Origin of the sequence: Streptomyces sp. NPDC021080 (assembly GCF_044333225.1) — a bacterium.
Lineage (GTDB): Bacteria > Actinomycetota > Actinomycetes > Streptomycetales > Streptomycetaceae > Streptomyces.
In genome coordinates, this window is the sequence record NZ_JBIRQM010000016.1 from 131417 (window position 1) to 245907 (window position 114491).

The following is a 114491-nucleotide window of genomic DNA, read 5'->3' on the forward strand; positions in this document are numbered from 1 at the left end:
CGTGCGCCCAGACCGAGATCAGCGGCACGACCGGCCGGAGGGCGCCGACGAAGCGCTCGATGAGCTGTTCGGTGTTCGGATCCGTCATGGGGGCAGTCTGGGCGAAGTTCATGTCCGCCGACAGCACGACCACGTTCGTCGTCGACGGGCCTCTCGACCACGGAGCGGCGGGCCGGGCCCGTCGAATTGCGTTGCGGCGCGCGGGCGTGCGCGGCTACGGTCTGCGGGCTTCACATGCCTGCGCACCTGCCTGCCCCACGTCACGGAGACACCTTGCCGCCGCACATCACGCCGTTGACCGATCCGGACTCCTCCCCGTCGAGCCGGCGTCTGGCCTGGCTGGCCTCGGACGCCGAAGGGGCCCCGGTGGGCTCGGCGTTCCTCCGGCTGTCCGGCAGGAAGGGTCAGGACCACCGCGCCGAGCTGGACATCACGGTGCATCCGGCCGAGCGGCGCACCGGTGTGGGCCGCGCCCTGCTCGAGGCCGCCCTGACCGCCGCGCGGGGCGAGGGACGGCGGTCGCTGGTCGCCCGCGTCCGGGCCGGATCGCCCGGCGGACCGTTCCTCGCGGCACACGGGTTCCGCCCGGTGCTGGCGCTGACGTTCGCCCGCCTCCCGCTGCCGGAGCTGGACCTCGAAGCCGTGACCGAGATCGTGGAACGCCCGCGTCCCGGCTACGAGTTGAGGATTTGGGACGGCGTCGTGCCGCCCGAGCTGGCGCACACCTTCGCCGCGTCCCGGCGGGCCATGGACGACATGCCGATGGAGGACAGTGACCACGCTGTCGACGTCTGGGACGTGGAGCGGGTCGTGGCCGTGGCCGAGGCCGTCCTCGACCGGGGCGACGCGCTGCACACGGTGGCCGTGGTGGACCGGTCGGACGGTTCGATCGCCGGATTCTCGGAACTCGTCGTCCCCGGGGACGGGCGTGGCGACGCCCAGCACTACGGAACGGGTGTCCTGCCCGAGCACCGCGGCCACGGCCTCGGGCTGTGGATGAAGGCGGAGTCGATCCGCGGGGCCCGTCTGCGGTACCCGGAACTCGCCGGCCTGCTGACCGACACGGCCGACAGCAACGCGCACATGATCGGCATCAACGACAGACTCGGCTACCGGCCGACCCACCGGGAGCTGGAGTACCGGCTCGACCTCTGAGGCTTCGGGACAGGGTGCGCCGGTGTCAGGCGGTCGCCCTCAGGGCCGCGAGACCGTCGTAGGCGGACGTGTACGTGGGCGTCCAGCCCAGTTCGCGCTCCGCCTTCGCCGACGACACCCGCAGGTTCGTCCGCATCACGACATGCGCGTACGACAGGGGCCTCATCGTCCACAGCGGTACGGTCATCGGCTTCGGCAGGCCGAACTCCCCGGCCACCGCGCGGACATGGGCCGCGAAGCCCAGCGGCGCGCGGTCGGTGACGTTGTACGCCTCCCCCGGGCGGCCGCGTTCCACCGCGGCGGCCACGGCGCGCGCCGCGTCCGCGAGGTCCACCCACGGCAGGACCCGGCCGTGGTCGTCGGCCACGGGGAGCTGCCTCCTGCGGAGCATGGGCAGCAGGGCGTCGGTGCCGCCCGCGCCGTAGAAGAGCCCGAAGCGCAGCGCGATCCCCTCCAGGCCGGTGGCCTCGAAGGTCAGTCGCTCCTTGATCCGCATGGCCGCGATGTGCCGTTCGAGTTCGGGTGTGGCCCCTTCGGGCCCGAAGGCGTCGGCCTCGGTGACCACCCGGTCCCCGTGGTCGCCGAATCCGTACCCGAAGACCATCGACTCGCTGACGAGCCGGCGTGCGCCGGTGGCCCGCGCGGCCTCGACGAGGTGGGCGGTGCCGTCGACGCGCAGGTCGTCGGTGGCGTGCATGTCGCGGTGGCGCAGGGGCGCCTTGCGCAGCGCGGTCGCGGCCAGCACGACCGTGTCGAAGTGCCGGCCGTCGACGGCCCGCAGCAGCGCGTCACGGTCCGTCACGTCGGCCCGGACGCCGTTCGCGGGGCCTCGGCCGAGGCCGGTGACCTCGTGGCCCGCTTCCGTCAGGGCCCGGGTGATGTGCCGGCCGAGGACTCCGCTCGCGCCGGCCAGGAGAATGCTCTGGTTCGTGGTCATACCGATGCGACGGATCGGGGACCCGCGGATGTGACATCGCCGTCGGCCGCTCCCGCCGCCGGCGCCCGGGGTCACCCCTCGTACTCGTACGGTGTGGTCGTGGTGAGGGGCTGGAAGCCCAGCCGGGTGAGGATGGGCCGGCTCAGGCTGGAGGCGTCGACCTGGACGTAGCGGTAGCCGCGTTCGGCGGCGACACGGGCGCGGTGGGCGACGAGGGCGCGGTAGATGCCCCGGCCCCGCCAGGCCTCGACGGTGCCGCCGCCCCACAGCCCGGCGAACCGGGCCCCCGGCAGGAGTTCCATGCGGGCGGCGCTGACCGGGACGTCGCCGGCGAGGGCCACGACGGCCACGACCGTGTTCGTGTCGCCGGTGAGCTGGGCGAGCAGCTGGTGGCGCAGGCGGGTGCTGTCACCGCCGAAGGCCTGCTCATGGACCTCGGCGACCAGGGCGACGCCCGCGCGGTCGGTGACCGGCAGCAGCCGTACGCCCTCGGGCGGTTCCACGTCGAGGGCCAGACCGCTCAGCTCGGCCACCATCACCGTCTCCTCGGGCTGGGCGGTGAAGCCCGCGGCCCGCAGCCGCTGCCCCAGGTCCTGGGGCCGGTCGTGCCCGTACAGCTTCCACTCGAAGCCGCCCCCGAGCCCGGAGAAGAAGCGCACCTGTTCGGCGATGGCCGCGTCGGCGCCCGTCGCGTCCAGGTCGGACCAGAGCACCCCGTTCCAGCCCTTGTCGGCGCCGACCTGGCGCACCACCTTGCCGACGCGCTCGACACGCGCGCCGGGCGCGTCGGGCCGGGCGCCCTCCCGCATGTCCCGGTCGAACAGCGCCAGTACCGCAGCATGATCCATGGGGTCACTCCAGCACCCCGGGACGAACGGGGCAACGGGAATACATGTCCACGGGCGTCGGGCGGGGGATCGTGGCGTCGCCTCCCGCGCGCCCCCGGACACGAGGGCGTCCGGGCGGGCCCTTTCGCAGGCCCCGCCCGGACGCCGGTTCACGGCCGCTCCGGTCAGCCGGTGGCGGTCAGCTCCCGCCGGGGCACGGAGTCCGCGGGCGTCACCTGGAAGCGGCGCAGGCCGGTCAGGCCGACGAACACCAGGGCGAAGACGCCCGCGAGGGCGAAAGCGGTGAAGCCGGTGGTGGTCGAGCCGGTGGCGAGAAGCTGACCGCCGAGCCAGGGGCCGAAGACGGCGCCGAAGCGTCCCATGCCGGAGGTCCAGCCGACCGCGGTGGCGCGGTTGTCGTCGTCGGAGCGGTGCGCCACCGTCGCGTAGATCATCGCCTGGGCGCTGAAGAGGAACAGGCCGGTCAGGAAGACGACGGTGTACGTGAGGGGCAGCGGCATCCTGACGCTGAGGGAGTAGATGCCGACGGCGGTGGCGCCGAACCAGATCGCCGAGATCAGCGAGCCGCCGAACCTGTCGGTGAGACGGCCGCCGATCAGCATGCCGACGATCCCGCCGAGGTTGATGACGATCACGAAGCCGATCGAGGAACCGAGGTTGTAGCCGTTGGCCTTCATGAGCGAGGGCAGCCACTGCGAGACGCCGTAGACGAGGAGGAGGCCGCCGAAGGACGCGATCCAGAAGAGCAGGGTCTGGGCCCAGCGTCCGCCCCGGAAAAGGGCGGTGAGGGCGCCGAAGCGGTCGGCCACGGCCCGGCGCTCCTCGGCGCGGGCGGCCAGGTCGACGCCGTAGCGCTCGGCGAGCGCGCGGGCCTCGTCGTCACGGCCCTTGGCCTGGAGGAAGGCCATCGACTCGGGCAGGAACGCGGCCGCCAGGGGGACCCCGATGAACAGCGGTATCACGCAGATCCAGAAGGAGACCCGCCAGTCGCCCGTCCCGAGGGCGACGAATCCGGCGACGATGCCGCCGGCCTGGTGAGCGGTCATCAGGGAGCCCACGATCAGGGCGCGGCGGCCCCGGGGCGCGTACTCGGTGACCATGGTGATCGCGCTCGGCAGCAGCCCGCCGAGGCCGAGGCCGGCCAGGAAGCGCCCGAGGCTGAAGACGCCCAGGCTCCCGGCCGAGGCACAGACCGCGGAGGCCAGCGAGAACACGGCGGTCGAGGCGATGATCGTCTTCTTGCGGCCGACCCAGTCGCTGACGGTGCCCGAGCACAGGGCGCCGATCAGCATGCCGAAGGTGGCCCAGGAGCCGACGTCGCCGGCCTTGCCGGGGTCGATGCCGAGCGCCTTCGTCTCCAGCATGTGCGGCAGCACGGACCCGTAGATGAACATGTCCAGGCCGTCGAAGAGGACGACCAGCCAGCAGAGGCCGACGACCAGCGCGGCCATTCTGCCGGCGCCGCGAGCGGGCAGGGCGAGGGAGGAGGACATCGTTGTTTCCTCTCGTCCAGAGGTGGGGGCCCTGGAAGCGGTTCGGGGGGTGCGGGTCGACGCGGCTCGTGCGGCCGACCCGATGGTGCGACAGACGGTAGGGAGTGGACTCCCGAAGTGTCAACGCTTTTGTCAACAATCTGAGAAACGATCGGGCCACTCTTCGCGACCGTCGCACATGCGGCTGAGAAGCAGGTGAAAGCGCGTGTGGGCGGCACATGTCCAGGGCCGCCCACACGAATGCACTGACTGGAACGGGTCGCTCAGTCGTTCGACCGAGAGGGCGCCGCGGGGCGGTCGGCCGTCCACCGGGGAACGCCGCAGGGTGCGGTCAGCCATTCCCCCGGGGACGTCGACGGGCGGTCAGCCGATGGGCGGTGTGCCGTGGGTGTGGAAGGACTCGATGGTCTTCAGGCCCCAGGCCTGGCCCTTCTTCCGCTCGTCCTCGGTCCAGGTGATCAGCGGCCAGTCGGGGGCCAGCACGAGGCGGGTGAGCGGGTTGCACAACTCGACGCGGTTACCGCCGGGTTCGTAGACGTACAGGAAGAACGTCTGCTGGATGGCGTGCTTGTGCGGGCCGGTCTCGATGAACACACCGGTGTCGAGGGCGAGATCGGCGGCGCGCAGGATGTCCTCACGGGTGTCCGTGGCGAACGCGATGTGGTGCAGGCGTCCGCTCGAACCCGTCCAGTCCTCGGTGTAGACGACGTCGTACGACTTGTTGCTGAAGGTCAGCCACTGGGCGGCGATCCGCCCGCTGTCGAGCCGGATCTGCTCGGTCGGACGGGCCCCGAGCGCGTCGCGGACGAAGTCCCCGTTCGCGGCGACGTCGGAGGCGAGGTAGTTCACGTGGTCCAGGCGCCGTACGCCGACACCGTGGCCGGGTTTGGCCTGCGGCTGGTTCTTCAGGCCGGGCCGCAGGTGCTCCGGCGCCCGATACCACTTGCTCTCCCAGTACAGGGCGAGTTCGTGGCCGTCGGGATCGGTGGTGACGTAGAGCGGGCCGATGCCGGGTTCGTCGTTCACCCAGCGCCCCTCGCGGCCGGCGCCCTCGATCTCCTTGACCCGGCGGTGGAGGGCCTCCTCGCTGGAGGCGCGCAGGGCGGTGCGCCGGATGCCCGAGGTCGTGTGGGCGGTGAGGGTCAGACTGTGGTGCTCGTAGTCGTCCCAGGTCCGCAGGTGGACCGAGTCTCCGGAGCGGCCGTTCTCGGTCAGGCCGAGGTACTCCGTGAAGAACCGGACGCTGGCGTCCAGGTCGGGGGTGAGCAGTTCGACGTGCCCGAGGTGGGCGATGTCGCCGAGCGGCGGGGCCATGGGGCCTCCTCAGGATTGGTGTGCGGCTCCGGCCGGCCGGGGGAAGACCGTGCCGTCGAAGATCTTGCGTGCGGTGCGGACGACGGCGGTGCGCCGGGCCACGGGCGCGGCGCCCCCGGGGCCGTACTCGACGCCCGCTTCGATGTCGAGGAATCCGGTGGGATGTTCGATACGCAGCCGGTCGCCCCGTACGGGCAGGCGCGCCACGGCGTGTCCGACGCCGCCCTCCACGCGCAGCCCGGCGGCGACGCTCGCGGCGCCGAGGACGCCGATGGAGGTGTGGCAGCGCACCGGAATGAAGGTGCGGGTCGTGACGGCTCCGCCCGCGCGGGGCGGGGCGAGCAGGGTCAGCTTGGGCACGGTGGCGTTCTCGACGTCCCCGAGGCCCATCAGCTTGCCCGCCTCCAGGCGGATCTCGCGGAGCCGGTCCGCCAGGGCCGGGTCCTCCTCCAGCTCCTTCGGGTCCTCGTATCCGGTGACGCCCAGCGAGGACGCGGCGATCAGCACGGTCGGCATGCCGTTGTCCACGCACGTCACGGGGGTGCCGACGACGAGGTCCCGGGCATGACCGGTGGGCAGCAACGGGGCACTCCCCCGCGGGAATTCGATCACCACGGGCGCCGCGGTCCCGGGCACCCCGGAGATCTCGGCGTCGCCGTCGTAGACCACCCGTCCGTCTTCGGTGGGGAAGGTCGCGAGCGCGAGGTCACCCGAGTTGACCATGCGGACGCGTACCGACGTGACTCCCCGTACCGGCTCGACCAGTCCGCGTTCGACGGCGAACGGGCCGACCCCGGCGAGGATGTTGCCGCAGTTCTGACGGTCCGACACCTCCGCCTTGTCGACGGAAACCTGGAGGAACAGGTAGTCGACGTCGGCGGCGGGGTCGGCGGACACCGAGACCACGGCCACCTTGCTGGTCAGCGGGTGCGCGCCGCCCAGGCCGTCGATCTGACGCGGGTCGGGGCTGCCCATCACGCGCAGCAGCAGCTCGTCCCGTTCGCGGGTGTCGGCGGGCAGGTCCCCGGCGAGGAAGTAGGCGCCCTTGGAGGTGCCGCCGCGCAGAAGCATGCAGCGCACCTCCTCGGGACCCCTCACGGCGCGGCTCCGTCCCGTACGTGGTCGTCGTACGACGTGTAGGTCACGCCCAGACGTACCAGGGTCTCGCGCAACCCGTAGCGGTCCAGGCCGAGTTCGCCGTCGAGGAAGGCGGCGCGGGCCAGCGCCTCCTTGCGCTCGCGGGCCGCGGAGGCCTCGGCGACCCCGCGGGCGCCCTCGCGCGGCACGCAGACCACGCCGTCGTCGTCGGCGAGGATCACGTCGCCGGGCCGGACGATCTGGCCGCCGACGGCCACCGGCACGTTCACGGAACCGCCGGTCGCCTTCACTGTGCCCTGCGGGCTGACGGCGGCGGACCAGGCAGGAAAGCCCATCCCGCGCAGTTCGGCGGTGTCCCGGATACCGGCGTTGATGACCAGACCGCGCACGCCGCGCCGGTGGAGCGCGGTGGCGAACAGCTCGCCGAACATGCCGTCGGTGGAGGGCGAGGTGGTGGTGACGACCAGGAGGTCGCCCTCGCCGCACTGTTCCACGGCGGCGTGGATCATGAGGTTGTCGCCGGGCCAGGACAGCACGGTCACCGCGGTGCCCGCGACGCGGACGCCCTGCTGGATCGGGTGCAGCCCGGTGCCGAGCAGGCCGGTGCGGCCCATCGCCTCGTGCACGGTGGCGGTGCCGTACCCGGCGATCGCCTCGACGTCCTTCGCGTCCGCCCTCGGCGGGCCGGTGACGATCACGCCGCTCATGCCAGCTCCTTCGCGATCTGCGGGTAGGGACGCATGAACGCCTCGGCCATGGTCCTGTGGGCCAGGCCCAGGTTGGGGCCGGCGTTGCGCTTGAGCTGGACACCGCGGCGCACGGCGAGGTCGGTGTAGTAGTCCCACAGGTGCTGCTGGGCGCCGAGGCATTCCATCGCCTCGCGCTTGGTCTCCCACACCTCGGTGATGTCCAGGAGGACTTCGGGCCTGAAGCCGCTCATCTCGGGCTGGTGGGGCTCGAAGTAGAAGACGGGCGGGGCACCGATGATCTCGCCCTCGCCCGGGTAGCCGATGGCCTGGGCGAGGACCCGGGCCTCCAGTGCCATGCGGTTGGCGGCGGGGTGGTCTCCGTTGTACGGGTCCTCGGTGGGGTGGGTGAGCACGACGTCCGGCTGGGTCTCGCGGTAGACCGTCACCAGCTGGTCGGTGAGCTCGGCGGTGGCGGTCAGCGGGTAGTCGCCGGCGTCGAAGAAGCGGACGGCGGCACCGAGGGTGGCGGCGGCCCGCTCGGCCTCCTCCCGGCGTATCGCCTTGATCTCGTCGAGCTTCTTTCCCTCGCGCCAGGCCTTGGCGGACTCGCCGCGCTCGCCGAAGGTCAGGCACGCGATGGTGACCTGCTCCCCCCGGGAGGCGGCCAGGGCGATGGCTCCCCCGGCCCGCCACACGAAGTCTCCGGCGTGCGCGGTGACGACCAGCGTCGATCGCGGTGGGCGGCCCCCGGGCGGGACCGGGGGCTCAGGGGCGGCGGGCGCGTAGCCGTGCGTCATTGCAGCAATCTCCTCGGTGGACAGATGGGCGCCCGCCTCGGCTGTCCGCCGTACCGCGCGTCGCGGCGCGGTACGTCAGTCGCGCAGCGCTTCGATCACGCTGCCGAGGTGAGCGCGGACGGCCGCTTCGGCCGCCTGCGGGTCCCTGGCCCCGATCGCCTCGATCATGGCCAGGTGTTCACTCAGGGACTGCTGCGCACGACCGGGGCGCAAGGCCAACTGGAAACGGTGGCGCACCAGTTGGGCGTTGAGCCGCTCCAGGAGTTCCACGGCCGTCCGCTGGCCCGAGAACTCCCTGATCCGGGCGTGCACTTCATGGTTGAGCTCGGAGTAGGTGACCGGTTCGCCGTCGGCGACCGCCTTGACCATCGCGGCGCCGAGATCGGCCAGCTCGGCGAGCTGGTCGTCGGTCGCCAGGACGGCCGCCTTGGCGGCGCAGAGCCCTTCGAGCGCCATACGGCACTCGGTGATGGCGACCGCTTCCTCCACGGTCACCACCCGGACGCGTGATCCGCGGTTGCGGATCCGTTCGACCAGTCCCTCCGATTCCAGCTCGATCAGCGCCGCCCGCGCGCTGGCCCGGGTGACGCCGAACTGCTCGGCGAGTTCGTTCTCCACCAGCCGTTGGGCCGGTGCCATCTCTCCGCGCAGAATCGCCTGCCGCAGCTGCACCAACGCGTGCTGCTTGGCCTGCTCGCCGGTGCCTGGACGGGCTTCCTTCTGCATTGCGCCCTCCCTGAGTGAGTGCCTGTCGAACGTAAATCTAGACCAACAAGATTGTCAACAATTTTGTTCGGCATGTTGCCGACCATGCTTCCGCCGGAACCCGCGGGTCCGCTGCCGCGCAGGCCAGGCGGCGGCCCGGTGCCGGCCGGGCGGGCGTTCCCCTCGGCCGCCGCACACCGCTTGTGGTGCGGCGGGGACGGCCCCACCATGAACCTCGTCCGCCACAGCCCGGCTCACCCTCGGTCGAAGGGACTCACCGAATGCGCTCCTCGCTCCGCACCGGGGCGGCGGGATTCGCCGCCCTGTGCCTGGCCCTCGTCACCGCCCCCGCCCACGCGACTCCTCCCGGCCCCGGGGTCAGCGGCAAGGTCATAGCGCAGACCACCGTCGACGGCACGGACTACACCCTCCGGGAGATAACCGTCCCGCCCGGCCAGGCGACCGGCTGGCACTACCACGACGGCCCGCTGTACGGATACGTCAAGCAGGGCACCCTCAGCCACTACGACTCGACGTGCGCGCGGGACGGTCTCTACCGCACGGGCGACTCGCTCACCGAGCCGCCCGGCCCGGGGAACGTCCACATCGGACGCAATCTCGGAAAGAAGCCGCTGATCCTCGACGTCCTCTACGTACTGCCGCACGGCGCGCCCTTCTCGGAGGACGCCCCGAACCCCGGCTGCGACTTCCAATAGGCCCCACTCGTCCGGGGGACCGCCGTGCCGGGCGCGGACAGCGGGGTGCCGGCGTTCGGACCGCCGCGAGACGACGTCCCGACCCACCATGACGCGGACCAGCTCGGCCGGGCCGAGTTCGGCGGCCGGTCCGCCGCGCACCACGGCTCCGTCCCTCAGCACGGTGAGCCGGTCCGCGGCGGCCATCACCTCGTCGATGTAGTACGAGATTTGAAGTGCTCTCCCTCGTGAACGAGGGAGATTCCTGCCTGCCTTGCGGCGGCGGGCTTGACGCCACGGGGACGCCTGACGACTGCCCTCCCGGCAGCCGGGATGAGCGCGCGGCCCGTCCTGTACAGGTGCAAGACGTTCCGGGCTGCGTTCCAGTCCGCGTTGCCGGACCAGCCGCAGTCGGGGTTCTTGCACACGAAGGTGGCCTGGTCCTCCCGGCTGCCCGGTGTGGTGAAATCACATGCTGAGCAGCGCAGGGAGGTGCCGGGGGCGGGGACCTTGTGCAGGGTGCCGCCCTGGCGGGCGGTCTTGTAGGTCAGCATCGTCACGGTGCGGCCCCATGCCTCCTGGCTGATGGAGCGGTTCAGGCCGGACTTGTGGGCGACGTTCCTGCCGGGTTCGGCGGTGGTGCCTTTGGCGGACTTGACCATGTTCTTGATGTTGAGCTGTTCGACCACGACGACGCCGTACTGCGTGGCAATGCTGGTGGTGATCTTGTGCTGCCAGTCAACGACGCGGCGCGTGGCTTTTGCGCGGAGCCGTTTGATCTGGTCGTAGGTGTGCCGCAAGCGGCGTGAGGTCTTCTCCCCTCGCTTGCGGTGCTGCTCACGCTGGGCAGCGCGTCGTTCAAGGCCCAGCAGCTTGGCCTTCTCGTGCGGGTTCAACCACTTGTCGCGGTCGGCCGTCCCGTTGGCAAGACAGGGCGGGCGGCCGTGGTCGCGGTGGTTACCGTCCGAGAGGGCGAGAGGCAGGTTCACCCCGGCGTCGATGCCGACGTCAGGGCCGGTGTGTGGCTCCGGCCTGGCTTGGAGGGTCTGGACGCGGAAGGCGATGTGCCAGCCGAGAGCATCCTTGACCAGCCGGGCCCCGGTGACACGGTTGCCGGTAGTGGCGTGCTTGCCGACCGGGAGTTCCTTCGTCCAGCGGAAGCGAACGCGGCCAATCTTGGGGATGTTGACCATGCCCCAGCGGCGGTGCACACGGGTGATGTTCAGGTCCCGACCCTGCGGGATGTCCACGGACATCACCGTGCGGATGCGGGCCTTGAAGTTCGGGGTGCCGGCACGACCGTCCCAGCAGTTTCGCCAGGCCTGGAAGTACGTCTTCAGCACGGCCTGCGCGGCCTGAGCAGGGAGCACACCGAGTCAGTCGATCTCCTTGCGGGCCCGGCGGATCGCAATGTCGGCCGCGGCCAGGGAACGCTTGTCCTTGGGGAGCATCGACCACCAGTCGTGCAGGCAGTTCCACAGGGTGCGGGCCGCGTGCGCCTGATCGTCCATGAGTCGGATCTGCGCAGGTGTCAGCGCCAGCCGGGCGCGGTGCCCGAACTGCCACTTCTCCTGAACGCGCTCCGCGCTCACGCGGTCACTCTATCTTTTGGTTCATGTCGCCACGATGAAATCCAAATCCCGATGTGCGAACGGGTCGTCACGTTGTCTACAACCTGCACGTCCACTTGGTTTTTGCCACCAAGTACCGGCGAAAGGCGTTCACGGGCGAGATGCTGACCAGGTGCGAGGCGCTCATGCGAGAGGTCTACCAGGCTGGTCAACTCCCTGAAGGGCGTCTCCTCCTGGTACCTGCGCAAGGAATACGACGCGCATGTCCACCAGTATCTGTGGGGCGGCTATTTCCGGTCCGGCTCGTACTTCGCCGGAAGCTGCGGCGGGGTATCGCAGACCGTCATACGCCAGTACATCGAAACCAGCGGTGCCCCGTGTGATCTGACTGAGGTCAACAGTACAGATCCGCACCCAAACCGAGGTCAAAGCAGTATTGAGATGCGCTTCACCTCCCGCGTGAACGGGGAGCCTCATGTGGCTGCTACCTGCCTTTTCTTTCCGGCGTGTTTCCGGCATGTACGGGGATGCCGTGCGATGCCAGCCGACGGTACAGCCGGGGGCGGGAAGCTCACCCTTCCCGGAATGCAAGGTAAAACTGCACGCCGGACGGCACCCGTTCACGGGGACGCGACCTAACGTCGGTCGACGCATCACCCCCGACGGGAAAGGAAATCCGGATGACCACGATCATCGAAGCCGCGTCCGTGCCCCTGCTGGACCGGGGCGGTGCCGTCATGACGACACCGCTCATCACGACACGCTCGGCGGGCGGGGAGAACCGGATCACCAGCGGGATGAGCGTGTATCCGGTCGGCTCCGGAGCGCCGTTGCACTCGCACAACTGCGACGAGCACGTGACGGTCCTGGAGGGCGAGGCGGAGGTGGTCGTCGACGGCGAGGTGACGAAGCTGAGGCGGTTCGACACCACCTACGTCCCCTCCCCCGTCCCGCACCTGTTCAGGAACATCGGCGACCGCCCGCTGCGCATCCTGTGGGTCTATTCCTCGGGCCATGTGACCCGCACCTTCACCGAGACCGGGAAGACGGTGGAACACCTCTCGGACGAGGACCAGATGGGCTGAGGGCGGGATGGTCTCGTTTTTGTGGGGGCACGGCAAGGGCGAGATCGTCCCGCCCTTGTGGGGGCACGACGCCCGCCCCCGCCAGACGGGACGGCCCCGCCCATGTCGGGGCGGGGCCGCCGTCAGGGGCGGGTCCGTACGCGGTTACCGGACCCGCGCCTCCTGCGCGGGGGCCGGCGCAAGGCCGGCGGGACGGGTGGTGAACACACCCCGGCCCTGGGTCCGGCTGCGCAACCGGGTCGCGTAGCCGAAGAGTTCGGCCAGCGGCACGGTGGCGGTGATCACCGCCGTTCCCACCCGGGTGAGCGAGCCCGAGACCCGGCCGCGCCGGGCCGCGAGGTCGCCGAGCACCCCGCCCACGGCTTCCTCGGGCACGGTGACGGTGACCTCGGCCACCGGTTCGAGCAGGACCACGGCACTGGCGCGCAGCGCCTCACGCAGCCCGAACCGGCCGGCAGCGCGGAACGCCGTCTCCGAGGAGTCCTTCACATGGGTCGCCCCGTCGGTGAGGGTGACCCGCAGCCCGGTCACCGGGTGACCGCCGAGGGGACCCTCGGCGAGCGCGTCCCGGCAGCCCGCCTCCACGGCACGGACGTACTCCTGCGGAACCCGGCCGCCGACGACTGTCGAACGGAACTCGAAGCCCGTCACCGCTCCCTGGGCACCGCCGGGGTCGGTCCCCAGCGGCTCCACGTCGAGGACAACATGGGCGAACTGCCCCGCGCCGCCGTCCTGTTTGACATGCCGGTACACCAGACCCGACACCCCTTCGGCCACCGTCTCCCGGTACGACACCCTCGGCCGCCCGACGGCGACGTCGAGGCCCTGGGCGCGCCGGATCTTCTCCACCGCCACCTCCAGATGCAGTTCTCCCATGCCCGACAACACCGTCTGCCCGGTCTCGGGGTCGGTGCGGACGACCAGCGAGGGGTCCTCCTCGGTCAGCCGTGCCAGCGCCGACACCAGCCGGTCGGTCTCGGTGCTCCTGCGCGCCTCGACGGCCACGGACACCACCGGATCGGCGACGACCGGCGGTTCGAGGAGCAGCGGCGCCACGGGGGCGCACAGGGTCGCGCCGGCCCGGGCGGACTTCGGCCCGATCACGGCGACGATGTCACCGGCCACGGCGCGTTCCAGCTCCGCGTGACGGTCGGCCCGCACGCGCAGGATGCGCGCGATCCGCTCGGTGCGTCCCGTGCCCGCGTCCAGCACCGCCTGTCCCTTCTCCACCGTGCCCGCGTAGACACGCAGATACGTCATCCGTCCGGTCGCGGTCGCGTTCACCTTGAACACCAGCGCCGCGAACGGCGCTTCGGGGTCCGCGGCCCGCTCCTGCTCCACGCCGTCGTGCGTGCCGCGGACGGCGGGCACGTCGAGCGGCGAGGGCAGGTAGGCCACCATCGCGTCCAGCAGCGGTTCGACACCGCGGTTGCGGTAGGCCGAGCCGCACAGCACCACCACGCCCTCGCCGGTACGGGTCAGGTCGCGGAGGGCGGCCGTGAGGGTCCGCGCCGAGAGCGTGGAGCGGTCGCAGAACTCCTCCAGGGCCGCCGGATGGAGTTCGGCCACCGCCTCCTCCAGGAGCCGGCGCCTGCGCCGGGCCTCCTCCAGCAGGTCCTGCGGCACCGGGATCTCCTCGGCGGACTCGGCACCGTCGGCCCATACGAGGGCACGCATCCGCAGCAGATCGACGACGCCTGTGAAGGCGTCCTCCGTGCCGATCGGCAACTGGACGACCAGCGGCGCCGGATGCAGCCGCTCGCGGATCGAGTCGACGGCGGTGTCCAGGTCGGCGCCCGCGCGGTCCAGCTTGTTCACGAAGGCGATCCGCGGGACACCGTGCCGGTCGGCCCGCCGCCACACCGACTCGCTCTGCGGTTCGACGCCCGCCACGGCGTCGAACACGGCGACGGCGCCGTCGAGGACGCGGAGCGAGCGCTCCACCTCGTCGGAGAAGTCGACGTGGCCCGGGGTGTCCAGCAGGTTGATCCGGTGTCCGTCCCAGGCGCAGGTGACGGCCGCGGCGAAGATGGTGATGCCGCGGTCGCGCTCCTGGGGGTCGAAGTCGGTGACGGTGGTGCCGTCATGGACCTCGCCCCGTTTGTGGACGGTGCCGGTGAGATAGAGGATCCGTTCGGTCACGGTGGTCTTCCCGGCGTCGACATGGGCGAGGATGCCCAGGTTGCGGACGGCGGCGAGGGGGTCGGTGACGGAGCCGGTGAGGTGACGGTGCAGGTCGGTACGCACGGCCGAGGGCCTTTCGGACGATCCGGAAACGGGTCGGCGCGATTCCCGGACGACACGCCTGGGATCAGGCGGTGGCGGACCTCCGGCGGACACGGCGCACGGCGACCGGGCGTGCGGTCGCCGCCGTTCGGGCGGAGGTCAGAAGGTCGTCGCGGGCGTCCGGTTCCGGCCGCGCAGCCGGTACCGGGCCCACGAGGACACGAGGATCACCTCGTACTGCGACGGGGGGACGACGACAGCGGTGCGGTAACGCACGGCCCGGCTCCCCTCGTTCGTCACGGCACACACGGCACCCGGAGTGGTGGTGTGTGATTCCGTGGCGAGTGTAGGGAACCGGGCGCGGGCTCGGCACCGGATTTTCCGAACCGTTCGGCCGGCGTGCTTCCGGAGCCGTCCGGCCGAAGAACGGGGTGTCCCGGCTCAGTTGCGGCTCCACCGCTGATTGGATCCGCCGTTGCACGACCACAGGACGATCGGCGTCCCGTTCGCGGTGCCGTTGCCCGACGCGTCCAGGCACAGTCCGGAGACGTTGCTGGTGATGGTGCCGCCGGAGTTGACGGTCCACTTCTGGTTGGTGCCGCCGTTGCAGTCCCACAGGACGACCCGGGTGCCGTTGGCGGTCCCGCTGTCGTAGGCGTCCAGGCATTTGTTGCCGTAGACGACGAGTTCGCCGCGCGAGGTGGCGGTGAACGTCTGGTTCTGGCCTCCGCCGCAGTCCCAGAGTTCCGCCTGGGTGTTGTTGGTGATGGCGCTCTTGAAGAAGTCGAGGCAGCGCCCGGACCCGGCCCCGACGATCGCGGTGCCGGCGGTCCCGGGCAGGGCGCGGACCGTGACGGCGTCGACGTCGGGCGCGGTGCCCGAAGTCGCCGCGAACTTGAGCGTGTTGGAGCCCTTGGCCAGCGAGGCGAGGACGGAGACGGTGCGGTACGTGGCCGCCGACCCGGTGGGCGGGAAGGCGAGGGTCTGCGCGTACTGGCCGTTGACCTGGAGGGTGGCCCGGCGGGCCGCGGAACCGCCGTTGGCGTAGCTGATGTCGACGAGTGCGGTCCCGGCGGCGGCCGCGCCGACGCCGGTGAAGGCGGGGGTCGTCGCCGCGGTGGTGTCCTCGTACGTCGTCCCGGAGCCCTCGGTGCCGGTGACCGTGAGCAGGACGGCCTCGCCCGCGGGGACGCTCGTGGTGTAACTCGTCGCGTGGGAGCCCGCGTTCGTCGCCGTCCACACGTCGCGGACGGCTGCGGAGGCGGCGGTCAGGCCCATGTCCGTCCAGCGGGCGGTGATGTCCGCGGCGGCGGACGTGCGGTTCAGCAGCAGGACCGCGCGCCTGCCGGTGCCCGCGAGGACCTTGCTGTAGACCTGAAGGCCCGTCGTGTCCTCGGCGACCTCGACGCCCTGGAGTCCGCGCGGGTCCTGGTCGATGGCGATGACCTCGGGGTCGGTGAGGACCGCCTTGGTCGACGCGCTCATCGTGGCCAGGTTGTCGCCCGCGAGGAGCGGTGCGCCGGCGATGGCCCACAGTCCCATGTGGGTACGGTTCTGGGCGGCGCTCAGACCGGTCATGCCGACGGTCATCATGTCGGGGTCGTTGTAGAAGCCGGTGTGCTGGGCGGCGGGGTGGAGCGACCTGTCGAAGTTCGCGAGGACGCTCGTCATCGAGGGGTTGTCGGGCCAGTAGACGATGTCGGTGCTGGTACGCCACATGTCTCCGGTGCCGGCGGCCCAGTTCCACGGGTTGCCCGTACCCCATTCGCACAGGGACAGCACGAGGGAGTGCCCGGTGACGGCGGTGGCGACGGTGTTCGCGTCGCGGATCGCCTTGTACGTCGTCTCCTGGTCGAGGCCCTCGGCGTCCCCGCCGCACCAGTCGACCTTGACGAGGTCGAAGCCCCAGTTCTGGAAGGTCTGCAGATCCTGCTGGTCGTGGCCCTCCAGGCCGGTGCCGGGGGTGGCCGGGGTGGTGGAGGGCGTCGGGTAGTAGTAGCCGCAGCCGTTCTTCCCGGCGTCGGTGTAGATGCCGGCCTTCAGGCCCTTGCTGTGGATGTAGTCGGCGACGGCCTTCATGCCGCCGGGCCACCGGTCGGTGTCGACGCTGATGGTGCCGCTGCTGTCGCGGGCGCCCTGCCACCAGCCCTCGTCGATGTCGACGTACGTGTAGCCGGCGGCGGCCATGCCGGAGGAGACGAGGGCGTCGGTCTGGGCCTTGACGGTGGCGTAGTCGACGGCACTGGCGAAGCTGTTCCAGGACGCCCAGCCCATCGGGGGCGGGGTGACCGGGGCCTGAGTGGTGGCGACCGCGGCCGGTGCGGCCCGCAGCGGGGCGGCCGGGCGCCCGAGCCCGGTCAGCGCCGCGACGGCGAGGAGCAGGACGGCGCCGTGGACGCCGGTGCGTCTGAGGAGGCGCACCATGCGGAGCATGTTCGAAAGAGGGGACATACGGCTCTCCCTTGAGGGGTTTGTTCGCAGAGTCGAACAAAAGCGAACGCGGCTCGCCATATGGCAGCGTCTTGACTGCGCCGCGTCAAGTCCCTTGCCTCAACGGGCAGTTGGTCCCGGGCCGGTCCCGCGTCCCGGACGCCCTCGCCGTCGACGCTGGACGGGCCGGGTTCGCACCGTCGCGGAAGCGACCGTGCCGGACGGCACGCACACGGTGCCGGAGCGGACGAGCGGGGCAGGAAGCCGTGGCCGGACACCGCCCGGATCGCGCTCGCGATACGTTTCGCCCTGTCAGGGCCCCATGGGCACCCGCAGTTATCCAACGTCAGGATGGTCATGCGCGAGGAATCGATCGTCGAGGCAGCCGCCGGAGTTCATCTGGTGCACGGCAGCAACACGAACTGGGTGGTGCTCTCCGAGGGCGACTCCGTCACCCTGATCGACACGGGATATCCCGGCGACCGCGAGTGGCTCCTGGCCTCGCTGAAGACCCTCGGCCACGCGCCCGAGGCCGTGACCGCCGTTCTCATCACCCACGCGCACAGCGACCACCTCGGCTCCGCCGAGTTCCTGAACCGCACCTACGGGACCCCGGTCCATCTGCACGAGACCGAGGTGCCGCACGCGCGCCGCGAGTTCCTCCACCAGGTGAGCATCGGACAGGTGATGCGGCAGGCCTGGCGTCCCGGCGTGCTGCCCTGGGCGGTGCACGCCATCCGCTCCGGCGGCACGACGGACGTGGCCATGACGGAGCCGGAGGCCTTCCCGAACGAGGGCCCGCTCGACCTGCCCGGCCGGCCCGTCCCGGTGCACACGCCCGGCCACACGCCCGGCCACTGCGTCTACCACCTGCCCGAAGCGGGGGTGCTCATCTCCGGTGACGCCCTGGTCAGCGGTCACCCCACCTCACGGATACAGGGCCCGCAGCTGCTCCCGAAGATGTTCGACACCGAGCGCGCCGGAGCCCTGGCCTCACTCGCACACATCGAGGCCCTCGCCGCCGACGTCCTGCTGCCGGGACACGGCCCCGCGCACCGCGCCCCGGTCGGTGAGGCGGCCCGGCGCGCCCGGGAACTGGCGGGCTGACGGGCTGACGGGCTGACGGGCTGACGGGCTGACGGCATCCTCGCCGAGGGGGTGGCCGTGCCGGTCCCCCCTCGGCGGGCGCCGCGGCGCCCGCCTGACCCGCGGCCGCCTACGCCACCGGCTCCCGGTCCGGCCCGCGGTCCGTGTCCATGCCCATTCCTGTGTCCATGCCCGTGTCCGTGTCCGACAGCAGGAACGCGGTCTCCACCAGCGCGAGGTGACTGAACGCCTGCGGTGTGTTCCCCAGTTGGCGGCCGGCGTCGGGATCCCACTGCTCGGAGAGCAGGCCGAGGTCGTTGCGGATCGCCAGCACCCGCTCGAACACCTCCGTCGCCTCCGCCCGGTGTCCGGTCGTGGCGAGCGCGTCGGCGTACCACAGGGAGCACGCCACGAACGCGCCCTCGCCGCCGGGCATGCCGTCCACCCCGTGCACGCCGTGGCCGTTCGGCGCGTACCGCCGCACGAACCCGCCGTCGGTCAGCTCCCGCATAGCCCGCACGGTGCCGCGCACCCGATCGTCCCCGGCGGGCAGGAAACCCAGCCGGGGAATCAGCAGCGCCGACGCGTCCAGCGCCGGGGAACCGTAGGACTGGACGAACGACCCGCGCCCCGCGTCCCAGCCCTCCCGGCACACCTGCCGGTGCACGTCGTCCCGCAGGGCCCGCCACACGTCCGAGGAGCCGTTCCTGCCCAGCAGCTCGCCCATGCGCAGCGCGCGGTCCGCCGCCACCCAGGTCATGACCTTGGAGTGGACGAACTGCCGTGCCGGGCCGCGTACTTGCCACAGGCCCTGGTCGGGCTCGCGCCAGTGCCGGACGAGGTGGGCCATGATGCCCTCCACCAGCCTCCACACATGGCCCGGTATGGGGATGCCCGCGCGCAGCGACAGCAGGAGCGCGTCGAGCACCTCGCCGTACACGTCGAGCTGGAACTGGCTCACCGCGGAGTTGCCGAAGCGGACCGGGCGGGAGCCCTCGTAGCCGGGCAGCCAGGGTGCCTCCGTCTCCGGGAGCAGCCGCTGGCCGGCGACGCCGTACACGGTCTGCAGACCGGCGGGGTCCCCCGCGACGGCCCGGACGAGCCAGCCCACCCATGCGATCGCCTCGTCGCGGTAGCCGCCGCGCAGCAGGCAGGACAGCGTCAGCGCGGAGTCGCGCAGCCAGCAGTGCCGGTGGTCCCAGTTGCGTTCGCCGCCGAGGAGACCGGGCAGTGAGGTGGTCGGGGAGGCGACGATGCCGCCGGTGGGCGCGTAGGTGAGCGCCTTGAGGGTGATCAGGGAGCGCACCACGGCGTCACGCCAGGGTCCCTCGTACCGGCACTGGGCGGTCCAGCTCCGCCAGAAGTCTCCGGTCTCCTTCAGCACCGTCTCCGCCGGGACGGACAACGGGGCGGGTGGTCCGGTGCGGTACGAGGGCGCCCACACGAACGTCAGGGTCGTCCTGCGCCCGGCCGGCACGGTGAACTCGTGGACGGTGGAGTTCCCTCCGCCGCCTTCCGCCGCGAGGCCCTCGGTGTTCAGCCACACGGCGTCCGGCCCGGCGACCGCGACCGTGCAGGCCTCACCGGCCTGGATCCACGGCACCACCCTGCCCTGGTGGAAGCGCAGCCGCAGTTCGCTGCGCATGGGCACGGATCCCCACAGGCCTTCCACCATGCGGACGATGCAGGGCAGTTGACTGCGCGGCGGCATGAAATCGATGACGCGCACGGCGCCCGTCGGCGTCTCCCAACGGGACTCCAGGACAAGGGTGTCGGGTCGGTACGCCCGGCTCACGCAGTGCGCGCGCACGGCCCGGGAGACCGGCGCGATGCGCCAGAATCCGTTGTCCGGTGTCCCCAGCATCGCGGCCAGACAGGCCGGTGAGTCGAACCGGGGCAGACACAGCCAGTCGATGGAACCGTCCCTGCCGACCATGGCAGCGGTTTCCAGATCGCTGATGAGGGCGTAGTCCTCGATGGGTGCGTTCATGATCGAAGCCACGCCGCCGTGTTTTGTGCCGCCTTTCCAGGATACGGCCGTGGTAACGGAATTCGCATCATGACCAGGCGATTTCGGGGCCGCGCCGACCCGGTCGCGGACGCCGGGGCCGTCGCCGTGGAGGGGACGGTGTCGCCGTCCGGCAGCCGGGGGACGAACAGCGGGACGACCTTCTCGGAGAACAGGACGACCTTCTCGGGGAACCGGTGGTGCCCGTGGTCGTTCGAGCACCGGGTGATCCTGACGTCCGGGCCGTGGGTCCGGTGGCGGGACGGCGCGATCAGGTCCGAGGCCGCTACGGACGCCGCGCAGGGCGAGTTGGGGCACAACGGGTCGGTCTCCGGCGAGGAGCCCTCGGGAATCGATCCGCAGACCTCGCCGGAGGAGCTGCCCAGGAGCCGGGTGGACCCCGGTGCCCCGCCGTGACCAGGCGTTTCTCCGCGGCGGCCTGAGGTGCCGGGGGTGGCGCGGCCTGAGATGCCGGGGTGCGCCGGGGCCCGGATACTGGGCTCGCAGGAGGTCCCCGCCTCCCGGAGGAACACCTATGGTCCTGGCCGAACCGCACGACATCGAACCCCTGCTGGTGTGCCCGCGCTGCCGGTCCGCGCTGACACCGGCTCCCGGTGAACTCCGGTGCGGTGCGCCCGGCTGCCCCTGCAACGCGCCCCTCGCCCTCCCGGTGGCCGGACGCTGGCCGGTGCTCGTCGACTTCACGGACAGCGTCGTGGACCGGTCGGCGGTGCTGTCGGCGCCCGACGCCACCGGCCCGGCGGGAACGGGCACCGTCCGGGGCGCGGACGGGCTTCCGGCACCGCTGCGCCGTGTCCTCAAGCCGCCCAACCACGTCGCTGCGCGCAACATCGACCTGCTGCTGCGCGCCCTGCCGGGCAGGGCTCCGCGGCTGCTGGTCGTCGGCGGGGCGACGGTCGGCAACGGCGTCGACGCGATCTACCGCGATCCGCGCGTCCAGGTGATCGGCTTCGACATCGTCGGCAGTCCGGTGACCCAGTTCATCGCCGACGCCCACCGGATCCCGCTGCCCCCGGCGAGCGTCGACGCGGTGCTCGCGCAAGCCGTCCTGGAGCATGTGCTCGACCCCGGCACGGTCGTCGCCGAGATCCACCGGGTGCTCAAGGACGGCGGGCTCGTGTACGCGGAGACGCCGTTCCTGCAGCAGGTCCACGCGGGCGCCCACGACTTCACCCGGTTCACGGCGAGCGGCCACCGCTCCCTCTTCCGGCGGTTCGACGAGATCTCAGCCGGGACGGTCGCCGGACCGGGCACCGAGATGCTGTGGAGCGTGGACCACCTGGTGCGCGGGCTGACCCGCTCCGCGCTCGCGGGCCGCGCGGTGCGGGGCCTCGCGTTCTGGCTGCGGAGCCTCGACCGCCTCGTCGCACCGGACTTCGCGGCCGACAGCGCCTCGGCGCACTACTTCCTCGGCCGCAGGAGCGAGCGGGAGATGACCGCCCGGGAGATCGTCGCCTACTACCGCGGAGCGCAGACAGCCGACTGACCCGGACCCGGCATGCGCGGGGCCGGGCGGGCATCCGGTCGCCGCGTTCACGGAGAACATGCCGACCTACCGGATCGGCGCCGAGTCCCGGCTGCCCGGCTGCCCGGTGGACACGGACGTGATCACCGAGGTGTCCACCCCGCTCACGTGTCCGTGTCCAGGTCACCCGAGTTCCAGGGACGTCACCCCATGGACGCGCTCCTGGGCCGACGCCCTGACCGGCCCGGTGTACATGCGGGCCGTCTCGAACGAGGGGGTCAGGCCGAGCTTCTCGACGAGGGCGACGGCCGCCGTGTTCGTCTGCGGCACGTCGACGGCGAGCGCCCGCCCGTCCGCGTCGGCGGCGAGCGCGGTGAACAGGGCGCGGGCGTCGTCGGCGGTGTCGGCGAACAGGGGGCCGATCCGCAGGGAGTCACGCGCCGGGCGGATCACGGCGTATCCGCTCAGCCGGCCGCCGTCGCCGTGCCGGACGTAGGTGCGGTGTCCGGGGGCGGTCAGCCACGACTCCAGGAACTCCGGCCGGTCGGCCGGGTGACAGACACTGTCGTACGCCGTGATCGCCGCGCGGTCCGCCGGCCCGGCCGCCCGTACGCCCGACGGCGCCTCGCCCACCGGGGCCACGCCGGTGAAACGGACGGTCCGGTAGGCGAGTTCGAAACCGGACTTGCGGTAGTTGTCCTGCTGCGCGACCACGCCGTCGAGGCCGACGGTCCGGCCGCCCGCGTGGGCGAGGGCCGTCTCCCAGGTGGCGAGGCCGTATCCCCTCCCGCGGAGATCGGGGCGTACGAGATAGAAGCCCAGGAAGGCGTAGTCGGCGCCGTAGTTGACCACCGAGATGGCCGAGACCGGCTCCCCGTCGACGCGTCCGATGAAGAAGCCTCCGGGATCCTGGACGAAGAAGCTCGCGCTGTCGGACAGGCCGGGATTCCATCCCTCGTCCGCCGCCCAGCCGCCGACCACCTTCCAGTCGTCGAGCGTGGCCTGGCTGACGACGAGGCGGCCGGGTCCCGGAGAGGTCATGGAGCACTCCAATGCGTACGGGTCGGGGGTGCGCCGGCATACGGGCGCGAGGTGCGCCGGCCGGTCGCCCGCGAGCATCCTTGCCGATCTCCGTACCGATCGCAGCGACAGGCAGCGCCCGCGGGAAGGGATTCGGCCACTTCGCCGCGCACGGCCGCCCCGAGAGGCTTCGCCGGGACGTCGGAACGGCGGGCGGACGTGGAGGAGGCTCCGCCGGTTCACCCGTCCGATGGAGCCTCCCGTTCGTGACCGCCGCGGGTCAGCGCACCGCGGCAGGCCGGAACCGGCGGTACAGGACGGCGCCGCCCAGCAGCATCGCGGCGCTCACCGCGACGGCGGGCATCGTGCCGTCCGCACCCGTGTGGGCGAGGGTGGCCACGGTCCCGGTGTGCGGCCGTACCTTCGGCGTTCCGGCGTCGTGGGTCACCACGGGCGGGGCAGACGGCTTCGGGGCGGGCTTCGCGGGGTGGTGCGCCCGCACCGGCCCGGTGCCCGAGGTGTTGACCGACTCGTTCCCGACGGCCGGGTTGCCGAGGCCGACCACCGTCGCGGAGTTGCCGCTGACGTTGACCGGAAGATCCACCGGAAGCTGCAGACCGTTGCCCGAGAGCACGCCCGGCGAATCCTTTCCGTGACCGTGTGCGACCGCGCCACCGTCGCTCCGGCTGTCGGCACCACCGGCCACCGGGCCGCGACGGCCGGCAGCACCACCGTGCGCTCCGGCTCCCCCGTGCCGCCCGCCGCCGGACGCGGCGGCCCTGCCCGCGCCGCCCTCGTTGGCACAGCGGTTGCCCGCTGCGGGGTTGAGCAGCCCGGCCACGTTCACCGTGTTCCCGCAGAGGTTCACCGGGACGTGCACGGGGAGCTGGACGGTGTCGCCGGAGATCAGGCCGGGCGAGCCTGCCGCCGCGCCGTCCGCCCCGGAGTCGGCCTGCGCCGGCACGACCGCCGCCAGCGCACCCGAGGCGGCTGCCACGGCGATCAGACCATTTCGGGTCACCCGTTTCATACGTTCACTGCCTTTCCTGACAACGACGTGGGCGCTCGCCCACATTGCCAAGAACGCCGGTGGACGATCCGAGTTATGGCTTATCGGCCTTTCACCCCATCGAGCGTCACGTCTTTCGAACGGCCGCCGCACCCCCGGCACGGGACAGCACCCCCTGCGCGGGACAGCACCGCGGGCCGGGGCGGGCGCCCGGCTCCGCCCGCCCCGGAGGCGGGCCCCGGGAGCCGCGTCTATCGTGATCCGGGAGGTATCGCCGGTCCACCGCAGGCGACCCTGGAGGCAGGCATGCTGTCCGTGCACCAACGCTTCTCGGTCGTGGGAGCCGCCACCGCGACGCTGACCCTGCTGGCGGCGGCTCTGCCGACGGCGGCGACCGCCGGCGACGGGCCGGACCTGTCCCGCTTCTACCGCCAGAAGGTCGCCTGGGCGGCCTGCGAGGGCGACGGCATGCCCAAGGACCTGCAGTGCGGCAAGGTCACCGTCCCCCTGGACTACGCGAGGCCGGACCGCGGCACGCTCGACCTGGCCCTGGCCCGCTACCGGGCGACGGGCCACTCCCGGGGTTCGGTGCTGCTGAACTTCGGCGGTCCCGGCGGTGCGGGCATACCCGGGCTCGCCGCGAGCGGCAAGGACTTCATGGGCCTGACGAACGGCTACGACGTGGTGACCTTCGACCCGCGCGGCGTCGGCCGGTCCTCGCCCGTCAGCTGCGGCGACGGCGCCGACGAGATCTTCGGCGCGACGGCCACGGGCACCGATGTACAGGCGGCGCTCAAGGCGGTCAAGAAGGCCGCCGACACCTGCGCCACCCACTCGGGGGCCGTCCTCCCCCACATCGGCACGGTCGACGCCGCCCGCGACCTGGACGTGATGCGCCAGGCGCTCGGCGACCGGAAACTCAACTACCTCGGCTTCTCGTACGGCACGCGGCTCGGCGCGGTGTACGCGGCCCAGTTCCCCAAGAAGACGGGACGGATGGTGCTCGACGGTGTCGACACCCTCACCGAACCGATCACCGAGCAGGGCCTCGCGGGCGCGGAGGGACAGCAGACCGCGCTCGACGACTTCATCACCTGGTGCGCCGGGAACCTGGCCTGCCCGTTCGGACAGGACCCGCGCAGCGCCGGCGAACAGGTGGTCCAACTCGTCAAGTCGCTCGACGAGGAACCGGTGCCGTCCGACTTCGGCCCGGAATTCACCGGTCAGGACCTGGTGGGGGCGATCGGCCAGGCGCTCTACAGCAAGGCGATGTGGCCCGTCCTCGAACAGGCGCTCAGTCTGCTGGTCCAGGACGGCGACGCCCACGGACTCAGCCGGCTGTACGGTGGCGCCTCCCTGCCCGCCACCTCCACACCGGTGCGGCACGGGCCGAAGCACAACGGCCTCGTCGACGACGAGGACGTCCCCCTCGACAACCTCCCCGCCGCCCTGATGGCCATCAACTGCGCCGACGACCCCGACCGGCCCAGCGCCGGCGAGGTCGCCCGGCAGGTCGCCGGACTGCGTGCCGCCTACGAGGAGGCGTCGCCCGTCTTCGGCCGGTACCGGCTCGCCCAGGTGCTGATGTGCTACGGCCGCCCGAAGGGCACCGACTACATACGCGAGAAGGTCCGCGACGTACCCGCCTCGAAGATGCTGCTCGTCGGCACGCGCGGGGACCCGGCGACCCCGTACCGCTGGACCGAGGAGACCGCCAGGCGTCTCGGCTCCTCCGCGGTGGTGCTCGACAACAAGGGCGAGGGGCACACCGGGTACGCGTCCTCGAAGTGCGTGCACCGCAAGGTCGACGACTTCCTGCTGTACGGATCGCTGCCGGCCAGCGGCAGCTCCTGCGGCCCGGAGGACACCGACAGGTACTGACGGACACCCCACGGGGTGAGCGGGAGCGCCCGCGCGTGTGTCCCGGTCAGCGGCTTTCGCTCGCATGGGTTTGACTCTTGGTGTGCGCCGGATGCTCCCACTGCTGCTCGTCGCCCTCGGTACGGCCGGGGCGCTGTTCCTGGCGGGCTCCGTCTCGGCCTGGTGGTGGTGCGCGGCGGGTCCGCTGCTGGCACTGACCGCGCTCGGCGGCGCCGACCTGGCGCAGCGCCGCCGCTCGCTGCTGCGCAACTATCCGCTGGTCGGCCATCTGCCTTTCCTGCCGGAGGCGCTGCGCCCGGAGCTCCGGCAGCACTTCGCCGAACGCGGCTTCGACGGTCGGCCCTACGACCGGAACGTGCGCACCGTCGTGTACGAGCGGGCCGCGGGGATCGACGCCGAGGAGCCGTTCGGCACCGGGCGTGACGTGTACGTGGACGGCTACGAGTTCCTGGAGCCGTCGATGCGCCCGGTCGAGGTGCCCGACGAGCCGCCGGTCGTCCGGGTGGGCGGCCCCGACTGCACCCAGCCGTACGAGATGTCGCTGCTCAACGTCTCCGCGATGAGCTTCGGGGCTCTGTCCTCCCACGCGATCCTGGCGCTCAACCGGGGTGCGGCGCTGGGGGGTTTCGCGCACGACACCGGCGAGGGCGGTCTGTCGGACCACCATCTGCGGGGCGGCGGTGATCTCGTCTGGGAGATCGGGACCGGGTACTTCGGCTGCCGTACCGCCGAAGGGGACTTCGAGGAACGGGAGTTCGCGGACAAGGCGGCGCTGCCCGAGGTGAAGTGCGTGTCGCTGAAGCTCTCCCAGGGAGCGAAGCCGGGGGTCGGCGGTGTACTGCCCGGGGCGAAGGTGAACGCGGAGATCGCACAGGCGCGCGGCGTGCCCGAGGGCAGGGACGTGGTGTCGCCTCCGTACCACCGGGTGTTCTCGACCCCGAGGGAGCTGGTGCGGTTCATCGCGCGGATGCGGGAGCTGGCGGGCGGCAAGCCGACGGGCTTCAAGCTCTGCGTGGGCTCGCGGCGCCAGTTCCTGGCCGTGTGCAAGGCGATGCTCGCCGAGGGGGTGACCCCCGACTTCATCGTCGTGGACGGCTCGGAGGGCGGCACGGGGGCGGCGCCCCCGGAGTTCGCCGACAACATCGGCACGCCGCTGACCGAGGGGCTGATCACGGTGCACAACGCCCTGGTCGGCGCCGGGCTGCGCGACCGGGTCCGGATCGGCGCCGGCGGCAAGGTGGCGACCGGCTCGGACATCGTCAAACGCCTTCTCCAGGGTGCCGACTACACCAACGCGGCCCGCGCGATGATGTTCGCCGTCGGCTGTGTCCAGGCCCGGCGGTGCCACACGAACACCTGCCCGGTCGGGGTGGCGACCCAGGATCCGCGCCGGGTCCGCGCGCTGGACGTGGCCGACAAGTCCGAGCGGGTGCGGCGCTACCACCGGGCCACCGTGCACAGCGCGAGCCGGATCATGGCCGCGATGGGCGTGCGGGATCCGGACGAGCTGACCCCCCACCGGCTGCTGCGGCGCGTCGGACCGACGACGGTGAGGTCGTACGCACAGCTCTACGAGTGGCTGCCGCCCGGGGTTCTGCTCGCCGAACCGCCCGCGGCCTGGGCGGCGGACTGGGCCGCCGCCGATCCGGACTCCTTCTGAGCCGCCGGACGGCGGGAGACGGACCGTGCGTCAGAAGTCGACGGGGTCCCGCACGATGGGGCAGGTCATGCAGTGGCCGCCGCCGCGGCCCCGCCCCAGTTCGGACCCGACGATGGTGATGACCTCGACGCCCGCCTTGCGCAGCAGGGCGTTGGTCTGGGTGTTGCGGTCGTAGGTGAACACGACGCCGGGCTCCAGGGCGACGGCGTTGTTGCCGCTGTCCCACTGCTGCCGCTCGGAGGCGTACACGTCGCCGCCGGTCTCGACGACCCGCAGTTCGGGCAGCCCCAGTGCCTCGGCGACGACGTCGGTGAAGGCGCGTGAGCCCTCGTCGGTGAGTTCGACCCCGGGGGCCTTGTCGCTCGGCCGCAGGGAGAAGGCGTGCACCGAGTCCATGATGGCCGGATAGAGGGTGACGAGGTCGCGGTCGGCGAAGGTGAAGACGGTGTCGAGGTGCATCGCGGAGCGCAGTTTCGGCAGGCCCGCGACGACGACGTGCTCGGCCGCGCCGGCCTGGAACAGGGCGGCCGCGACCTGGCTGATGGCCTGCCGCGAGGTGCGCTCGCTCATGCCCATGAGGACGACGCCGCCTCCGACCGGCATGATGTCGCCGCCCTCGAACGTGGCCTGTCCCCAGGTGAGTTCGGGGTCGCCCCACCACACCGTGGAGCCCGTGAAATCCGGGTGGAAGGAGTAGACGGCCTTCATCAGGAGCGTCTCGTCGTGCCGGGCCGGCCAGTAGAGCGGGTTGAGGGTCAGACCTCCGTACAGCCAGCACGTGGTGTCGCGGGTGTAGAGGGTGTTGGGCAGCGGCGGCATGAGGTACTCGCGCACGCCGGTCGATTCGCGCGCCAGGGAGAGGTAGCCGGTGCGGAACTCGTCGGGCAGGTCGGCGGTGGACAGTCCGCCGATCAGGTACTCGGCGAGCGCGGCGGGTTCGAGGGACTCCAGGAAGGCCCGGGTGCCGTCGACGAGTCCGAGCCCGACCTCGTTCGCGGTGATCTTCCGGTCGAGCAGCCAGTCCTTCGCCGCCGGCAGGGCCATCGTCCGGGCGAGCAGGTCGTGCAGTTCGACGACCTCCACGCCGCGCCCGCGCAGCTTGTCGACGAAGTCGGCGTGGTCGCGCTGGGCGTTCTCCACCCACATCACGTCGTCGAAGAGCAGGTCGTCGGCGTTGGTGGGGGTGAGCCGGCGGTGGGCGAGACCGGGGGCGCAGACCAGGACCTTGCGCAGCCGGCCGACCTCGGAGTGGACGCCGTACGCCGGACGGCCGGTGGTGTCTTGACTGGTCACGGGATGCCTTTCTCCAGGCCGGAGGCCGACGGGTCACAGACTGATCCAGCCCAGCGCCAGGGCGACGATCCCGGTGACGGCACCGGCGGCCGAGACGACGAGGATGACCAGTTCACGGGGCGAGAACGGCGTCCTGCCCTGCTCGCGGCGCGCCATCACGAACAGCACGGTGGCGGGCGCGTAGACGATGAAGGAGACGAGGAGGTACTTGAGTCCGGCCGCGTAGAGCAGGAAGGCCGTGTAGACGGTGGCGAGCGCGGCGACGACGAGGTCGCCGCCGAACCGGTGCCGGGCGATCTTCAGGGCGAAGGCCGCCGCCAGCAGGAACGGGATGAGCGTCAGGGCGCTGGTCAGGTCGAGCGCGAAGTTGAAGGCGTCGTCCGAGAAGAGGGTGACGACCAGGACCGTCTGGGTGAGCAGGGTGGTCAGCAGCAGCGCGGGCACCGGCACGTCGGCGCGTGTGGAGCGGGCCAGGAAGCGGGGCATGTCCTCGTCCTTGGCCGCGACGAACAGCACTTCGGCCGCCATCAGCGTCCAGGCGAGGTAGGCGCCGAGCACCGAGACGATGAGGCCGACGCTGACGAAGACCTCGCCCCAGGTGCCGACCGCGCTCTCCAGGACTCCGGCCATCGACGGCTGTCTGAGCTCGGCGATCTCCGCCATGGGCAGCAGCCCGTACGAGACGATCGTGACCGAGGCGAAGACGGCGAACACGCTGAGGAAGCCGAGGACGGTGGCCCGGCCCACGTCCTCGCGGCGCCTGGCGTGCCGCGAGTAGACGCTCGCCCCCTCGACGCCGAGGAACACGAACACGGTGGCCAGCATGGTGCCCTTGACCTGCTCGAAGAGTGAGCCCGCGTAGGCGGCGCCACCCCAGTTCTCGGCGAAGACACGGGGCTTGAGGTAGAAGAGCGCCAGGACGATGAAGACGAGAATCGGGACGATCTTGGCCACGGTGACGATCCGGTTGATGGCCGCCGCTTCCTTCACCCCGCGCCGGACGAGGAGGAAGAAGGCCCACAGGCCGACCGAGGAGAGCACGACCGCGAGGACGGTGTCCCCGTCGCCGAGCGCGGGCGCGATGGCCCCGATCGTCGACATGATGAGCACCCAGTAGGTCACGTTGCCGACGCAGGCGCTGGCCCAGTAGCCGAAGGCCGAGAAGAATCCGAGGTACTCGCCGAAGCCCGCCTTGGCGTAGGCGTAGACGCCCGCGTCGAGGTCGGGCCTGCTGATCGCGAGCCGCTGGAAGACGAAGGCGAGCATCAGCATGCCGGTACCGGCGACGGCCCAGGCGATCAGCGCGCCCGCCACACCCGTCTCCTGCGCGAACCGCCGCGGGAGGGAGAACACCCCGGCGCCGACCATGGAGCCGACGACCATCATGGAGAGGGTGACCAGGGTCAGCTTGGCGGCCGGTACCGCCTCGGCTTCGGTGTCGACCTGCGTCATGGGTGTCCTGCGAGGAGGGCATCGTCGTGCGCGACCACGATGCGAGCGACGTCGTCTGGCGACCTGAACGACGTTAACAACCGATTGCCCGCAATGCCCGGGAAGAGCCGCCGTCAGGGTGCTGCGGCATCGATCTCCGCGGCCGACAATCGGATCACCGGGACGGAACGGACCGGGCAGTCGTCGGAAAGGTGCGCACCGCGTGAGTGAGCTGTTGGGTGTGGCGGTACTGGGTGCCGGACACATGGGGGCCGACCATGTACGCCGCTTGGACCGGGTGGTGAGCGGCGCCAGGGTCGCCGCCGTCGCGGATCCCGACACCGGCCGCGCGGAGGAGGCCGTGGCCGGCATCGAGGGCGTGTCGGTCCACGCCGAGGCGGCGGCCGCGCTGGACGCGCCCGGGGTGGAGGCCGTGCTGATCGCCTCCCCCGGCCCCGCGCACGAGGAGGCCCTGCTCGCGGCGTTCGCCCGGGGCCTGCCGGTGCTGTGCGAGAAGCCGCTGGTGCCGGAGTCGGCCGGGGCGCTGCGGGTGATGGAGGCGGAGGTACGGCTCGGGCGGCGGCTGGCGCAGGTCGGGTTCATGCGCCGGTACGACGCCGAGTACCGGCGGCTGAAGTCCCTGCTGGACAGCGGACGGCTGGGCCGCCCGCTGATGCTGCACTGCACGCACCGCAACGTCTCCTCGCCGCCGGACTTCACCTCGGCGATGCTGGTCAACAGTTCCGTCTCGCACGAGATCGACGCGGCGCGCTGGCTGCTGGGGCAGGAGCTCACCGCGGTGACGGTGCTGCGGCCCCGGTCGCCCTCGGCCGCGCCCGAAGGCCTGATCGACCCTCAGTTCGTCCTGTTCGAGACGGCCGGCGGCGCCCTGGTCGACGTCGAGGTCTTCGTGAACTGCGGGTTCGGCTACCAGGTGGCGTGCGAGGCGGTGGGCGAGGCGGGAAGCGCACGGATCGGGGACGAGCGCTCCCTGACCGTGACGACCGCGGGCGGCCGGCACGAGGAGGTGGCGCAGGACTATCTCGTGCGCTTCGCCGACGCCTACGACCGTGAGGTGCAGTCCTGGGTGGACGCCACCCGGGCCGGGCGGGTGACCGGACCCGGCGTCTGGGACGGGTACGCGGCGTCCGCCGTCGCCGAGGCGGGGGTCAGGGCGCTGGAGGGCGGCGGCCGGGTGGCCGTCGAACTCGCTCCGCGCCCGGACCTCTACGCCTGATCGGTTATCGGGTATCGCGTGCGTGATAGGATCTAACGCACGCGATCCGGCACACAGGGTTTCCGCATCCGACACGAAGAGGCGACGACATGGCCGCAGAACCGCGGACCGGGACCGGCCCGCGCGACCGGTTCCGTGCGCAGGTGCGCCAGGAGGTGAAGACGGCGGCACTGCGCCAGCTCGCCGAGGGCGGCCCGGAGGCGCTGTCGCTCAACGCGATCGCCAAGCAGATCGGCGTGACGGGCCCCGCGCTCTACCGCTACTTCGCCAACCGCGACAGCCTGTTGACCGAACTCGTCGTCGACGCCTACGGGGATCTGGCGTCGGCCCTCGCCCGCACCGCCGCGGCCGGCCCGGCGGACCCGGCCGCCCGGCTGACCGCGCTGGTCCAGGCCTACCGGGCCTGGGCACTGGCGGAACCGCACCGCTACCGCCTGCTCTTCCGGGCGCCGCTCCAGGGCTACGACGCCCAGGCCGCGAGCCTGGTCGAGGCCTCGCAGCCCGCCATGAACGTCCTTCTGGACGCGGTGAGCGCCCTGGCCGAGTCGCCGCCGCGGGTACCGCAGGACGCGGCGGCACAGTTCCGGGAGTGGCGGGAGCGGCACGGTTTCGAGGATGTCCCGGAAGCGGTCGCGGCGCGCTCCACGTTGCTGTGGGCCCATCTGCACGGCACGGTCACCCTGGAGATCGAGGGCAACTTCGGCTCGATGGGCATCGACCCGTCCTGGCTCTACGAGGCCGAGGTGTCGGACTTCGTACGCTCGCTTTGAACACACTCCGAAGCACTCGCACAAATACCCCTCGAACAGCAGAATGAACGTCTCGCGCCGGAGCGTCTTCGACCCGCAAGTCACGTACGGCTTCTACGACTTGACCACGAACAACGACTACCTCATCGGGACCGGTCACCCACTCCGGGAGGACTGCGGCATATACCAGAAGCACGACCGTATCGGGTGTTGCCAAATCCCTTACAGCGCGTCGCGGGCTGTGCGACAGTCGTAGCGGTCCTTCCGTAACCCAGGTCGTACCGTCCCCGCATCGGAGTACGTCATGCCACCCCATCTCTCTGCGGACCGCCCCGCCGCTCAGCCGCCCCGGCACGGCACGGTCGACGCGCTCATCTCGCAGACACGGCGCCTGCGCGGCGAGGTGGACGCCGTACGGCGTGAGGCCCCGGCCGACGACGAGGACGCACAGGGACGCTGGCAGCGCGCGCTCTGCAATCTGGCGCTGCATCAACTGAACGACCTGGACGCACACTTGGCCCAGCTGCGGGACGGACCCCCGGAGGTTCCCGTCCCGTCCTCGGCCACCACCGCGCCCCGGAGCGCGCCGGCCGCACCCCGGCACGGCTCGCTGCTGAGCCGGGTCGGCAGCGCCGAGTGGAACTTCCTGACGGACGAGGTCAGTTGGTCCGGCGAGTTCTACCAGATCCTGGGCCGCGACGCCGCCGCTCCCCCGCTCACCCTCGACGAACTGCCCTCGCTGGTCCTCGACGAGGACCGGCCGATGCTCACGGCGATGGTCACCGACTGTCTCATCGACGCCAAGCCCATCGACGGGGAGTTCCGCATCGTGCGCCCCGACGGCGGGGTGCGGACCGTGCACATGATGGGCGAGCCCGTCCTCGACGCCGACGGCAGCACCGCCTCGATGTGGGCCGTGCTGCGCGACGTCAGCGAACTGCGCCGCAGTCAGCGGACGGTGGGCGAGACCGGTGAGACCCTCCAGCACCAGCGGCACGTCGCACGGACCGAGCACCGGCTCGCGGTCGAACTCCAGGAGGCCGTGCTGCCGCCCTGGCGCGGCTCCCTGAGACTCCCGCGCCGGGGAACCGGGGCCCTGGACGTGGCAGCCCACTATCTGCCGTCGTCGACCAGCACGCTGATCGGCGGCAACTGGTACGACGCCCTCGAACTCCCCGACGGGGAGACCCTGTTGAGCGTCGGCGACCTCACCGGCCACGGAGTCACCGTGACGTCGGGAATGGCGATGCTGCTCGGCGCCCTGCGCGGCATGGCGGTGGCGGGCACCCGGCCGGGCCAACTCCTCTCCTGGCTCAACCAGTTGCTCGACACCACCGTCCAGCCCGCGCTGGGCAGTGCCGTCTGCTGCCGCTACACCCCCGCGACCCGCACCCTCAGCTGGGCACAGGCAGGGCACCCCGCCCCGCTGCTGTTCCGCGACGGGACGGGGCGCGCACTGACCGCACCGGACGGCGTACTGCTCGGAGCCACCTCCGGTGCCGTCTACGGGCAGGCCGAGGAAAGCCTCCGCGTGGGCGACCTGCTGCTCCTGCACACCGAGGGACTGGTCCCCCCGCTGTCAGGTACCCCCCTCCCGGGCGAAGCCGAGAGCCGGGGAGGAGCGGCGGCCGTCCAGAGGCTGCTCGACCTGGCCCCGCGCTTCGGCGAGGCCCGTACGGCCCAGGACTGCATACGGATGGTTGTCGAGGAATGCGGCGGGACGGAGCGCGAGGACGACGCCTGCGTGCTCATCGCCCGGATCGGGTCCTGACGTCATCGGGTCCTGACGTCCAGGACGTCGAGCACGACAGGAACGCCGGGGAACACCGGAGCCCTGCGGCACCGGAGCCGGACGAGACGGAGAGACGGCCGGGATCGGCATCTCCCCCGAGGACGGCTGACGCCGTTGTCAGCAGAGCCACCGCGGCGCGACCGGCGCCGAACACCCGCCCGTGCGGGTGACGTCGAGGACGCAAGCCCCCTAGACCCGCGCGTTGTCGCCGCGCCTGGGCTTGAGCGAACCCTTCGGCAGCGCGAGTTTGATCTCCTCACGCAGATCGCTGATCTTCGGATAGCTGGAGTACTGCCCGGTGAGCCGGTACATCTCGCGCAGCCGGTCCCAGGTGCGATGGGAGGAGTTGGAGCCCATCGACGTCAGGGCCAGTCGCGCGTAGCGGTCGGCCTGTTCGGGATCGTCGGCGATGAAACAGGCCGACGCGAGCGAGATGTGATCGAAGATCTTCGAGCGGTCCCGCCCCGACTCCCGTAGCTTCAGCGCCTCCTTGGCATGCCGTTGCGCGGTCGCCGCGGCGGCCGGCTCGTGCTCGGCGAGGGTCCGGTAGGCGAGGGCCTGCATGCCGTGCATGTCGGCTTCGTCGAACAACTGCATCCAGCTGGGCGGCGGTACGTCACCGCGGTCGGAGACGAACAGGTCCTCCGCCATACCGAGCGTGCGCCGCATGGCCTGGCCCTTGCCCATGGACGCCTGCGCCCAGGCCTCGATGGTGTGCAGCATCGCCTGGGTACGGGGCAGCACCTCGTCGCCGGAACCGGACTTGGCAAGCTTCATGAGGTCGAGCGCGTCGTCGGGCCGCCCCAGATGCACCATCTGACGGGCCGCCCGGGAGAGCGCCTCCCCCGCGCGAGGCCGGTCTCCGCCCTCCCGGGCCGCGTGCGCGGCGATGACGAAGTACTTCTGAGCCGTGGGCTCCAGGCCGACGTCGTGCGACATCCAGCCCGCGAGGACGGCGAGGTTGGCGGCGACGCCCCACAGGCGCCGCTGGAGATGGTCGGGGTGCCGGTAGGAGAGCATGCCTCCCACTTCGTTGAGCTGGCCCACCACGGCCTTGCGTTGCAGCCCGCCACCGCGGGCCGCGTCCCAGGCCCGGAACACCTCGACGGAGCGCTCCAGTTCCTCGATCTCCTGCGACCCGATGGGGGCGGCCTCGTAGCGGTCGAACCCGGCGGGGTCGGCGTGCAGGGGGTCCTCGAACTGCGGAGCGTCGGCCGCGAGGGCCGGATCGTTGCGGAGCCAGTCGTGCATGGCAGGGCTGAGTGCGGATCCCGCGGCGAGCGCGGCACCCGCGCCCACCAAGCCGCGTCGGTTGAGCATGAGGTCCATTCCCGTGAATTCGGTGAGGACCGCGGCGGTTCGGTCGGGCGCCCACGGCATGCAATCGGGATGTTCCGCATTCCCGTCGCCTTGCCGTTTCCCCGTACGCCCGTGCCTGACCAGACCGAGGTCCTCGATGGTCACGACACGGCCGAGACGCTCGGTGAACAGAGCCGCCAGCACCCGCGGCACCGGATCGCGCGGGATCTCTCCCATGTCGATCCACCGCCGCACCCGCGAGGTGTCGGTCGCCAGCTGGGGGTGGCCCATGGCCGCCGCCTGCCGGTTGACCAGCCTCGCGAGTTCACCCTTGGACCAGCCGGCCAGGCCGAACAGGTCCGACAGACGAGTGTTGGGTTGTCCGTTCACGTCAAGCCCCCAGGTTCTCGGCTGATTTCGACAGTAACCGCCTGTCAGTTGCTGAGCGACTATTCGCCAGGGTTCGCCAGGGTGCGCCAGATGGTGTGCCAGTGGACGTCGGGTGTCAGGTAGGAACGCGCCACCCCGACCCGGTTGCCAGGGACATTCCCCAGGATGAACCAGGCGGCCGGGGCGGGCAGCGCGGCAACTCGCAGGCACACGAAGGGATCTGTTTCGCCCATGTACACAGCATCGTCCTCCGTGTCCGCTCCGCCCCGGTCGTTGCACCCCCGCCCGGTGGGCAGCGGCCCTTACCTCGACCCCGCGCGTCAGGCGGCCCCGTTGCTCGGTGCCGGCCGGACGCGGCGCGTGCCGGGGCTCGGCACCCAACCGCTCAGCGGGAGACTCGACTTGTCCGGCCCTCAGGGCGCCCAGCTGCGCACGGCGATCGCGTCGGTGCACCGGATCTGTCCGGAGTTCGCTCCGGTCCAGGTGCTGCGCCGCAGCGGACGCTCCGTGCTCCTCGTCGGCACGACAGGACGCAGCACGGCCGTCGCCAAGTGTTTACTGGACCACTCCCCCGTCTGGGCCGAGCGGATCCGGCACGAAATAGCTGCATACCGTCTGTTCGTCCGGCACCGCCCGCCTGTTCGGGTGCCCCGGCTGATCGCGGCGGATCCGGACAACTGCACCCTGGTGATCGAGCGCATGCCGGGCCGGGTGGCCGCGCTCCAGCGCCACCCGCTCGAGGCCCCGCCCCGCGCGGACATCCGTGCCGCACTGAGCGCCGTCTGCCGGCTGAACGCCTGGCGGCCGCCGGCCGGGACCTTCAACGCCCCGCTGGACTACGCGGAACGGATCTCCCGCTTCCATGAGCTGGGGCTGCTCACCGACCGGGACATGGGCGATCTGCAGAAGCTCGTGCACGGCATCGCGACGACCTCCGGCCGCCAGGGCATGGGCCAGTTCTGCCACGGCGACGCCCTCCTGTCGAACCTCCTTCTCTCACCGGCCGGTCCAGTGCTGGTGGACTGGGAGCACGCGGGGTGGTATCTGCCGGGCTACGACCTGGCGACGCTGTGGACGGTCCTCGGCGACGCTCCCGTGGCACGCCGTCAGATCAGCCAGCTCGCACAGTCGGCCGGCCCGACGGCACGGGACGCCTTCCTGGTGAACCTGATGATCGTCCTGACCCGCGAGATCCGTACGTACGAGATGGCCGTGCAGCGTTCCCTGCACGACGCGGCCCCGGCGGCAGCGGGCCCGGCGCACCCGGCTGCTGCGCCGTCCGGCGAGGAACAGCGGCTGCTGCTGAGGCGGCTGCACGACGACTGCCAGCTGGCCCGGCGGGCCGTACGCGCGGCGGTCGGCACGCGCTGAAGGGGGACGGAGGTCCGCGGTGACGCCGGCACAGCGGCGCACCGCGGACCTCCTCGTGCACGACCCGCCGTTCGGGGCATTGGTCCACGCCACTGACGCCCCGCAGGCCGGGAGGCCGCCGCCACGAAACCCCCTTCGTCCCGCGTTTACATGGGAAATCGCCTCCTCCTGCGCATGATTGACGGATCGTCGGGGAGCCGGTAGCACTGACGCGTTCGGCTCTCGCACGCCCCACCGCGCCCGACCGTCCCAGGAGGCTGCATTGCACCGGTCCGCCAGCGAACCCAAGGCCACCAGCAGGCACAGACGCGCGCGCAGGGCCGCAGGAGCCGTCGCCTCGGCGGCGCTGCTGCTGCCGCTGCTCGGCGCGGCTCCGTCGAGTTCCGTCGAAGAGGCGCCCACGACCGAGCTGCAGCGGGCCTTCGCCGCCGCGGCCGCCGAGTACCACGTTCCGCAGAGCGTGCTGCTGGCCGTTTCCTATCTGCAGTCCCGCTGGGACACACACGCCGGTGCCCCGAGCGTCACCGGCGGCTACGGCCCCATGCACCTGACCGACGCCCGCACGGCGATCGCCGCGAGCCCGCATCACAGCGACGGCACGGAGGACGCCCGCGGCGACAGCTCGCGCTCGACCCTCCTGCCCGACACACAGGTGCCCACGGACTCCGAGCTCCCGGCCCGGCTCAAGACACTGACGAAGGCCGCCGGTCTCACCGGGCTGCCGGCGGAGCGGCTGCGCACCGACGCGGCGGCGAACGTCGCGGGCGGCGCCGCGCTCCTGGCCGCCGCGCAGCGCGACCTCGGCGAGCCCCTGAGCGAGGACGCCGCCGACTGGTACGGAGCGGTGGCGCGTTTCTCGGGAGCGGACGACAGCACCACCGCGGCGACCTACGCCGACGACGCGTACGCCGTGATGCGCTCCGGTGAGCGGCGCACCACGGACGCCGGCCAGCAGGTGACACTCGCCGCACAGCCCGGAGTCAGCCCCGACACCGCGCAGCTGCGCCGCGCGGGACTGCGGACCGCCTCCGACGACGGCACGGAATGCCCGCGGACCGTGTCCTGCGAGTGGATCCCGGCCCCGTACGCGGAGTTCGGCGACGGCGACTACGGCAACCACGACCTGGGCGACCGGCCCGCTTCGCAGAGCATCAAGTACATCGTCATCCATGACACGGAAGGCACCTGGGACGGTGTGCTGAACCTCGTCCAGGACCCGACCTATGTGTCGTGGAACTACACCCTGCGCTCGACCGACGGGCACATCGCCCAGCATGTGAAGGCCAAGGACGTGGCCTGGCACGCGGGCAACTGGTACATCAACGCGAAGTCGATCGGCCTGGAGCACGAGGGCTTCCTGACCGCGCCCGACACCTGGTACACCGAGGAGATGTACCGGGCCTCCGCCCGCCTGGTGCGGTACCTCGCCCGGAAGTACGACATCCCGCTGGACCGGCAGCACATCCTCGGGCACGAGAACGTCCCCGGCCCCACGACCTCCACGATCCCGGGCATGCACACGGACCCGGGTCCGTACTGGGACTGGCAGCACTACTTCACCCTGCTCGGACACCCCTTCCACCGCACGTACGGCAAGAGCGGCGACCTGGTGACCGTCCTGCCCGACTTCGACACGAACCAACCGGTGTACACGGGCTGCGTCACCAAGGGCGAACCCTGCGCCGCGCACGGCTCCGGCGAGGTGCGCCTGTACTCCCAGCCGGACGAGAGTTCGCCGCTGATCCAGGACATCGGCCTGTACCCGAAGGGCGACGCCTCGACGACCGGTGTGAACGACGTCGCCTCGCGTGTCTCGACCGGCCAGCGGTACGCGCTCGCCGGAAGGGAGGGCGACTGGACGGCGATCTGGTACCTCGGCCAGAAGGCCTGGTTCAAGAACCCCCGCAAGCAGCCGACCGCGGTGAGTGCCTCGGGTCCGGCCGTGACGCCCAAGGAGGGTCTGGCGGAGATCCCGGTGTACGGCAGGGCGTACCCGGAGAAGGAGGCGTACCCGGCGGGGGTCCCCGTCCAGGCGGTCTCCCCCCTGCCCTACAAGATCCTCGCAGGCCAGCGCTACGCGGCCGGTGACAAGGTGCCCGGCGAGTACTTCTACGCGCCGACCTTCGACACGACGCCGCACCGGGTCGTGATCGGCACGGACATGTACTACGAGATCCAGTTCGGGCACCGGGTGGAGTTCGTGCGGGCGGCGGACGTGGACCTGGTTCCGTAGATCGTCCGGCGGTCCGGGCGCCGGGTCCGCGCGGAGCGGGCCCGGCGTCCGGACGGCACAGGACAATGACACCGGCAACCGGCCAGGGAGAGTGCCGTCGAGGACAGGTTCGGCCGCGACCGGGCCAGTTAACGACATGTAACCGCCTGCCCGCTCTCCGTGCGCTGTGATGGGCCGTTCACGAACACGGCACACCCTGGGGCAGGCATGGGCAACTTCGTCAAAGAGACTTCACCGCGGTCGGTCGGTGCGGCGGTCCCGCAGCGATGCGAGTGCGGTGGCACACCGCGCAACGACGCGCCCGCGGGGGCCGAGGAAAGGTTTCGGGGTCTGCTGGAGGCGGCGCCCGACGCCATGGTCATCGTCGACGACACCGGAACCATCAGACTCGTCAACGCCCAGACCGAAGCCCTCTTCGGCTACACCCGCGAGGAGCTGCTGGGCCGCCCCGTGGAGCTCCTGGTCCCGGGCCGCTTCCGGGCCCACCACACCTTCCACCGCAACGGGTACGCCGACAACCGCCAGGTCCGCCCGATGGGCGCCGGGCTCGAACTCCACGGCCTGCGCAAGGACGGCACCGAGTTCCCGGTCGAGATCAGCCTCAGCCCGCTGGAGACCGCCGACGGACTCCTCGTCTCCGCCGCCGTCCGCGACGTCAGCGACCGCAAGGCCGCTGAGGAAAGGTTTCGGGGTCTGCTGGAGGCGGCACCCGACGCCATGGTCATCGTCGACGACACCGGCACGATCAAACTCGTCAACGCCCAGACCGAAGCCCTCTTCGGCTACCGGCGCGAGGAACTCCTCGGTCACCCCGTCGAACTCCTCGTACCCGGCCGCTTCCGGGCCCACCACCACAATCACCGCAAGGGCTACTCCGACAACCGCCAGGTCCGCCCGATGGGCGCCGGGCTCGAACTCCACGGCCTGCGCAAGGACGGCACCGAGTTCCCGGTCGAGATCAGCCTCAGCCCGCTGGAGACCGCCGACGGACTCCTCGTCTCCGCCGCCGTCCGCGACGTCAGCGACCGCAAGCGCGCCGAGGCCCGGATCAACGAACTGGCCGGACTCGTCGAGTCCTCGCAGGACGCGATCCTCGCCAAGACCCTGGACGGTCACATCACCTACTGGAACGCGGCGGCACAGCGGCTGTACGGCTACTCACGGGCCGAGGCGATGGGCAGGCACGTCTCCCTGCTCGCGACCACCGAGCGGCGCGGCGAGATCGACATGCTCCTCGAACGGCTGCGCAGCGGAGAGAAGGTCGAGCATTTCGAGACCCTGCGGCTGACCCGCTCCGGCGCCCTGCTGGACGTGGACATCACGCTGTGGCCCACCCGGGACGCGGACGGCACGGTGATCGGCGCGTGCGCCATCGTCCGGGACATCAGCGACCGCAAGAAGGCCGAGGCGGAGCTGACGTTCCTGTACGAGCAGCAGCGGCACATCGCCCTCACGCTCCAGCGCAGCCTCATGGGCACCCCGCCCGCCATCCCCGGTCTGACCACCGCGAGCCGCTACCGGCCCGCCACGCAGGGAGCGGGGGTGGGCGGTGACTGGTTCGACCTGATCCCGCTGGGAGCCGGCCGGGTCGGGGTGCTGATCGGCGATGTGATGGGCCGCGGCCTGGACGCCGCCGCCGTGATGGGCCAACTGCGGTCGGCCGCGCACGCCCTGGCCAAGACCGGTATGCAGCCCCGCCAGTTGATGCAGGCCCTGGAGGCCGTCGTCGGCGATCTGGACGTGCCCGACCAGCTCGTGACCTGCTGCTACCTGGTCATCTCCGCCGACGCGGGCGAGGTGACGGTCTGCTCGGCCGGGCACCTGCCGACCCTGGTGGCCACACCCGGCGCCGGCGCCCGGCCGCTCCCCGCGCCGGTGAACGCGCCGCTCGGTGTCGGCGGCATCCTCTACGAGCAGGCGACCTCGCTGATCCCGCCCGGGGCGACGCTCGTCCTGTACACCGACGGTCTGATCGAGACGCCCGGCAGCGACATCGAGGACCAGCTCACCGAGCTCACCACCACCCTCACGGACCTGTTCGCCGCCGCACCCGATCTGGAGGACGCCGCCGACCACGTGCTGTCCGCCCTGCTGCCGGACAGCGACGGGCACAACGACGACGTCACGCTGCTGCTCACCCGGCTCCCCGACGGCCCCCTGGCCACCGTCAACACCGATCTGCCCGCGGTGCCCGAATCGGTCCCGGAGGGCCGCGCCTTCCTCAGCAAGGCACTGACCGCCTGGGACTGCGCTCCCGCCGCGGACGACGCCCGGCTGCTGCTCTCCGAGATCCTCACCAACGCCGTGCAGCACGCCCAGGGGCCCATCAGCCTGCACCTGTGCCGCACGGCGACCGATCTGACCGTGGAGATCAGCGACCGCAGCCCGCATCTGCCGCAGCCCCGGACGGCCGACGAGGACGAGGAGTCGGGGCGGGGCCTGATCCTGGTCCGCGCGCTCGCCGACAGTTGGGGCGTGCGTCCCACCGACGCGGGCAAGACGACCTGGTTCACCCTCAAGCTGTGACGCCGGGCGGGGTGTTCGGCCTCAGCCCTGCTGGAACAGTTCCGCCGGGAGCGGCTTCAGGAGAGCGTAGAGATCGTCCGTGATCGGACGGTCCCAGGCGGCGATGGTCACCAGGACGTTGTCGCTGCGGTCGAACTGGACGCAGGAGATGCGGGTCTCGGAGAGCTTCAGCCGGCGCACGATCATGAGGTTGTCGCCCTGCATCACCGGCATGTCCTCGGTCCCGGTGACGGTCACCTCCTCGTTGTTCTCCAGCGCGATCAGCAGCTGGGCCACCTCGAAGGGGACCTCGCCCTCGGCGACGTCCCGGGCCTGGGAACCCTCGGGCAGATTGCCGATGATCATCGCGGGACCGCGGCCGCCGAACAGGTCGTAGCGCAGGAAGACGCCCTGGCAGGTGCCGTCGGGCGCGGGCAGCAGACCCGCGCCGAGATTGCCGGGCCAGTCACCCGGATCCATGGCCAGAACATCGAAGTCGGGCCCGGCGGGCGTGGCGCTGCGGCGGCGGAGGAAGGACATGTCGCAATGGTACGTGCACGGGCGCGTACCGGGCCCCACGGGCGCCGTACGCACCGGGCCCACGCGGTCTGCGCACCTGGCCTGCGCACGCCGTGCGCACGGGCCCACGAGGGCCGCGCGTACCCGGACCACGGGGGCGGCACCCACCCGGCCCACGGGGCCGTGCGCACCCCGGCCGCGGAGGCGTCGGTGCGAGTCCGCGGGGCGGCCCGGCGGCGTCAGGGCGCGGCCTGGTCCCCCAGTGCCGCCGCGAGCCCTCTGCGGTCGGTGCCGACCTTGCGGTAGACCGCCGACAGGATCCGGGTGACGGCGTGCTCGTCGATGTGCAGTTCCTCGGCGATCTGGGCCGGGGTCCGGTCCCGCGCGGTGAGGGAGGCGGCGGTGCGCTCGCGGGCGGTGAGGGCGTCCGTCTCGGTGCTGTGCAGCCGGCGCGGCCGCAGTCCCGCCGAGGCCAGCTCGTCGCGGGCGTCCTCGATCAGCCCGTCGGCACCGCACTGGACCGCCGCGTCGAGGCCGCGGTACAGGTGCTCGGCGGCCTGACCGGGGCGTCCGGCGCGGTGCAGTTCGGTGCCCAGGGCGACCAGGGAGCAGGCCAGTTCGTAGGCGGCCGGGGACCGCTCCAGATGGGCGACGGACTCTTCGAGGAGCCGGACACGGTCCGGTCCGGGCGAGACCTCGGCGGCGACCCGCAGGGCCTGGCCGATGGTGGAGGGGGCGCCGTACTGGCGGGCGCGGTTCACCGCTTCGAGTGCCGTGGCGACGGCGCGCTCGGGGGACGCGTGGCTCTGGGCGCGGGCGAGGTGGAGCTGCCAGGGGCACCAGGCGGGGTTGCGCATGCCGCGCACGTCGAGGCGCCGGCCGGCGGACGTGAGCTCGGCGGCGGCGTTCTCGGTGAGGCCGCGGGCGAGCAGCAGTTCGCCGTAGACGGTCTGGGCGTCGGGGAAGGTCACGGCGGCCGAGAAGGGTGCGTGGAAGGCGTAGGCCTCGCCGGTGCGCGCGGCCTCCTCGACCTGGCCCCGGGCGAGCAGGACCTGGATGAGGGTGCCCACGGCGTACCAGTGGACGGGTGTGCCGGGTCCGACGCGTTCGGCGAGCCGGAGGCCCGCGCGGACGAAGTCCTCGGCCTCGGCGAGACGACCGCGGCGGAAGCGGACGTATCCGAGGATCGTGTAGCCGAACGAGAGGTGGGCGCCGTGCCAGCCCTGGGATTCGAAGTCGGCGATCCCGGTGGCGAAGAGTTCTTCGGTCCGGCCCGGCCGGTCGGCGTACATGAAGGTCATGGCGACCAGGACCGGGACCTCGAAGCCGCGGTCGGCCTCGGCCCAGCCGAGGCCGCCGGCCAGGGCGCGCTCGGCGTGCTGGAGGGCCACGGCGGCGGGTTCGCCGCGCAGGGTGGCGTCCCAGGCGCGCAGCCCGATCACATAGCGCTCGGTGAGGTCGTGGCCGGTGAGCCGGTCGGCGAGGCGGGCGAGCCGGCGGGAGCGGGCGGGCGAGTCGGGTTCGTCGGCGCGGAAGGCGTCCCACATGAACTGCTCGGACTGCATGCGCAGGCGTACCCGGGCGTCGCCGGTGACCGGGATCTCGCGGGCGAGGGTCTCGGAGGCCTCGGCGAGGCGGTCGCTGTGCGCGAGCACCTGGGAGAGGCGGTAGACGATGTTGTGGCGCAGCTCGGGGTCGGTGATCGGTTCCTCGAGGGCGGCACGCAGATGGTTGACCGTGTTCGTCGGCTCGGTGAGCAGGGACGCGCAGCCCAGTTCGTACAGGACGGCGGCGCGGTCCTCGAAGGGCGGCGGTTCGCGCAGGGCGCGCGCGAGATAGCTGCGGGCCGCTTCGGGGGCTCCGGCGCGCTGGGTCTCGCGGGCCGCGGCGCGCAGCTGCTGGACGATCCAGGTGTCGCCGTCCGGGTGGGTCTCCATGAGGTGGCGGGCGGCGGCGGCCGGGCCGAGGCCCTCGTCGATCACGCACCAGGCGGCCTGGCCGTGCAGGGCGACGCGGACGCTGCCGGGGATGTCGCGGTAGACGGCGGTGGCGATCAACGGGTGGACGAATTCGAGGGGGTCGGCTCCGGTCAGGATGCGGGCGGAGCGCAGGGCGTCCGCCGCGTCCGCGGCCTCCTCGGAGCCGAGGCCCGCGACGGCGGCGGCGAGGGCCGGGCGGATCTCGGTGCCGAGCACGGCGCAGGCCCAGGCGAAGCGGACGGTCGCGGTGCCGAGGCGTTCGAGGCGGGCGACGATGCCGTTGCCCTTGACGGCGGCGGCGAGGTCGCGCAGGAGGTGCGCTCCGTCCTCGGTCGGGGTGAGGCCGCGGTCGAGGACCTTGGCGGTCAGCTCGACGGCCTCGAACGGGTTGCCCGCGGTGACCGTCCAGCACTCGTGGCAGAACGCGTCGTCGGCCTGGGTGCCGAGATCTTCCCGGACGAGCCGGGCGACGGCGGCGGCGCTGAGCGGTTCGAGGCCGATGGGGCGTTGTCCGGCGCGGCCGGGCAGTCCCCTGAACGCCTCGGCGTGTTCGGGGAGTTCGTCGGGGCGGTAGGCGACGACGAGCAGCAGGGGGAGCTGCTCGGCGCGGGGCGCGAACGCGGCGAGCCAGCTGAGCGATTCGGCGTCGGCCCAGTGCGCGTCGTCCAGGAGGAGCACCATGGGGGCGCGCTGCACGGCGAGGTGGGTGAGCACCCAGTCGAGTCCGGCGCGCAGGCCCTGCTGGTCGGGCGGAGCGCCTTCGGACGGGGCGCAGAGACCGAGCGCGGGACCGACGATGGCGTACCAACTGCCCAGGGAGGCGCGGAGTTCGGCTTCGGAGAATCCGGCGAGCTGGGGCTGCAGGAGCTGTCGGGCGACGTGGAAGGCGACGCGTTGTTCCTGTTCTCCGCCGCGCGCGCTCAGCACGGTGCAGCTCTTGGCCGCGGAGCGCCTTCTGACCTCGCCGAGGAGGGTGGTCTTGCCGATTCCGGCGCGTCCGGCGAAGGCGAGGAGCGCGCCGCGGGGCCGGCCCGGTGGCTCGCCGGGTTCCCGGCGCAGGCCGACCAGGTCGCTCAACGCCTCGTCCGCGGCGGAGAGTTCACTCTCGCGCTCGAAGAGCGTCCGACGGCTACGAAGGCTGCGTTGCCCCATGATCACCCCCTGCCACGAGCGCGCGTCCGCGCGGGGAGCGGATGCGCACCGTGACCTTCAGGCACCTCAGAGTACGCCCCGATCAGCCACGGGGCAGCCCGTTCGGGTGCTCCTGGTCGGAACCTCTTCCGCGGCGACGGGACCGCGGGAGGACCGGACGGCGGGCGGCCTCCCCGGGCGCGGGGACCCGGGCCGCCGCCCCTTCCTCACGCGGGGAGGGGCGGGACGGGGCCCGGTGACCGTCGGTTCAGGTCAGGTCGAACTCCCCCTCGCGGGCCCCCGATACGAACGCTCCCCACTCCGCGGGCGTGAAGATCAGGGAAGGGCTCTGCGGGCGGCCACTGTTGCGCATCGCGATGAAGCCCTCGACGAAGGCGATCTGGACATCTCCCCGCCCTCGGCTGCTGGACTGCCAGTCGGCGTTGCTGAGGTCCAGCTCCGGCTTGTCCCAGCCCTTGAGCGGGTGCTGCTCGATGGTGCTCTCGGCCACGTCCTGCTCCTCCCGGTTCGTCGTCCGCGGCCAGCCTAGCGATCGGCCCGTGCCGCGCACAGGCCATGTGAGGGGGACGGCTTCAGGAGCTGGGCGGCGTGGCGCCGACCAGCCACATCGAGAAGAACTGGGATCCGCCGCCGTAGGCGTGGCCGAGCACCCGGCGAGCCCCGTCGACCTGGTGTTCTCCGGCCTGGCCGCGCACCTGGAGGGCCGCTTCGGCGAAGCGGATCATGCCGGAGGCGCCGATCGGGTTGGTGGAGAGGACACCGCCCGACATGTTGACGGGCAGGTCGCCCTCCAGTTCGGTCACGCCCGACTCGGTGAGTTTCCATCCCTCGCCCTCGTCGGCGAAGCCGAGGTTCTCCAGCCACATGGGCTCGTACCAGGAGAACGGCACGTACATCTCGACGGCGTCGATGTCGCGGCGGGGGTCCGCGATCCCGGCCTGGCGGTACACGTCGGCCGCGCAGTCCTTGCCGGCCTGCGGGGAGACGAAGTCCTTGCCGGCGAAGAGGGTCGGTTCGCTGCGCATCGCGCCGCCGTGCATCCAGGCGGGCGGGCGCGGTGAACGAGCGGCTCCCGCGCGGTCGGTGAGGATCATCGCGCAGGCCCCGTCGGAGGAGGGGCAGGTCTCCGAGTAGCGGATCGGGTCCCAGAGCATGGGCGAGGCCTGGACCTTCTCCAGGGTGATGTCGTGTTCGTGGAGGTGCGCGTAGGGGTTCTTCAGCGCGTTGCGGCGGTCCTTGTACGCGACGAGCGAGCCGACGGTGTCGGGGGCGCCGGTGCGCCGCATGTAGGCGCGCACGTGCGGCGCGAAGAAGCCGCCCGCACCGGCGAGCAGCGGCTGCTGGAAGGGGATGGGCAGGGACAGGCCCCACATGGCGTTGGATTCGGACTGCTTTTCGTAGGCGAGGGTGAGGACCGTCCGGTGGACGCGGCCGGCGACGAGGTTGGTGGCGACGAGCGCCGTCGATCCGCCGACGGAGCCCGCCGTGTGCACCCGGAGCATCGGTTTGCCGGTCGCGCCGAGCGCGTCCGCCAGGTACAGCTCGGGCATCATGACGCCCTCGAAGAAGTCGGGCGCCTTGCCGATGACGACGGCGTCGATGTCGGCCCACGTCAACTCGGCGTCGGTCAGTGCGCGCCCGGCGGCCTCGCGGACGAGTCCCGCGATGGACACGTCCCGGCGTGCCGCCACGTGCTTGGTCTGGCCGATGCCCACGACGGCCACGGGCTCCTTGCTCATCGGGCGTCCCCTTCGAGTACGGCGACCAGGTTCTGCTGGAGGCAGGGGCCGGAGGTGGCGTGGGCGAGTGCCCGGTCGGACTCCCCGCGGTGGACGCGTGCGGCGGCCTCGCCGATGCGGATGAGCCCCGCCGCCATGATCGGGTTGGCGGCGAGGGCGCCTCCCGAGGGGTTGACGCGCACGCTGTCGTCGAGCCGCAGCGCCTTGCGCAGGACGACTTCCTGGGAGCTGAAGGGGGCGTGCAACTCGGCTGTGTCGACGGTGGGGGCACCTCCCATGCCCTTAAGGCCATGGGGGAGTTCGAAGGCTCCGGCGCGTTCGGCGGCCAGCCGGGTGGAGGGCGAGTCGGTCAGGTCGCGCACGCCGAGGGCGTGGGGCTCGATGCGGTGGTCGATGCCCCGGATCCAGGCGGGCCGCTCGCACAGGTCGCGGGCCCGGTCCCCGGCGGCGAGGATCACGGCGGCGGCGCCGTCGCCGACGGGCGGGCAGTCGCCGGTGCGCAGGGGTCGTACGAGATAGTCGCCCTGTGGCACCGGACCGCGCAGCTGGGCGTGGGAGTTGGTGTTCGCGGAGGTCCGGCTGCGGGCGGCGACGGAGGCGAGTTCCGCCTCGTCGGTCTCGCCCGCGTCGATGAGCGCCCGCGCCTGGAGCGCGGCGAGGGCCACCGAGTCGGGCCACAGCGGGGCCAGGTAGTACGGGTCCAACTGCCGTGTCAGGACGTCGCGTACGGAGCCGGGCGAGGACTTGCCGTAGGAGTAGACGAGCGCGGTGTCGGCGTCGCCGGTGAGCAGTTTGGTCCAGGCCTCGTACAGCGCCCAGGCGCCGTCCATCTCGACGTGCGACTCGGAGATCGGCGGCCAGGCGCCGACGCCGTCGAGCGCCATGGTGAAGGAGAAGGCGCGGCCGGCGAGATAGTCGGTGGAGCCGGAGCAGGTGAAGCCGATGTCACCGGCCCGCAGGCCCGTTCGGCCCTGGACCTCGTGCAGGACCGGGAGGAGCATCTCCACCTCGGAGAGCTCGTCGGAGGTGCGCCGGTGGTCGCTCTGCGCGAACGCGACGACGGCGATGTCCCTGAGGGGCTCCATCTACAGCATCTCCTTGTACGTCTCGTAGTCCGCGTCCGGTTCTCCGGTGGGCCGGTAGTGGTCGGGGTGGCGGCCGCCCTTCGACCACACGGGCTCCACGCGCAGGCCCATGCGGACCTCGTCGTAGGGGATGCCGCCGATCCGGCCGTGCAGCGCGAGGTCCGCCCCGTCGAGGGCGATGTGCGCGTAGACGTACGGGACTTCGATGTCGAGGTTCTTCGCCTTGATGTTGACGATGCAGTACGTGGTGACGGTGCCGCGCGGACCGACCTCGACCTGTTCGGAGGTGGCCACCCCGCAGGTGGGGCAGGCTCCCCTGGACGGGACGTACACCTTGCGGCAGGAGGGGCAGCGTTCGCCGACGGTCCGCCGCTCGGCGAGACCCGCGATGTAGGCGGTCTGGGCGCGGCCCGGCGCGTAGACGTAGTCGAGTCGTGCGGGGGCGACGATTCCGGTGACCATGTCCTCGAACCGGCCGTCATGGGCGGCGGGTTCGGCGGGTTCGGCGGGTTCGGCGCCGGGGCCGTCGTACGGCTCGAAGCAGGCGATGTCGGTGATCGCGCCGGAGCGCTCGGGGGCCCAGCGGACGCGGACGCGCATCCCGGTGCGCACGGCGTCGGGGCCCGGGGCGTCGAGGGCGTGCAGCAGGGCGGTGTCGGCGCCGTCGAGCCTGACCAGCACCCAGGCGAAGGGCGTGGTGAGGGGCTGACCACGGCGGGGTTCGTGGTTCCAGGCCCAGGTGGTGACGGTGCCGGTGGGGGCGACCTCGACGAGGTCGCGTATCTCCTCGGCGGTGACGGGGTCGTACTCGACGGGCGGGACGAGGGTGCGTCCGTCGGTGGTCCGTACGCCGAGGACGACCTGTTCGCGCAGGCCCGTGAGGAAGGCGCTCTGCACGGGTCCGAGCGAGCGGGTGAAGGGGAACTCGACGACGAGGGGGGCCTTGAGGACTTCGGGCATCCCGGATCTCTCCTTCCAACGGCCGGACGGCCCCCGCCCGCTGGGCGGACGGGGCACGTCCGGGGCCGGGCGCGCGGGTCAGGCGCGCCGGTAGACGGGCGGGCGCTTCTCGGCGAAGGCGCGGGAGCCTTCCTTGGCGTCGGCGGTGTCGAAGACCGGCCAGCCACGCCGCAGTTCGGCGGCGAGCCCGTCGGTCTCGGTCAGCTCGGCGGTCTCGTACACGGACGCCTTGACGGCTTCGACGGCGAGCGGACCGCAGGCGTTGATCTGCTCCGCGACGGCGAGCGCCCTGTCCAGCGCCGTGCCGTCGGGCACCACATGGCCGATCAGTCCGATGTCCGCGGCCTCCTGGGCGGTGTACGGGCGTCCCGTGAGCAGCATTTCGAGGGCGTGGGTGCGCGGGATCTGGCGTTGCAGCCGCACCGTCGAGCCGCCGATCGGGAAGAGTCCGCGTCTGACCTCGAAGAGCCCGAAGGTCGCGGAGGCGCCCGCGACCCGGATGTCGGTGCCCTGGAGGATCTCGGTGCCGCCCGCGACGCAGTGCCCCTCGACGGCCGCGATCACCGGTTTGCGGGGGCGGTGGTGGCGCAGCATGGCCTTCCAGTGCAGATCGGGGTCGGCCTTGAGGCGGTCCCGGTACTGTTCGCCCTCCATGCCCTTGCCGGCCAGCGCCTTGAGGTCCATCCCTGCGCAGAAGGCGCCGCCGGCGCCGGTGAGCACGATCGAGCGGATCGCGTCGTCCTCGTCGGCCTCGATCCAGCCGTCGTACAGGCCGACCAGCATCGGCAGCGAGAGCGCGTTCCTGGCTTCGGGCCTGTTGAGCGTGAGCACCAGTGTGGCGCCTTCGCGTTGCACGGTGAGGTGTTCGGTCCCACCCATGGGCGTCCTCCCGTCTCGGATGCGAGAACAGGTTGCAGGAGGCGTCCGGCCAGTACAAGGGTTTTCTGACAGACAGTCAGATTTCTTGTGCCGGGACCCTTCACACTTGGGTCGGGCTTTGCTCTGATGACCGTCGGGTCCGGGGCGGACACGCTCCGGGGCACACGGCCACGGACGTGCACGGTCAGGAGGAACGGTGGAGTACAACCTTGCCGACCTGTTCGAGTCGGTCGTCGACGTGGTCCCGGACCGCGAGGCCCTCGTGTACATCGACCACCCGGGCACGGGTGCGGAACGCCGTCTGACGTACGCGCAGCTGGACGCGGCCGCGAACCGTGTCGCACACCATCTGATCGACAGCGGGATCCGCCCCGGCGAGCACCTCGGGCTCCATCTGTACAACGGCGTCGAGTACCTCCAGACGGTACTGGCCTGCCTGAAGGCGCGGATCGTGCCGGTCAACGTCAACTACCGCTATGTAGAGGAGGAGTTGGCGTATCTCTACCAGGACGCGGATCTCGTGGCGCTGGTCTTCGACGCGGAGTTCACCGGCCGGGTCACGGCGGCACGCCCGCGGGCGCCGCGGCTGCGCCATCTCGTCCGCGTGGGGGCCGCCCTGCCCGCGGCGGACGCGGTCGGCACCGGGAGCGCGACGGACACGGTCGGCAGCGGGAGCGCCGGGAGCGCGGCGGACGTGACGAGCGCCGGAGGCTCGCAGGGCGCCCTCGGCACGCCGGACGTGGTGGAGTTCGGCGACGCCGAGGCCGCCGGTTCGCCCCTGCGCGGATTCCCCCCGCGTTCGGCGGACGACCAGTTCATCATCTACACCGGCGGCACGACGGGGATGCCGAAGGGCGTGATGTGGCGACAGGAGGACCTCTTCTTCGCCGGTCTCGGCGGCGGCGCGCCGACCGGCGATCCGGTCACGAAGCCGCAGGAACTCGCCGAGCGCGTCGCGGCCGGCGGTGCCGGGATCACCTTCTTCCCCACTCCCCCGCTGATGCACGGCACGTCGACGCTCACCGCCTTCATCGCCTTCAACTTCGGCCAGCGTGTGGTGCTCCACCGCAAGTTCGCGCCGGAGGAAGTGCTGCGGACGATCGAGAAGGAGAAGGTGACCAGTGTGTCGCTGGTCGGCGACGCGATGCTGCGGCCCCTGATCGACGCGCTGAACGGCCCCTTGAAGGGCACCGACTGTTCGGCCCTGTTCAGTGTCTCCTCGTCCGGCGCGATCATGTCGGACACCGTGCGCGAACAGTTCCAGGCACTGGTCCCGAACGTGATGCTCCTCAACAACTTCGGCTCCTCGGAGTCCGGCTTCAACGGCACCGCCACCGCCGACTCCGGCCCCGAGCGCGGCTTCCGGATCCGCGTCAACGCCCGCACACAGGTGGTGGATCCGGTGACGTACGAGCCGGTCGCGGTCGGCGAGCCGGGACGGGTCGCGCAGCGCGGCCATGTGCCCCTCGGCTACTACAACGACCCGAAGAAGACCGCCGAGACGTTCTTCCGCAAGGGTGACGAGCGCTGGGTGCTCCTCGGCGACATGGCCACGATCGACGAGGAGGGCGTCGTCGTCGTGCTCGGCCGCGGCTCGCAGTGCATCAACACCGGCGGCGAGAAGGTCTATCCCGAAGAGGTCGAACAGGCTTTGAAATCGCATCCGGACGTGTACGACGCGCTGGTCACCGGAGTGCCCGACCCGAAGTGGGGCAACCACGTGGCGGCCGTCGTCCAGCTCCGCGCGGGCGCGCCGCGGCCGTCCCTCGACGACATCCAGACGCACTGCCGCGCCCGGCTGGCCGGGTACAAGATCCCGCGCCGGCTGGTCGTCACGGACTCCATCCAGCGGTCGCCGAGCGGCAAGGCCGACTACCGGTGGGCGCGGGAGGTGGCGGCGGCGGACCGGTAGGCGCCACCGGCGTCAACCGGGTGATCCTGGCGACGTACTCTGTGCGCGGTCGGCCCCCCGCCTTGAACGAGAGGTGGCGGCCGGCCGTATGGGGGATGACGGAACAGCCTCCGTCGCACCAGCACCGGGTTACGTACGGAAGGACCTTCGGGTGTCGCACCACACGCCTCCTCGTCAACTGCCGGATGCCGACGTGGGTCCGGACCCCGACGCGCCGGCGGCGGACGAGACCCGGGGGAACTCCGGGACAGTCGGGCAGACCGGGACGCCCGCGAGTTCCGGAACGGAAGAGCGGGCGGAAGAGCGGACGAAGGAGGCTGCCGGCGGCGAGGAGCACGGCGAGCCCGCCGACGAACCCGCCCTCTCGCACGCCACCGTCGGCGAAGAACCCACGGCCGCACACGCCCCCGCCGACGACGAACCCACCCTCTCGCACCCCGACACCGAAGCCGAAGCCGAAGCCGACGCGACTGGCCCACACCTCACCGGGGACGACGAGGCCACCGGCTCGCGCCCCCTCACCGCCGACGCCGCCGAACCCACCGGCTCGCACACCGCCGCCGAAGACGAAGCCACCGCCTCGCACCCCGACGCCGCCTCCGACGACGAAGCCACCCCCGAAACCGCTCCCGAAGCCGTCGACGAGCGTCCCGCAGAACCCCCGTCCGTCGACGAGGCCGAAGCCGAAGCCGCCGCGAACACCACCGCCGCCGTCCGCCCGGGCCTGTTCGGCTGGCGCCGTCGCTTCCCCCGGGCCGCACGTGTCGTGCGGGCGGGCACGAGCGTCCTGGCCGGTGCGCTGGTGCTCACCGTGCTCATCGTGCCCAACCGCCTCGACTGGATGTCCGTCCAGGCCTTCTTCCGCCTCCCGGTCGAGGGGGTCTTCCTCGCGGCCGTCCTGCTCGTACTGCCGGCCAGGGCGCGGCGGATCACGGCCGGAGTCCTCGGGGTGGTCCTCGGACTGTCCGCCATCCTGAAGTGCATGGACATGGGCTTCCGCGAGACCCTGGCCCGGCCGTTCGACCTGGTCTTCGACTGGGTGCTGCTGAGCGACGGCGCGGACTGGGTGAAGGACTCGTTCGGGCGCTCGGGCGAGATACTCGCGGTGGTCGGGGTGATCGTCCTGGTCATCGCCGTGCTCGCGCTGAGCGTGCTCGCGATGATGCGGCTGGCGAACACGCTGGCCCGGCATCGCACCGGGGCCGTACGCACCACGCTGGTCCTGGGCGTCGCCTGGGTCGTCTGCTTCACCCTGGGCGTGCAGTTCGGCGGTGTCACCTTCGCCTCCAAGGGCTATGCCACGTACCTCTCCAACCGGGTGCAGTACGTTCGCGACGGCCTCGGCGACGCCGACGTCTACAAGAAGCAGATGGCCGTCGACGCCTTCGCCCGCACGCCGTCCGACCGGTTGCTGACCGGGCTGCGCGGCAAGGACGTGATGCTCACCTTCATCGAGAGCTACGGCCGGGTGGCCATCGACGACCCCACGATGGGACCGGAGGTCGACGCGACGCTCAAGGCGGGCGACGCCCGGCTCGAGGCCGCCGGCTTCTCGGCGCGCAGCGGCTGGCTCAGGTCGCCGGTGACGGGCGCCGGCAGCTGGCTCGCGCACTCGACGTTCCTGTCCGGCACGTGGGTCAAGAACCAGCAGCGGTACCGGTCCCTGACCACCAGCAAGCGCGCGACCCTCACCAGCTACTTCCAGAAGACCGGAGCCTGGCGGACCGTCGGCATCGTCCCCGGCGTGCGCCTGGCCTGGCCCGAGGGCAAGTACTTCGGCCTCGACCACATCTACGACTCGACCCACCTCGGCTACCAGGGCCCGTACTTCAGCTGGACGCCGGTGCCGGACCAGTTCAGTCTGGAGGCCTTCCAGAAGCTGGAGCACGGCAAGAAGAACCGCGACCCGATCATGGCGGAGATCATCCTCGCCTCCAGCCACAACCCCTGGTCCCCCATCGCCCACATGATCGACTGGAAGGACCTCGGGGACGGCAAGATCTTCTACAAGATCAAGAAGGAGGGCACGAACCCCACGGAGGTCTGGAAGAGCTCGAAGCGGGTGCGGACCGAGTACCGCAAGGCGATCCAGTACTCCCTGGACAGCCTCACCCAGTGGGTCCAGCGCTACGGCGACGACAACACCGTCCTCGTCTTCCTCGGCGACCACCAGCCCGTCCCGACGGTCACGGGCGGCACCTCCGACAGGGACGTGCCCGTCACCATCGTCGCCCGCGACCCGAAGGTGCTGGACCGCGTCTCCGACTGGGGCTGGACGGACGGGCTCAAGCCCGCGGACAACGCGCCGGAATGGGCGATGAACAAGTTCCGCGACCGCTTCATGACGGCGTTCGGCTCGACTCCGGGCCCGGCGGCCACGACCGCGGCGCACTGACCCTCCGACCACCGTCACGGCACCCTCCCCGCACCCCCGAGGAGCCCCGCCCCCGCCCCGGCGGCGGACGCACGACCCCGACACGACGGGCCCGCAGCCTTCCCGGCCGCGGGCCCGTCGTGCTGTTCCGGCACCCGCCCCGCCCGCCCGGCACCGGATCGGCGGCGCGCCGCCCATTGACCTCCAGGGTTCACGAATCTAACCTGAGTTCTCATACATAAACAGCTTCTGCATACAGGGATGAGACTCATGGCAGGGTTCGGCGCGGATCCGGACGGTGTGGTCCAGCGGTTGCGGGACGGCATGGCGGGCGGGGTGCTGTCCTTCCCGCTCACGAGCTTCACGGAGGACGGCCGGCTCGACCCGGAGGCCTACAGGTCGTACCTGAGCGGCCGGCTGGCCACGGCCCCGGGCGCGGTGTTCCCCGCCTGCGGGACCGGCGAGTTCAGCGCACTGGACGAGGACGAGTACCGCGCGGTCGTCACCGCGACGGTCGAGGTCGCGGACGGCCGCATGCCCGTCGTCGCGGGCACCGGCTACGGATGGGCGCAGGCGCTGCGGTTCGCGCGGATCGCGGAGGAGGTGGGCGCGGACGCCCTGCTCGTGCTGCCCCACTATCTCGTCGAGGCCCCCGAGGCGGGCCTGGTCGAGCAGCTGCGCCGGATCGCCGCCGGCACCCGGCTGCCGCTCATCGCCTACCAGCGCGGCCCGGTCGCCTTCACCCCGGAGGGACTGCGGGCCGTCGCGGCGATCCCGGGCGTCATCGGGCTCAAGGACGGACACAGCGACCTCGACCGGCTCCAGCGCCTCACGCTCGCCGCCCCCGACGGCTTCCTCTTCTTCAACGGGGCCGCCACCGCCGAGATCCAGGCCCGCGCGTACGCCACCGTCGGCGTCCCCGCCTATTCGTCGGCCGTCCACGCCTTCGCCCCCGAGATCGCCGGGGCCTTCTTCACCGCCCTGCGCACCGGCGACGAGGCGACCGTGAACAAGCTGCTGCGCGACTTCTACGTCCCGCTCGTGGAACTGCGCGACAAGGTGCCCGGCTACGCCGTCTCGCTGGTCAAGGCCGCCGCCCGGCTGCGGGGCCTCCCCGTCGGCCCGGTGCGCGCCCCGCTCACCGATCCCGGCCCGGCCGATCTGGCCGCCCTGGAGCGGATCCTCGACACCGGGCTGGCCCTCGTCGGAGCCGTGCGCCGGCCCGTCTGAAGCACGCGGTGGACGGCCCGGCGGGGCCCGGGCCGGGCCGGCCCCCGACCCGCCCCGTCGCCGCCACCCTGGAACCCCCGGCCCCCTCGCCCCTCACTTCCCACCCCTCGCGCACAAGGATTGTGATGCAGCGTCAACAACCGACGATCACCGAGTTCTCCGTCTACCCCGTCGCCGGACGGGACTGCATGGAGCTGAACCTGTCGGGCGCCCACGGTCCCTACTTCACCCGCAACGTCGTGGTCCTCAAGGACTCCGAGGGCCGGACCGGGCTCGGCGAGGTGCCGGGCGGGGAGAAGATCACCCGCACGCTGCGCGACGCCGCTCCCCTGGCCCTCGGGGCGAAGGTGGGCGACCACCAGCGCGTCCTGCGTGAGATCGGGGACCGTTTCGGCGACCGTGACGCGGGCGGGCGCGGCGCCCAGACCTTCGACCTGCGCACGACCGTCCACGCCGTCACCGCCGTCGAGTCGGCCCTGCTCGACCTGCTCGGACAGCACCTCGACGTGCCGGTCGCCGCCCTCCTCGGGGACGGGCAGCAGCGTGACCGGGTGCGGGTGCTGGGGTACCTCTTCTTCGTCGGCGACCCGGACCGCACGGATCTGCCGTACGTCCGCGAGAGCGGCTCGGACGTGGACTGGTACCGCCTGCGGCACGAGGAGGCGCTCACGCCGGCCGCGATCGTGCGGCAGGCCGAGGCCGCCCACGCGCTGTACGGCTTCCGCGACTTCAAGCTCAAGGGCGGTGTCCTGGAGGGCGCCGAGGAGGTACGGGCCGTCCGCGCGCTCAAGGACCGCTTCCCCGAGGCGCGCGTCACCCTCGACCCCAACGGCGCCTGGTCGCTGCGCGAGGCGATCGAGCTGTGCGGGCCCCTCGTCGGCACGCTCGCCTACGCCGAGGACCCCTGCGGCGCCGAGGACGGCTACTCGGGACGGGAGATCCTGGCCGAGTTCCGCCGGGCGACGGGGCTGCCGACGGCGACCAACATGATCGCCACGGACTGGCGGCAGCTGACCCACGCCCTGGCCCTCCAGTCGGTCTCGATCCCGCTCGCCGACCCGCACTTCTGGACCATGCGGGGCTCGGTGCGCGTGGCCCAGCTGTGCAACGCGATGGGCCTGACCTGGGGCTGCCACTCGAACAACCACTTCGACATCTCGCTCGCCATGGTCACCCACTGCGGAGCCGCCGCGCCGGGCCCGTACAACGCCCTCGACACGCACTGGATCTGGCAGGAGGGCCTGGAGCGGCTCACCGTCGACCCGCCGCGGATCGTCGACGGCGAGATCGCGCTGCCGGACGCGCCCGGCCTGGGCGTCGAGCTGGACATGGACCGGCTGCTGGCGGCGCACGAGCTGTATCTGAAGGAGGCGCTCGGCGCCCGTGACGACGCGGTCGCCATGCGTCACCTCGTGCCCGGGTGGGAATTCGACCCCAAGCGCCCCGCCCTGGCGCGCTGAACCGGCCGCCCGGACCCGCTCGCGCGAAAAGCTCGCCCCGACCCCTTGCACTGACGGCGAACACCTGAATTACTGTCCGGACAGGATCGACCGAATGATCGGTCGTCCGTTATGCCACGATCGGCGAGGGAGAGAGCGCGATGGCGGGCTCGACGGACTCGAAGGGCCTGCTCGACGCGGGCGAGCGGCTGGACGCGGAGGGACTGCGGGCGCTCCAGCTGGAGCGGCTGCGCGCGTCGCTGCGGCACGCGTACGAGAACGTCCCCTTCTACCGGGAGTCCTTCGACAAGGCCGGGCTGCGCCCCGACGACTGCCGCTCGCTCGCCGACCTGGCCCGGTTCCCCTTCACGGTGAAGGCCGATCTGCGGGAGAACTACCCGTACGGGATGTTCGCCGTGCCGCAGGACGAGATCCGGCGCCTGCACGCGTCGAGCGGGACGACCGGGCGGCCCACGGTCGTCGGCTACACGGAGAACGACCTGTCCATGTGGGCCGACATGGTGGCCCGTTCGATCCGCGCGGCGGGCGGCCGGCCCGGCGACAAGGTCCACATCGCCTACGGCTACGGGCTGTTCACGGGCGGGCTCGGCGCCCACTACGGAGCGGAACGCCTCGGCTGTACGGTGATCCCCGCATCCGGCGGCATGACGGCCCGTCAGGTCCAGCTGATCCAGGACCTGAAGCCCGAGATCATCATGGTGACTCCCTCGTACATGCTGACCCTGCTCGACGAGTTCGAGCGCCAGGGCGTGGACCCCCGTGGCACCTCGCTGCGTGTCGGCGTGTTCGGGGCCGAGCCGTGGACCGAGGAGATGCGCCGCGAGATCGAGGAGCGGTTCGCGATCGACGCGGTCGACATATACGGGCTCTCGGAGGTCATCGGCCCCGGCGTCGCCCAGGAGTGCGTGGAGACCAAGGACGGTCTGCACATCTGGGAGGACCACTTCTACCCGGAGGTCGTCGACCCGATCACCGGCGAGGTGCTGCCGGACGGCGAGGAGGGCGAGCTGGTCTTCACCTCGCTCACCAAGGAGGCCATGCCCGTGATCCGTTACCGGACACGGGACCTGACGCGGCTGCTGCCCGGTACGGCGCGGGTCTTCCGCCGGATGGAGAAGATCACCGGGCGCAGTGACGACATGGTGATCCTGCGCGGGGTCAATCTCTTCCCGACGCAGATCGAGGAGATCGTGCTGCGGACACCGGGAGTCGCCCCGCACTTCCAGCTCCGGCTGACCCGTGAGGGCCGCCTCGACGCGCTCACCGTGCGGGCGGAGGCCCGGTCGGGTGCCACTCCCGAGATGCGCGAGGCGGCGGCGCGGGCGATCACCGCGGGCGTGAAGGACGGGATCGGCGTCTCGGTCACGGTGGAGATCGTCGAACCGGAGTCCCTGGAGCGGTCGGTGGGCAAGCTGAAGCGGATCGTGGACCTGCGCCCGCGCGCCTGACGGGCGCCGACAGACTGCCGGTCGGCCCGCGGGCCGACCGGCCGCGCACAGGGCCGCGGGGGCCCCTGACACCCCCGCGACCCTGTGCGCTACGCCTCTACGCCTCTACGCCTCTACGCCCGAGCCGAATCGGTCCCGCAGTTCCCGCTTGAGGATCTTCCCGCTGGCGTTGCGCGGCAGCTCGTCCACGAACAGAACGCGCTTGGGTGCCTTGAAGTGGGCGAGCTTCTCGCGTGCGTGGGCGATCAGTTCGTCCTCGGTGACCTCGCCCCGCGGCACGACGACCGCCGTGACGGCCTCGATCCAGCGCTCGTCGGGCAGCCCGACGACGGCCACCTCGGCGACCCCCTCGTGGGTGTACAGCGCGTCCTCGACCTGGCGCGAAGCGACCAGCACACCACCGGAGTTGATGACGTCCTTCACCCGGTCCACGACGGTGAAGTAGCCGTGGGCGTCGCGCACGGCGAGGTCTCCCGAGTGGAACCAGCCGTCGCGGAACGCCTCGGCGGTCTCCTCGGGCTTGTCCCAGTAGCCCTCGCACAACTGCGGTGAGCGGTAGACGACTTCGCCCGGTGTCCCGTCCGGCACGTCCTTGCCGTCCTCGTCGACGACCCGTGCGTCCACGAACAGCACCGGAGTGCCGCACGAGTCCATGCGGCCCTTGTGCTCGTCGGGCCCGAGGACGGTGGCGAGGGGCCCGATCTCGCTCTGGCCGAAGCAGTTGTAGAAGGCGAGCTTCGGCAGCCGTTCGCGCAGCCGTTCCAGGACGGGGACCGGCATGATCGACGCACCGTAGTACGCCTTGCGCAGACCGCTCAGGTCGCGTTCGGCGAAGTCGGGGCGGTTCGACAGGCCGATCCACACGGTGGGCGGGGCGAACAGGCTGTCCGCGCGGCCCGCCTCGATCAGGTCGAAGAGCTGCCCCGCGTCCGGCGCGTCGAGGATGGTGTTCGAGGCGCCGACCGCGAGGTAGGGCAGCAGGAACACGTGCATCTGCGCCGAGTGGTAGAGCGGCAGCGAGTGCACCGGCAGGTCCCCGGCGCTCAGGTCGAGCGCGGTGATCGCGCTGAGGTACTCGTGCACCAGGGCGCGGTGCGTCATCATCGCGCCCTTGGGCAGTGCCGTGGTGCCCGAGGTGTAGAGCAGCTGCACGAGCGTGTCGGCGCGCGGCTCGTCACCGTCGTACGGGCGTGCGGCCTCCAGCCGCAGCAGGAACGAGTCGTCGGCGTCGCGCAGCGGCAGGGTCCGTACGCCCTCCGGGAGCCGGTCCGCGAGGTCGGGGTCGGTCAGGACCAGGGAGCTTCCCGACTGGCCGACGATGTAGGCGAGGTCGTCGCCGGTCAGGTTCTGGTTCACCGGCACGTGGACGAGTCCGGCGCGGGCGCAGGCGAGGAAGCCGATCAGATAGGCGTCCGAGTTGTGGCCGTAGGCGCCCACGCGGTCCCCGGGGGACAGCCCTTCGTCGAGGAGGACGGTCGCCGCGCGGGAGACGGCCTCGTCGAGTTCCGCGTACGTCCAGGAGCGCTCTCGGTAGTCGACGGCGCGCCGCGCCGGTGTGCGCCGGGCGCTGCGGCGCAGCACCCCGTCGACCGTACTGCCGTGTCCAGGCTTCATGACACGTGATCCTCGATCCACGCCGGGGCGAGGTCAAGTGAGTGCGGCGGGCCGTGGCGGGCGCCCCGGGGTCACATCACCCGGGTGCGGCCCTCCCAGTAGGGATCGCGCAGCCGCCGCTTGTACAGCTTTCCGTTGGGGTCGCGGGGCATGGCCGCGATGAAGTCGACGCTCTTGGGCCGCTTGTAGCGGGCGAGTTGCCGCTCGCAGTGGGCGAGGATGTCGGCGGCGAGCGCCGGTCCGGCCTCGTGTCCCGGCGCGGCCTCGACCACGGCCTTGACCTCCTCGCCCCAGTCGTCGTGCGGGATGCCGAAGGCGGCCGCGTCGGCGACGGCGGGGTGGGAGAGCAGCGCCGCCTCGATCTCGGCCGGGTAGATGTTGACCCCGCCCGAGATGATCATGTCGATCTTGCGGTCGCGCAGGAAGAGGTAGCCGTCCTCGTCGAGCAGGCCGAGGTCGCCGACGGTGAAGAAGTCGCCGATGCGGTTCTTCCGGGTCTTGGTCTCGTCCTTGTGGTACGAGAATCCGCCGGTGCTCATCTTCATGTAGACGGTGCCGAGTTCACCGGGCGGCAGCCGGTTGCCGTCGTCGTCGAAGACGGCCAGTTCGCTGATGGGCCAGGCCTTGCCGACGGTGCCGGGCTTCTTCAGCCAGTCCTCGGCGGTCGCGAAGGCACCACCGCCCTCGCTGGCCGCGTAGTACTCCTCGACGCACTCGCCCCACCACGCGATCATGGCCCGCTTCACGTGGTCGGGGCACGGGGCCGCGCCGTGGATGGCGTGCCGCATGGAGGTGACGTCGTAGCGGGCCTTCACCTCGTCGGGGAGGGCGAGCAGCCGGTGGAACTGGGTCGGCACCATATGGGTGTGGGTGCACGTGTGCGCGTCGATGACCCGCAGCATCTCCTCGGGCGTCCACTTGTCCATGAGGACGAGCCGGTGGCCGATGTGCAGGGACGCGCCCGCGAACTGGAGGACCGCGGTGTGGTAGAGCGGCGAGCAGACGAGGTGGACGTTGTCGTCGAACGGCCTGATGCCGAAGATGGCGAGGAAGCCGCCGAGGTACGACTCCTCGGGGAGCTTTCCGGGCAGCGGGCGCCGGATGCCGCGCGGGCGGCCGGTGGTGCCCGAGGTGTAGTTCATGACCCAGCCGAGGGTGCGGTCGGCGGGCGGCGACGCGGGCTGTCCGTCGAGGAGTTCGGCGTACGGCCTGAAACCCTCGATGTCGCCGACGGCGTACCGCTGTGCCGGGGGGAGCTTCGCCTCGTCGGCGGCGCCCCGGGCCGCGTCGGCGAACCGTTCGTGGGCGATGAGGACCTTGGCCCCCGAGTCGGAGACGATCCAGGCGATCTCGGGTCCGACGAGGTGGTGGTTGACGGGGACGAGGTAGAGACCGGCCTGGGAGGCGGCGAGGTAGGCGACGAGGAACTCGACGCCGTTGGGCAGCACGACCGCGAAGGAGTCGCCGCGTTCGAGGCCCGCGGCGCGCAGTCCGTGGACGAGCGCGTTGGCCGCCGCGTGCAGGCGTCCCGCGGTCCACTCCTCGCCGGCCGGGGTGACGAGGACGACCCGCTCGGGGTCGGCTCCGGCCTGGGCCCAGAAACCGTTGGGTGATGTCGTCATGCCCGTTCCCCCCTGCCCGCGATGCGGTTGATGCGGTCGACGGCGCGCTCGAAACCCCGGGTCAGGTCGTCGAAGACCTCCTGGACGGAGCGTTCGCTGTTCATCCGGCCGACGATCTGCCCGACCGGTGTACCCAGCAGCGGCTCCACCTCGTACTTCTGGATGCGGGACACGGCGTCGGCGACCAGGAGTCCCTGGAGCGGCATGGGGAGCGTGCCGGGCCCGTTCGGGTCGTCCCAGGCGTCGGTCCACTCGGTGCGCAGCTGGCGTGCGGGCTTGCCGGTCAGGGCGCGCGAGCGGACGGTGTCGCCGGAGCCGGCCGCGAGCAGTTTCCGGGTGACGGCCGGCGCGTGCATGTCGGCCTCCGTCACGGTCAGCCAGACCGACCCGAGCCACACGCCCTGGGCGCCGAGGCTCAGCGCGGCGGCCACCTGCTGTCCGCTGCCGATGCCGCCCGCCGCCAGGACGGGCAACGGGCCGACCGCGTCGACGACTTCGGGCGTGAGCACCATCGAGGCGATCTCCCCCGTGTGCCCGCCCGCCTCGTAGCCCTGGGCGACGACGACGTCGATGCCGGCCTCGGCGTGCTTGCGCGCGTGCCGGGCACTGCCCGCGAGGGCGGCGACGAGCACGCCCGACTCGTGGGCACGCTGGACGACGTCGGCGGGCGGTGAACCCAGCGCGTTGGCCAGCAGTTTGATCGGGTAGTCGAAGGCGACGTCGAGCTGGCCTCGGGCGACCTGCTCCATCCAGCCGGTGATGCGCCAGCCGGACGCCTCGCCCTCGGCGAGTTCGGGGACGCCGTACTTGGCGAGGGTGTCCCGGACGAACTGACGGTGCCCCTCGGGGATCATCGCCTCGACGTCGGCCTCGCTGACCCCCTCGACCTTCTTGGCGGGCATGACGACGTCCAGGCCGTAGGGCCTGCCGCCGACGTTCGCCTCGATCCAGTCGAGGTCGCGCTCCAGGTCCGTGGGGGCGGTGTAGCGGACCGCGCCGAGCACACCGAACCCGCCCGCGCGGCTGATGGCCGCGGCGACGGCGGGAAACGGCGTGAAGCCGAAAATGGCGTGCTCGACTCCCAGTTCCTTGCTCAGCTCCGTCTGCATGGGCGCAGGATGCCGCAGACCTCCGGACGAGGGAAGGCCTTTTCTGATACTCCGTCAGATCTTCGGAGCCTGCTGGGGAGGGGCGAGGCGGCGGCCTTCGGGTCAGTCCTTTCGGCCCGGCGACTCCAGTACGGCCTTCGCCGCGTTGTGCCCCGGCACCCCGCTCACCCCGCCGCCGCGCACCGCGCCCGCCCCGCACAGCATCACGTTGGCGTGCCGGGTCTCCACGCCCCAGCGGCCGGTGCCCTCCTGGGCGTAGGGGAAGGCGAGGTCACGGTGGAAGATGTTGCCGCCCGGCAGGCGCAGGTCCCGCTCCAGGTCGAGCGGGGTCTTCGCCTCGATGCACGGCCGCCCGTCCGCGTCGGTGGCCAGACAGTCGGCGAGCGGCTCCGCGAGATGCGCGTCCAGCTGGGCCAGCGTCGACTTCAGCAACTCCTCCCGTACGGCGTCGTTGTCCCGTTCGAAGAGCCGCGCGGGCGTGTGGAGGCCGAAGAGGGTCAGGGTCTGGTAGCCCCGCTCCACCAGGTCCCGGCCGAGGATGCTGGGATCGGTGAGCGAGTGGCAGTAGATCTCGGAGGGCGGCGCGGCGGGCAGTTCACCGGCCGCGGCCTGCGCGTGGGCGGCCGCCAACTGCTCGTACCCCTCGGCGATGTGGAAGGTGCCGGAGAACGCCTCGCGCGGGTCGACCGAGGTGTCGCGGAGCCTCGGCAGCCGCTTGAGCAGCATGTTCACCTTGAGCTGGGCGCCCTCCGCCGGGGTCGGCGGCTCGTCTCCCGTGAGGTGGGCGAGCTCCTGCGGCGAGGCGTTCACCAGGACGTGCCGGGCCGCGACGACGCCCTCCCCGTCGGCGGTCCGGTACGTGATCTCGGCGGACTCGCCGTCCGTGTCGATGCGCAGCACCTCGTGGCCGGTCTCGATCACGGCACCCGCCGCGCGCGCCGCGCCGGTGATCGCGTCGGTGAGGGCGCCCATGCCGCCGACGGGCACGTCCCAGTTTCCGGTGCCGCCGCCGATCACGTGGTAGAGGAAGCAGCGGTTCTGCCGCAGCGAGGGGTCGTGGGCGTCGGCGAAGGTGCCGATGAGCGCGTCGGTGAGCACGACACCGCGTACGAGGTCGTCGGCGAAGTACTCCTCGACGGCTCTGCCGACCGGTTCCTCGAAGAGGATGCGCCACGCGTCCTCGTCGTCGACCCGCGCCCTCAGTTCCTCGCGGGTGGGCAACGGTTCGGTCAGCGTCGGGAACACCCGCTGCGCGACGCGGCCGGTCATCCCGTAGAAGCGCTGCCACGCCTCGTACTCGCGCTCCGATCCCGTCAGCTCGGCGAACGCCTCGCGGGTGCGCCGCTCGCCGCCGCCGACGAGCAGCCCGGTGGGCCGTCCGTCGCGCTCGACGGGCGTGTACGAGGAGACCGTGCGGCCCCGGACCCGGAAGTCGAGGCCCAGATCCCGCACGATCTTGCGGGGCAGCAGGCTCACCAGGTACGAGTAGCGCGACAGCCGCGCGTCGACCCCGGCGAACGGCCGGGTGGACACGGCGGCGCCACCGGTGTTCCCGAGGCGCTCCAGCACCAGCACGGACCGTCCGGCCCGCGCCAGATAGGCGGCGGCGACCAGTCCGTTGTGGCCTCCGCCGACGATCACGGCGTCATATCCCTCGTGTACAGGCATGTCTCTTCGTAGCACGTGATGATCTACGTCGGCCAGGGGTGCGCGGCATGCGGCGGCACTCCGTACGGGTGGGCACGGGTGGGCACGCGGACGACTCGGACGGAGGCGACGTCGGGATGTCGCGGACGTCGCGGACGGCCGGGACCGCGGGCGCACGCTCGTGCGGGACGGCCGCTCCTGTGCCCGGGCGGCCCCGGAACCGCCTGTGCCCGGGCGGCTTCCGGGCCGGTCCTTCAGTGCCGGCGCCTGGTGTTGAGGCGGGCCGCCTGGCGAGTCAGATGGTCGCGTTCGGCCAGGTCGGGCGCCTTGCGCGCCGCCTCCGCGTACAGCCGTGCCGCCCGCGCCAGATCGCCGTCGCGCTCGTGGAGGTAGGCGGCCACCGCGGTATGGCGGGGCAGCGAGTCGTCCAGCGCCGCGAGCGCCGCCAGACCGGCGCGCGGTCCGTCCGCCTCGCCCACGGCCACGGCCCGGTTGAGCCGGACGACGGGACTGTCGGTCAGCCGCGCGAGCTCGTCGTACCACTCGACGATCTGCACCCAGTCGGTCTCCTCGGCGGTGCGCGCGTCGGCGTGCAGTGCCGCGATGGCGGCCTGGGCCTGGAACTCGCCCAGCCGGTCGCGGGCGAGGGCCGCCTGCAGGATCGCGACGCCCTCGGCGATCACCCCCGTGTCCCACCGGCCGCGGTCCTGCTCGGCCAGCGGCACCAGACTGCCGTCGGGCCTGGTCCGGGCGTCGCGCCGGGCGTGGTGGAGCAGCATCAGGGCGAGCAGCCCCGCGACCTCGGGGTGGTCGACCTGGGCCGCGAGCTGCCGGGTGAGCCGGATGGCCTCGGCGACGAGGTCGACATCGCCGGAGTAGCCCTCGTTGAAGACCAGGTAGAGGACGCGCAGCACGGTGGCGACGTCTCCGTGACGGTCGAGGCGGACGCCGGAGACGGTGCGCTTGGCCCGGCTGATGCGCTGCGCCATGGTCGCCTCGGGGACCAGGTAGGCCCGGGCGATCTGGCGGGTGGTGAGTCCGCCGACGGCACGCAGGGTGAGCGCGACCGCCGAGGACGGGGTCAGGGAGGGGTGGGCGCACAGAAAGTACAGCTGGAGCGTGTCGTCCACCCCGGGCGCGGGTCCCGCCGCCGGCTCCTCGTCGACCAGGTCCTCGCGGCGGCGGCGGGCGGCGTCCGCCCGGGTCGCGTCCAGGAACCGGCGCCAGGCGACGGTGACCAGCCAGCCCTTGGGGTCCCGCGGCTCGTCGGCCGGCCAGACGCGGACGGCCTCGACGAGCGCGTCCTGCACGGCGTCCTCGGCCGCCGCGAAGTCGGCTCCGCGGCGGACGAGGACGGCGAGCACGCTCGGCGTGAGGCTCCGGAGCAGAGCCTCGTCCATGGGTGGGGTCACTCCGTGACGGTGGGGTGGGCGGTCAGGAACGGGCGCAGCTCGAGCCACTCGTGGATCGGCTTCCCGCCCGCGCCGGGGGCGGCCGACAGTTCCCCGGCCAGTTCGACGGCACGCTCGTGGCTGTCGACGTCGATCACCATCCAGCCGGCGATGAGGTCCTTGGTCTCGGCGAACGGACCGTCGGTGACCGGCGGACGCCCCTCGCCGTCGTAGCGGACCCACTGTCCCTCGGGGGCGAGCGCCTGGCCGTCGACGAACTCGCCGGTCTTCTCCAGCCGGGCCGCGAAGTCGTTCATGTACTGCACGTGAGCGGTGATCTCCTCCGGCTTCCACTGGTCCATGGGTACGTCGTTGACCGCGGCCGGGGCGCCTCGGTAGTGCTTGAGCAGCAGGTACTTGGCCATCGTGATCTCCTCGGTTCCGGTGCGGCCCATTGTGGTCGCCTTCACTGCTGGGACGGAGCGGGCCACGGCTTCTCGACATCACCGGCCAAGATTTTTTCTCCCGTGGAGAATTGCGTGGAGAAGCGCAGGTCGGCGCGCCTTCAGATGGGCCGTCGCCGCACCCGGCCGGGCGGTCAGCGCCCCTGGGCCGCCCGGCGCTGCCGCAGGGCGGCCACCCTGCGGTACAGCTCCGCCGCCTCCCGCCGGTGCCCGAGCTGCTCCAGGCAGTGCGCCTCGTCGTTGCGGCTGGAGAGGGTGTCGGGATGGTCGGCGCCGAGCACCCGCTCGCGGGCGGCCGCGACCCGCCGGTACTCGGTGAGGGCGTCGGCCCAGCGTCCGAGCCAGCCGAGCCCGACGGCGACCTCGCGGCGGCTGACGAGGGTGTCGGGGTGGTCGGTCCCGAGGGCGCGCTCGCGGATGGCGCACACGTCACGGGACTCGGCCAGAGCCTCCTCCCAGCGGCCCAGGCGGCCGAGGTTCACGCCGAGCCCGTGCCGGGCGCGCAGGGTCTCGGGGTGGGTGGCGCCCTGGGCGCGGGTCCGGTCGGCGACGAGCGCGCGGTACAGCTCCAGAGCCTGCGCGCTGCGGCCGAGCCTGCCGAGGCTGATGCCCACCTCGTAGCGCGCGGCGAGCGTGTCCGGATGGTCGGGGCCCAGCGCCCGCGCACGGGCTGCCGCCACCTCCTGGTAGGTCCCCAGCGCCTCGGGCCAGCGCCCCAGCTGACCGAGCGCGTAGGCGACTTCGTAGCGCGTGACGAGCGTGTCCGGGTGGGTCGCGCCCAACACCCGGGCGCGGGCGACGGCGACTTCGGCCGCCATGCGGTACGAGTCCTCCAGGCGTCCGAGCCTGCTGAGGTTGAAGGCGAGGTTGTGGCGGCAGCGCAGGGTGTCCGGATGGTCGGGTCCCATCGCGCGCTGCCGGGCGGCGAGCACCGAGGTGTAGGCCTGGTGCGCCTCGAAGTGACGGCCCAACTGACCCAGTACGTACGCCATCTCCTGCCGAGCGGCGAGGGTGTCGGGGTGGTCGACGCCGAGCACCCGCTCTCTGGCCTGGGCGACGCGCGCGTACTCGCCCAGTGCCTCACCGGGGCGTCCGGTGCGGCTGAGGGTGAAGCCGATCTCGTACCGGCTGGCGAGCGTGTCCGGGTGGTCGGGGCCGAGCAGCCGCTCGCGTTCGGCGGCGACCGAGCGGTGGACCTCGCCCGCCTCGGCCCACCGGCCGAGCCTTCCGAGGCTCAGCCCGGCGTTGTGCCGCCCCGCGAGAGCGGTGATCGACTCCGTCGCGGGGGCGGGGCGTTCGCCTCTGCCGGGAGGGAGGGGGACGGCGGCGGAGGGGCGGGCGATCCACTCGCCGGTGAGACCGGCCGACGCGTCGGGCGGGGTGCCGCGCCATTCCGCGCCGGTGGCCTTGTGGCCGGTGGTCATGCCCTGTGTCCAGGACGGCAGCCGGGGTTCGCGGGAGGGCGGCTGCTCGGGCCGGGACGGGAACCGCGGTGCCGTGGACGGCCGTTCGGGGACGGGGCGCGGCGGGGCCGGGGCGACCACGGTCGGCACGTACATCGGCGTGGTACGCCCGGCGGTGATGCGTCGGGCGAGTTCGCCGGCGTCCTGCGGGCGCTGCTCGGGCCTTTTGGCGAGCAGGTCGAGGATGATCCGCTCCAGGTACTCGGGGAGATCGGCCCGGTGGGTGCGGGGCGGCTCGGGCACGGTGTCGCGGTGACCGACGAGGATGGCCCACGCGTCGCCGAGGTCGAACGGCGGGGCTCCGGTGGCGATCTCGTAGAGGACGCAGCCGAAGGAGTAGAGGTCGCTGCGCTGGTCGACCTCCGAACCGCCGATCTGCTCCGGCGACATGTAGTGCGGGGTGCCCATCGCGACACCGGTGCCGGTGAGCCGCGAGGTGAATCCGATGTCGTGCCCGAGGCGGGCGATGCCGAAGTCGCAGATCTTCACCGTGCCGTCGGTCAGCCGCATGATGTTCGCGGGCTTCAGGTCACGGTGCACGATGTTCTGCTGGTGGGTGTAGGCGAGCGCGGCGGTCACCTGGTCGGCGATGTCGACGACTTCGTCGACCGCGAGCCGGTGCTGCCGGTTCTCCTCCAGCAGCTGGCCGAGGTTGTGCCCCTCCAGCAGTTCCATGACCAGGTACAGCACACCGTCGGACTCGCCGAAGTCGTGGACGACGGTCACTCCGCGGTGCTGGAGGGCCGCGGCGACCCGGGCCTCGCGCCGGAACCGCTCACGCAGGACGCGGGCGAAGGACGGGTCGTGGTGCGGGCCGAGCGGCTTGAGGCACTTGACGGCCACCTGTCGGCCCAGCGACTCGTCCCGCGCCCGCCACACCTCGCCCATGCCGCCGCGCCCGATCGGGTCGAGGAGCCGGTACCGGCCCTGGATCAGCCTGCTCTCCGCCATCTCGCGCGATCGCCCCCGTCACTGCTTCGGCCCCGGGCCCGCCCCCCGGCCCGCCCCCGTCCAGTATGACGAGCTATCAGCCGACTTTGTACGGCACCGCAGGCGAGCCGGGGCCGAGCCGTGACACGGCCGGGAGAATGTCTTGGGGCGCGAGGTGCCGGCGCGGCCGTGCGGGGACACGGCGCGGCGTGGTGCCCATGACACACAGCGCCGGATCGTGGTGGTGGGCGACGGCACGGGATGACGCGGGACGGCGCGCCCCCGCCGCACGACGCGTGGGCGCACGACGGCAGAGCGGCGCGCACGGCACCTGTCGTGCGCCTTCTTCGCGGTGCGCGCGCCGGGGTGCGGTCGCGGGCGGTGTGGTCGCGGGCGGTGGCGCGGCGGTGGGTGGCGGATCCGGCGGTGGGTGGCGCGTGCGGCAGTGGGTGGCGCGTGCGGTGCCAGGTGTACAGCAACCGCCCGTCCCCCCCATCCGTTTCGTACGGCATCGCGGCTCGGCCCGTCACTCGTACCGGTACTTCAGCGAGTCCGCCTCCGCCTGCTCGATGTCGGCGATCGTCAGCTCCGGCATCCGCAGCTGGGCCAGCGTCACCTCGGCCGAGGCCGGCTGGGCGTCCGCCGACAGCCACTCCTCCGGCTTCCAGGCCCCGCTGCGCAGCAGCGACTTGGGGCAGTGCGGGTAGACCTCCTCGATCCCCAGCACCAGCGCGCTGGCCGGCGGCTTGCCCACGGCGGTCAGCTGCGACAGCAGCTCCGGGCGGGTGGAGACACAGGCCCGGCCGTTCACCCTGAGCGTCGTGGTCCGCCCCGGGACGACGAACAGCAGCCCGGCCCGTCCGGTGGCGACGACGTTCTGCAGGGTGTCCAGACGCTTGTTGCCGGTCGCGTCCGGTATCGCCACCGTCCGTGCGTCCAGGACGGCGACGAACCCGGCGGGGCCGCCGCGCGGGGAAACGTCGCAGTTGCCCTCGGCGTCCGCGCTGGCGACCAGGACCAGCGACGAGCAGCCGATCAGCCGCCGGGTCTGCTCGGTGAGTTCCGCCGTCTGCTTCCGCACGGCCGCGTCGCCGGGGACTGCGTAGACCCGGCGCAACGCCTCCCGATCGGGCACGGCGTCGAGGCGGAGCGAGTCGAACGCACTGGCGGCGAGGGGTGTTGTCATGCCCCCGACCCTAATGGGCCGACCTGCGATCGATCTCGGCGTGTTCGCCTGTGCCGCGGCCGTCCCGACCCCCGCCGTACGCCCTCCGCTCGCCGTTCCGCCATGCCGCGCCCCTGGTCGATGCGCCCGGACCGGTTCTCCCGACGCTCCTCGGCGGCCCGACGGGCTCTGGTGGGCTCTGGCGGGAAGTTCTGAATGGTGGTTCACTTCTTTCATGCCGTACCGCAAGACGCCTTCCGAGATCCGCCGGCTGGAAGCCGCCAGAGAGCACCTGATCGCCTGTGCCACCTCGGTCGTCGCCGAGGTGGGCTGGGCCCAGACGTCGGTGACCGCGGTCGCCGACTCGGCCGGGATCTCGGCCGGCTCGGTGTACCAGCACTTCCCGTCCAAGGCGGCCCTCGCCGTGGAGGTGTTCCGGCGCGCCGCGGGCCGTGAGGTGGAGGTGCTCGGCGAGGTACTGGACGGCGAGGGCGACCCCGTCGAACGGCTCGCCCGCGGGATCGAGGTGTTCGCGCGCCGGGCCCTGGAGAACCGCGGCCTGGCCTACGCCCTGCTCGCCGCCCCGGCCGAGGCGGCGGTGGGCGCCGAGCGCCTGGAATTCCGGCGCCGCTACCGCGCGCTGTTCGCCGAGGTGGTGCGCCAGGGCATGACGGCGGGCCTGCTGCCCGCCCAGAACGGCGAGATCACCGCCGCGGCGCTCACCGGCGCGATCGGCGAGGTGCTCGTGGACCCGCTCGGCGCCCCGGCCGAGCAGACCTCCGGCGAACTCCTGGCGGAACTCACGGCCATGGCCCTGCGGTGCGCGGGCGCGTCCGCCGCCCGGGGCCCGTCCGACGAGCCGTAGAGCCGGGCGCCTCCGCCGCCGGGGTTCCGCCACCGCTTCTCCGCTCCGCCTCGCACTTCCCCGCTCCTCCCTCTGCCCCGCCGACCGCACACCGGAGGTTCCCTCATGACCGCGACCACCACGGCGCACAGCCGTCCCACCGCCGTGACGCACGAAGTGACCAACCAGGCACCGCCGTTGACGGGTCACGACGCCGCGGACGACCCCGTACTGCTCGAAGGCGTGAACCGCGAGGGGGCTTCCTGGCACCTCGACGACCTCCACCGGTTCGGCCGGTACGTCGGCAGCGCGGAGGCGCAGACCTGGGCGGACCAGGCCAACCGCCACGAGCCGGAACTGCGTACCCACGACCGCTACGGCCATCGCGTGGACGAGGTCGAGTTCCACCCCGCGTACCACTCGCTGATGGACGCCTCGGTGAGCGCGGGCCTCGCGGGCGCCGCGTGGGCCGACGACCGCTCCGGCGCCCATGTCGCGCGGGCGGCGGGCTTCATGCTGGCCACGATGCTGGAGCCCGGCCATCTGTGCCCCGTCTCCATGACGTACGCGGTGGTCCCCGCCCTGCGCCACTCCCCCGAGCTGGCCAAGGTCTACGAGCCCCTGCTCACCAGCCGCGTCTACGAACCCGGGCTGCGGACCCCGGCCGAGAAGCCCGGCCTGCTCGCCGGGATGGGCATGACCGAGAAGCAGGGCGGCAGCGACGTACGCGCCAACACCACCACCGCGACCGAGCGGGGCGACGGCACCTGGCGGCTGCGCGGCCACAAGTGGTTCACCAGCGCCCCGATGAACGACCTGTTCCTCGTCCTCGCGCAGGCGCCCGACGGGCTCTCCTGCTTCCTGGTCCCGCGCGTGCTGCCCGACGGCAGCCGCAACACCTTCCGCGTCCAGCGGCTGAAGGACAAACTCGGCAACCGCTCCAACGCCAGCAGCGAGCCCGAGTTCGACGACACCGTGGCCTGGCTCGTCGGCACCGAGGGCAAGGGCGTACGCACCATCATCGAGATGGTGACCATGACCCGCCTGGACTGCGTGCTCGGCTCCGCCGCCGGTACCCGCGCGGCCCTCGCCCAGGCCGCCCATCACGCACGTCACCGCTCCGCGTTCGGCGCCAAGCTGATCGACCAGCCGCTCATGCGCAACGTCCTCGCCGACCTGGCGCTGGAGTCGGAGGCCGCCACCACCCTGGCCCTGCGGCTGGCCGGTGCAGCGGACCGGGCCCGGCGCGGGGACGCCGGGGAGCGCGCCTTCCTGCGGCTGGCCACGGCCGTCGGCAAGTACTGGGTGTGCAAGCGCCAGCCCGCCGCCGTCGCCGAAGCCCTCGAATGCCTCGGCGGCAACGGCTACGACGAGGCGTCCGGCATGCCCCGGCTGTACCGCGAGGCCCCGCTCAACAGCATCTGGGAGGGCTCCGGCAACGTCAGCGCCCTCGACATGCTGCGCGCCCTCACGCGTGAGCCCGACTCGCTGGAGGCGTTCCACGCGGAGATCGAGGCGGCGACCGGCGCCGACCCCCGGTTCGACGCCGCCTGGCGGGAGTTGCGGGGCGAACTCGTCCTCACGGAGGACGCGCCCCTGCGCGCCCGCCGGGTCGCCGAACGCGCCGCCCTCGTCCTCCAGGCATCCCTGCTCGTCCGCCACGCACCGCCCGCCGTGGCCGACGCCTTCTGCGCGTCACGGCTGGCCGGCGATCGCGGTCTGGCCTTCGGAACCCTCCCGCCGGGCACGGACTTCGCGGGGGTGCTGGAACGGCTTCCGGCCTGACGGCCGGCGGACCCGACGACGGGAACGGCCTCCAGGGCCCGACGACGGGAACACGACCGCCCTGGGCAGGAGTGCCACGCCCCGCGCCGGGCGCACCCCGGCGGAGAGCTGCTGTCTCACCGCTCCGGCCCTGCGGTGCCTCTGGCGTCGGGGCCGGTACAGCGGCCCCGGCCGGCGCTTGCTCACCTTGCTCACCAAGGCTGACCGCCGGATGCTGGACCTGAGGAATGCACCCGGGCGGACCGCCCGGGTGAGCCGGGCATGACAGGCGACCCTTTCCGGCTCCGTCGCCTGTCCGCGCGGCTGTGCTCCGAACCGGCGGCCGCGCAGTGCGGCAGGCACCCGTACGGCCCACGCTGCCCTCGCGGCATCGGGCGGAAGCGTCCAGGCTGGTCATGAGCCCACTCGGCGACTCCACGCCGAGGTGAAGGAGCTGATCACCATGACGAACCTGGCGGGATTCCCGGAGCGCCCGGTCCAGGTGAACGCGCGTATCGACTCGCCGCTGTCCCGATGGCTGTGGCTCGTGAAGTGGATCCTCGCCATTCCGCACTACGTGGTGCTGTTCTTCCTCTGGATCGCCTTCACCGTGGTGACCGTGATCGCGTTTTTCGCCATCCTGTTCACCGAGCGCTACCCCCGTGGCTTGTTCGACTTCAACCTGGGTGTGCTGCGCTGGAGTTGGCGGGTCTCGTACTACTCGTACGACGCCCTGGGCACCGACCGGTACCCGCCGTTCAGCCTGGGCGAGGAACCGGATTACCCGGCACGGCTGGACATCGCCTACCCCGAGCGGCTGTCCCGCGGCCTGGTACTGGTCAAGTGGTGGCTCCTGGCCATCCCGCACTACGTGGTCATCGGCTTCTTCCTCGGCGGCGCCCAGTTCGGATGGTGGTCCGGCGGGCTGATCGGCGTGCTGACGATCATCGCGGCCGTGATCCTGGCCTTCACCGAGAAGTATCCGAAGGACCTGTTCGACCTGATCATCGGCCTCAACCGGTGGGTCCTGCGCGTCACCGCCTACGCCACTCTGATGACGGACGCCTACCCGCCGTTCCGCCTGGACCAGGGCGGCTCCGAAACCGTTGCTCCCCGGCAGCGGCCGTGACCACCGCGCTGGTGCCCGCACTCCCCGAGCGGCGGGAACAGCGACGCGACCAGGAACCGGAAGACGACGGGGCCTCTTGGCACCGGCAAGAGATCCCGAGTGCCGACCGAATGTCCGCGTCACGGCCCGCTAACGCCGGACCCGGGGCATCCCCAGGCCGATCCACGAGATGATCTCCCGCTGGATCTCGTTGTTGCCGCCGCCGAAGGTGAAGATCACGGCCGACCGGTAGCCGCGTTCGAGTTCGCCGTGCAGGACGGCGCCGGCGGAGCCCTCCTTGAGGACACCGGGGGCCGCGACGATCTCCATCAGCCAGGCGTACGCGTCCCGGCGCGCCTCGGATCCGTACACCTTGACGGCGGAGGCGTCCTGCGGGGTGAGCGTGCCCTCCTGGACGGCGTTCACCATGCGCCAGTTGAGGAGCTTCATGGCGTCCAGCCGGGTGTGGGTGCGGGCGAGGAGGCGACGCACCCAGGGGAGGTCGACGACACGGCGGCCGTCGGCGAGTTTGGTCTCCATCGCCCAGCGCTGGACGTCGTGCAGGGCGCGCATGGCCATGGTGCCGTGCGCGGCGAGGGTGACGCGCTCGTGGTTGAGCTGGTTGGTGATCAGCCGCCACCCCTTGTTCTCCTCGCCGACCCGGCGCGTGGCGGGGACCTTGATGTTCTCGTAGTAGCTCGCGGTGGTGTCGTGGGAGGCGAGCGTGTTGATGACCGTGCACGAGTAGCCGGGGTCGGCGGTCGGTACGAGCAGCATGGTGATGCCCTTGTGCGGTGGGGCGTCCGGATCGGTGCGGACCGCGAGCCACACCCAGTCGGCCGTGTCGCCGTTGGTCGTCCAGATCTTCTGGCCGTCGACCGTGTAGTGGCCGGTCTCCTCGTCGCCCTCCCGCACGGCCCTGGTCCTGAGCGCGGCGAGGTCCGTCCCGGCGCCGGGTTCGCTGTAGCCGATGGCGAAGTCGATCTCACCGGAGAGGATCTTCGGCAGGAAGTACGCCTTCTGCTCCTCCGTACCGAACCGCATGATCGTCGGTCCTACGGTGTTGAGCGCCATCAGCGGCAGCGGTACCCCGGCCTGGGCCGCCTCGTCGAAGAAGATGAACTGCTCCATCGGGCTCAGCCCCCGCCCGCCGTACTCCTCGGGCCAGCCGACCCCGAGCCAGCCGTCCGCGCCGAGCCGTCGGATCGTCTCGCGGTAGAAGCGCTTCTGCGACGCCGGATCGGCGTAGCGCGCGTAGGCGTTGTCCGGTACCAACTCGGCGAAGTAGAGACGAAGTTCGGTCCGCAACCGCTGCTGCTCCGGCGTGTATTCGAGATGCACGGCGCCTCCTGCCTCCCCGGGCCCGACCTGACGGCGCACACCGTAGAACGTGTTCCAGAAATAGGGAATGCCGATGACACGGACACCGCCGGGACGGATGCCGGGGTCGAGGGGTGCGCAGCGCGAGGTGTGGATCCGGGCGCACGTGAGGGGACGGTGCCCGGTCTCCCGGGCGCCGCCCCCTCACGTGCGGGCCGGTTTCCCGGCCGTCGCGGAATATCGTGGCCCGTACGTTCCCTGTCGCCGTCAGTGGCAGGGGAACCCGAGCAGGTGCCGGGCGTCGTGGACCCATTCGTGGACGTTCTCGCCGGAGACGAGGGAGGTGGCGCCCTGTTCGGCGCCGACGAAGTAGAGCAGGACCAGCATCAGGATGCCGAAGAACGCCGCCCAGGGGGCGATCGCGCCGATCGGCAGCTTGGCGGGAACAGCGGTGGGCGTGGCGGTCGGCTGAACGACGGACTGCGCCATGGGCAGAACCTCCTGGGGAACTCGCGTCCCGTCTCGGTGGTGCACAGGACGACAGCCACGGGTCTGACTTGCCCGCGTCCGTCACCCCTGGCCGGAGTGCCATGTGCCGGGCTTACAGTGGCGCGACCGTGCCGGATTTCCACCGGGCTTCCGTCGAACCGTCGTCAATATCCATGTGACCGTACCGCGAAGCCACCGGCCCGGCCAAGGGCGCACGCCTCCGCGCTCCGTGCGCCCCACGGTTCGTGAATCATGGAGGAGGGACGGCAACGTGCCTGATGGGCCCGGGGGTTCCGCCCCCGATCACGACGCACGACCCGCAACCCACCATGCATGACGCACGACCCACGACGCATGACGCACGACCCACGACGCATAACGCATGACGCACGACGGACGGGCCCGGACCGTGGAGCACGGTCCGGGTCCACGACCCATGAGAGTGATGGCATGACCAGCCGAGTGATCTTGATCTCCGCGGCGATCGGCGAGGCGCTGCGCGAGGCCCGCTTCGACGACGGGAGTCCGGTGGACGCCTCGGGCCTGCGGGCCGCCCGCTCGGCGGCCGACGCGGGCGCCGTTCCGGCGGGCGGGCGCCTGCGGGTCTCCCCCACCGTGCGGTGCCGGCAGACCGCCGAGGCGCTCGGGATCGAGGACACCGTCGAGGCACCGGAGTTGGCGCCGCTCGATGTGGGCCGCTGGCGCGGGGCGACGCTGGCCGAGGTGAGCACGAAGGAGCCGGAGGCGGTGGCGCGCTGGCTCGCCGATCCGACGTCGGCGCCGCACGACGGCGAGTCGGTGCGGGCGTTCTGCGACCGGGTGACGGAACACCTGGACGCGGCGGCCGGTTTCGACGGCCGAACCGTCGCCGTGGTGGAGCCCGAGGTCGTACGGGCCCTGGTGGTACGGGTGTTGGGGGCACCGGAGCAGGCGTTCTGGCGCGTGGACGTGCCGCCGCTCACCGTCACGGAGTTTAGCGGGCGCGCGGGACGCTGGAACGTCCGCGCCGGACGCCCGCTCGTCGGGTCGGCCTGACCCGGACGACCTCGGACCCCGACCCGGGCGACCGGGGCCCGACTCGGGCGTTCGCGGCCCGGAGCTCGCGGCCTCACCGCAGCGTGGCGATGAAGTCCGTGCACGATCGGGCACATTCACGGCACTTCCGTGCGGCGGCTTCCGACCCGGGGCATGCGTCGAAAGCCTCGGCACACTCCAGGCAGACGTCCCGGCACCACTCCAGCCGGGCGCGGAGCTCCCGGTCGCTCAGCCCCGGGTGACGGGACAGCACATGGCAGGTCGCCTCGCAGACCTCCGCGCACAGAACGCCCGAACGCCGCGCGGTCTCCTGCCGTTTCGGCCCGTCCGGATCCATGAGGCTCGCGCGCAGCGTGGAGGTCCTGGCGCATTCGGCACAGGCCCGGGCGCACTCGAAGCGGTCCTCCAAGTACCGGAAGAGCTCCTGCTGTGATGGCGTCGTCGTCACAACAGGCGTGTAGCCGGAAGGAGTCGGTTCAAACAGCGCAAGGCACGGCCTTTACGCGCCGGCGGCCTCCCGGGAGATCTGCTCGAACTGGGCCCCCATGGCCTCGGAGAGCGCCTGCGCCGCCGACAACGGGCGGACCATCACCATGAGTTCGTCGATGCGGCCGTCCTCGTCGAAGTGCAGGAAGTCGCAGCCGTTGATCTCCTTGTCGCCCACCTTGGCCGTGAAGACGAGCGCGTGGTCGCGGCCGTCGGCGCCGTCGATCTCACGGACGTAGCGGAAGTCGCTGAAGACACGCCAGACGCCGCGCAGGATGGCGGCGGTGATCGGCTTGCCCGGGTACGGCTTGAAGGCGACCGGGCTGGTGAACACGACGTCGTCGGCCAGCAGCTCCTCGACCGCGGCGAGGTCTCCGGCCTCCACGGCCTTGCGGAAGGAGTTCATTGCGCCCGCCTCTCTTAGTCAATTAATTGATTAGGTGTGGATGAGATTAGTCCTGTGCGTGCGGGGCGTCTAGCCTTGCGGGATGGCATTGCGCAACGCGGTACTGGCCTCGCTCCTGGAGGGCGAGGCGTCGGGGTACGACCTGGCCAAGGGGTTCGACGCCTCGGTGGCCAACTTCTGGATGGCGACCCCGCAGCAGCTCTACCGGGAACTCGACCGGATGGAGTCCGAAGGGCTGATCGAGGCCCGGGTCGTCCAGCAGGAGCGCCGGCCCAACAAGCGGGTCTTCTCACTGACCACGGCAGGGCTCGAAGCACTGGCCTCCTTCACCGCGGGGCCCGCGAAGCCCACCGCGATCCGCGACGAGCTGATGGTCAAGGTGTACGCACTCGACATGGGGGACGCCGACGCCGTCCGGACGGCGATCGCCGAGCGCCTGGAGTGGTCGCGCGCCAAGCTGGCGCACTACGAACGGATCGGCGCACGCCTGCTCGACGGGCGCACCGAGGACGAGTACCTGGCCGGGGCGGAGCGCGTCGGCCCGTATCTCACGCTCCTGGGAGGCCGCGCCTTCGAGCAGGCGATCATCGACTGGGCGGAGCGGGCACTGCGGGTCCTGGAACAACGGGCGTCGCTCGCCCGCTGAGGGCGGCCCGCTTCGCCGTAGCCTGGTCGCGAGCCGGATCCGTCCGGATCCGGTCCGGTGCCGAGGAGGCGATCGTGGTGCGTGCGCTCGGTGTCGCTGTCGTGGGGTTCGGCTGGATGGGGCGGGTGCACACGCAGGCGTACGCTCGCGTCCTCCACCACTTCCCGGAACTCGCCCTGCGTCCCGAACCTGTCGTCGTCGCCGACGAGGTGCCCGGCCGGGCCGAGAAGGCCGCCGCGCGGTACGGCTTCGCCACCGCCGTCCGGGACTGGCGGGAGATCGCCGCCGATCCGCGCGTCGAGGCCGTGAGCATCACCGCGCCGAACTTCCTGCACCGTGAGATCGGCGTGGCCATGGCCGCGGCCGGCAAGCACATCTGGATCGAGAAGCCGGTGGGACTGACCGCCGACGACGCCCGGGCGGTGTCGGGCGCGGTGGCCGAGGCCGGAGTCCGGGGCACGGTCGGCTTCAACTACCGGGGCGCACCGGCGGTCGTGGCGGCCCGCGAGCTGATCGCCTCCGGCGGCATCGGCGAGGTGACGCACGTACGCATCCGCCTCTTCAGCGACTACGCGGCCCATCCGGAGGGTGCGCTGACGTGGCGCTACGAGCGGGAGCGGGGCGGCAGCGGCGTCCTCGGCGACCTGGCCTCGCACGGCGTCGACCTGGCCCGTTTCCTGGTGGGCGAGATCGAGGCGCTGGCGGCGGACACCGCGGTCTTCGTACCGCTGCGGCCCCGGCCGGCAGGCGCGACCGCGGGCCACACGCGCGCGGCGGGCGGCGAGCCGGCGCCCGTGGAGAACGAGGACTACGTCAACTGCCTGCTGCGCTTCGCCTCCGGTGCGCGCGGCGTCCTGGAGGCGTGCCGCGTCTCGGTGGGCGAGCAGAACAGCTACGGGTTCGAGGTCCACGGAACCAGGGGCGCGCTGTTCTGGGACTTCCGCCGGATGGGCGAACTCGGCGTCAGCCGGGGCACCACGTACCAGGACCAGCCGGTCGGCACCGTGTACGTAGGTCCGGGTGCCGGGGACTACGCGTCCTTCCAGCCCGGCGCGGCGAACAGCATGGGCTACGACGACCTCAAGGTCATCGAGGCGCACGCCTTCCTGCGCTCCATCGCCGACGACAGGCCCTACGGCGCCACACTGGTGGACGCGGTCCGCAGCGCGACGGCACTGGACGCGATGACACGCTCGGCGGAGTCGGGGGCGTGGGTGACGCTGGAGGCGTAGCCCTCCGAGCGGTCACCGGGTACCGCTGTGCCGACGAGGTCGAGGGCGCGGGCGGCCGGCCCGGACCCGCTGCCCGCCGGCTCAGGGTTCAGGTCACCATGGCGTAGACCGCCAGCCCCAGGAGGATAAGGGCCCAGGCCAGGACGACCGCGCAGGTGAGGCGGAACCGGAATCTGCTCCAGTACTCCGCCCGCCGGCCGTCGGGAGTGTCGGTGCGCCAGACCGACGGGATGTCGACGCCGCCTTCGGCGATGGCCGTCGCGGCCCGTCGCACGTCCCCGGGGTGATAGGAGTAATAGGTCGGCGCCGCCCCGTACGTGCCCCGGCTCTCCCCGCCGTACCGGCGGACGCGGACGTCCGCACGACCGGCGGTGCCCGGCAGCCAGTCCTCACGCACCGGCCACAGCTCGGCGACCTCGCGACTGTCCAGCCAGGGCTCCTCCTCGTGCGCCGACTCGGGTGCTCCCGGATCCGGCGTTCGCGGCATGCTTCCCCCTCGATGCGGCAAGCCCCCAGTACACACCCGCCGCCCCGCATGCCGACAGAGCGCCTGCGGCGCCGCCACACGCGACCGGTGCGGCTCCGGGCCGTCAGGCGGCGCGCGGCACCGACACCCCGTCGAAAGGAAGTCGACCCGGCGCCGACCGGAGAAGAGGCCCTGGGCGCAACACCGACGAGTGCGCCCCGATTCCGGCTGCGTCCGCGCCGCCCCTCCGCCCTGTGGACCTTCACCTCCACCGGCGCCGACTTCGACAACCCCGTCAAGGTAGGGGACTCGGGCACCGGAGACTGGCACTGGGACCGGACCAAAACCACCTGATCCCGCCCCCGTGCTCACGGCACGGCTCCGATCGGGACGGACACGGCCGCGCCCTCGGTGGCGTCGGCGGGCACGTCCGCCTCGGTGTGACGCAGGTCGAGCACGATGAGGACGGCCGCGGCGACGACGAGATAGACGAGCAGGTTGATCAGTGCCTGGCTGGTTCCGTGGCCGTCGAAGTAGATGGTGCGGTGCAGCAGGATGTAGCCGTTGCGGGGCGGCAGATAGGGCCCGATGTCACGCCAGAACGCGGGCAGGTACGGCACCCCGCTCGCACCGCCGGAGGACGGGTTGCCCAGCAGGATGACCACGATGACCGTCACGAGGGTGCCGATGGGCCCCAGCAGCTTCTGCAGGACCGCGGCGACGAAGGCGACCACGGCGACGATCAGTGAGGCGACGGGCCAGGTGATCCAGAACTTGCTGCTGGGGAATCCCTGGAGCCAGTAGCAGACGATCAGGTCGATGACCAGACCGCTGACGACGGCGAACCCGGCGAGCTGGGCGGCTCGCCAGCGGCCGGCCGCCTTGCCGGTGGCGGTCATGAGCAGGGTGGAGGACATGTATCCGCCGATGAGCAGCGGAACGAGCATGAGTGCCTGGACCAGTCCGAACGGGTCCTTGGGCACCAGCGGAAGCGGCGCGTACTGCTCGACCTTCAGTTTCTGCCCGGTGCCGCGGGCCGCCTCCTCGAACCGGACCGCGAGGTCGAGGGGCGCCAGGTCGCTCATGGACGGCACCACGATCAAGGTGTTCGTCCCGCCCGACGAGACCAGTGCACCGAAGATGCGGGCCTGGTCCATGGCGGACTTCGCCGCACTCTCGTCCGGGTACCGAGTGACCTTCAGGGAGATCTTCTTCTGGGCCTCGGTCAGGACGGGCGACGAGCCGACCGCGCCGAACGGCATGTCGGAGGCCTTGGGGGCGTGCCCGGCGCTCATGTAGGTGGTGGCGAACAGGCACTGCATGACGGCGCAGATGCCCAGCGCGACGAGCATCCCGATCGCGGCACGGCGGCGGCCCGGAGCGCTCGCCGCTTCGCCGGGGGGCGACGGGGTCTCCGCACCGCCTGCCGCGGCGGCCGCCCTGGCGGGACGGATGCGGCCGAACCAGGCGATGACGGCCGTTCCGGCAGCGGCGTACAGGAACAGCACGACCAGCGGGGTCGAGATGTCGTTCCCGTCGAAGTAGAGCACGTGGTTGACCAGGGTGACCGCGCTCTGCGGCGGGAGGATCACTCCGATGTTGCGCCAGTAGACCGGCAGCAGGTACGTGCCCAGTCCCCCTGCCGGCGGACCGCCGATGGCGATGAACAGCAGCGCCACCAGGAGCGTGCCCCACTTGCCCACCAGCGCCTGTACCGCGGCGGCCGCCAGCGCCACGGCCGAGGTGATGAGCCAGAAGCACGGCAGCAGGGGCCAGAAGTGGCTGCTGGAGTACGCGCCGATCCCCAGTCCGGCGATCAGATCGGTCAGCAGCGCGCCCACCAGGGCGTACCCGATCAGGATGACCGCCCGCCACGGCGCGGCGGCGACCCCGTGAGCTGCCTTGAAGACGAGGACGGCGGCCAGATAGCCGCCGATCAGCAGGGGCAGCAGCAGCAACGACGTCACCGCGCCGACCGGGTCGCTGGAGGCGAGGGGCGCGACCTGCCGGACGGTGACGGGCCGGTGCAGCTTGTGTGCCGCGGCCACGAACGCCGGCTCCAGCTCGGTCTGGGCGAAGAAGCTCTTGGCCGGGACCACGACCAGGGTGTCGGACGGACCCGTGCTGAGGTACGCGCCGTACAGCTCGCCCCGGTGCGCCGCCTCCATGACCGCCGACGTGTTCGGGTAGGAGATCAGGTCCAGTCCGGCTCGGGAGGCCACCTCGGCGACCACGGGGGAGGGCGGTCCGGAAACGCCGAAGGGCATGTTCCGTGGCACCAGCAGCTGTTGGGCGCTGACCAGGCACAACGCCAGCAAGGCCTGCCCGACGAGCACCACGGCCAACGTGGCGACGATCTTCAGGACGCCACCGCGACCTCCCGCAGCGGGAGCCGCCTGGGCCGGTCGCCTCGCCATCCGGTCCTCCAACAGCGTCTGTAGCCCAACCACCCGCGGCAGTCAGGTCTTCTTCCTCCGGCAATCACCACACGGGCTCGGTCGGGCGGCAACTCGGAAAGCTCCGACGGATGAAGCGGATGCGCCCTGGGCACGCCGTGGTTCGCGTCGGCCCCGCGCGCAGGTGTGAGAGGGCGACCGGCAGGCAGGTGGGTGGGGGGAGAGCACCCGCCATGCGGGTGGAGTTCACGGAACCCTCTCCCGTGGCGGTCGGCCGTCGACGGCCGGGGCCAGCAGGACCAGGGTGTCCCCCGGATCGGAACGCGGTGTGTTGTCCTCGGTGACGGGCTCCAGCCGGTGGCCCGGGCGCACCACGAACAGCAGGTCGCTGTCGGCGGGGACGCCGTCACCGGCTGGGACCGCCACGATGGTGCTGCCTTCCTGGTGTCTGCGGGCGAGTGCGGGGCCCGTCAGGTGCGGCCCGAAGAGGATCTCGCCGCTGCGGTAGGGATCCACCACTCCATGGCTGCCCTGTGCCGCGCCCACGCGCAGGACCGGTCCTTCGACACCGCCGTGCAGAATCGCGGTCGCCAGGGCGTTGAAGTCGTCCTCGTCGGTGAGGAGGAACACGCCGGTGATTCCTTCCAGCTCGGCGCCGGATCCGGTGGCGTTGCCCAGCATGGCGCCCGGCGCGATCTTGAGCCCGGCGTCCTGGATGTGGTCGCGTTGCTCGTCCCGTCCGGCCCACATCAGCACCTCCATCCCGGTGGATCTCAGGGTCGCGCCGAGGTCGAGGACCCAGGGGTCGCCGCCGACCAGAAGAGGGCGTGAACGGGACGGGCGCTTCACCCGCAGCAGCCGGGCCACGGGGGCCGCCGTGAGTCCGTAGAGGGTGACGGTGGCGACGATGACGACGAAGGTCGCCGGAAGGATCTTGGCCGCACCGTCGATGTGATGGGCGACCAGCGCCGATGTGAAGGTGGAGGCGGTGGCGGCTGCGACGATCCCGCGTGGCGCCATCCACCCGATGAAACATCGCTCGCCCCGGGACAGGTCGGTGCCGAAGGTGCACATCGCGACGACGAGGGGCCGGACGACGACGACCAGGAAGGCCGCCAACGCGAGCGCGGGCAGTGCCACATGGTTGAGCGACGCGGGGGTGACCGTTGCCGAGATCGATGTGAAGAGCAGCCCGATGATGAGACTGACCAGCGTCTCGAAGAACTGGCGGCGGACGGGGATGTCGATGCGGGAGATGTTGGCCACCGACAGACCCATCAGCACGGCGGCGATGAGTCCCGAGTCGTCGCGCAGGATGTCGCAGCCGGCCGCCACCCCGATCACGGCGGCCAGTTGGGCCGTGGTGCCGAGCACCTCGCCGGGCCGCACCACATGGAACAGTGCCCACAGCGCGGCCGCCCCGACCACACCTCCGGCCACTCCCGTGCCCACACTGGCCGCGAAGTGTGCGATTCCGCGGGATGCCGTGGGCTGGGTGCTGGCGTCGACGGCGTGGAAGACGACGGCGCCGAGGATGCCGCCGACGGGGTCGATGAGGGACCCTTCCCACACGAGGATGTGCTGGAGGCGGTCCTTGGGGCGGACGATGCTGAGCAGAGGCCCCACCACGGTGGGTCCCGACACCACCAGGACGGCACCCAGCGTGATGGCCGCCTGCTGGGACATGCCGAGCAGCGGAATGGCGAGCGCGGTGCCGAGCAGGCAGGTGGCGGGGACGCCGAGCCAGATCAGGCGGGTGACGACCCTGCGGTTGTGGCCCCTGAACCTGCCCAGGTCCAGGCCGAGGCCGGCGTCGTAGAGGATCACGGCGACGCCCAGGGACACCAGCGGGGAGAAGGCCGCGCCGAGCAGTTGCTGGGGGTTGACGTCGTCGATCAGCGCTCCGGCCGCGAACCCGACCGGGAGCATGACGATCAGTGAGGGGATGCGCAGGACACTGGCCAGCAACTGTGATCCGACGGCGAAGACCATGATCAGGGCCACGCCGGTGAGCACGTCATCCGTCGTCACGAACAGTCCTTCTCTCGGGAAGCCGCCGGAGCAGTGGCGCCGGAGCGGTGGTGCGTCAGGTGGTCGACGCCCGGCTGCGCAGGCCGATCCGCCGCCACACGGCTCGCTGGAACCTGAGCGTCACGACGCCGACGACGATCAGCAGCACGATGTTGAGCAGCAGTTGGAAGAACGAGCCGCGTGCCTCGCTCCAGCTGGAATAGGCGAGGGCCACTCCCATGTCGGCGGCGGCCGGGATGGTGGTGACCGAGATGAAGACGCCGAGCAGGGCACTCGTCCTGGCCTGCGTCAGGGAGACGATCCCGACGATTCCGGCCAGTACCGCGACGACCGCGGAGAAGAAGCCCGGGGTGTCGATCAGCGTGGTGACCGGTCTGATGCCCAGCCCGAAGAGTTTCGGTGTGAGGCCCATGCCTCTGACCGCCCGGGAGAACAGGAACGTCACCAGGACCGCCAGCGTGAATCCGGCGGTCAGGGCGAACAGTCCCTGGCGGACTCTGGCTCCGTTGCGGCGGTCGATGCCCAGCGCGACGCTCGTGATGGCGCCGTACTCGGGCCCCACGACCATCGCCGCGACGATCAGGATCTGCGAGTTGGACAGGATGCCGACCGCCCCGATGACCCCGGCGATCACGAGGTAGAGGTAGAAGCTGGGGACGTAGGTGCCCTCGGCGCGGATGCGTGCTTCGACCTCTTCCCACACCGGGGTGTGGGCCAGCGGCCCCAGCCGGCGCTGTTCGGCCTCGGCGGCCTTGTCGGAGAAGGCCGTGTCGACGGGTTCGATGACGATGGATCCGCGGGAATCGATCTGAAGGGCGCGCAGGCCGCGCAGTACCGTGCTCGCGTCTCCGGCCAGCACGTCGCACTGGATGGCGTCGCCCGCCGGATTGCGGGCCTCGCCGGAGAGCACGAGGTTGAACACACAACGGTCGTCGGACAGCAGCTCGACGGCGTGGGGCGTGAGGTCGGGCGGGCTCACCAGTCGAACGTGGATCAAGTCCAAGGCCAGTCTCCCAGCTCGGCCGGCGGTGGGGCCGGGTGCTGTGGACCATGGCCGGCGTGCACTTTCGGTGATGGATCGAGCACAAAAAGTAGCAGCGATGTCCGGTGATTCACCGTCGTGGCGGTGTGTGGCGACGCCGCGTCCGCGGACGGATAGTGGAAACGGAAGCGCAAAGGGGGGTTGCTCGGGGAGACAGTGGAGTGACCGGATGGACCGCTACCCTCCTATCGCCGACCACGGCCTCGTCGGCGATCTGCAGACCGCTGCGCTCGTCTCCTCCCAGGGCGTGGTCGACTGGTTCGCGGCGCCCCGCTTCGATTCGCCCAGCATCTTCGCCGCCCTGCTCGACCACGACGGCGGCGGGTATTTCCGCATCGCTCCCGAGCATCCCGATCTCACGTGCAAGCAGCTCTACTACCCGGACACGGCGATCCTGGTGACCCGGTTCATGTCGCCGGACGGAGTGGGTGAGGTCGTCGACTTCATGCCTCCCGACCCGACCCGTACACCGACCGACCGCCACCGGCTCTTCCGTCTGGTACGGGCGGTGCGGGGAACCGTCGAGTTCACCCTGGAGTGCCGGCCGCGCTTCGACTACGGCCGCGCCGAGCACCGGCTCGACGTCGACGGGAGCGGTGCCAGGTTCAGCGCGCCGGGCACGGAGGCGTTCCTGCGGGCGACGTTCCCGCTGGAAGCGGACGGCGCGGACGTGCGCGGCACCGTCCGTCTGGACGCGGGGCAGAGCGCCGGCGCGGCGTTCACCGTCTGCGCCCCGGGCGGCGACTCCCCCGAACCCCTCACCATCGACGCCGTCCACACGCAGCTCGACGAGGTCACCCGCTTCTGGCACGCGTGGCTCCGGCAGTCCCGCTACCGGGGCCGCTGGCCGGAGCTGGTGCACCGCTCGGTGATCACCCTGAAACTGCTGACCTACGCGCCGACCGGCGCGCTGGTGGCGGCGGCGACCATGGGCCTGCCCGAGCAGGTGGGCGGGGAACGCAACTGGGACTACCGGTTCACCTGGATCCGCGACGGCTCCCTGTCGGTGCGGGCCATGCTCGACCTCGGCTTCGCCGAGGAGGCCACGGCCTTCGTGCACTGGCTGGTCGAGCGGCTGCGCGAGCGCGAGGGCAAGGAGGACGAACCGCTGCAGACGATGTACCGCATCGACGGCAGCCCCGACCTGCCCGAGGAGAGCCTCGAACACTTCGAGGGCTACCGCGGGTCCGCGCCGGTGCGCATCGGCAACGGCGCCGCCGACCAGCTCCAGCTCGACATCTACGGCGAGGCCGTCTACGCCCTGTCCCAGGGCCGCGAGATCGGGCAGCAGTCCACCTACGAGGGGTGGCAGACCTTCGCCAGGACGCTGGACTGGCTGGCGGAGCACTGGGACCGGCCGGACGAGGGGATCTGGGAGACCCGCGGCGGGCGCCAGGACTTCACCTACAGCCGGGTGATGTGCTGGGCGGCGTTCGACCACGGACTGGCCCTGGCCGACCACTGGCGCAGGCCGGCCGACATCGACACGTGGCGCGCCGCCCGCGACGCCGTCTTCGAACAGATCATGGACCGCGGCTGGAGCGACAAGGAAGGCGCCTTCGTCCAGCACTACGACGGTGACGTGCTGGACGCCTCGCTGCTGCTGATGCCGAGGGTGGGGTTCCTGAGCCCCAGGGATCCGCGGTGGCTGTCCACGCTGGACGCCATGGACCGCACGCTCGTCTCCGACAGCCTCGTCTACCGCTACGACCCCGCCGCGTCCCCGGACGGCCTGCGCGGCTCGGAAGGCACCTTCAGCCTGTGCACCTTCCTGTACGTCGACGCCCTGGCGCGGGCGGGACGGCTGGAGCAGGCCCGGTACACCTTCGAGAAGATGCAGACGTACGCCAACCATGTGGGCCTGTTCTCCGAGGAGATCGGTCCGAGCGGTGAGCAACTGGGCAACTTCCCCCAGGCGTTCACCCACCTGGCACTCATCATGGCCGCGAGCACGCTCGACGACGCACTCGACGCAGAGCACGGGCGCTGAGACGTGGCCACCCGCGACTCCCGCGTGGAGACGCCCCGGCTGACCACGGCCGGGTTCGACGCCCTGTACCGGCGCCTGGCGTCCGGCGCCTCGTGGGCGGCCGGTGCGCGGGGTGCACTGGCCGCGTTGACACCGGACCGGGTGACGGCGGCGGCACAGGAGATACGGACCGGCAGGACGGTCACCCTGGCAGCGCCCGTGGAGACGTCGACGGGTCCCGACAGCCCGGAGCCCGCCCGGCACACGATGCGCGCCTGGTCCGACGCGTCCGACGACCAGGGGCTGCACTTCGCGAGGGACAGCTTCGCGATGAACGTGCACGGGGACACCGACAGCCACCTCGACGCCCTGTGCCACGTGATCTACCGCGGCACCCTGCACGGCGGCGTGGACGCGAGCAGTGTCACGGAGGCCGGCGCGACGGCGCTGACGGTCGGGGCGCTCGCGGACGGGATCGCCGGCCGTGGCGTGCTGCTGGACATCCCCCGGCTGCACGGCGTGCCCTGGCTCGAGCCCGGGGAACACGTGAGCGCCGACGACCTCGCTGCCGCCGAGAAGTCCCAGGGCACCCGGGTCGGTGAGGGCGACCTGCTGTTCGTACGGGTGGGCCACCGAAAGCGCCGGGCCGAGGCGGGTCCCTGGCACACCGCGGAGGCCCGGGCCGGTCTGCACCCGGACGCGCTGGAGTTCCTCGCGGAGCGCCGGGTCGCGGTCCTGGGCGGCGACGGCAACAACGACACCGCGCCCAGTGCGGTCGAAGGCGTCGATTTTCCGGTGCACGTGCTGGCGATGCACGCGATGGGCCTTCACCTGCTCGACTATCTGCAGTTCGAGGATCTGGTGCCGGTCTGCGCGGCCGAGGGGCGCTGGTCGTTCTTCTGCGTCGTGGCCCCGCTGCGGCTGCCGGACGCCACCGGCTCCCCCGTCAACCCGATCGCCGTTCTGTGAGGGGTCCGTATGGGCAACTCCTCTCAGGAACCCGCGATCGTCGTGGTCATGGGGGTGTCGGAGTGCGGGAAGTCCTCGACGGGGATCCTGCTGGCCGAGCGACTCGGGGTGCCCTTCCTGGAGGCGGACGATCTCCACCCGGCGGCGAACCGCGCCAAGATGGCCGCCGGCCGGCCGCTCACCGAGGAGGACCGCGGGCCCTGGCTGGCGGCCATCAGCGAGTGGATCGGGCAGGCGGCGGCGTCCCGGACCGGTGGGGTCGTGGCCTGCTCGGCACTCAGGTACCGGTACCGGCAGATGTTCCGCGGGGCGGGGGCCGGCGTATGGCTGCTGCACCTCTCACTCGACGAGGCGGCGGCCCGCCGGAGGGTTGCGCGGCGCAGCGGACACTTCATGCCCGCCGCCCTGGTGGACTCCCAGTACGCCGAGTTGGAGCCGCTGCGCCCGGACGAGCCGGGTCTGACCGTCGACGCCGAGAACTCCCGTCAGTCGATCGTCGACCGGGCGGAAGCCGCTCTGCACAGCGTCGGGTGAACGGGTGGTATGTGCTGTCAGGAGCAGGGGTGAGCCCTCTCCCCGGCAGCTGTTCGCCAGAGTGCTGGGGGTGGAAGCGCCCGATAAAATCGTATTCGCATTCGTATCCGATCCGATGGGAGCTTTTGAGCGATTCCAGCTGTGGGGGCGATATCCGGACAGAGAAGGCCAACGATTCCACGGACGGGGCGTTTCATGACCGGCGACCAGCACTACGACGTCATTGTCATCGGCACCGGAGCGGGCGGCGGCACCCTCGCACATCGCCTGGCACCCAGCGGCAAACGCGTACTGATCCTCGAACGCGGCGGTTACCTGCCCAGGGAACGGGACAACTGGGACTCCACCGCCGTCTTCGTCCAGGGCCGCTACCGCGCACCGGAGTTCTGGTACGACAAGCACGGCAACGAGTTCCCGCCGGAGGTCAACTACTACGTCGGCGGCAACACCAAGTTCTACGGTGCCGCGCTGTTCCGGCTGCGCCCCGGTGACTTCGGCGAAGTGCGCCACCACGACGGGCTGTCCCCGGCCTGGCCGATCGGCTACGAGGACCTGGAGCCGTACTACACGCAGGCCGAACACCTCTACCGCGTGCACGGCCGGCACGGCGAGGACTTCACCGAGGGCCCGGTCAGCGGCCAGTACGCCTACCCACCGGTCGAGCACGAGCCGCGGATCCAGCAGCTCAGCGACGACCTGGAGAAGCAGGGGCTGCACCCCTTCCACCTGCCGATCGGCGTGAACCTGCTGCAGGACGCCGACGGGCAGGCGACGCACGCGAGTCCCTGCATCCGCTGCGACCGGGTCGACGGATTCCCGTGTCTGCTGGGCGCGAAGTCCGACGCGCAGGTGGTGTGCGTCGACCCCGCGCTCGAACACCCCGACGTCACGATGGTGACCCACGCCGACGTCCGCCGACTGGAGACGGACGAGGCCGGCCGGTCGGTCACCGGTGTGGTCGCCGACCTGGAGGACGGGACCACCGAGACGTTCACCGCGGACATCGTGGTGGTCGCCTGCGGCGCGGTGAACTCCGCGGTGCTGCTGCTGCGTTCGGCCAACGACCGGCACCCCGCGGGCCTGGCCAACAGCTCCGACGTCGTGGGCCGCAACTACATGCGCCACAACAACCTGGCGTTGATGGCCGTGTCGAAGGAGCCGAACCCCACCAAGTTCCAGAAGACCATGGCCCTCAACGACTGGTACTTCGGCGCGGACGACTGGGAGTTCCCGCTCGGCGGCATCCAGATGCTCGGCAAGTCGGACGCCGACCAGATCCACGGCGAGGCGCCGCGCTGGGCCGGCAAGGTCTCCCCCGACATGCCGTTCGAGGTCCTCGCCCACCACGCCGTCGACTTCTGGCTGTGCGGGGAGGACCTGCCCCTGCCCGAGAGCCGGGTCACCCTCGACAAGGACGGCGGCATCCACCTCGCCCTGGACGAGAAGAACAACATCGCCGGCCTGAAACGGCTCCAGCACAAGTTGCAGGGAATGCTGGGGCAGTTGGGGATGCATCCGCACCGGCTGCTGAACCACAGCATCTATCTGCACAAGGGGATGCCGATCGGGGCGACGGCCCACCAGGCCGGCACGGTGCGCTTCGGAACGGACCCCGCGAGCTCGGCCCTGGACGTCAACTGCAAGGCCCACGACCTGGACAACCTCTACGTCGTGGACACGTCGTTCTTCCCCAGCATCGGCGCGGTCAACCCCTCGCTGACCGCCATCGCCAACGCCCTGCGCGTCGGCGACCATCTGATCGAACGGCTGGGCTGAGCGCGACGGGCCGACCCGCGCCCGACGTTCCGCGGCGCGGGCCGGCTCCTCCTCAGACGTTGTCCCCGGGAAGCTCCGCGGCCCGTGTGTCGGAGTCGGTCAGCGGTTCCAACTCGCTCTGTGTGTCGAGCCAGTAGACGAGAACCAGCCCTGGGCCCACCAGAACCAGCGCGACGATCGTCACGATGCCCAGCCAGCGCAGCGTGTGCGCGGCGCCGGCCCCCTCGGCCACCGTCAGCGTGGTCGGCAGCAGATAGGGGCGCTGGGCGAAACCCCAGGCCACGATGGCCAGGGCCACGGTGGCGACCGCGGTGTGCCGTGACCAGCGGTGGACGCGCACCAGCAGGAGCACCACCGTCAGCACGCCGGAACACGCTGCCAGGATCACCATCAGCAGGCCCAGACCCCGCGTCATCCCGTGCCAGACGTAGGTGGCGTCGTGGTGGGTGACCGGCAGGGCGATCACGGCCAGGACCACCACCGCGCCGAAGGCGAGCAGGGCTCGCAGCCGGAAGTAGTCGACGAGGTCGTCCGCGCCGAACCGGCGGGCGTCCGCGACCAGGAAGACGGCACCGAGGAACGCGGTGGCCGCGACGGCGAGCAGACCCGCGAGGATCGACGTCGGGTTGGCCCAGACGTGCGCGGTGGCGGGCGTGCCCACCGCGACCCTGCCCGAGGCGACACCGCCGAGGACGGAGCCGAGGAAGTACGGCGTGAGGAGCGAGGCGACGGCGAACACCGCCCCGTAGACGCGCCGTCGGGCCAGGCGCCTGCTCGGTTTGCGCAGGGCGAACCCGGCACCGCGCAGCACCGTCCCGACGGCCGCGAGGACGAGCGGCAGCCACAGAGCGGTGAACACGGCCTGGAACATCGTCGGGAAGCCGGTCCACATCAGGACGAGCACGAAGATCAGCCAGACGTTGTTGACCTCCCACACGGGCGCCATGGCGTGGTCGATCAGCCAGCGCGGCCGCTTGCCCCGGTCGGCGCCGCCGGCCAGGAGGTCCCAGAAGCCCGCCCCGTAGTCGGTGCCCCCGCCGCAGGCGTAGGCGGCGATGACCACGACGAGGACCCAGGCGATGACGTCCGCCATCAGTGGTCACCTCCCGGACGACCCTCGGACGGGCCTGATCCCGGGCCGCCGCCCGACGGGGCTCCGGCGGTCGCGGCATCGGCCTTGTGCCGGGGCCCGTACGGGGTGTCGGCCTCGGGGTCGAGGACGGTGGCCGCGCCGGCCGCTGCCTCGTCGGCCACCCGCCACCGGGTGCGCATCTTGAGCACGATCGCCAGGAACGAGCCGAAGACCGCGACGTACACGACGATGACGACGCCCAGCATGGTCCAGATCCCGGCGGCCTTCGTGTGGGTGACGGCCTCGGACACCCGCATGTGGTTGTAGACGATCCAGGGCTGGCGGCCGACTTCCGTGGCGATCCAGCCGCACTCGACGGTCACCAGGCAGGCCACGCCTGCCAGCGAGGCGCAGCGCAGGAACCAGCGGTTGTCGGGCATGTCCCGGTGGCGCCACCAGAGCCACGCGTACCACAGGGCCAGCAGGATCAGCACGCTGCCGATGGTCGCCATGAGGTCGAAGCAGAAGTGCACGAGCGTCGCCTCGGCCGCGGTCGGCCGGTTCTCCGCCGGTACCGAGGTCAGTCCCGTCACCTTGGTGTCGGGTCTGAACCCGGCCAGGATCGAGTCCAGTTGCGGGATCTTGATGCCGCCGGAGACGGACCCGTCGGAGTGCAGCCGGCCGAAGACGTACTCGGGCACGTGCGTGTCGGTCTTCCAGACGATCTCCAGGGCCGCGAACTTCACCGGCTGCTTGTGGAACACCGAGCGGGCGGCGGAGTCCCCGAGGAAGAACTGGATCGGCGTCAGGATCGCGGCGACGGTGAACGGCACCATGAAGCCCAGCTTGTGGTAGCGGTCGCGGCGGCCCCGCAGCCAGCCGACCGCGTACACACCCGCGACCACGTAAGCGGCCGTCAGGAACATCGCCACCACGAAGTGCCAGTACTCGGTGCCGAAGATCGGTGTGAAGACGGCCTTCCGCACGTCGACGTTCGTCGGATTGCCCTGGGCGTCGAGGCTGAACCCCTGCGGTGTGTTCATCCACGAGTTGGCGGCGATGATCCCGAACGCCCCCATCAGGGCGGCCAGCGGCAGCGGCACGGCCAGCCAGAAGTGGGTCCACGGCTTGAGGCGGCGCCAGCCGTAGAGGTAGATGGCGATCATGATGGCCTCGAGGAAGAACGCCCACGCCTCCACGCCGAAGCCCAGGCCGAACACATCGCCCCAGCGCCCCATCATGCCCGGCCACAACAGGCCGAACTCGAAGGACAGCACGGTGCCCGTGACGACGCCGATGGCGAACTGCACCGCCATCACCGCCGACCAGCGCCGGGCGAGCTGCATCGCCACCGGATCGTCGCGGCGCAGGCCCCGGTAGTGCATGACCAGGGTGATGAAGGGCAGCGCCACCCCGAAGGGGACGAGCAGGATGTGCGAGGCCAGGGTGAAGGCCATCAACTCACGGGAAGGCAGGAGCTGGGCCGGTGTGCCGGCGGCCAGGTGCACTGCTGTGCTGAGCATAGGTGCCTCGGTGATCTTCACCCGCCGAGGCGGGGAACGCAGGGACAAGACGATGACGGCGAAGAGGCTCCCGGCCCGGTCAGGGCCCGCGCAGCGTCGTGGTGACTGCGTGCCGCTCGGTGGGCCCGGTGCCGGGCAGGGTGAAGGCCCGCTCGCGTCGCGCGCCGGAGGCGAAGACGACGGACCAGCTCAGGACCGCGCCCAGCCTGCTGCGGAACCCCGTCAGGAAGGCGATGTGGATGAACAGCCACGCCAGCCAGCCGCCGACGCCCGACAGGTGCACGGGCCCGGCCTTGACGACGGCCCGTCCGCGCGAGATGTAGGCCGCGCTGCCCAGATCCCTGTACGTGAAGGGCTTCGGCTTCTTCGTCCTGCCCTCCACCGCATGACGCACGGCCCGTCCCGCGTAGGCACCGGACTGCATGGCGACCTCGGCCAGTCCGGGCAGGTGGTCGAGGGCCATCACGTCGCCGACCACACGGATCTCCGGGTGGCCGGGAAGGGTCAGGTCGGGTTCGACGGCGATACGGCCGGCACGGTCCTGCTCCGCACCGGTGGCCCGCGCCAGGGCGGCGGCGACGGGCGGGGCCTCGACCCCGGCCGTCCACAGCACGGTGCGCGCGGGGTGATGCGTGGTCGTGCCGTCCCGCTCCTGCACCGTCAGGCCCTGCTCGTCGAGGTCGGTGACCCGCGTGCCCAGGTGGAGCTCCACACCGAGATCGCCCAGGGCGCGGGCCGCGCGCCCGGCCAGACGGTCCCCGAAGGACGCCAGCACCTGGCCGGAGCCTTCGAAGAGCAGCACCCGGGCCTGGAGCGGATCGATGGTCCGGAACTCCCGGTCGAGGGTGTGGCCGGCGATCTCCCGGATCTGCCCCGCCAGTTCCACCCCCGTCGGCCCGCCTCCGACCAGGGCGAAGGTGAGCCAGTGCCGCCGGTCCCGCGCGTCGGTGGCCGACTCGGCCATCTCGAAGGCGCGGTAGATCCTGCGGCGGATCTCCAGGGCGTCGTCCAGCGTCTTCATGCCCGGCGCGTGCGCCGCGAACTCGTCGTGCCCGAAGTAGGACTGGCGCATACCGACCGCGACGATCAGGTCGTCGTAGGGAACGACGACGCTGCCGCCCTCCGGCCGCCGCGCGTGGACGGCGCGCCCCTTCACGTCCACGTCGGTGGCGTCGGCGAGCAGGCAGCGCACGTTCGCATGACTGCGCAGGACCGCACGCAGCGGTTGCGCGATCTGGCCCTCCGACAGGATCCCGGCCGCGCACTGGTACAACAGCGGCTGGAAGAGGTGATGCGCCCGGCGGTCGATCAGCGTCACCGCGACCGGTGACCGGCGCAGGGCCCGCGCGGCGAACAGCCCGGCGAACCCGCCTCCGATGATCACCACCCGGCGGGGCGTCACATGGTCTTCCACAGGGCCTCAGCCGCCGGTGGCGAAGCCGGGGAAGAGGGTCATCCCGCCGTCGACGTACAAGGTCGTGCCGACCACGTAGTCGAGCAGGTCGGAGACCATCGTGACGACCGCGTTGGCGATGTCCTCGGGGTCGCCGACCCGGCGGTAGGGGATGAGCTTGAGGAGTTCGGCCTCGGCCTCGGGGGTATCCCAGGCGGCCGTGTTGATCGGGGTGCGGATGGCGCCGGGCCCGACCGCATTCACACGGATGTGGTGCGGGGCGAGCTCCTGGGCCAGGGTCTGCATCATCATGCCGACGCCGCCCTTGGAGGAGGCGTAGTTCACATGGCCCGACCACGGGACGATCTGGTGGACCGAGCTCATGCAGACGATCTTGCCCGCCGAGCGGGACACCTCCGGGACGACACCGCGCCGCATGAACTCCTTGGCGGCTTCCCGCGCGCACAGGAACTGGCCCGTCAGGTTGACGTCGATGACCTTCTGCCACTGGGCCAGCGTCATGTCCACGAGCGAGGAGTCCCGCTGGAGGCCGGCGTTGGCCACCATGATGTCGATGGTCCCGAACTCCCGCACCATCCGCGCGACCATCTCGACGACCTGGTCCTCGTCGGACACGTCGGCCTCGTGGGCATAGGCGTCGACCCCGAAGCCCTTGATCTGGTCCACGACCTTCTCGGCCTCGTCGGCTCCGACGACGTAGTTGACCACGACGTCCGCCCCGGCCCGGCCCAGGGCGATGGCGGTCGCCTTGCCGATACCCGAGTTCGCGCCGGTCACCAGGGCCTTCTGCCCTCGCAGAAGCCGTGCGATCAGCGGTGCACCGCTTTCCTCGGCATTTCCTGCCACCACGATCCTCCTCGCTCGATGCCCACCCGCACCCGCCCCCACCGGCCGGCGGGAAGACCTCGCGGAAGACGCCAGAATTCGGTGGCCAGCAAAATGCATCGGCGACGCGGGCGGCAGCCCGACGCGCAGGCAGGCCCCGCTTCGACCGCCGACGTCACTCCGGTGGCTCATGCGGATCGAGAGGACGCGAGCGAACCCCCGGTGCCTGGCCGGGCACCGGGGGTTCGTCGGAGATCCACGGAGAAGACCAGGGCCCGGGGCTCACCGGCGTCGGCAGCCTGTCGAGCCGACCGTCACGCGGTTGCGAAGGACTTCTTCCGGCCATGCCACGCATGCCTCCCCGCGTCATCCGCGGGACCAGCGGCCGGGCGGCGCCGATCACGACGCCCCGCACATGGCCAGGGCGGTTCGCGCCAGGCCGCGCAGCCAGGCGTGGGCGGGGTCGGTGTCGTAACGCTGATGCCACGACAGGTACACCGGCGCCGACGGCAGTTCGAGCGGCAGGGGGAGGACGACCAGGCCGAGGTCGGCGACCGCGGAGCGCGTGGTGGCTTCGGGGACGCTGATCAGGAGGTCGGAGCCGCGCGCGAACTCCAACGCGGCCGCTTCCGTGGGCGCGGTCGCCACCACACGGCGGGTGAGGCCGAGCCGTGCGAGGGCGTCGTCGAGGGCGTTGCCGAGGTTTCCACGTCGCGAGACGGTGATGTGCTCGGCGGCGGCGTACTGCTGTGCCGTGAGGGTCCCGACGCGGGTGAGGGGGTGCCCCCGCCTCACGACGACGACGAGACGGGTCTCGCCCACGTTCTCGGCACGGATGTCCGGCGCGCTCGGACGGTTGGCGTTCGCCTCCAGGTCGACCTCGCCGCGCCGCAGCTCGGGGGTGTCGACGCTCGATTCCGCGACGAAGCGCAAGCGCACGCCGGGAGCCTGCCCGCGAACGGCCGTGAGCAGGGCGGGGCCGCTCAGGGCGACCAGGGAATCGTGCCAGCGGAGGGTGAACGTGCGCTCCAGCGTTGCCAGATCGAGTTCACGGCTCGGTGCCAGCACCCCCTGGACCTGGTGCAGCAGCTCGTGGACCTGTTCCCGGACGGCGATCGCGTACGGCGTCGGGGTCATCGTGCGCCCCGTGCGCACCAGGATCTGATCCCCGGTCACGTGCCGGATCCGGCCCAGACTCCGGCTCATCGCGGGGGCGGTCACATGCAGACGCGCGGCCGCCCCGGCCACGCTTCCCTCCTCCAGCAGCGCGTCGAGGGCGGTGAGCAGATTCAAATCCAATTGCATGCGAGTAATCCTAGGCGTGCTTGACACGCATTTGAAGTTAATGAAGGGGCTCTATAGCTTCGAGGCAAGAGCACAGGACGGAACGCACCGCCCGGCCCGACCAGCCTCGTCGCCCCTCCTCACACGGGAGTACCGCCATGTCCGAAACGCTTCAGACCACCGACGTCACCGCCTCCGACGCCGACCTGCTCAGCGAGACCGCCGCCGTCGTGCGAGCGGCCGGATCGGCGCTGCGCGAGCGCTTCGGCGAGGTGGTCCGCCACCGGACCCGCGAAGAGCTGATGCACGCCCTCGCCGCCAACGACGACACGGCCCTCGCCATCCTGCGCCCCGGCCTCACGCGCCTGCGCCCTGACGCCGGCTGGGTGGAGGACGAACTGGACGGCGGGGCGCTGCCGCCCGGCGAATGGTGGGTCGTGGATCCGGCCGAAGGAAACGTCAACCATCTGCACGCCCTGCCGGAGTGGGCGGTGACCGCCACCCTCGTGCGCGAGAACCAGCCGGTGCTCACCGCGGTTCACCTGCCGCTGACCGGCGAGACCTACACCGCGCTCGCCGGCGCGGGCGCCCACCTCGACGGCCGACCGCTGCAGGTCTCCCGGACCGCGGACCTCGGCCTGAGCATCGTGGCCACCAGCCAGGCCCGGCCGGACGAGGACGAGAAGGTCGTGCGGCGCGTCGGCTCCTCGATCACCGCGATGCTCTTCGACGCGCTCGTCGTCCGCACCTCCGTACCCGCGACCCTGCACCTGCTGAACGTGGCCGCCGGCCGGATCGACGCCTTCTGGCAGTACTCCGGCGCCCGCGCGGACCTGCTGCCCGGGACGCTGCTCGTCACCGAGGCCGGCGGAGAGATCTCCGACGCCGAAGGCCGCCCCTGGACCCCGCGGAGCGAGAGCTTCCTGGCCGCCGCGCCCGGCGTCCACGCCGAGGCCGTCGCCACGCTCTCGCGCTGACCACGCACCACGACCCGCACGCACGAAAGGAACCAGATCACCATGACCACGATCGCAGTTCTCGGAAACGGCCGCGTCGGCGGCAACCTGGCCACAGCCCTCACCCGCGCAGGGCATGAGGTGACCGTGGCGGGCCGCGCTCCGGGCGCCGCCGCCGACGCTGCCCGGACAGCCCGGATCGTCGTCAACGCCACCCCGGGCGTCGGCTCGCTGGAGCGGCTCACCGCCCTGCGCGAGGAACTGCGCGGCAAGATCCTCGTCGACGTCTCCAACGCCACCGTCGACGGCCCCGACGGACTGCCCGCCGCCCTGGTCCACCCCGGCTCCAGCCTCGCCGAGCAACTCCAGGAAGCGCTCCCCGAAACGCGCGTCGTCAAGACGCTCAACACCATGCTCTTCCCGGTGATGACCGCGCCGGCGACCCTCGCCCAGGCGCCCGACGCCTTCCTCTCCGGCGAGGACCCGCAGGCCAAGCAGACCGTCCGCGAACTGCTCGTCGACCTCGGCTGGCGCGAGGAGTGGATCACCGATCTCGGTGGGATCCGGACCGCCCGCGCCACGGAGGCCGCGGTCCTGTTCGTACCGCACGTAATACGGTCCAGCGGATTCGCACCGTTCGCGATCTCGATCGCCCGCTGATCCGCACACGATTCACCGCCCCCGCGGACTCGTATCCGGAACGGATACGACAACGCAGCCGGGGCCCGGGCCGGCCGTTCGGCGTCGGACGGCGCCCCGTGGCCACCTTTCCGGGGCCTTCGGCCTCGCACCAGGGCCCGGTTGGTTGGACCCTCGCCGCTCACGGGCCCGATCGGACGGCAGTTCGGAAGGCTCCGAGGGGCGACAGCGGACGCGCGTCGGGGAACACCGTGGGACCCGGCTTCTCGGTGAGCCGATCGGCGTGGCCCACGCGCGTCGGCGCGGATCGCGCCGGTCCGCGAGTGTTGCGGTCACCCGTTTGGGACCGTGTCACAGGTGTCTCGTAGGCTTCCGGCCATGAACGAGGGGGATTCCGGCAGACGGGTCATAGAGGGGCGCTTCGAGCTGGAGGCGCGGCTCGGTGGCGGTGGCATGGGCACGGTGTGGCGTGCCCGCGATCTGGTCCTTGACCGGGCCGTGGCGCTCAAGGAGGTACGGCCGCCCGATCCGGGTCTTGCCGAGTACGACCCGCAGGGCGCGGCCATGCTCCGGGCCCGAGTGCTGCGCGAGGCACGGGCGCTGGCTCGTGTCGATCACCCCAATGTGGTGACGATCCACCACGTGGTGGACGGCGGGGAGTACGTCTACCCGTGGCTCGTGATGGAACTGGTGACCGGCGGATCACTTCAGGACCGGCTGGAGAAGGGTCCGTTGGCGCCCGCCGACGCCGCCCGGCTGGGTCGCGAGGTGCTGGCCGCACTGCGTGCCGCGCACGATGCCGGCATCCAGCACCGGGACGTGAAACCCGCCAACGTGCTGCTGCGGCCCGACGGACGTCCCGTCCTCACCGACTTCGGCATCGCGACCGTCAGGGACTCGACCGCCCTGACCGCGATCGGATCGATCATCGGCACACCCGACTACATGGCGCCCGAGCGCATCTCCGGCGGCGAGGGCGGCCCGGGCTCCGACCTGTGGTCGCTGGCGATGATGCTGTACGTCGCCGTCGAGGGACATCACCCGCTGCGCAGGGGAACCACCCTCGCCACGCTGGCGGCCATGCTGAGCGAGCAGCTTCCGCCACCCGCCCGAGCCGGAGTCCTGACCGGGTTCCTGAACGCCGTGCTCGTCAAGAACCCGGCCGACCGGGCGGACGCGAAGACCGCGGACCGGCTGCTCGCGGAGGCGATCGAGAGCGGCACCACGGCTCCCGGTGCTCCCGCCGGGGCGGACGGGGCCACGTCGTACAGACTGACCCCTCCGCCGGGCCAGGCGCCCGTGCCCTCCGCACCGGTCGGGTCCGGACCGCCTGCCGGCTTCGGACCGGCCTCGGGCTTCGGGCCGCCTGCCGGCTATGGCCCGGCTTCGGGTTACGGGCCGGCCTCAGGCTTCAACTCGCCGACTCCCTATCCGGCGGGCCCCACACGGCCGACACCGGCACAGCCGGGCACCCCCGCGAAGAGGCGCATCGCGATCGCCTCGTCCGTCGTCGGCACCGTGCTGGCGGGAGTCCTGGTGTGGACCCAACTGCCGGACGCAGGCGACAAGGACAGCGGAAAGCCCTCCGGCTCATCCAGCACGGCCTCCACCAGGACGACGGGCCCCGCTCGCACACCGTCCCGCTCGACCCCGGCGCCCCAGGCCGACGCGAAGACGGATCTGCTCACCCCCGCCGGCATCCGGACGGCGGTGAAGGAGATCAAGGCCGCGACCGGCACGGACCGCGCATGCGACCTCACGGTCTATCCGACATACGTCTCCGCGGACATCATGGTCAAGGGCAGCGACACCAAGTACGACAGCTATACCTACCGCCCGGGCCAGGGCGTCGAGAAGGGCATCATCAGCAGCGCGATCATCGGCGGCAAACGCCCCTTCAGCCTCGACAGCTTCGACTGGGACGTCCTTCCCGCCCTGCTGAAGCGGGCGAAGAAGGACCTGAACGTGGCACGGCCGACCATGCGTTACGTCCTGGTCCTCCCTGCCGACGACACGTTCGACACCCCGCTGGGCCTGGCCGTCTACCTCGCCGACGACCACGTCACCGGCTATCTGAACGCCGACCTGAAGGGCAAGGTCACCCGGGTGATGCCGGCCCAGGACTGAGCGGCCCGTCGGCCGAGACCGACGGCGTGGTCGACGAACGTCGCCCCGGTCCGGGTCCACGGTGAGGTCAGAGCCCCGGGAGTCGGACGTCGCCGAAGGAGCGGAACGTGCGGGGCGTATCGTCGGGATCGGGGAATCGACAAAAGCTATTCGCTTGTCCACCGGGGGCGTCGACACTCCGGACGGAACGAAGGACGGGGGCACCCATGCCAGGTCTGCCGAAGGCATCCGGACCCGGTGGCGCGACGCGGACGCCGCCGCCCGAGCCGGTCCCGTTCGCACCGGGATCCGTCCTGTGGGACCTCGCCGGTGACGTACGGATGCTGTTCGCCCTGCCCGCCGCTCTGGTGCTCCAGGTCGCGCACCCGGCCGTCGGTGCCGGTGTCGACGACCACTCGGTCTTCCGCACCGACCCCTGGGGCCGCGCGCGGCGCTCGCTGCACTCGCTCCAGCTGTGGGTCTACGGCGGCGAGCAGGCCCTGGAGGAGGGTCGCCGGCTGCGGCGGATGCACAAGACGATCTCGGGCACGGACCGTCACGGCCGCGCCTATCACGCCCTGACCCCGGCCTACTACGCCTGGGTCCACGCCACCGCCTACCCGGTCTTCATACGGGCGGCGGACTGTCTCTCCCGCCCCCTGGACGATGACGAGCAGCGCCGCCTCTACGACGAACTCCTCCAACTCGGCGACATTCTCGGCATCCACCGCCGTGACATGCCGCCCACACCGGAGGCGTACTGGCGGTACTTCGATGCGATGGTCCGCGACGAGCTGGAGGCGACGACCGTCGTACGGGAACTCCTCGACCCGCGCCGCCCCGTCGCGCTCCCGGACGGATCGCCCGCCCTGCTCCGCCGCCTCTGGCCCCTGCTGCGCCCGCCGCTGGCGCGGTTGAACGTCTTCGTCACGACCGGCCTGCTTCCGCCCGTGGCACGGGAGCGGCTCGGCCTGGCGTGGAGCGCCCGGGACGAGCGCCGGCTGCGCCGCTTCGGGGCGGTCGTGCGCAGGACCGTCCCGCTGCTCCCGGAGCGGCTGCGTTACCTCCCCCTCGCCTACGCCGCGCGCAGCTCGGCTGCCGTACTCCCTTCCCCGAGAACGCACGCAGCGCGGTGACCTGGATCTTCGGGGCGTCCTGGGCGATGTGGCGTCCCGACTCGATCAGGCCGCTCCCCGGCCGGTCGCCCGCCCGGTCGCGCCGCACGTCGGCCGCCTGACGTCCAGGGCCGCGGTTCTGCATCGCCGGTCGCGACGCCCATGGCCACCGTCCGAGCGCTCCGAGCACAACTGGCCGACGACCCCGCACGGCTCGGACCGTATCGATGCATTCGTCGCGTCATCCATGGCGGCTGCGGTTCCGGATCACCAACAGAGCAACCGCACACCCTCCTCGAGGAGGCACCGGCCATGACCGTCACCACACCGCCGCCGTCACCGACAACGACCACGACCGCCGGTCCTGCCGCCGACCACCGGCTGGCCCTCGATCTGCCCCACGGACTGCACACCCCGCAGATCGCACGGCACCTCACCGCCCAATGGCTGGCCGGCCAGGGTGCTCCCGCCTCCTGCGCATGCGATGTGGTGCTCATCGTCTCCGAACTGGTCACCAACGCCGTACGTCACACCCACCAGCCCTGCACCCTCACCCTCACCCGGCGCGGGAACCGGCTGGACATCGCGGTCGCCGACCACGGCAAAACGCTGCCGCACGCGCTCAGCGCACCCGGCGAGCACGGCGGCTTCGGGCTCGGTCTCATCGAGGGTCTCGGAGGAAGCATCGAGACCGTTCCCGCGCGCAGCGGCAAGACCGTGCACGCGTCCGTCCGTGTCAGCCCACCCAGCCCTGCATCATGCGCGGCGCCCGCCCCGGTTCACCGGCCCAGGACGTCGAGCACCGGATGAACTGTGGTCGCTGACCAAGCTTCAGGCCACCGCCGTGGTCCTCCCACGGTCGGCTCGGGGCCTCTCGCCCCACCTGCTGATCGTCGCCGACATCGGCCACTTCACGCACGGCACCAGAAGCCCGAAAAGGTGGGGGTGCGGGCAGGGGTGATACGGCGGCCCGCACGCCCGGACACCCTGTCTCCAGTTGCCAGTTGCCAGTTGCCAGTTGGCCGGTCGGACCGCGCTGGACGTCCTTCGACATCGCCTTCGACGGCCGTCACTGCTGGGTTCGGGCAGCGTCCTGAGCGAAGCCGGTGAACATGGCGGCGAGGTTCTTGGCGGCACCGTCGGAGAAGATCGTCTGCAGGTTCTCGGCGGAGTCGGCGGCGCTGGCGTGGGCGCCTGCGAACATGGCGGACTCGTAGGCGGCCAGCGCCGCTTCGGTGTCGCCGGGGTGGTCGGCGACGGCGGCGGCCAGGCGGGAGCCGTCGAACATGGCGAGGTTGGCGCCCTCGCCGGCGAAGGGGGACATGACGTGCGCGGCGTCGCCGAGCAGGGTGACTCCGGGGGTGCGGGGCCAGGTCAGGGTGGGCGGCAGGGCGTTGATGCGGCGCGCGATCATGCCGGAGTCGGCGTTGGCGACCAGGGCGCGGAGCTCGGGGGCCCAGCCGTCCAGCAGTTCCAGCGCTGTCCGCTTGGCGATGTCGGGGTCGGGGTCGGTGAAGTCGACGGTGTCGATCCAGTCCTCGTCCGCGCGGTGGCCGAGGTAGTAGTGCAGGCTGCCGTCGCTCTCGCGGTGGCCGAGGATGCCGGTGTCGCCGCCGAGGGCGAAGAGCATGCCCGGGCCCATGACGGCGGCCTCGGCGGGGTGGAGCCGGTCGGCGTCGTGCAGGTCGGCTTCCAGGAAGGAGATGCCGGTGTAGGCGGGCCAGGCGTCGGTCAGCAGCGGGCGGACCTTGGACCAGGCGCCGTCGGCGCCGATGAGCAGGTCGGTGGTGAAGGTCTCGCCGGAGTCGAGGGTGACCTGGTGGCGTCCCTGACCGCCGGGTGCCCGTTCCACCGAGACGGCCTTGCTGCCCCAGCGGACCGTGGTCCTGGGCAGTGCGTCGAGGAGCAGGTCGCGCAGCCGGCCGCGGTCGATCTCGGGGCGCTGGAAGGATCCGTCGTCGAAGTCCTCGTACAGCACGGTGCCGTCGCGGTCCAGGACTCGGGTGGCCTCCCCTCCGGCATGGGTCAGGGTGCGGAACTCGTCCATCAGGCCGGCGGCCTGCAGCGCGAGCTGGCCGGACTCGGCGTGGATGTCGAGCATCCCGCCCTGGGTGCGCACATGGCGCCCGGCCTCGGCCTCGAAGACGGGAACCTCGATGCCACGGGCGTGGAAGACGGCGGCGGCGGTCAGGCCGCCCAGTCCGCCGCCGACGACGGCGATGGGGTGGTGCGTGGTGGTGTTCATGGGGCTGCTCCGATCGGGTGGGTGGTGAGGCGCCGAACGTGACGCGGGCCGCGCTCAGCGCCGGGTGGTGCGGTAGGTGCGGGCGAGTGGGGCCCAGCTCTCCACGGCGTCCAGGACCTGCTGGAGGTCCTGGCCGTGGCGTCGACGGGGTGACACACTCAGATTAACGAACATGTTCGCCACGAACAAGGTTTTCACGAACATGTTCGTTCCTGGTCGCGGCTGAATTCCGGGGGCAGCAGCGACCCGCGGTACGGCAGTCACCCGCTGCAACGGCGGGAGGCCGTACTGGTAGGTGATCTCACCGAAGGCCGCGTCCGGCATCAGCGCCTGCGGACGGGCCGGCCAGTCGCGGCGGCCGGCCGGAACGCGTGAAACGGCCTCTCGCATGATCGCGACGCCAGGCGGACAGAACGAGCACCGCTTTTGTCACGAGCGCCGTTCGGCTGCTCCCTGGTGTACGAAGCCCTCGCGGGACGTGCGTCAGTCGGCCGCCCGCGCCGAGCCGGGCAGCGGGGTGTGCATCGCGCCGTTGATCAGCATGCGCACGGCCCACGCCTGGCGCTGCGCCGGGGTGCCGGACAGCAGCAGGCTCCCCAGCGCCGCCACCCGCGGGGTCTCGGCGGCGGACGCGTCCTGCACGGCCGAGGTCAGGGAACTCCACTCCTCGTCCGAGCGCGGGGACTCGTCATGGCCGGCGTGCTCGACCACACTCGCCGTCGATACGAGCATCAGCAGGTCCACGCCCCAGGCCGCCTGTCCGTCCTCGACCCCGCCCTCGGCGAGCAGAGCGAGCAGGCCCTCCACCAACGCCAGGTAGTTCGGGCCCGACGGACGCGCGACCAGCGCCGACCGCGCAAGTCCCGGATTGACCGCCAGGACCTCCGCGTAGGAAGCCAGGACCGCGCCGATCCGTTCCTGCCAGTCACCGGCCGCACCCACCGGCGCGAGGTCCACCTCGCCGAGCAGTTCCTCCAGAATCGCCGCGTGCAGCTCCGCCGTGTTCTGCACGTACACGTACAGGGACGCCGGACCGGTGTCGAGCTCCGTGGCCAGACGCCGCATGGTCACCCGCGCCAGACCTTCGGCACGCATCACGCGTACGGCGGTCTCGACGATCCATGCCCTGCTCAGCGCCGGCTTGGCCGGACGCTCCCGCCGGCTCACCGGCTCGCGACGCGTGCTCATAGGCGCAACCTAGCGAATGCGTTCGTAACGAACAAGAAAGGGCCGTCCCGGCCCATTCGGACAGGTCACCCCCCCGTCACCGCCCCCGTCACCGAAGCCCGTGGAACCTGGAGCCGATCCGCTGCCGGAAGGCACACGCGGTGCGAGGGACCGGCGATCCCCTTCGCAGGGGAAGACGCCTCCGTCGATCAGGGTGCCTGTGACCCGTGGCGATGCTCGTTCGTCGTGGCCCCGGACCTTCACGGTCACGCGGAGAGAAGGCCGCGGATCGGGTCGGCACCTCGTGCGTCCCCCCCCCCCCCCCCCCCGGACACCGGTGCCGAACGCGAGGCCCGGAGCGGCTCAAGTAACTTGCCGTTCAGTGCTGTTGTCGGTCGGTCCGGTGACTTTCCCAGGCGTGACGCGTCTGTTGCTGGGGATGTACGTGAGGAGACGCACAGGCCCCGGTCGCACAGTGAGGTGCTGCAGAGATGGACCGCATGTTCCAGCCCCGTTCACGGAGAATCGCCCCGCTCGTCGCCCTGACCGCCGCCTCCTTATTGCTCGCCGCGGGCTGTTCCAGCAGCTCGGGCGGCAAGAAGGCCGAGGAGAGCGGGGACGGCGGCACCGCCGGCAAGGCGAACACACCGCGGATGACGGTCGCCCTGGTCACCCACCAAGCGCCCGGCGACACGTTCTGGGACATCGTCCGCAAGGGCGCCGAGGCGGCGGCCGCCAAGGACAACATCCATCTCCTCTACGCGCACGACCCGAACGCGGGCGAGCAGGCCAACCTCGTGCAGAACGCGATCGACCAGAAGGTCGACGGCATCGCCGTCACCCTGGCCAAGCCCGGTGCCATGAAGGACGTGGTGGGCAAGGCGACTTCGGCCGGCATACCCGTCGTGGGACTCAACTCGGGCCTGAGCGACTGGAAGAAGCTGGGCCTCATGGAGTTCTTCGGCCAGGACGAGACCGTCGCGGGCGAGGCCCTGGGGAAGAAGCTGAACGCGGAAGGGGCCAAGAAGGCCGTCTGTGTCATCCAGGAACAGGGCAACATCGGCCTCACCCAGCGCTGCGACGGCGTGAAGAAGACGTTCGGCGGCACCACGGAGAACCTGTACGTCAACGGCACCGACATGCCGTCCGTGAAGTCGACGATCACCGCAAAGCTCAAGCAGGACCCCGCGATCGACCACGTCGTCGCGCTGGGCGCCCCGTACGCCCTGACCGCGGTGCAGTCGGTGAGCGACGCCGGCAGCAAGGCGAAGATCGCCACCTTCGACCTCAACAAGGAACTCACCGGCGCCATCAGCAAGGGCACCATCCAGTTCGCCGTCGACCAGCAGCCCTACCTCCAGGGCTACTTGGCGATCGACTCGCTGTGGCTCTACAAGAACAACGGCAACTACAGCGGCGGCGGCGAGCAGCCGGTGCTCACCGGCCCCGCGTTCGTGGACAAGAGCAACGTCGACACCGTCGCCGAGTTCGCCGCGAAGGGCACTCGGTGATGAGCGCGGCCGGGCCGACGGCGACCGCGCCGCCGGCCCCCGGCCCCCGGGCGCCCGACGGGCGGACCGCGCGGCGCCCGCCGGCCCTGCGGCTGCTCGCCCGGCCCGAGGTCGGGGTGTTCCTCGGCGCCGCCGCCGTGTTCGTCTTCTTCCTGATCGCGGCGCCTTCGGTGCGCTCCGGCAGTTCGATGGCGACCGTCCTCTACCAGTCGTCGACGATCGGCCTCATGGCCCTGCCCGTGGCCCTGCTGATGATCGGCGGCGAGTTCGACCTGTCCGCCGGGGTCGCGGTGATCACCTCGGCGCTGACGGCGAGCATGCTCAGCTACCAGCTCACCATGAACGTGTGGGCGGGTGTCGTGGTCGCACTCGTCCTCTCGCTCGCGATCGGGGCGTTCAACGGCTGGATGATGGTCCGCACCGGGCTGCCGAGCTTTCTGGTGACCCTGGGGACCTTCCTGATCCTGCAGGGCGTGAACCTCGCCGTCACCAAGCTGGTCACCGACAACGTCGCCACCGACGACATCAGCGACATGGACGGCTTCGGCCAGGCGAAGAAGATCTTCGCCTCGTCGTTCGACGTCGGCGGCGTCCAGGTGAAGATCACGGTCGTGTGGTGGCTCGTCTTCGCGGCGCTCGCCACCTGGGTGCTGCTGCGCACCAAGTACGGCAACTGGGTCTTCGCGGTCGGCGGCGATCAGGACAGCGCCCGCGCGGTCGGCGTACCGGTGACCTTCACCAAGATCACGCTGTTCATGGCGGTCGGCTTCGGCGCCTGGTTCGTCGGCATGCACGAACTGTTCTCGTTCAACACGGTGCAGTCGGGCGAGGGCGTCGGCCAGGAACTCATCTACATCGCCGCGTCGGTGATCGGCGGCTGTCTGCTCACCGGCGGCTACGGTTCGGCGATCGGTCCGGTCTTCGGTGCCTTCATGTTCGGCATGGTGAACCAGGGCATCGTCTACGCCGGCTGGAACCCCGACTGGTTCAAGGCATTCCTCGGCGTGATGCTGCTCGGCGCCACGCTCGTCAATCTGTGGGTCCGCCGCACGGCGACCCGGAGGTGAACCGACCCATGGCAGACAACGGATCCGCAGGCACGGGCGCCCCCGCCCCGGACGCCCCGCCCGGTCACGGCAGCGCCCCGATCGTCGAACTGCGCGGCGCGGGAAAGTCGTACGGCAACATCCGTGCCCTGCACGACGTGTCGCTCGTCGTCCGTCCCGGGCGGGTCACCTGCGTCCTCGGCGACAACGGCGCCGGGAAGTCCACCCTCATCAAAATCATCTCGGGGCTGCACCGGCACAGCGAGGGCGAGTTCCTCGTGGACGGCACGCCGGTGCGCTTCAACACCCCGCGCGAGGCCCTCGCCCGCGGCATCGCCACCGTCTACCAGGATCTCGCGACGGTGCCGCTGATGCCGGTGTGGCGGAATTTCTTCCTCGGCTCCGAGATGACCAAGGGCCCCTGGCCCGTACGCCGCCTCGACATCGCCCGGATGAAGCGGACCGCCGACGACGAACTGCGCGCCATGGGCATCGCCCTCGACGACCTCGACCGGCCGATCGGCACGCTCTCCGGTGGGCAGCGCCAGTCCGTGGCCATCGCCCGCGCCGTGCACTTCGGCGCCCGCGTCCTGATCCTCGACGAGCCGACCGCCGCGCTCGGCGTCAAACAGTCCGGTGTCGTCCTCAAGTACATGGCGGCCGCCCGCGACCGCGGCCTCGGCGTCATCTTCATCACGCACAATCCGCACCACGCCTACATGGTCGGGGACCACTTCAGCGTGCTGCGGCTCGGCACCCTCGAACTCAGCGCCGACCGTGGCGAGGTCGGCCTGGAGGAGCTCACCGACCACATGGCGGGTGGTGTCGAACTCGCAGCGCTCAAGCATGAGTTGGCGCAGGTGAGCGGGGTCGACGTACAGCGGCTCCCGGAAGCGGACGGCCTCGGGTCACCCGCGCCGACCTCCCCCGGAGAGGCTTCCTGACACGCCCGCCCTCGGTCCGGTCGGGGCGGCCGGGCACGGAGCCGGTCACCGGCCGGCGGCCCCGACCTGCCGCGCGGAGCGGCTCTCCCCGGAGGCCGGCCGCCGCGCCCGCCCGAGCGAAACCGGCCGCCCGAACCGGTCACCGGGACCGGTCGCCCGGACACGACAGCCTCCGGGACGAACGCTCCCGGACGGGCAGGCGGTGCCGGGGGTCCCCCGAGCCCGCGGGGTCCGGGCGGCGGGCCGTCCGTCCCCGGATCGTGCTCCTGGACGGGCGACGGTCACGGTGAAGGAGGAACGGTTACGCTGAGATCATGCCGTCCACACGCCGCACCGCGCGCCAGACCGACCTGCTCGAGCGGCTGGTCGCACTGCTGGTGGCGGAGGGCTTCGCGGCGTTCACCCTCGACGAGCTGACCGAGCGGCTGCACTGCTCGAAGACGACGCTGTACCAACTGGCCGGGAGCAAGCAGGAGTTGGTGCGGGAGGCGGTGAAGCAGTACTTCCGGGAGGCCGCCCAGGCCGTCGAGAAGCAGGTGGCCAACACCTCCGCGCCCTCCGAGCGGGTGGTGGCCTATCTGAACGCGGTCGCCGAGCAGCTGCGTCCGCTCTCCCGGCAGTTCCTCGACGACATGGCCCAGTTCGAGCCGGCCCGCGAGGTGTACGAGGCCAACACGCGGCTCGCCGCCGCCAGGATCCGGCTGCTGATCGCGGACGGGGTGGCCGCCGGGGCGTTCCGTGACGTCCACGCCGCGTTCGTGGGCGAGGTGGTGGCCGCGACCATGCAGGAGATCCAGCGCGGCGAGGTCGCCGCGCGCACGGGACTCAGCGACGCGGAGGCCTACGCCGAGCTGGCATCGCTCATCGTGCACGCCGTCTCCCCCTGACCTCCGGCGTCCCGACGCTCCCCCGGGGTTCCCGGGCGGCATCCCGACGTCCCGACGTCCCCGCACCGCGCCACACCGCGACTCCGCCGTTCCGGTTCTTGGCACCCAGCCTCCGGCACCTTTGCACCCGGCACCTCTGCACCCGACGTCGCGAGACACGTCCGTATCGACACCGCGGCGGTCCGCGCGTCCGTATCCGCCCTTTCGCCGGTACCGCGGCACCCCGTCGCCGCGTCCGGTCCCAACCCGCGAGGGCGCCCGGCCCACCGGGACTCCTGCCCGCGAGCCCGGCCGGGGTCCGTAGCCCGCGCGCAGAACACGGACTCCGGTCGACGGCCGGTGGACCCGTCGACGACCGCCATGGCTTGCCGGTACCAAAAACGATACTGTTGTATCGCCTGGCGTATCAATATCGTCCGGCGAACCGCCACCACCGAGGACTGCCATGCCCGCGACCCGCACGCTCCCCACGTCGGAAGCCGTCGACCTGATCGCTCTCACCCGCGAGCTCGCCGAGAAGGAGCTCGCCCCGCGCGTCGCCGAGGCGGAGGCCGAGGCGCGCTTCCCCCGCGAGGTCTTCCGCACGCTCGGACGGGCCGGGCTGCTGAGCCTGCCCTACCCCGAGGAGTTCGGTGGCGGCGACCAGCCCTACGAGGTCTACCTCCAGGCCCTGGAGGAGATCGCGGCCGTATGGGCGAGCGTGGCGGTGGGCGTCTCGGTGCACGCGCTGTCCTGCTTCGCCCTCGCCTCGTTCGGCACCGAGGAGCAGAAGAAGAAGTGGCTCCCCGACATGCTCGGCGGCGAGCTGCTCGGCGCCTACTGCCTGTCCGAGGCCCACGCCGGTTCCGACCCGGGCGCGATGCGCACCCGGGCCGTACGGGAGGGCGACGACTACGTGCTCAACGGCGCGAAGGCGTGGACCACGCACGGCGGGCACGCCGACTTCTACACGGTCATGGCCCGTACGTCCGACGCGGGCTCGCGCGCCATCTCCTGCTTCCTCGTCCCGGCCGACGCGCCCGGCGTGGTGGCCGATCCCCCGGAGCAGAAGATGGGCCTGACCGGGTCCGCCACCGCCACCGTGCGCCTGGAGAACGTGCGCGTCCCCGTGGGCCGCCGGCTCGGCGAGGAGGGCGACGGGCTCAGGATCGCCTTCGCCGGACTGGACTGCGGACGGCTCGGTATCGCCGCGGTGGCCACGGGCCTCGCCCAGGGCGCGCTGGACCACGCACTGCGCTACTCGCGGGAGCGGGAGACGTTCGGCCGGCCCATCATCGAGCACCAGGGACTGGCCTTCGTCCTCGCCGACATGGCCGCGGCCGTGCAGGTCTCCCGTGCCACCACGCTCGCCGCCGCCCGGCTCAAGGACGAGGGGCTGCCGTTCGCGTCCGAGGCGTCGATCGCCAAGCTGATCGCCACCGACAACGCTATGAAGGTCACCACCGACGCGGTCCAGGTGCTGGGCGGCGCCGGGTACACCCGTGATTTCCCGGTCGAGCGCTACATGCGCGAGGCCAAGGTCATGCAGATCTTCGAGGGCACCAACCAGATCCAGCGCCTGATCATCGGCCGCGGTCTGAAGGAGAGCGACCGCGGCAGCCTGCGGGTGCGGAGCGCTGGGAAGTAGCGGGAACCGTTCACCGCGTCGCGGGGAACCGGTGAGCGCGGCATCCGCGCTCACCGGGGAACGGAACCGGGCTCAGGCGCGTGCCGCTCCGCCCGGCGGTCGGCACGCCCGACGGCCTCGTGGCGCCGCCTCCATGACCCGCCGGGCCGCCGCACGGCCGAGCAGCACATGGCTGCGGCCGGCGTCCCGGTGGCGGAACACGAGAGAATCCGACGATGCCCGAACACTTCGATCGCGATAGCTCCCTCGAGGAGCTGGAGGGCCTGCGCTGGCCGGCTCCCCCTACGGACACGACCCCCATGGTCCGGAACGTGTACGAGCTACGGGGTCGGCCGGTCGCAACCCTGGAGCCGCATGAACTGGCCCGGCTGATCGGGCAGGACGTGGGGTTGCCCTGGCTCCTGCCTCCGGCCGTCGAAATCCTGCGGGACACCGCGCCGAAGCAGGCCGAGGGCGGCTGGTTCGACGACGACCTGCTGTACGCGGTCATCACGAGGAAGCCGGAGGTCTGGGCCGGCGTCCCGGAGTCGGCTCGCGAACTGAAGGAGATCGTCGGTGTCCTGACCGACGTCTCGCGTCACGTCCGCCAGGAGATCGACACGTTCCTCTCGGCCCTGCCCGGGGACGATGCCTGACAGCGATGCGTCCCGAACCGGGGCGGCTCACCGGGCGGAAGGGCCCGGGGCTGCTCACCCTCAGGTCCCCCGGTGCGCCCTGCGAGCGCAGGCCCGGCGAGCAAGCCCGGTCGCCGTGACCGCTCCGCTCACTGAGCAAGATCGATTGTCAGTGGTGGATGCGAGAGTAGGGACATCGAATCGGATCGAGGGGGAGCTGCCATGGCCGGAGGCCAGAACTACATCAATCACGTCGCTCTGGTGCTGGACGCCAGTTCGTCCATGTCGCACCTGAGCCGCAAGGTCGTCGAGGTCGCCGACCAGCAGATCGCGTATCTTGCGCGCCGGTCGGGGGAGTTGGACCAGGAGACCCGTGTCACGGTGTACGTCTTCGCGGACAAGGTGGAGTGCGTCATCTATGACAAGGACGTGCTGCGGATGCCGTCGCTGCAGCAGCTGTACCGGGTCGGCGGAATGACGGCTCTGCTGGCAGCCGCGCTGAAGTCACAGCATGAGCTGGCGCAGACGGCCCAACTGTACGGCGACCACAGCTTCCTGACGTTCGTGCTCACGGACGGACAGGAGAACGCGAGCCATCGCTGCCCCGACGCCCCTGCCCGGAATCCGCGTGAACTGGTCAAGGCCGTGGCCGAGATGATCGCGACGCAGGAGGACAACTGGACGCTGGCCGTCCTCGTGCCGGACCAGATGGGCAAACGCGAGGCCATGCAGTGTGGTTTCCCGCGGGACAACATCGCCGTGTGGGACGCCACGAGCACGCAGGGTCTGGAGGAGGCCGGGCAGGTCATCCGGGAGGCCACCGAGAAATTCATGGTGGGCCGCTCCCAGGGCATCCGGGGATCGCGGGCGGTGTTCTCCGTGGGTGCGGAGGCGGTCAACAAGGACACGATCAAGGCGGCCGGGCTCGCCGCGGTGGATCCGTCGGGGTACCGGCTGATCCCGGTGACCCGTGACGCGGCGATACGGGACTGGGTCGTCGAATGCGGGCACACCTACCGTACCGGTGGCGCGTTCTACCAGCTGAGCAAGTCCGAGAAGATCCAGGCACGGAAGCAGATCGCGGTGCTGGAGAAGAAGACGGACCGGGTGTATTCGGGGCCCGAGGCCCGGGCTCTGCTCGGCCTGCCGAACGTGGAGGTGCGCGTGAAGCCCGACCACAACGACGACTTCACGATCTTCGTGCAGAGCACCAGTGTGAACCGGAAGCTCGTACCGAACACGCGACTGCTGCTGATGCTCTGACTCTCCACTCGGGCGGTTCCGGCTCGCCGAAGCCCCGGTAACGGCAGGCAGCGGCCGTATCACCGCAGAGTGATCGACACGGTGTTGCTCCGGTCCCGGGCCGGGGCACCCTGGCCTGACCTGCCGGAACGCCACGGGCCCGGACAGAGCGCCTACGAGCGGCATCGCCGTCGGCAGGCCGACGGCGCCCGGGAGGCCGACAAGGTCCCTCCGCTCGCGTGACCTTCGGTACCGCAAGGTCGATACTGGGGGTGACAGTGTCCCACCGAGCCGCACCATCATCCCACCTGTCTGACAGATCGTCACAAGGGTCGGCGTCGCGGCGGCGTCAGTACCGCCGCAGCCCGACGACGAGCACCGTCGAGCACCAGGATCAAGGACTATCCACACCAGGTTTGACCAGTGAAAACGCAGGTCGGAAACTCGTCTGTTGATCTCGCCGGGAGGTTCCCATGAAGATGCTCATCAACGTCTTCTAGTTTGGCGCGGCCGCAGGTCAGTCCCATGCTGAGAGGCCCTTGGTCAGCAAACTCCCAGCATGAGTCAGGAGACGTGCACTTGGCGACCCAGCTCGTCCGCGGAATGGGCAGCTTCTTCAAGAGCTGCGCCTGCGCCCGCCAGAACCGTTGCAGCCACCCGTATGCCATTCGCTACCGCGACGCGTCAGGTCGGCAGCGTGAAGAGACCGGCTACTCCACGCAGCAGGCGGCACTCGACCGGCTGACCAAAGTATACGAGGAGAAGCGGTTCACTCCCCGCGCCCAGGCCGAGCTGAAGAGAGAGCTCGGGAAGCAGCGTTTCGGTCAATACGCTGCTTCTTGGCTGACCCGGCAGCGGCATTACGCCCCGGGCAGCACGCGCTCAGTCACCCAGGTCCTCAACAGCCAGGTTCTGCCCGTGCTGGAGTCGCGGCGGATGAACACCTTCACGGCGACGGTGGTCGACGACTTCATCATGTCGATGGAGGAACGTTCGGTCGGTCTTGCGGCTCAGCAGAACGCGTTCGACACCTTGAAGAAGATTCTTCTCGACGCGCGCCGCCGTGGCGGTATCCCCGAGGACCCGTTCGACGGCGTCGTGCCGCCCGAGTACGTCCCGCGGGAGATCACCATCCCCACGCTGGACGAGATACACGCACTCAAGGCCGTCAGCAGCGACGGGCTTCGGATCATCATCGACCTCATGTCGGGCTCCGGGCTCCGTAACGGAGAGGCATTCGCCGCAAATCTGGAGCGGATGGTCGCGGACGACGTCTACCGCATCACCGAACAGATAGAAGGCAAGACGCGCGAACCAGCTCCCCTCAAGCACCGCAAGGTCGGAGAGTTCCGTGAGACTCCGATGCCGGGGACCGTGCGAGAGTCCCTGCTCCGCTACGAGAAGGAGCACGGCGCCGATGTGAACGGATACCTCCTACGAACCCAGCGGTCTCCTTACTGGGCCCATACGACACTCAACTACCAATGGGGCGTTGCCAAGAGACGAGCAGGCATCAACAAGAAGCTGACCACATACTCGCTGCGCCACTTCTTCGCCTCCAACTGCCTGGCCGGGGGCATACCCATCACCGATGTCGCGGAGTGGATGGGGCACAGAAACATCAACATGACCTTCAAGATCTACCGACACCTCATGCCGGCCTCCATCGGCCGTGCCGCAAAGCTTTTGAACGAGGGCTTGTAACGCAAAGGGGGGGCGGGTCACTACCCGCCCCCCCTTTCAGGAGACCTTCTGTTGCTTCGCCCACGCGTCCAGCTCAGCAATGCTGAATCTCAGCTTCCCACCGAAGTAATACCTCGCTACTCCATGGCGCTGGGACTCCCGGTACATCCAGCGTCGGCCTACATTGAGGTACGCGGCCGCTTCGTCGACTCCCAGGTACCGGATCCCTCGCTCACCGCATGCCCCAGTGATTGATTCAGCTCGGCTCATATCGGGGCGACTTCAGCCACGGCCTGCACAATGCACGGTCTTTCTGAGCGTCCATCGGCACCGGGCCTCAGCTCCCGCCGGATGAGCTTCTTCACGTGCGCCTCGGACACCTTGAGAACTTCGGCCAGCCGCAAAACAGGCGTGCCGGACTCGACAGCTCGCCGGATCAGCTC

General features: G+C 71.5%; 92 protein-coding genes, 4 pseudogenes and 1 riboswitch (2 of these 97 running past the window's edge). Of the genes and pseudogenes, 43 read left to right on the forward strand and 53 right to left on the reverse strand.

What is annotated here, in order from left to right; genetic code table 11:
* A protein-coding gene (locus ACH4S8_RS33795) for a nucleotidyltransferase (RefSeq protein WP_398400955.1) crosses the window boundary here: on the reverse strand, nt 1-88 show its 5' portion. Its footprint begins 674 nt before the window's first position; 88 of the gene's 762 nt are visible here — the first part of the coding sequence; it begins with the start codon at nt 86-88; its stop codon lies off the left edge, out of view.
* A 185-nt stretch (nt 89-273) separates the two neighbouring features.
* Between ACH4S8_RS33795 and ACH4S8_RS33800 the strand changes: the two genes are divergently transcribed.
* Nucleotides 274-1155, forward strand: a complete 882-nt coding sequence (locus tag ACH4S8_RS33800) for a GNAT family N-acetyltransferase (protein WP_398400957.1) — start codon at nt 274-276, stop codon at nt 1153-1155.
* Nucleotides 1156-1180: 25 nt separating this feature from the next.
* On the opposite strand, the gene ACH4S8_RS33805 is transcribed toward ACH4S8_RS33800, so the two are convergent.
* The 8 genes from ACH4S8_RS33805 to ACH4S8_RS33840 all read right to left on the reverse strand — a co-directional run bounded on the left by ACH4S8_RS33805 (nt 1181) and on the right by ACH4S8_RS33840 (nt 9057).
* The gene (locus tag ACH4S8_RS33805; protein WP_398400959.1) at nt 1181-2092 is read right to left on the reverse strand and encodes an NAD-dependent epimerase/dehydratase family protein; all 912 of its coding nucleotides are present in this window, start codon (nt 2090-2092) and stop codon (nt 1181-1183) included.
* 71 nt (nt 2093-2163) lie between these two features.
* A complete protein-coding gene (locus ACH4S8_RS33810) occupies nt 2164-2940 on the reverse strand; it encodes a GNAT family N-acetyltransferase (protein WP_398400961.1) in 777 nt (258 codons plus the stop codon).
* A gap of 164 nt (nt 2941-3104) precedes the next feature.
* Nucleotides 3105-4433 (reverse strand): MFS transporter, encoded by a 1329-nt coding sequence (locus ACH4S8_RS33815; RefSeq protein ID WP_398400963.1) that lies wholly within the window; start codon nt 4431-4433, stop codon nt 3105-3107.
* 363 nt (nt 4434-4796) lie between these two features.
* A complete protein-coding gene (locus ACH4S8_RS33820; RefSeq protein WP_398400965.1) occupies nt 4797-5747 on the reverse strand; it encodes a catechol 2,3-dioxygenase in 951 nt (316 codons plus the stop codon).
* 9 nt (nt 5748-5756) lie between these two features.
* A complete protein-coding gene (locus ACH4S8_RS33825; RefSeq protein ID WP_398400967.1) occupies nt 5757-6845 on the reverse strand; it encodes a 4-oxalomesaconate tautomerase in 1089 nt (362 codons plus the stop codon).
* Nucleotides 6842-7552 carry a 4-carboxy-4-hydroxy-2-oxoadipate aldolase/oxaloacetate decarboxylase gene (locus tag ACH4S8_RS33830; protein WP_398400969.1) on the reverse strand — a complete coding sequence of 237 codons (711 nt, stop codon included), beginning with the start codon at nt 7550-7552 and terminating at the stop codon, nt 6842-6844. The genes ACH4S8_RS33825 and ACH4S8_RS33830 overlap by 4 nt, the downstream gene beginning before the upstream one ends.
* Nucleotides 7549-8331 carry a PIG-L deacetylase family protein gene (locus tag ACH4S8_RS33835; RefSeq protein ID WP_398400971.1) on the reverse strand — a complete coding sequence of 261 codons (783 nt, stop codon included), beginning with the start codon at nt 8329-8331 and terminating at the stop codon, nt 7549-7551. The genes ACH4S8_RS33830 and ACH4S8_RS33835 overlap by 4 nt, the downstream gene beginning before the upstream one ends.
* A gap of 75 nt (nt 8332-8406) precedes the next feature.
* Nucleotides 8407-9057, reverse strand: a complete 651-nt coding sequence (locus tag ACH4S8_RS33840) for a GntR family transcriptional regulator (RefSeq protein ID WP_398400973.1) — start codon at nt 9055-9057, stop codon at nt 8407-8409.
* Between the two features lie 260 nt (nt 9058-9317).
* Here ACH4S8_RS33840 and ACH4S8_RS33845 point away from each other — a divergent pair, with 260 nt between their 5' ends.
* A complete protein-coding gene (locus tag ACH4S8_RS33845; RefSeq protein ID WP_398400975.1) occupies nt 9318-9752 on the forward strand; it encodes a cupin domain-containing protein in 435 nt (144 codons plus the stop codon).
* 185 nt (nt 9753-9937) lie between these two features.
* Here the strand turns inward: ACH4S8_RS33845 and ACH4S8_RS33850 are convergent.
* Nucleotides 9938-11242, reverse strand: a pseudogene (locus ACH4S8_RS33850) (RNA-guided endonuclease InsQ/TnpB family protein).
* Between the two features lie 134 nt (nt 11243-11376).
* Here ACH4S8_RS33850 and ACH4S8_RS33855 point away from each other — a divergent pair.
* Nucleotides 11377-11680 (forward strand): annotated as a pseudogene (locus ACH4S8_RS33855) (transposase); the annotation flags it as partial.
* A gap of 302 nt (nt 11681-11982) precedes the next feature.
* Nucleotides 11983-12387, forward strand: coding sequence for a cupin domain-containing protein (locus ACH4S8_RS33860; protein ID WP_398400977.1), 405 nt, complete (start codon nt 11983-11985; stop codon nt 12385-12387).
* Between the two features lie 144 nt (nt 12388-12531).
* On the opposite strand, the gene fusA is transcribed toward ACH4S8_RS33860, so the two are convergent.
* From fusA to ACH4S8_RS33875, 3 genes are all read right to left on the reverse strand, one after another.
* Entirely contained in the window at nt 12532-14634 is a 2103-nt protein-coding gene (gene fusA / locus ACH4S8_RS33865) for an elongation factor G (RefSeq protein ID WP_398400979.1), read from the reverse strand.
* A 138-nt stretch (nt 14635-14772) separates the two neighbouring features.
* Nucleotides 14773-14913: a hypothetical protein gene (locus ACH4S8_RS33870; protein ID WP_162684056.1), complete on the reverse strand. Its 141-nt coding sequence runs from the start codon at nt 14911-14913 to the stop codon at nt 14773-14775.
* 141 nt (nt 14914-15054) lie between these two features.
* The gene (locus ACH4S8_RS33875; RefSeq protein ID WP_398401142.1) at nt 15055-17037 is read right to left on the reverse strand and encodes a lectin; all 1983 of its coding nucleotides are present in this window, start codon (nt 17035-17037) and stop codon (nt 15055-15057) included.
* 363 nt (nt 17038-17400) lie between these two features.
* On the opposite strand from ACH4S8_RS33875, the gene ACH4S8_RS33880 reads away from it, so the two are divergent.
* Nucleotides 17401-18150, forward strand: coding sequence for an MBL fold metallo-hydrolase (locus ACH4S8_RS33880; protein ID WP_398400982.1), 750 nt, complete (start codon nt 17401-17403; stop codon nt 18148-18150).
* A gap of 109 nt (nt 18151-18259) precedes the next feature.
* Here ACH4S8_RS33880 and ACH4S8_RS33885 read toward each other — a convergent pair whose 3' ends face one another.
* Both ACH4S8_RS33885 and ACH4S8_RS33890 read right to left on the reverse strand, forming a co-directional pair.
* The gene (locus ACH4S8_RS33885) at nt 18260-20119 is read right to left on the reverse strand and encodes a glycoside hydrolase family 15 protein (protein ID WP_398401144.1); all 1860 of its coding nucleotides are present in this window, start codon (nt 20117-20119) and stop codon (nt 18260-18262) included.
* Nucleotides 20120-20221: 102 nt separating this feature from the next.
* Nucleotides 20222-20514: pseudogene (locus tag ACH4S8_RS33890) on the reverse strand (GDP-mannose 4,6-dehydratase); the annotation flags it as partial.
* Between the two features lie 158 nt (nt 20515-20672).
* On the opposite strand from ACH4S8_RS33890, the gene ACH4S8_RS33895 reads away from it, so the two are divergent.
* Nucleotides 20673-21644, forward strand: a complete 972-nt coding sequence (locus tag ACH4S8_RS33895; protein WP_398400984.1) for a class I SAM-dependent methyltransferase — start codon at nt 20673-20675, stop codon at nt 21642-21644.
* A gap of 162 nt (nt 21645-21806) precedes the next feature.
* Here the strand turns inward: ACH4S8_RS33895 and ACH4S8_RS33900 are convergent, their stop codons facing one another.
* The gene (locus tag ACH4S8_RS33900) at nt 21807-22664 is read right to left on the reverse strand and encodes a GNAT family N-acetyltransferase (RefSeq protein ID WP_398400986.1); all 858 of its coding nucleotides are present in this window, start codon (nt 22662-22664) and stop codon (nt 21807-21809) included.
* A 259-nt stretch (nt 22665-22923) separates the two neighbouring features.
* Nucleotides 22924-23673, reverse strand: coding sequence for a chaplin (locus ACH4S8_RS33905; protein WP_398400988.1), 750 nt, complete (start codon nt 23671-23673; stop codon nt 22924-22926).
* Between the two features lie 285 nt (nt 23674-23958).
* Between ACH4S8_RS33905 and ACH4S8_RS33910 the strand changes: the two genes are divergently transcribed.
* Entirely contained in the window at nt 23959-25533 is a 1575-nt protein-coding gene (locus tag ACH4S8_RS33910) for an alpha/beta hydrolase (RefSeq protein ID WP_398400990.1), read from the forward strand.
* 91 nt (nt 25534-25624) lie between these two features.
* Nucleotides 25625-27193 (forward strand): FMN-binding glutamate synthase family protein, encoded by a 1569-nt coding sequence (locus tag ACH4S8_RS33915; protein ID WP_398401146.1) that lies wholly within the window; start codon nt 25625-25627, stop codon nt 27191-27193.
* 30 nt (nt 27194-27223) lie between these two features.
* On the opposite strand, the gene ACH4S8_RS33920 is transcribed toward ACH4S8_RS33915, so the two are convergent.
* Together ACH4S8_RS33920 and ACH4S8_RS33925 are read right to left on the reverse strand one after the other, a co-directional pair.
* Nucleotides 27224-28486 (reverse strand): arginine deiminase, encoded by a 1263-nt coding sequence (locus ACH4S8_RS33920; protein WP_398400992.1) that lies wholly within the window; start codon nt 28484-28486, stop codon nt 27224-27226.
* 33 nt (nt 28487-28519) lie between these two features.
* On the reverse strand, nt 28520-29938 hold the full coding sequence (locus tag ACH4S8_RS33925) for a basic amino acid/polyamine antiporter (protein WP_398400994.1): 1419 nt from the start codon (nt 29936-29938) through the stop codon (nt 28520-28522).
* A gap of 202 nt (nt 29939-30140) precedes the next feature.
* Between ACH4S8_RS33925 and ACH4S8_RS33930 the strand changes: the two genes are divergently transcribed.
* The 3 genes from ACH4S8_RS33930 to ACH4S8_RS33940 all read left to right on the forward strand — a co-directional run bounded on the left by ACH4S8_RS33930 (nt 30141) and on the right by ACH4S8_RS33940 (nt 33674).
* A complete protein-coding gene (locus tag ACH4S8_RS33930) occupies nt 30141-31154 on the forward strand; it encodes a Gfo/Idh/MocA family protein (RefSeq protein ID WP_398400996.1) in 1014 nt (337 codons plus the stop codon).
* An 89-nt stretch (nt 31155-31243) separates the two neighbouring features.
* Nucleotides 31244-31924, forward strand: a complete 681-nt coding sequence (locus ACH4S8_RS33935) for a TetR/AcrR family transcriptional regulator (protein WP_398400998.1) — start codon at nt 31244-31246, stop codon at nt 31922-31924.
* Nucleotides 31925-32207: 283 nt separating this feature from the next.
* Nucleotides 32208-33674 carry a PP2C family protein-serine/threonine phosphatase gene (locus ACH4S8_RS33940; RefSeq protein ID WP_398401000.1) on the forward strand — a complete coding sequence of 489 codons (1467 nt, stop codon included), beginning with the start codon at nt 32208-32210 and terminating at the stop codon, nt 33672-33674.
* A 210-nt stretch (nt 33675-33884) separates the two neighbouring features.
* On the opposite strand, the gene ACH4S8_RS33945 is transcribed toward ACH4S8_RS33940, so the two are convergent.
* Both ACH4S8_RS33945 and ACH4S8_RS33950 read right to left on the reverse strand, forming a co-directional pair.
* Nucleotides 33885-35384, reverse strand: a complete 1500-nt coding sequence (locus ACH4S8_RS33945) for a hypothetical protein (protein WP_398401002.1) — start codon at nt 35382-35384, stop codon at nt 33885-33887.
* A 59-nt stretch (nt 35385-35443) separates the two neighbouring features.
* Nucleotides 35444-35617, reverse strand: coding sequence for a hypothetical protein (locus tag ACH4S8_RS33950; protein WP_326789599.1), 174 nt, complete (start codon nt 35615-35617; stop codon nt 35444-35446).
* On the opposite strand from ACH4S8_RS33950, the gene ACH4S8_RS33955 reads away from it, so the two are divergent.
* From ACH4S8_RS33955 to ACH4S8_RS33965, 3 genes are all read left to right on the forward strand, one after another.
* A complete protein-coding gene (locus ACH4S8_RS33955) occupies nt 35616-36755 on the forward strand; it encodes an aminoglycoside phosphotransferase family protein (protein ID WP_398401005.1) in 1140 nt (379 codons plus the stop codon). The two genes, ACH4S8_RS33950 and ACH4S8_RS33955, sit on opposite strands and share 2 nt — an antisense overlap.
* 262 nt (nt 36756-37017) lie before the next feature.
* Nucleotides 37018-38988, forward strand: coding sequence for an N-acetylmuramoyl-L-alanine amidase (locus ACH4S8_RS33960; protein WP_398401007.1), 1971 nt, complete (start codon nt 37018-37020; stop codon nt 38986-38988).
* 207 nt (nt 38989-39195) lie between these two features.
* Nucleotides 39196-41514: a PAS domain S-box protein gene (locus ACH4S8_RS33965; protein ID WP_398401009.1), complete on the forward strand. Its 2319-nt coding sequence runs from the start codon at nt 39196-39198 to the stop codon at nt 41512-41514.
* A 21-nt stretch (nt 41515-41535) separates the two neighbouring features.
* Here ACH4S8_RS33965 and ACH4S8_RS33970 read toward each other — a convergent pair whose 3' ends face one another.
* The 7 genes from ACH4S8_RS33970 to ACH4S8_RS34000 form a co-directional block, all read right to left on the reverse strand.
* Nucleotides 41536-42033 carry a hypothetical protein gene (locus ACH4S8_RS33970; RefSeq protein ID WP_398401011.1) on the reverse strand — a complete coding sequence of 166 codons (498 nt, stop codon included), beginning with the start codon at nt 42031-42033 and terminating at the stop codon, nt 41536-41538.
* 218 nt (nt 42034-42251) lie between these two features.
* Complete coding sequence (locus ACH4S8_RS33975; protein ID WP_398401013.1) at nt 42252-45143, reverse strand: ATP-binding protein; 2892 nt, start codon at nt 45141-45143, stop codon at nt 42252-42254.
* A gap of 247 nt (nt 45144-45390) precedes the next feature.
* Nucleotides 45391-45633, reverse strand: coding sequence for a DUF397 domain-containing protein (locus tag ACH4S8_RS33980; RefSeq protein WP_398401015.1), 243 nt, complete (start codon nt 45631-45633; stop codon nt 45391-45393).
* 82 nt (nt 45634-45715) lie between these two features.
* The gene (locus ACH4S8_RS33985) at nt 45716-46882 is read right to left on the reverse strand and encodes a thiolase domain-containing protein (RefSeq protein WP_398401017.1); all 1167 of its coding nucleotides are present in this window, start codon (nt 46880-46882) and stop codon (nt 45716-45718) included.
* Nucleotides 46879-47967 (reverse strand): thiolase domain-containing protein, encoded by a 1089-nt coding sequence (locus ACH4S8_RS33990; RefSeq protein WP_398401019.1) that lies wholly within the window; start codon nt 47965-47967, stop codon nt 46879-46881. The genes ACH4S8_RS33985 and ACH4S8_RS33990 overlap by 4 nt, the downstream gene beginning before the upstream one ends.
* Complete coding sequence (locus ACH4S8_RS33995; RefSeq protein ID WP_398401021.1) at nt 47968-48927, reverse strand: Zn-ribbon domain-containing OB-fold protein; 960 nt, start codon at nt 48925-48927, stop codon at nt 47968-47970.
* A 78-nt stretch (nt 48928-49005) separates the two neighbouring features.
* A complete protein-coding gene (locus ACH4S8_RS34000; RefSeq protein WP_398401023.1) occupies nt 49006-49806 on the reverse strand; it encodes a crotonase/enoyl-CoA hydratase family protein in 801 nt (266 codons plus the stop codon).
* A 196-nt stretch (nt 49807-50002) separates the two neighbouring features.
* Between ACH4S8_RS34000 and ACH4S8_RS34005 the strand changes: the two genes are divergently transcribed.
* The 5 genes from ACH4S8_RS34005 (at nt 50003) to paaK (ending at nt 58230) form a co-directional block, all read left to right on the forward strand.
* Nucleotides 50003-51718 (forward strand): acyl-CoA synthetase, encoded by a 1716-nt coding sequence (locus ACH4S8_RS34005; protein ID WP_398401025.1) that lies wholly within the window; start codon nt 50003-50005, stop codon nt 51716-51718.
* A gap of 724 nt (nt 51719-52442) precedes the next feature.
* Nucleotides 52443-54113, forward strand: a complete 1671-nt coding sequence (locus tag ACH4S8_RS34010) for a sulfatase (protein ID WP_398401148.1) — start codon at nt 52443-52445, stop codon at nt 54111-54113.
* A 249-nt stretch (nt 54114-54362) separates the two neighbouring features.
* Nucleotides 54363-55322, forward strand: a complete 960-nt coding sequence (locus tag ACH4S8_RS34015; RefSeq protein WP_398401027.1) for a 5-dehydro-4-deoxyglucarate dehydratase — start codon at nt 54363-54365, stop codon at nt 55320-55322.
* Nucleotides 55323-55447: 125 nt separating this feature from the next.
* Nucleotides 55448-56782 carry an enolase C-terminal domain-like protein gene (locus tag ACH4S8_RS34020; RefSeq protein ID WP_398401029.1) on the forward strand — a complete coding sequence of 445 codons (1335 nt, stop codon included), beginning with the start codon at nt 55448-55450 and terminating at the stop codon, nt 56780-56782.
* Between the two features lie 140 nt (nt 56783-56922).
* On the forward strand, nt 56923-58230 hold the full coding sequence (gene paaK, locus ACH4S8_RS34025) for a phenylacetate--CoA ligase PaaK (protein ID WP_398401031.1): 1308 nt from the start codon (nt 56923-56925) through the stop codon (nt 58228-58230).
* Between the two features lie 105 nt (nt 58231-58335).
* Here the strand turns inward: paaK and ACH4S8_RS34030 are convergent, their stop codons facing one another.
* The 8 genes from ACH4S8_RS34030 to ACH4S8_RS34065 all read right to left on the reverse strand — a co-directional run bounded on the left by ACH4S8_RS34030 (nt 58336) and on the right by ACH4S8_RS34065 (nt 69656).
* Nucleotides 58336-59844, reverse strand: a complete 1509-nt coding sequence (locus ACH4S8_RS34030) for an acyl-CoA synthetase (RefSeq protein ID WP_398401033.1) — start codon at nt 59842-59844, stop codon at nt 58336-58338.
* 71 nt (nt 59845-59915) lie between these two features.
* Nucleotides 59916-61466, reverse strand: a complete 1551-nt coding sequence (locus ACH4S8_RS34035; RefSeq protein WP_398401035.1) for an acyl-CoA synthetase — start codon at nt 61464-61466, stop codon at nt 59916-59918.
* Nucleotides 61463-62575, reverse strand: coding sequence for an NAD(P)H-dependent flavin oxidoreductase (locus ACH4S8_RS34040; RefSeq protein ID WP_398401037.1), 1113 nt, complete (start codon nt 62573-62575; stop codon nt 61463-61465). Before ACH4S8_RS34040 ends, ACH4S8_RS34035 begins: the two co-directional genes overlap by 4 nt.
* 102 nt (nt 62576-62677) lie before the next feature.
* On the reverse strand, nt 62678-64243 hold the full coding sequence (locus ACH4S8_RS34045; protein ID WP_398401039.1) for a phytoene desaturase family protein: 1566 nt from the start codon (nt 64241-64243) through the stop codon (nt 62678-62680).
* A 233-nt stretch (nt 64244-64476) separates the two neighbouring features.
* Complete coding sequence (locus ACH4S8_RS34050) at nt 64477-65622, reverse strand: RNA polymerase sigma factor (protein WP_398401041.1); 1146 nt, start codon at nt 65620-65622, stop codon at nt 64477-64479.
* Nucleotides 65623-65630: 8 nt separating this feature from the next.
* Entirely contained in the window at nt 65631-66038 is a 408-nt protein-coding gene (locus tag ACH4S8_RS34055; protein WP_398401150.1) for a YciI family protein, read from the reverse strand.
* A gap of 173 nt (nt 66039-66211) precedes the next feature.
* Nucleotides 66212-68491 (reverse strand): tetratricopeptide repeat protein, encoded by a 2280-nt coding sequence (locus tag ACH4S8_RS34060; protein WP_398401043.1) that lies wholly within the window; start codon nt 68489-68491, stop codon nt 66212-66214.
* A gap of 505 nt (nt 68492-68996) precedes the next feature.
* The gene (locus ACH4S8_RS34065; RefSeq protein ID WP_398401045.1) at nt 68997-69656 is read right to left on the reverse strand and encodes an MSMEG_1061 family FMN-dependent PPOX-type flavoprotein; all 660 of its coding nucleotides are present in this window, start codon (nt 69654-69656) and stop codon (nt 68997-68999) included.
* A 214-nt stretch (nt 69657-69870) separates the two neighbouring features.
* Between ACH4S8_RS34065 and ACH4S8_RS34070 the strand changes: the two genes are divergently transcribed.
* From ACH4S8_RS34070 to ACH4S8_RS34080, 3 genes are all read left to right on the forward strand, one after another.
* The gene (locus tag ACH4S8_RS34070) at nt 69871-70500 is read left to right on the forward strand and encodes a TetR/AcrR family transcriptional regulator (protein WP_398401047.1); all 630 of its coding nucleotides are present in this window, start codon (nt 69871-69873) and stop codon (nt 70498-70500) included.
* A 105-nt stretch (nt 70501-70605) separates the two neighbouring features.
* Nucleotides 70606-72264: an acyl-CoA dehydrogenase family protein gene (locus tag ACH4S8_RS34075; RefSeq protein WP_398401049.1), complete on the forward strand. Its 1659-nt coding sequence runs from the start codon at nt 70606-70608 to the stop codon at nt 72262-72264.
* A 442-nt stretch (nt 72265-72706) separates the two neighbouring features.
* A complete protein-coding gene (locus ACH4S8_RS34080) occupies nt 72707-73372 on the forward strand; it encodes a DUF4389 domain-containing protein (protein ID WP_398401051.1) in 666 nt (221 codons plus the stop codon).
* Between the two features lie 129 nt (nt 73373-73501).
* Here ACH4S8_RS34080 and ACH4S8_RS34085 read toward each other — a convergent pair whose 3' ends face one another.
* Nucleotides 73502-74692, reverse strand: a complete 1191-nt coding sequence (locus ACH4S8_RS34085; RefSeq protein WP_398401053.1) for an acyl-CoA dehydrogenase family protein — start codon at nt 74690-74692, stop codon at nt 73502-73504.
* A gap of 246 nt (nt 74693-74938) precedes the next feature.
* Complete coding sequence (locus ACH4S8_RS34090; protein WP_398401055.1) at nt 74939-75160, reverse strand: CbtB-domain containing protein; 222 nt, start codon at nt 75158-75160, stop codon at nt 74939-74941.
* 61 nt (nt 75161-75221) lie between these two features.
* Nucleotides 75222-75312, reverse strand: a riboswitch (cobalamin riboswitch).
* Nucleotides 75313-75610: 298 nt separating this feature from the next.
* On the opposite strand from ACH4S8_RS34090, the gene ACH4S8_RS34095 reads away from it, so the two are divergent.
* Complete coding sequence (locus tag ACH4S8_RS34095) at nt 75611-76195, forward strand: histidine phosphatase family protein (protein WP_398401057.1); 585 nt, start codon at nt 75611-75613, stop codon at nt 76193-76195.
* A 499-nt stretch (nt 76196-76694) separates the two neighbouring features.
* Here ACH4S8_RS34095 and ACH4S8_RS34100 read toward each other — a convergent pair whose 3' ends face one another.
* On the reverse strand, nt 76695-77087 hold the full coding sequence (locus ACH4S8_RS34100; protein WP_398401059.1) for a nuclear transport factor 2 family protein: 393 nt from the start codon (nt 77085-77087) through the stop codon (nt 76695-76697).
* A gap of 82 nt (nt 77088-77169) precedes the next feature.
* On the opposite strand from ACH4S8_RS34100, the gene ACH4S8_RS34105 reads away from it, so the two are divergent.
* Together ACH4S8_RS34105 and ACH4S8_RS34110 are read left to right on the forward strand one after the other, a co-directional pair.
* A complete protein-coding gene (locus ACH4S8_RS34105) occupies nt 77170-77733 on the forward strand; it encodes a PadR family transcriptional regulator (protein WP_398401061.1) in 564 nt (187 codons plus the stop codon).
* Between the two features lie 74 nt (nt 77734-77807).
* Entirely contained in the window at nt 77808-78965 is a 1158-nt protein-coding gene (locus ACH4S8_RS34110) for a Gfo/Idh/MocA family protein (RefSeq protein ID WP_398401063.1), read from the forward strand.
* 88 nt (nt 78966-79053) lie between these two features.
* Here ACH4S8_RS34110 and ACH4S8_RS34115 read toward each other — a convergent pair whose 3' ends face one another.
* From ACH4S8_RS34115 to ACH4S8_RS34130, 4 genes are all read right to left on the reverse strand, one after another.
* On the reverse strand, nt 79054-79452 hold the full coding sequence (locus ACH4S8_RS34115) for a hypothetical protein (RefSeq protein WP_398401065.1): 399 nt from the start codon (nt 79450-79452) through the stop codon (nt 79054-79056).
* 347 nt (nt 79453-79799) lie between these two features.
* The gene (locus tag ACH4S8_RS34120) at nt 79800-81848 is read right to left on the reverse strand and encodes a hypothetical protein (RefSeq protein ID WP_398401067.1); all 2049 of its coding nucleotides are present in this window, start codon (nt 81846-81848) and stop codon (nt 79800-79802) included.
* Between the two features lie 225 nt (nt 81849-82073).
* On the reverse strand, nt 82074-83858 hold the full coding sequence (locus ACH4S8_RS34125) for a cation:proton antiporter (RefSeq protein ID WP_398401069.1): 1785 nt from the start codon (nt 83856-83858) through the stop codon (nt 82074-82076).
* 55 nt (nt 83859-83913) lie between these two features.
* Entirely contained in the window at nt 83914-84861 is a 948-nt protein-coding gene (locus tag ACH4S8_RS34130; RefSeq protein ID WP_398401071.1) for a DUF389 domain-containing protein, read from the reverse strand.
* 208 nt (nt 84862-85069) lie between these two features.
* On the opposite strand from ACH4S8_RS34130, the gene ACH4S8_RS34135 reads away from it, so the two are divergent.
* The 4 genes from ACH4S8_RS34135 (at nt 85070) to ACH4S8_RS34150 (ending at nt 90148) form a co-directional block, all read left to right on the forward strand.
* The gene (locus ACH4S8_RS34135) at nt 85070-86890 is read left to right on the forward strand and encodes a glycoside hydrolase family 15 protein (RefSeq protein ID WP_398401073.1); all 1821 of its coding nucleotides are present in this window, start codon (nt 85070-85072) and stop codon (nt 86888-86890) included.
* A gap of 3 nt (nt 86891-86893) precedes the next feature.
* On the forward strand, nt 86894-87838 hold the full coding sequence (locus ACH4S8_RS34140) for a cyclase family protein (RefSeq protein ID WP_398401075.1): 945 nt from the start codon (nt 86894-86896) through the stop codon (nt 87836-87838).
* A 9-nt stretch (nt 87839-87847) separates the two neighbouring features.
* Complete coding sequence (locus tag ACH4S8_RS34145) at nt 87848-88372, forward strand: gluconokinase (RefSeq protein ID WP_398401077.1); 525 nt, start codon at nt 87848-87850, stop codon at nt 88370-88372.
* Nucleotides 88373-88567: 195 nt separating this feature from the next.
* Nucleotides 88568-90148, forward strand: coding sequence for a GMC oxidoreductase (locus tag ACH4S8_RS34150; protein WP_398401079.1), 1581 nt, complete (start codon nt 88568-88570; stop codon nt 90146-90148).
* Between the two features lie 52 nt (nt 90149-90200).
* On the opposite strand, the gene ACH4S8_RS34155 is transcribed toward ACH4S8_RS34150, so the two are convergent.
* The 5 genes from ACH4S8_RS34155 to ACH4S8_RS34175 all read right to left on the reverse strand — a co-directional run bounded on the left by ACH4S8_RS34155 (nt 90201) and on the right by ACH4S8_RS34175 (nt 96287).
* On the reverse strand, nt 90201-91241 hold the full coding sequence (locus ACH4S8_RS34155) for a cytochrome d ubiquinol oxidase subunit II (protein ID WP_398401081.1): 1041 nt from the start codon (nt 91239-91241) through the stop codon (nt 90201-90203).
* A complete protein-coding gene (locus ACH4S8_RS34160; protein WP_398401083.1) occupies nt 91241-92743 on the reverse strand; it encodes a cytochrome ubiquinol oxidase subunit I in 1503 nt (500 codons plus the stop codon). Before ACH4S8_RS34160 ends, ACH4S8_RS34155 begins: the two co-directional genes overlap by 1 nt.
* A gap of 79 nt (nt 92744-92822) precedes the next feature.
* A complete protein-coding gene (locus ACH4S8_RS34165; RefSeq protein WP_398401085.1) occupies nt 92823-94145 on the reverse strand; it encodes an NAD(P)/FAD-dependent oxidoreductase in 1323 nt (440 codons plus the stop codon).
* Nucleotides 94146-94163: 18 nt separating this feature from the next.
* Nucleotides 94164-95003, reverse strand: coding sequence for an SDR family oxidoreductase (locus ACH4S8_RS34170; protein WP_398401152.1), 840 nt, complete (start codon nt 95001-95003; stop codon nt 94164-94166).
* Nucleotides 95004-95381: 378 nt separating this feature from the next.
* On the reverse strand, nt 95382-96287 hold the full coding sequence (locus ACH4S8_RS34175) for a LysR family transcriptional regulator (RefSeq protein ID WP_398401087.1): 906 nt from the start codon (nt 96285-96287) through the stop codon (nt 95382-95384).
* A 137-nt stretch (nt 96288-96424) separates the two neighbouring features.
* On the opposite strand from ACH4S8_RS34175, the gene ACH4S8_RS34180 reads away from it, so the two are divergent.
* From ACH4S8_RS34180 to ACH4S8_RS34200, 5 genes are all read left to right on the forward strand, one after another.
* A complete protein-coding gene (locus tag ACH4S8_RS34180) occupies nt 96425-97243 on the forward strand; it encodes an inositol monophosphatase family protein (protein WP_398401089.1) in 819 nt (272 codons plus the stop codon).
* 42 nt (nt 97244-97285) lie between these two features.
* Entirely contained in the window at nt 97286-97882 is a 597-nt protein-coding gene (locus ACH4S8_RS34185) for an NADPH-dependent F420 reductase (protein WP_398401091.1), read from the forward strand.
* A 357-nt stretch (nt 97883-98239) separates the two neighbouring features.
* The gene (locus ACH4S8_RS34190; protein WP_398401093.1) at nt 98240-99988 is read left to right on the forward strand and encodes a protein kinase; all 1749 of its coding nucleotides are present in this window, start codon (nt 98240-98242) and stop codon (nt 99986-99988) included.
* Between the two features lie 206 nt (nt 99989-100194).
* The gene (locus ACH4S8_RS34195) at nt 100195-101103 is read left to right on the forward strand and encodes an oxygenase MpaB family protein (RefSeq protein ID WP_398401095.1); all 909 of its coding nucleotides are present in this window, start codon (nt 100195-100197) and stop codon (nt 101101-101103) included.
* A gap of 291 nt (nt 101104-101394) precedes the next feature.
* A complete protein-coding gene (locus ACH4S8_RS34200; protein WP_398401097.1) occupies nt 101395-101892 on the forward strand; it encodes an ATP-binding protein in 498 nt (165 codons plus the stop codon).
* A 259-nt stretch (nt 101893-102151) separates the two neighbouring features.
* Here the strand turns inward: ACH4S8_RS34200 and ACH4S8_RS34205 are convergent, their stop codons facing one another.
* The 3 genes from ACH4S8_RS34205 to ACH4S8_RS34215 all read right to left on the reverse strand — a co-directional run bounded on the left by ACH4S8_RS34205 (nt 102152) and on the right by ACH4S8_RS34215 (nt 104515).
* Nucleotides 102152-103327, reverse strand: coding sequence for an FAD-dependent oxidoreductase (locus tag ACH4S8_RS34205; RefSeq protein WP_398401099.1), 1176 nt, complete (start codon nt 103325-103327; stop codon nt 102152-102154).
* A 54-nt stretch (nt 103328-103381) separates the two neighbouring features.
* Entirely contained in the window at nt 103382-103531 is a 150-nt protein-coding gene (locus ACH4S8_RS34210) for a hypothetical protein (RefSeq protein WP_398401101.1), read from the reverse strand.
* Nucleotides 103532-103810: 279 nt separating this feature from the next.
* Entirely contained in the window at nt 103811-104515 is a 705-nt protein-coding gene (locus tag ACH4S8_RS34215) for a TetR/AcrR family transcriptional regulator (RefSeq protein ID WP_398401103.1), read from the reverse strand.
* Nucleotides 104516-104985: 470 nt separating this feature from the next.
* Here ACH4S8_RS34215 and ACH4S8_RS34220 point away from each other — a divergent pair, with 470 nt between their 5' ends.
* The 9 genes and pseudogenes from ACH4S8_RS34220 to ACH4S8_RS34260 all read left to right on the forward strand — a co-directional run bounded on the left by ACH4S8_RS34220 (nt 104986) and on the right by ACH4S8_RS34260 (nt 114069).
* A complete protein-coding gene (locus tag ACH4S8_RS34220; RefSeq protein WP_398401105.1) occupies nt 104986-106005 on the forward strand; it encodes a sugar ABC transporter substrate-binding protein in 1020 nt (339 codons plus the stop codon).
* The gene (locus tag ACH4S8_RS34225) at nt 106005-107072 is read left to right on the forward strand and encodes an ABC transporter permease (protein ID WP_398401107.1); all 1068 of its coding nucleotides are present in this window, start codon (nt 106005-106007) and stop codon (nt 107070-107072) included. Before ACH4S8_RS34220 ends, ACH4S8_RS34225 begins: the two co-directional genes overlap by 1 nt.
* An 8-nt stretch (nt 107073-107080) precedes the next feature.
* Nucleotides 107081-107995, forward strand: a complete 915-nt coding sequence (locus tag ACH4S8_RS34230; RefSeq protein ID WP_398401109.1) for an ATP-binding cassette domain-containing protein — start codon at nt 107081-107083, stop codon at nt 107993-107995.
* A 314-nt stretch (nt 107996-108309) separates the two neighbouring features.
* Nucleotides 108310-108882 (forward strand): TetR/AcrR family transcriptional regulator, encoded by a 573-nt coding sequence (locus ACH4S8_RS34235; protein ID WP_398401111.1) that lies wholly within the window; start codon nt 108310-108312, stop codon nt 108880-108882.
* 445 nt (nt 108883-109327) lie between these two features.
* A complete protein-coding gene (locus ACH4S8_RS34240) occupies nt 109328-110509 on the forward strand; it encodes an acyl-CoA dehydrogenase family protein (protein WP_398401113.1) in 1182 nt (393 codons plus the stop codon).
* 215 nt (nt 110510-110724) lie between these two features.
* Nucleotides 110725-111144, forward strand: a complete 420-nt coding sequence (locus ACH4S8_RS34245) for a contact-dependent growth inhibition system immunity protein (protein ID WP_398401115.1) — start codon at nt 110725-110727, stop codon at nt 111142-111144.
* A 201-nt stretch (nt 111145-111345) separates the two neighbouring features.
* Nucleotides 111346-112386 (forward strand): vWA domain-containing protein, encoded by a 1041-nt coding sequence (locus ACH4S8_RS34250; protein WP_398401117.1) that lies wholly within the window; start codon nt 111346-111348, stop codon nt 112384-112386.
* A gap of 30 nt (nt 112387-112416) precedes the next feature.
* Nucleotides 112417-112572, forward strand: a pseudogene (locus ACH4S8_RS34255) (transposase); the annotation flags it as partial.
* Nucleotides 112573-112944: 372 nt separating this feature from the next.
* A complete protein-coding gene (locus ACH4S8_RS34260; RefSeq protein ID WP_398401119.1) occupies nt 112945-114069 on the forward strand; it encodes a tyrosine-type recombinase/integrase in 1125 nt (374 codons plus the stop codon).
* Between the two features lie 36 nt (nt 114070-114105).
* Here ACH4S8_RS34260 and ACH4S8_RS34265 read toward each other — a convergent pair whose 3' ends face one another.
* Nucleotides 114106-114318, reverse strand: a complete 213-nt coding sequence (locus ACH4S8_RS34265) for a helix-turn-helix domain-containing protein (RefSeq protein ID WP_398401121.1) — start codon at nt 114316-114318, stop codon at nt 114106-114108.
* Nucleotides 114315-114491, reverse strand: the 3' portion of a protein-coding gene (locus ACH4S8_RS34270) for a WhiB family transcriptional regulator (protein ID WP_398401123.1). 423 nt of this gene lie beyond the right edge of the window; the window shows 177 of its 600 coding nt (coding positions 424-600); its start codon lies beyond the right edge, outside the window; it ends in the stop codon at nt 114315-114317. Before ACH4S8_RS34270 ends, ACH4S8_RS34265 begins: the two co-directional genes overlap by 4 nt.

Excerpts from the sequence above, each read along its gene's own strand:
- ACH4S8_RS33805 (WP_398400959.1), bottom strand. The coding sequence starts at position 2,092 with ATGACCACGAACCAGAGCATTCTCCTGGCCGGCGCGAGCGGAGTCCTC.
- ACH4S8_RS33810 (WP_398400961.1), bottom strand. The coding sequence starts at position 2,940 with ATGGATCATGCTGCGGTACTGGCGCTGTTCGACCGGGACATGCGGGAG.
- ACH4S8_RS33815 (WP_398400963.1), bottom strand. The coding sequence starts at position 4,433 with ATGTCCTCCTCCCTCGCCCTGCCCGCTCGCGGCGCCGGCAGAATGGCC.
- ACH4S8_RS33820 (WP_398400965.1), bottom strand. The coding sequence starts at position 5,747 with ATGGCCCCGCCGCTCGGCGACATCGCCCACCTCGGGCACGTCGAACTG.
- ACH4S8_RS33830 (WP_398400969.1), bottom strand. The coding sequence starts at position 7,552 with ATGAGCGGCGTGATCGTCACCGGCCCGCCGAGGGCGGACGCGAAGGAC.
- ACH4S8_RS33835 (WP_398400971.1), bottom strand. The coding sequence starts at position 8,331 with ATGACGCACGGCTACGCGCCCGCCGCCCCTGAGCCCCCGGTCCCGCCC.
- ACH4S8_RS33840 (WP_398400973.1), bottom strand. The coding sequence starts at position 9,057 with ATGCAGAAGGAAGCCCGTCCAGGCACCGGCGAGCAGGCCAAGCAGCAC.
- ACH4S8_RS33845 (WP_398400975.1), top strand. The coding sequence starts at position 9,318 with ATGCGCTCCTCGCTCCGCACCGGGGCGGCGGGATTCGCCGCCCTGTGC.
- ACH4S8_RS33860 (WP_398400977.1), top strand. The coding sequence starts at position 11,983 with ATGACCACGATCATCGAAGCCGCGTCCGTGCCCCTGCTGGACCGGGGC.
- ACH4S8_RS33875 (WP_398401142.1), bottom strand. The coding sequence starts at position 17,037 with ATGGTGCGCCTCCTCAGACGCACCGGCGTCCACGGCGCCGTCCTGCTC.
- ACH4S8_RS33880 (WP_398400982.1), top strand. The coding sequence starts at position 17,401 with ATGCGCGAGGAATCGATCGTCGAGGCAGCCGCCGGAGTTCATCTGGTG.
- ACH4S8_RS33885 (WP_398401144.1), bottom strand. The coding sequence starts at position 20,119 with ATGAACGCACCCATCGAGGACTACGCCCTCATCAGCGATCTGGAAACC.
- ACH4S8_RS33895 (WP_398400984.1), top strand. The coding sequence starts at position 20,673 with ATGGTCCTGGCCGAACCGCACGACATCGAACCCCTGCTGGTGTGCCCG.
- ACH4S8_RS33900 (WP_398400986.1), bottom strand. The coding sequence starts at position 22,664 with ATGACCTCTCCGGGACCCGGCCGCCTCGTCGTCAGCCAGGCCACGCTC.
- ACH4S8_RS33905 (WP_398400988.1), bottom strand. The coding sequence starts at position 23,673 with ATGAAACGGGTGACCCGAAATGGTCTGATCGCCGTGGCAGCCGCCTCG.
- ACH4S8_RS33910 (WP_398400990.1), top strand. The coding sequence starts at position 23,959 with ATGCTGTCCGTGCACCAACGCTTCTCGGTCGTGGGAGCCGCCACCGCG.
- ACH4S8_RS33915 (WP_398401146.1), top strand. The coding sequence starts at position 25,625 with ATGCTCCCACTGCTGCTCGTCGCCCTCGGTACGGCCGGGGCGCTGTTC.
- ACH4S8_RS33925 (WP_398400994.1), bottom strand. The coding sequence starts at position 29,938 with ATGACGCAGGTCGACACCGAAGCCGAGGCGGTACCGGCCGCCAAGCTG.
- ACH4S8_RS33935 (WP_398400998.1), top strand. The coding sequence starts at position 31,244 with ATGGCCGCAGAACCGCGGACCGGGACCGGCCCGCGCGACCGGTTCCGT.
- ACH4S8_RS33940 (WP_398401000.1), top strand. The coding sequence starts at position 32,208 with ATGCCACCCCATCTCTCTGCGGACCGCCCCGCCGCTCAGCCGCCCCGG.
- ACH4S8_RS33955 (WP_398401005.1), top strand. The coding sequence starts at position 35,616 with ATGTACACAGCATCGTCCTCCGTGTCCGCTCCGCCCCGGTCGTTGCAC.
- ACH4S8_RS33950 (WP_326789599.1), bottom strand. The coding sequence starts at position 35,617 with ATGGGCGAAACAGATCCCTTCGTGTGCCTGCGAGTTGCCGCGCTGCCC.
- ACH4S8_RS33965 (WP_398401009.1), top strand. The coding sequence starts at position 39,196 with ATGGGCAACTTCGTCAAAGAGACTTCACCGCGGTCGGTCGGTGCGGCG.
- ACH4S8_RS33970 (WP_398401011.1), bottom strand. The coding sequence starts at position 42,033 with ATGTCCTTCCTCCGCCGCCGCAGCGCCACGCCCGCCGGGCCCGACTTC.
- ACH4S8_RS33975 (WP_398401013.1), bottom strand. The coding sequence starts at position 45,143 with ATGGGGCAACGCAGCCTTCGTAGCCGTCGGACGCTCTTCGAGCGCGAG.
- ACH4S8_RS33985 (WP_398401017.1), bottom strand. The coding sequence starts at position 46,882 with ATGAGCAAGGAGCCCGTGGCCGTCGTGGGCATCGGCCAGACCAAGCAC.
- ACH4S8_RS33990 (WP_398401019.1), bottom strand. The coding sequence starts at position 47,967 with ATGGAGCCCCTCAGGGACATCGCCGTCGTCGCGTTCGCGCAGAGCGAC.
- ACH4S8_RS33995 (WP_398401021.1), bottom strand. The coding sequence starts at position 48,927 with ATGCCCGAAGTCCTCAAGGCCCCCCTCGTCGTCGAGTTCCCCTTCACC.
- ACH4S8_RS34000 (WP_398401023.1), bottom strand. The coding sequence starts at position 49,806 with ATGGGTGGGACCGAACACCTCACCGTGCAACGCGAAGGCGCCACACTG.
- ACH4S8_RS34015 (WP_398401027.1), top strand. The coding sequence starts at position 54,363 with ATGGCAGGGTTCGGCGCGGATCCGGACGGTGTGGTCCAGCGGTTGCGG.
- ACH4S8_RS34020 (WP_398401029.1), top strand. The coding sequence starts at position 55,448 with ATGCAGCGTCAACAACCGACGATCACCGAGTTCTCCGTCTACCCCGTC.
- paaK (WP_398401031.1), top strand. The coding sequence starts at position 56,923 with ATGGCGGGCTCGACGGACTCGAAGGGCCTGCTCGACGCGGGCGAGCGG.
- ACH4S8_RS34030 (WP_398401033.1), bottom strand. The coding sequence starts at position 59,844 with ATGAAGCCTGGACACGGCAGTACGGTCGACGGGGTGCTGCGCCGCAGC.
- ACH4S8_RS34035 (WP_398401035.1), bottom strand. The coding sequence starts at position 61,466 with ATGACGACATCACCCAACGGTTTCTGGGCCCAGGCCGGAGCCGACCCC.
- ACH4S8_RS34040 (WP_398401037.1), bottom strand. The coding sequence starts at position 62,575 with ATGCAGACGGAGCTGAGCAAGGAACTGGGAGTCGAGCACGCCATTTTC.
- ACH4S8_RS34045 (WP_398401039.1), bottom strand. The coding sequence starts at position 64,243 with ATGCCTGTACACGAGGGATATGACGCCGTGATCGTCGGCGGAGGCCAC.
- ACH4S8_RS34050 (WP_398401041.1), bottom strand. The coding sequence starts at position 65,622 with ATGGACGAGGCTCTGCTCCGGAGCCTCACGCCGAGCGTGCTCGCCGTC.
- ACH4S8_RS34055 (WP_398401150.1), bottom strand. The coding sequence starts at position 66,038 with ATGGCCAAGTACCTGCTGCTCAAGCACTACCGAGGCGCCCCGGCCGCG.
- ACH4S8_RS34060 (WP_398401043.1), bottom strand. The coding sequence starts at position 68,491 with ATGGCGGAGAGCAGGCTGATCCAGGGCCGGTACCGGCTCCTCGACCCG.
- ACH4S8_RS34065 (WP_398401045.1), bottom strand. The coding sequence starts at position 69,656 with ATGACAACACCCCTCGCCGCCAGTGCGTTCGACTCGCTCCGCCTCGAC.
- ACH4S8_RS34070 (WP_398401047.1), top strand. The coding sequence starts at position 69,871 with ATGCCGTACCGCAAGACGCCTTCCGAGATCCGCCGGCTGGAAGCCGCC.
- ACH4S8_RS34075 (WP_398401049.1), top strand. The coding sequence starts at position 70,606 with ATGACCGCGACCACCACGGCGCACAGCCGTCCCACCGCCGTGACGCAC.
- ACH4S8_RS34080 (WP_398401051.1), top strand. The coding sequence starts at position 72,707 with ATGACGAACCTGGCGGGATTCCCGGAGCGCCCGGTCCAGGTGAACGCG.
- ACH4S8_RS34090 (WP_398401055.1), bottom strand. The coding sequence starts at position 75,160 with ATGGCGCAGTCCGTCGTTCAGCCGACCGCCACGCCCACCGCTGTTCCC.
- ACH4S8_RS34095 (WP_398401057.1), top strand. The coding sequence starts at position 75,611 with ATGACCAGCCGAGTGATCTTGATCTCCGCGGCGATCGGCGAGGCGCTG.
- ACH4S8_RS34100 (WP_398401059.1), bottom strand. The coding sequence starts at position 77,087 with ATGAACTCCTTCCGCAAGGCCGTGGAGGCCGGAGACCTCGCCGCGGTC.
- ACH4S8_RS34105 (WP_398401061.1), top strand. The coding sequence starts at position 77,170 with ATGGCATTGCGCAACGCGGTACTGGCCTCGCTCCTGGAGGGCGAGGCG.
- ACH4S8_RS34115 (WP_398401065.1), bottom strand. The coding sequence starts at position 79,452 with ATGCCGCGAACGCCGGATCCGGGAGCACCCGAGTCGGCGCACGAGGAG.
- ACH4S8_RS34120 (WP_398401067.1), bottom strand. The coding sequence starts at position 81,848 with ATGGCGAGGCGACCGGCCCAGGCGGCTCCCGCTGCGGGAGGTCGCGGT.
- ACH4S8_RS34135 (WP_398401073.1), top strand. The coding sequence starts at position 85,070 with ATGGACCGCTACCCTCCTATCGCCGACCACGGCCTCGTCGGCGATCTG.
- ACH4S8_RS34145 (WP_398401077.1), top strand. The coding sequence starts at position 87,848 with ATGGGCAACTCCTCTCAGGAACCCGCGATCGTCGTGGTCATGGGGGTG.
- ACH4S8_RS34150 (WP_398401079.1), top strand. The coding sequence starts at position 88,568 with ATGACCGGCGACCAGCACTACGACGTCATTGTCATCGGCACCGGAGCG.
- ACH4S8_RS34155 (WP_398401081.1), bottom strand. The coding sequence starts at position 91,241 with ATGGCGGACGTCATCGCCTGGGTCCTCGTCGTGGTCATCGCCGCCTAC.
- ACH4S8_RS34160 (WP_398401083.1), bottom strand. The coding sequence starts at position 92,743 with ATGCTCAGCACAGCAGTGCACCTGGCCGCCGGCACACCGGCCCAGCTC.
- ACH4S8_RS34175 (WP_398401087.1), bottom strand. The coding sequence starts at position 96,287 with ATGCAATTGGATTTGAATCTGCTCACCGCCCTCGACGCGCTGCTGGAG.
- ACH4S8_RS34180 (WP_398401089.1), top strand. The coding sequence starts at position 96,425 with ATGTCCGAAACGCTTCAGACCACCGACGTCACCGCCTCCGACGCCGAC.
- ACH4S8_RS34185 (WP_398401091.1), top strand. The coding sequence starts at position 97,286 with ATGACCACGATCGCAGTTCTCGGAAACGGCCGCGTCGGCGGCAACCTG.
- ACH4S8_RS34190 (WP_398401093.1), top strand. The coding sequence starts at position 98,240 with ATGAACGAGGGGGATTCCGGCAGACGGGTCATAGAGGGGCGCTTCGAG.
- ACH4S8_RS34195 (WP_398401095.1), top strand. The coding sequence starts at position 100,195 with ATGCCAGGTCTGCCGAAGGCATCCGGACCCGGTGGCGCGACGCGGACG.
- ACH4S8_RS34200 (WP_398401097.1), top strand. The coding sequence starts at position 101,395 with ATGACCGTCACCACACCGCCGCCGTCACCGACAACGACCACGACCGCC.
- ACH4S8_RS34205 (WP_398401099.1), bottom strand. The coding sequence starts at position 103,327 with ATGAACACCACCACGCACCACCCCATCGCCGTCGTCGGCGGCGGACTG.
- ACH4S8_RS34210 (WP_398401101.1), bottom strand. The coding sequence starts at position 103,531 with ATGTTCGTGAAAACCTTGTTCGTGGCGAACATGTTCGTTAATCTGAGT.
- ACH4S8_RS34215 (WP_398401103.1), bottom strand. The coding sequence starts at position 104,515 with ATGAGCACGCGTCGCGAGCCGGTGAGCCGGCGGGAGCGTCCGGCCAAG.
- ACH4S8_RS34220 (WP_398401105.1), top strand. The coding sequence starts at position 104,986 with ATGGACCGCATGTTCCAGCCCCGTTCACGGAGAATCGCCCCGCTCGTC.
- ACH4S8_RS34225 (WP_398401107.1), top strand. The coding sequence starts at position 106,005 with ATGAGCGCGGCCGGGCCGACGGCGACCGCGCCGCCGGCCCCCGGCCCC.
- ACH4S8_RS34230 (WP_398401109.1), top strand. The coding sequence starts at position 107,081 with ATGGCAGACAACGGATCCGCAGGCACGGGCGCCCCCGCCCCGGACGCC.
- ACH4S8_RS34235 (WP_398401111.1), top strand. The coding sequence starts at position 108,310 with ATGCCGTCCACACGCCGCACCGCGCGCCAGACCGACCTGCTCGAGCGG.
- ACH4S8_RS34240 (WP_398401113.1), top strand. The coding sequence starts at position 109,328 with ATGCCCGCGACCCGCACGCTCCCCACGTCGGAAGCCGTCGACCTGATC.
- ACH4S8_RS34245 (WP_398401115.1), top strand. The coding sequence starts at position 110,725 with ATGCCCGAACACTTCGATCGCGATAGCTCCCTCGAGGAGCTGGAGGGC.
- ACH4S8_RS34250 (WP_398401117.1), top strand. The coding sequence starts at position 111,346 with ATGGCCGGAGGCCAGAACTACATCAATCACGTCGCTCTGGTGCTGGAC.
- ACH4S8_RS34265 (WP_398401121.1), bottom strand. The coding sequence starts at position 114,318 with ATGAGCCGAGCTGAATCAATCACTGGGGCATGCGGTGAGCGAGGGATC.